Origin of the sequence: Hymenobacter sp. APR13 (assembly GCF_000737515.1) — a bacterium.
Classification (GTDB): domain Bacteria; phylum Bacteroidota; class Bacteroidia; order Cytophagales; family Hymenobacteraceae; genus Hymenobacter.
On sequence record NZ_CP006587.1, the window covers coordinates 3,429,621 to 3,543,304 of the forward strand.

Here is a 113,684-nt window from a genome sequence, read left to right on the forward strand (position 1 = left end):
ACGGCTTTTGAGAGTCACTACTGCGGGGCGACTGCCTGGCTCCACCAAGCTGCCAGCGGCTAGGCCGGTGCCCAGCAGCACCGCCAAGGCGAGATAGAGCCTCATAATAATGAAAATAGGAGGTGGGGAAGAGGAGAATAACCGGCTGAAACCGCCGCGGGAAGGCTCTCAAGTTAGCAAACTTCAGAAGCCAGGAGATGGGCAGTGGCGCCCTGCGGGCTGGCACCGGCATAAAGCATCAAGCCAGCCGAAACGAAAACGGCCCGACCCGCACAAAGCAGGTCGGGCCGTCTGTCACCCAGAAACGGCCGCTTACTGCACCAGCAGGCGCAAATATTCCGTGCGGGAACCAAGCTGCACGGCTACCAGATAAACGCCTGATTGCAGGCCGGCGGGCAGGGGGTAGCGCACAGGCTGTCCGCCCAGTATCTTGGTCCGGAAAGCCGGGCCTAACGGCTGGCCCTGCGTGTTGCGCAACTGCATGGCGGCCGGGCCGTCGTAGTCTGTCACGCTTAGCCAGGCACTGCCCCCGTTTTCCACCGGGTTGGTGATGCTGGCCTGCGGCTTGGTAGTTGCTGCCTGGCGGCTAACCACCGCCGGGGCCGTGGGAGCCATCCAAGCAGTCGGCTGCGTGGAAACCCGCAGCGTATAGGCCGTGGTGTTGCTGGTAGCCCCGTTGTAGCCGTACACTCTCACGTAGTAAGTAGCGGCTGGTGCCCCGTTATAAACAAGGGTTTCGGCTGTGGTGCCCGATGAAGTAGAAGCATACAGCAGTGTGCCGGCGGCATTGTAGAGCTGTAGCTCGTAGTCGGCTGGCAGCGTACCGAGCGTAATTTTAAGGTTGTTGTTGGTGGCGGAGCTGGTGAACTGATACCAGTCCACATCGGTGGCCGGGCAGATGTAGGCGGTGTTGTTCACGTTCACGCCTACCGCCTTACTAGCGGTCAGGGTTTCGTTGGCTTCGTAGCTGTCGGTGGGGCAGGCGGCGGTGCTGCCACCCGTGGAAGTCCAGCTGGCGGCGAAGCCCGGCCGGGTGGTGGCACAGTCAGACCGCAGCTCCAGGTAGAGCTTGCCCGAAGTGCCGGTGAGCGTGCCCGGGCTGGCGGTGCCGCTGAACTTACCTAGCAGCGGCGCCTGGTTGTTGGCCCCGTTATATACCAGCAGGTGGTCATAGGTGCTTTCCAGGTCGAAGCTGCTGAACGTGAGCTTCACGCTGGTAGCGCCGGTCGGCGCAATAAGCTGGCATTGGCGCACATCGTTGGGGTAGTTGGCAGTGCTGCCACCCGCATCATACACGGTACCCGAAGCCGCCGACAAGGTCGTGACGGAAGGCGCATTGTTGACAAGCGTATAGAACCTCTCCCAGTTCCAGTTCACGCCGGGGTCAGTGTGAGTCTGGTTGGGGAAATGCTGGTGGCCTTTGATTTTGACGCACGCCCCCGTGCTGAATGTGCCCGTGGTGGCTGCCCCGTAAAACGTGCGCAACCCGCTGATGCCGTAGCCACTGCCCACAATGTCGCGGGCCAGTGCCGCCGAGCTGGTGTACATGGCTGTGGTGTACCAAGAAGCGTCGTTTACGTAGCCTTCGTGCTCCGTGCCAATGGTGTAGGGGTTTTCGGAGCCGATGTGCCAGGCTTTGTTGGCCTCGCTCACCATCTGCGTCACCTGCCCATCGGAAGAGCGCACCACGTAGTGCGCCGATACGCTGGACGTACAGTTCTTAAACCAGGAAATGCAGCCGGCGTACGTGCCCTGTACCGTATGGATGGCGTAGTGCGTGGCAGCCGTACCGCTGCGCGTGCTGTAGTTACAAGTGGTGAAATCAGAAATAGCGGGGCCATAGTCGGTGGAGACGGCCACGGCGTAGGTGGAAGTGCCAGGGTTGAAGGTTCGTCCTTCTGCCTGCACGTCCTGCGCCGAAATCTGCGTGGTGCCAGCACTCAGTACCTCATAATTAGCCCCGAAGATGGCCGGCAGATTCAGCTGATAATTCGGAAACCGGTAGCGCAGCTGGTTGTCGGGCTGCGCAAGAAAGCGCAGGACGCTGTACAGGTGCGAGTCGAGAGCAAAAGTACTTACGGCGTCTTCGCCAAGGGGCAGTTCACTCAGCTCCAGCAGCACAGGCAGATGCCGGGCTGGTTCGGTGGGCTTAAGCTGGCGGGCGTTGGCAAGCTGGGCGTAGGCTGCCGCGTAGGCCAGAATGTTGGCGCGCGGGTCTTGCTGAATCAGGGTTTCGCTGACGTGCGCCAGCCGGGCCACCAGCCGCAGGTTTTCGCGAAATACGCCTTTCCCGTTCGCAAACAGTCCCATCACGCCCGATGGCAGCGGCATACCCGTGCAGCTTTCCGGCTCCTGCGCCGCTATGTGCCGGATGTGGGTCTGGGTGAAAGATACGGCTTCCAACATGCCACGTGGCACTGCCGGATACTGCCGGTAAGCCTCCGCAAAATACGCGGCATAAGGCGTTTCGGCGATGATAGCCTGGCGCGCTGCCGTCTGGGCTTCCGCCAAGGGCATCAGGCATAGCATGGCGCCCCAGAAGAGTAGGTGTTTCCTCATAAAATATAACCAAAGAGAGTTAGTTGGTGGAGCTTTGGTGAGAATAAGGTAGGGATAGTGGGCTCTAAGGCAAACTTTTATGCGGGAATTTTGGCTGTCTGCCAAAATTATGTTTCTGTAAAAGATACAAGTCGCCAGTGCCATTGGCAGAACGCTCCGGGTGCCATAATACAGAAAGCGCCACCCAGTTGGGTGACGCTTTCTGGAAAATACTGCAGCTGCCACCCAATCGGGGGCAACGGCTGCAAGCTACTTGGCCTTAGCCGGCTCAGGCAGCACCCTGAAGTACGTTGCCTTAAACCGGTTGTCCACGATTTCGCCCTGCACTTCGGCCTTGCGCACGGTGTTGCAGAAGCCGTTGTTGGCGTGGGCGTCGCCGTGCGAGTCGATGGTGGTGCCGTCCACGAAATAGGCCTTGCCGTTCAGCCGGATGGCCAGGTCGCAGTCCTTGCCCTTCAGGCCCAGGCGGCACTGCCCGCAGGAGGCGTCAACCAGCAGCACCTCCTTGGTTTTGTCGGGCGTGGCCATAGCGGCGGCTGGGGCCTGGGCGTAGGCGGCAGAGGTGATGGCGAAAGCCAGCAGCAGAGAGGTCAGGAAGGGTTTCATAGAATGCCGGTTCAACTGAAGAAAGCGCCTGGAGAAGGGCCGCAGTCAGAAAAATACGAAAAGAAAACTGCCCGCCCGGATTCGGGCGGGCAGTTGCCGTTGAATGGTGGCCGGTATCCGGCGTTACGGAAACTTCGGATACTTCGAGAAGTCAGGCTGGCGCTTCTCGATGAAGGCGTTGCGGCCTTCCTTGGCTTCCTCGGAGAGGTAGTAGAGCAGCGTGGCGTTGCCGGCCAGCTCCTGAATGCCGGCCTGGCCATCAAGCTCGGCGTTGAAGCTGGATTTGAGCATGCGCAGCGCCAGCGGGCTTTTCTGCAGGATCTTGTGGCACCAGGCCACGGTGGTTTCCTCCAGCTTGTCCAGCGGCACCACTTTGTTTACGAGGCCCATGTCGAGGGCTTCCTGGGCGTCGTACTGGTCGCAGAGGAACCAGATTTCGCGGGCCTTCTTCTGGCCCACCACGCGGGCGAGGTAGGAGGCCCCGAAGCCACCATCGAACGAGCCCACGTTCGGGCCGGTCTGGCCGAAACGGGCGTTTTCGGCGGCAATGCTCAGGTCGCAGACCACGTGCAGCACGTGCCCCCCCCCGATGGCCCAGCCGGCCACCATAGCCACTACCGGCTTCGGGATGGAGCGGATGATTTTCTGGAGCTCCAGCACGTTCAGGCGGGGCACGGTGTCCTCGCCCACGTAGCCGCCGTGGCCGCGTACGCTCTGGTCGCCGCCCGAGCAGAAGGCCTTGCCGCCCTCACCCGTCAGGATGATCACGCCGATGTCGATGCGGTCCTGGCAGATGCGCATGGCCTCAATCATCTCCTGCACCGTGAGGGGTGTGAAGGCGTTGTGCACCTGCGGGCGGTTGATGCTGATTTTGGCGATGCCTCCGTGCTGGGTGAAGAGGATTTCGCGGAACTCCTTAATCGGAGTCCAAGTGAGTTGCTCTGACATAGAATGAACTGGTTTCTGCGCCCTCTGCGAAATCCCTGCGCCCTCTGCGGGCTACGTCGTTGGTACGTCTTTAGCCCGCAGAGGGCGCAGAGGTTTCGCAGAGGGCGCGGTGTGCTAGTGTGAAAAAGAAGTGCGGACCAGGGCCCGGTAGTGTTCAAAGAATTCGGCGTTGGTGGCGCTGTCGGTGGTGATTTCCAGCAGCGCCGCGCCGGTTTCGGCTGCAAAGAAAACCGGTAGCGCCGACTCTAGTTCAGCAAAAGTGGAAACGGCCTGGTAGTGCAGCCCAAAATCCCGGGCCGTATTCTCGGCGCGCAGCGGCTGCCGCGTCTCGAAGAACTCCTCCAGCTCGGGCTGCTGGCGGGGCCCCTCGATGAGCCGGAAAATGCCGCCCGCGTGGTTGTTGAGCAGCACCAAGCGCAGGTTAGGGGTAGGGTAGTTGTGCCAGAAGGCGTTGCGGTCATAGAAGAAGGCCACGTCGCCGGTAAGCAGCACCACCGGGCGGCCGGGCTGGGCCAGGGCCGCGCCCACGGCCGTGCTGGTGCACCCGTCGATGCCGCTGGTGCCGCGGTTGGCAAAGATTTCCACGGTGCGGCCAGCCGGCACGCCCAGGATGTTGGCGTAGCGCACGGCCATGCTGTTGGCCAGGTGCAGCGCCGTGCGGTCGGGGAGGTGCTGCAGGGCGCGGTAGATGGCCGTGAATTCGTTGAACGGCTGGTTGGGCTGCTGCATGAAATCCTGCAGGAAGCCGGTCGCCCAGCTTTCGGCGGCCAGCCAGGGCTTGAGATAAGCGGCTTTGGCCGGGTCGGCGTCCGGCGTGGGCCAGCTCAGCCGCACCGGCTCGCCCAGCGGCTGCGGGCGCGGGGCTACGCGGGTGGCGTCCTGGGCGGGGACCTCACCCCCCGGACCCCCTCTCCAAAAGAGAGGGGGAGCCTGACGATTCAACGAATCCTACATCTGACTTCTCCCTGCTTTTGGAGAGGGGGCTGGGGGGTGAGGTCAGCGCCGCAAAGAAATCAACCGGCTCCATGCGCACCACTTTGGTCAGCGACTGGAACGTGTCGGCTACAGGGCCGGCGGGCTGGATGTGCCAGTGCTGGGCGGGTTTGGCGTTGCGCAGGTAGAGCTTGAGGGCTTTGGAAATCAAGGATTGGCCGAAGGTGATGAGCAGCTCCGGCTTCAGGGCTTCCTTGAGGCCGGGCTCCGGCACGGCCATGAATACATCCTGGCGGCCGAGGGGGCGCAGGCGCTGGTCGTAGGTGGCGGCGGCGGGCAGGTGCAGGTTGGCAATCAGGTCGCCGACGACGGGCACGTGGTGGATGGCCGCAAACTGCTGCAGCGCCAGCAGCAGCTCCGTATCGGCGGGGTGCTGGCCGGCCACCACCAGCACGCGGCTGGTGCCGCGGATGGCTTCGTGCAGCTCCTGTAGTACGGCGGCGGGCAGCTGCGGCCGGCCGGGCAGCTCGCGCGTCACCTTCACTGGACCAAACTGCAGCTCCTCGCCCTGCTTAGGGTAGAACGGCTCGCGCAGCGGCACGTTCACCTGCACTGGCCCGGCCGGAAACTGCTCGGCCAGCCCGACGGCCTCGCTCACAATGCGCGTGGCGTGCCACTGCGCGTCGGTGTGCGTGGTGTCGGCCGGAAACGTGAACGAGCCTTTGGCGTGGGCTCCGTACAGGTCGGTTTGCCGGATGGTCTGGCCGTCGAGCTGATCAATCCATTCCGGCGGCCGGTCTGCCGTGAACAGCACCAGCGGAATCTGCTGAAAGTAGGCCTCGGCCACGGCGGGCGCGTAGTTGAGGCCGGCCGTGCCGGAGGTGCACACCAGCGCCACCGCCCGCCGCTGGGCCTGGGCCAAACCCAGCGCAATAAAGGCCGCCGCCCGCTCGTCGGGCACCGTGCGTACCGCAATGCCCGGGTGGCGCGCAAAGGCAATGGTGAGCGGTGCGCATCGGCTGCCCGGCGAAAGTACCACGTCGGTGATACCCAGCTGCACGCAGATTTCGGGAATATTATGGACGGCTTGCATAGGCGGTAGCGCCAAGCTCCAGCTTGGCGAGTCGGTGGACGGTGTGCGTTGAACAGCTTACGAGCCGAGACGTTCAACGATTCATCAGGCCGGAACCTGGCGTTACTTCAGAATAGCTCCTACGGTGCGCAGCTTCAGTTCGGTTTCCTGCCACTCGCGGGCCGGGTCGGAGTCGACGGTGAGGCCGGTGCCGGCGTAGAGGATGGCCTCGGTGGGCCGCAGCTGCAGGCAGCGCAGGTTCACGTAGAGGCGGGCCACGCCGGCGTCGGGCAGGTTTACAGGGCCCAGGAAGCCGCTGTAGTAGGCCCGGTCGTAGCCTTCGTGGCGGGCAATGAAGTCGAGGGCCGCCTGCCGGGGCATACCGCCCACGGCCGACGTAGGGTGCAGCAGCCGCAGCATATCGGTGCCCAGCGTGGCAAAGGGCACCTTGCGCAAGTCCACGGCAAAGTCGGTGCGCAGGTGCAGCACCTCGCCGGCGGCCACGGTGCGCGGCCCGGTTTCCTGGTACTCGCGCAGCCGCAACTGCTTGAAGCAGTTGACGATGTAGCGCGCTACCAGGGCCTGCTCCTCGATTTCCTTCTGCCGCCAGATGGCCTCACTGGGTTGGTGGCCGGGCAGCAGCGGCTGCGTGCCGGCCAGGGCCATCGTCCGGAATACGCCGTCGGCGCCTACCTCGGCCAGCACCTCGGGCGTGGCGCCCAGCCAGGTGCCCACGCCCGGCGCACTCACCACCGACACAAAGGCGTTGGGGTAGCGCGCCTGCAGCTCCTCGAAGGCTGCCAGCACATCAAACCCGGCGGGCAGCTCCCGCCGCACGGCCCGGCTGCTCACCACTTTCTGCACCTGCCCGCTGGCAATGGCCGCCACGCCGGTTTGCACTAGCGCCTCATACTCGGGCTGTGAGGCGGTGGCTGGGGCGGGCTGCGGGCTCACGTGCCAGGGCAGCGGAGCCTTAGCAGGCAGCGCCATAAATTGCTGCCTCAGGGCCGGCAGCCGCGCTGCTGCCGTGGCGCTGACCTGGATTTCGTCAGGCCGGGCCAGATCAAAAAACAGGTCGGCTGGCAGAAACAGCGGCGGGTTGTGGTCGGAATCCTGGAAGGGGAAGAAGGCGAAGCCGGCCGGGGCCGTGGCTTCCAGCGCCGGCGGCAAGCCCACGTAGGCGGCCTCCACCCGCAAACTCAGGCAGAGCCGGGCGTGGGTGGCGCCGGGCAGCCGCCACAGCGCCACGGGCCGGCCGCTGCTCAGGGCCAGCGCTACCAGCTGCCGCTGGCGGGCGGACGGGGCCAAGTCGGCGGGGTGCCAGGGCAGGCGCTGCAGGCTGCTCACGCGGCCGGGTTCTGGGGGCCGCCGGGCAGGTCGATGACGGCCATGGTGATGCGGCTGACGCACACCAGCACGCCGGTTTCTTCGTGCGTGATGCGGATTTCCCACACCTGCGTGCTGCGGCCCACGTGCAGGGCCGTGGCGTGGCCCACCACGTAGCCCGAATGCACGCCTTTGAGGTGGTTGGCGTTGATTTCCAGCCCCACACAGGCTTTCTTGCGTACGTCTACCTGCAGCTGCGCCCCGATGCTGCCCAGCGTTTCGGCCAGCGCCACGGAGGCGCCGCCGTGCAGCAGGCCCATCGGCTGGTGCGTACGGCGGTCGACGGGCATGCGGCCGGTGAGGCTTCGCTCTCCCACGGCGGTAATTTCAATGCCCAGCTGCTCGCCCAGCGTGTTGCGGCATAAGGCGTTGAGTTGAGCCAGGTCAGCTGAAAGGTGTTCGGGGTACATCAGATGCAGGGAAATAAGGCGCGAGGTCAGAGATTCCGGGAGCTGAAAGAGCTACTTTTGACCCCATAACAGCAAAGCTAGCGGGAAAGTGAGCGTCAAAAAAATATACCTCATCCGGCACGGGCAGACCGACTTCAACGTGCGCGGCATCGTGCAGGGCAGCGGCATCGACTCCAGCCTCAACGCCACCGGCCACCACCAGGCCGGGCGGTTCCACGCAGCCTACGCGCACCTGCCCTTTGACCGGGTGTATACCTCGGCGCTGCGCCGCACTCACCAGTCGGTGCAGGGCTTTCTCGACCAGCAACTGCCCCACGAGCAGCACCTAGCCCTCAACGAAATCAGCTGGGGCACCCGCGAAGGAACCCTGATTTCGCCTGAGGAAGACGAGGAATACTATGGTGTGCTGCGCCAGTGGACGGCCGGCAACACCGCCGCCCGCCTGCCCGGCGGCGAAAGCCCCGACGAAGTAGCCGCCCGCCAGCGCCCGTTTATCGAGCTGCTGAAGACGCGGCCGGCCGAGGAAACGGTGCTGGTGTGCATGCACGGCCGCGCCATGCGGGTGCTGCTGTGCCAACTGCTCAATTACCCGCTGCGCTATATGGACGCCTTCGACCACCGCAACTTAGGGCTATATCAGCTGCACTATTCCGGTTCCATGTTCACGGTGCGCAGCTTCCTGGACGTGGCGCACCTGCAGGAGCCCGGGCAGTAGGAGAGGGGCCGGAATGGGTGAAACCGGCAATAGTTACATTATTGAATATAGGGATTGGGTTCGGCTGAGGGGGGAGATTATCACAGTTTTCCAAGAAAAATTATGCCTGTTCATTATCCTATGAAATATGCGCGTAAGGCGACTATACGCAGCAAGGGCAGCTGGCAGGGACAATTGGCAGGCGGGCTGCATTTTGTTTAGTAATAACAACTTGTAACTTACTCGCACCAAGCAATAGGCAGCGCGTGCGCTGTCTGAACGCAAGTAGTGAAGTCCGGAAGGCTCCTTGGAGCTGTTGCTTTCTGCCGTCCTGAATGCTGGAGCAGTTGCCACCCGGACAAACGCAGTTCTGTCTCCCTCCCCATTCCTGCTGTTATGCTATCCAGACGTGCTTTTGTAAAGTCCGCTTCCGTGCTCTCCGCCGGCGTACTGGCTTCCCCCGCTTTGCTGGCTAAGGGCCAGACCGATATCGGCCTGCAGCTGTACACCCTGCGCGATGCCATGCTGAAAGACCCGGTGGGCACGCTGGCGCAGGTGGCCAAAATGGGCTACACCACCGTGGAAGGCGCCACCTACACGGGCAGCCTCAAGTTCTACGACATGACACCGGCGGCTTTTGCCCAAGCGCTCAAAAAAGCCGGCCTGCGGATGCCCAGCAGCCATTACCTGCTGGGCGAGCAGCAGAACAACGGCCAGCCCACGGCCGGCACCATCCTGCACGGCTGGGACAAAGCCGTGGACGACGCGGCCCAGGTGGGCATCAAGTACATGGTGTGCGCCTGGCTCACCGAGTCGGAGCGCGGCAGCCTCGACCACTACAAGCTGCTGGCCGAGCGTCTGAACAAGGCCGGGGAGCGGTGCAAAAAAGCCGGCATCCAGCTCTGCTACCACAACCACGACTTCGAGTTTGTGGCCCAGGATGGCAAGCTGCCCTACGACGTGCTGCTCACCACCGATAAGAACCTGGTGAAAATGGAGCTGGACCTGTACTGGGCCACCAAAGCCGGCCACGACCCGGTGGCGCTGTTCAGCAAGAACCCCGGCCGCTTCCCGCTCTGGCACGTGAAGGACATGGCCAAAACGCCGCCGCACAGCTTCACGGAAGTCGGCAACGGCTCCATTGACTTCAAGCGCATCTTCGCCCAGGCCAAAACGGCGGGCCTCCAGCACTTCTTCGTGGAGCAGGACCAAACCCCCGGCTCGCCCTTCGACAGCATCCAGCAAAGCATCAGCTACATCAAGCGCAGCTTGGTGTAGCCACCAAAAGAACGTCATGCTGAGCGGGGCGAAGCATCTCGCGTGCTGACGTTGCCAAAGTAATTTGATTACCCGCTAGCGAGATTCCTCGGCTCCGCTCGGAATGACGTTCTGGTAAATACTCTGCCTTCAACCGCCTACCCTCATCCCACCACATTCTATGGAAAAGAACACGTATGACGCCATCGTCATTGGGTCCGGCATTTCGGGCGGCATGGCGGCCAAGGAGCTGACCGAAAAGGGACTAAAAACCCTCATGCTGGAGCGGGGGCGCAACATTGAGCACATCAAGGATTACGTGAATGCCAACAAGAACCCGTGGGAGTATGAGCACCGGGGCGGCAAAACACAGCAAATGATCAAGGACCACCCGGTCCTGAGCCGCGACTATACGCTCAACGAAAGCAACCTGGATTACTGGGTAAACGAGAAGGAAAGCCCCTACGTGGAGGCCAAGCCCTTCGACTGGTTCCGGGGCTACCACGTGGGCGGCCGCTCCCTGATGTGGGGCCGGCAGTCATACCGCCTGAGCGACTACGATTTCGAGGCCAATGCCAAGGACGGCATTGCCGTGGACTGGCCCATCCGCTACAAGGATCTGGCCCCGTGGTACAGCCACGCCGAGAAGTTTGCCGGCATCAGCGGCTCGCGCGAGAATCTGCCCCAGCTGCCCGACGGCGACTTTATGCCGCCCATGGAGATGAACATCGTGGAGAAGGACGTGGCGGCCCGCCTCAAAAAGCACTACGAGCACCGCCGCATGATCATCGGCCGCACGGCCAACATCACCCAGAACCACAATAACCGCGTGAGCTGCCAGTACCGCAACAAGTGCTGGCTGGGCTGCCCGTTTGGGGCGTATTTCAGCACGCAGTCGGCCACGCTGCCGGCGGCGGTGGCGACCGGCAACCTCACGTTGCGGCCGTTTTCCATCGTCACGCGCATTCTCTACGACAAGGACACCAAGCGGGCCAAGGGCGTGGAAATCCTGGACGCCGAAACCAACCAGACCTACGAGTATTTCGCCAAAATCATCTTCCTGAACGCCTCGGCCCTGAACTCGGCCTGGGTGCTGATGAACTCGGCCACCGACGTGTGGCCCGGCGGCCTGGGCAGCAGCAGCGGCGAGCTGGGCCACAACGTGATGGACCACCACTTCCGGGCCGGGGCCTCCGGCGAAATGCCCGGCTACGAAGACAAATACGTGTACGGCCGTCGCGCCAACGGCATTTACGTGCCCCGCTACCGCAACTTGTTCGGCGACAAGCGCGACTACATCCGGGGCTTCGGCTACCAGGGCGGGGCCGGCCGCGAGGGCTGGGGCCGCGAAATTGCCGAGATGAACATCGGCGGCGACTTCAAGGACGCGCTGACCGAGCCCGGCGACTGGACGATGGGCATCATGGGCTTCGGCGAAACCCTGCCCTACCACGACAACCAGATTTCGCTCTCCAAAACCCAGAAAGACAAGTGGGGCCTGCCGGTGCTGGTGATGGACGCCAGCATCCGCGACAACGAGCAGAAAATGCGCATCGACATGATGGCGGACGCCCAGGAAATGCTGGAAAAGGCCGGCGTGAAAAACGTAAAGACCTACAACAACGGCTACACGCTGGGCGGCGGCATCCACGAGATGGGCACCGCCCGCATGGGCCGCGACCCGAAAACGTCGGTACTCAACCAGTACAACCAGGTGTGGGACGCCCCCAACGTGTACGTAACCGATGGCGCGGCCATGACCTCGGCGGCCTGCCAGAATCCGTCGCTCACCTACCTGGCCCTCACCGCCCGCGCCGTGGACCACGCCGTGAGCGAGCTGAAAAAACAGAACGTCTAACCCCGCCCATCATGAACAGAAGAGACGCCGTAGCCCGCGTAGCCCTCCTCATGGGCGGCACGCTCATCGGGGCCGACTACTTCCTGTCCGGCTGCACCGCCGACACCGACAAGAAGGCCGCTACCAAAGTTAAAACCGCCCCGGCCAAGCCCGAAAAGCTGGCCGAGGTGCTGAACGCCCAGCAAATTAACCTGCTTAATGAAGTAGGCGAAACCATCCTGCCGGCCACCAAAACCCCGGGGGCCAAGGAGGCCAACGTGGGCGGCTTCATGGCCGTGATGGTGCGCGACTGTTACAAGCCGGAAGAGCAGAAAATCTTCCTCGACGGCCTCACCAAGCTGGAGGATGCGGCCAAGAAAAGCGGCGGCAAGGACTTTCTGGCCCTGGATGCCGCGCAGCGCACCACCCTGCTCACCGCCCTCGACAAGGAAATGAAGCAGTACGAAAAAGCCAAGACCCCGGAGCAGCCCAACCACTACTTCCGCATGGTGAAGGAGCTGACACTGCTGGGCTTCTTCACCTCCGAACCCGGCGCCACCAAAGGCCTGCGCTACCTCCCCGTACCCGGCAAATACGACGGCAACGTGCCCTACAAAAAAGGCGACCGGGCCTGGGCTACGACGTAATTCTGTTTCCCAGAACGTCATGCTGAGCGCAGCGGAGCGAAGTCGAAGCATCTCTACCTCTGACTAATGAATGCTATTACAACGAAGCGGTAGAGATGCTTCGGCAAGCTCAGCATGACAGCCTATCAATCCAACTACATAATCACTGTATGAAATTACGCTTGGGCATGATTGGCGGGGGGCAGGGCTCCTTTATTGGGGCGGTGCACCGCATGGCGGCGGCGCTGGACGGGCTGTATGAGCTGACGGCCGGGGCCTTCAGCAGCAACCCGGCTACCTCCCGCGCCACCGGCCAGGAACTGGGCCTGGATGCCGGGCGGGTCTATGATTCATACCAGCAGCTGCTGGAGCAGGAGGCGCAGCGGCCGGCTGCGGAGCGGGTGCAGGTTGTCAGCATCGTGACGCCCAATCACCTGCACTTCGCGCCCGCCAAAATGGCTTTGGAGCTGGGCTTCGATGTGGTGCTGGATAAGCCCATGACGTTTTCCCTGGCCGAGGCCCGGGAGCTGGCCGCCGTGGTGCAGGCCACCGGCCGCCGGCTCTGCCTCACGCACACCTACACCGGCTACCCCATGCTCAAGGAAGCCCGCCACCTGGTAGCATCGGGGGCTTTGGGCACCGTGCGCAAGGTGTACGTGGAGTACCCACAGGGCTGGCTTAGCAGCTTCGAGGAGGGCAACGCCGACAACAAGCAGGCCGCTTGGCGCACCGACCCTGCCCGCAGCGGCGTGGCCGGGGCCATGGGCGACATCGGCACCCACGCCTTCAACCTGGCCGAGTACGTGAGCGGGCTGGAAGTGAGCCAGCTCTGCGCCGACATCCACACCGTGGTGCCCGGCCGCCAGCTCGACGACGACGGGGCCGTGCTGCTGCAGTTTACCGGCGGAGCCAGCGGTGTGCTGGTAGCCACCCAGGTGGCGGCCGGCGAGGAAAACAACCTGCGCCTGCGCATCTACGGCGAAAAAGGCGGCCTGGAATGGCAGCAGGCCGACGCCAACACCCTGCTGGTGAAGTGGCCCGACCGGCCCACCGAAGTGCGTCGCACGGGCGCGGGCTACCTCTGCGCCGCCGCCCGCCACAACAGCCGCATCCCGCCCGGCCACCCCGAGGGTTACCTCGAAGCCTTTGCCAACCTCTACCGCAACTTCGCCCTCACCCTGCGCGCCGACCTGGGCGGCCCGCCCGCCCCGCCCGAAGCCGCCGACTACCCCGGCATCCGGGACGGGCTGCGCGGCATGGCTTTCATCGAAACCGTCATTGCCTCGGGCCGCTCCACGCAGAAGTGGACGGACTTCCCGGCTATTGAGAGCTTAGAACAGAGAACGTAGAGCTTAGACTCAGTTCACCTGCACTCTACGTTCTAAGCTCTAGGCTCTACGTTCTAAGCTCTAAAACATGAACACCATCAAAGGCCCCGGCATCTTTCTGGCGCAGTTCCTCAGCGACCAGGCCCCATTCAACAACCTGGACAGCATCTGCGCCTGGGCGGCCGGGCTGGGCTACAAGGGCGTGCAGCTCCCCACCACCGACCCGCGCATCATCGACCTGCAGCTGGCCGCCGAAAGCCAGACCTACGCCGACGAGTTGAAGGGCCGGGTGCAGGCGGCGGGGCTGGAAATCACGGAGCTCTCCACGCACCTGCAGGGGCAGCTGGTGGCCGTGAACCCCGTGTACGATGCCCTGTTTGACGGCTTCGCGCCGGAAGCCGTGCGCGGCAACCCGAAGGCCCGGCAGCAGTGGGCGGTGCAACAGCTGAAGTACGCCGCCCAAGCCTCGCAGCGGCTGGGGCTCACGGCCCACGCCACCTTCAGCGGGGCGCTGCTCTGGCCCTACCTGTACCCCTGGCCCCAGCGGCCGGCCGGGCTGGTGGAGGATGGTTTTGCCGAGCTGGGCCGGCGCTGGCGGCCGATTCTGGATGCGTTTGACGCGTGCGGGGTGGACGTGTGCTACGAGGTGCACGCCGGCGAAGACCTACACGACGGCATCAGCTACGAGCGGTTTCTGGCCGAAGTACACCAGCACCCGCGCGCCTGTTTGCTCTACGACCCCTCGCACTTCGTGCTGCAGTGCCTCGATTATTTGGAGTACATCGACATCTACCACGAGCGGATTCGGGCGTTTCACGTCAAGGATGCCGAGTTCCGGCCCAATGGGCGGCAGGGCGCCTACGGCGGCTACCAGAGCTGGACCGACCGCGCCGGCCGTTTCCGCTCCCTCGGCGACGGGCAGGTGGATTTCAAGGCCATTTTCAGCAAGCTCACCCAGTACGACTACCCCGGCTGGGCGGTGCTGGAGTGGGAGTGCGCCCTCAAGCACCCCGAAGACGGCGCCCGCGAAGGCGCGCCCTTCATCCAGAACCACCTGATCCGCGTCACCGACAAGGCCTTCGACGATTTCGCCGCCTCCGGCATCGACCAATCCCTCAACCACCAGCTTCTCGGTATCTAACGCTTCCTTTCCATGAAAAAGGCTTTTTTATTGCTCGCCTGCGGGCCCCTGCTGCTGGCCTGCGGCTCCGATAACACCGCTTCCACCAAAGCCAAAGAGGAATACACCCTGGCCGACGAATCGGCTCCCGCTCAGGACAGCACCACCACCGCCAACCTCAGTGCCGTGGCCCGCCAGCCCCAGGTAGATACCAGCGTCACCAAAATCGGCACGGCCCCGACCGGCGGCGCGGTGGCCGTGGGAGCCAAGCTGATGGAAGGCTCCGACTGCGCCAGCTGCCACCGCGAAAACGAGAAGCTGATCGGCCCCGGCTACCGGGAAATTGCCGCCAAATACCCCAACACCGCTGCCAACGTGACGATGCTGGCCAAGAAGATCATCACCGGCGGCAAAGGCAACTGGGGCGAAATCCCGATGACACCCCACCCCACCCTCTCCCAGAAAGACGCCGAGGAAATGACCCGCTACATTCTGGCGCTGAAGTAGCCGGGCAGGCGGCGGTTGAGGTGAACGGTCATGCTGAGCCTGCCGAAGCATCCCTACCGCCGGCCACGAACGGTTGTAGAGACGCAATATTTTGCGTCTCATCGTTGAACGACTGTCTCCAGTACCAGCAACAGCAACATCAGCGTCTCGGCGTTGAACAACCGGTTCCGGCACCAGCCGCAACAACGTCAGCAACGAGGAGACGCAAAATATTGCGTCTCTACATCGCCTAACCAGTCGTCTGGCTCCCCTTCTCTGAAGGGGAGGGGTCGGGGGTGAGGCGCAATCGTTGCAACGTCAGCACGCGAGATGCTTCGCTCCGCTCAGCATGACGTTCTTATACTTACTCCTTTCCCACCAATCCCCGCCTGCCCATGACTGCTTCCATCCGCATACGGCTATCCATCATGATGTTCCTGGAGTTCTTCATCTGGGGCGCGTGGTTCGTGACGCTGGGCACGTACCTGCTGCGCAACCTCGGCGCGTCGGGGACGCAGGTGGGGGTGGCGTTTCTGACGCAGTCCATCGGGGCCATTGTGGCGCCGTTCATCATCGGGCTCATTGCCGACCGGTTTTTCTCGGCCCAGAAGATTCTGGGCGTGCTGCACCTGGCCGGCGCGGTGCTGCTGTGGCGGGCCTCGGTAGCGCCCGATTTCAGCAGCTTCTACCCCAGCATCCTCACCTACATGGTGCTGTACATGCCCACGCTGGCACTGGTAAACTCCATCAGCTTCCGGCAGATGCAAAACCCACAGAAGGAGTTTGCGCCCATCCGGGTGCTGGGCACGCTGGGCTGGATTGTGGCCGGCCTCACCATCGGCTGGCTGAACTGGGAGCAGACCAACAGCCTGCAAAGCACCTTCCTGATGGCGGCCGGCGCTTCGGCCCTACTAGGCGTATTCAGCTTCACGCTGCCGGCCACGCCGCCCGTCAAGAAAGACCAGACCAGTTCCCTCGGCGACCTGCTGGGACTGGAAGCCATTGGGATGTTGCGCAACCGCTCGTACCTGATCTTCTTTCTGGCCTCCATTGCCATCTGTATTCCGCTGGCCTTCTACTACGGCTTTACCAACCCGTTTCTCAACGAAGTCGGGATGAAGTCGGCGGCGGGGGTGCAGAGCCTGGGGCAGGTGTCGGAGCTGCTGTTTATGCTGGCTATTCCGCTGTTTTTTAGTCGGCTGGGCGTGAAGAAGATGCTGGCCATTGGTATGGCGGCCTGGGTGCTGCGCTACGTGTTTTTCGCCTACGGCGACGGCCTGGGCAACTATTGGATGCTGATTGCGGGCATCGTGCTGCACGGCGTCTGCTACGACTTCTTCTTCGTGACGGGCCAGATCTACACCGACAACCTGGCCGGGGAACGGTTCAAAAGCTCGGCCCAGGGCTTCATCACCCTGGCCACTTACGGCGTGGGTATGCTTATCGGCACGCTGCTCTCGGGCCGCATCTTCGATGCCTACCAGACCACGCCCACCACCCACGACTGGCGCATGATCTGGCTGATTCCGGCCGGCATTGCGGTAGTGGTGCTGCTGGCCTTCCTGGCCTTCTTCCGCGACCAGCCCCAGCCGCAGACCACCGCCGCCACCGATACCCTGCACGACCCGGCCACCCCACTCACCCAAGCCGTGTAGCCATGGCCACCTGGAACCGACGGGCCGCCCTGAAGGGCCTGATTACCGGCACGGCAGCCGTGGGTACGCTGGGCGTTTCGGCGGCGTGCGGGGCCGAGGACCAGAAAACCGCTTCCGTGCCCTTGAAGAATAACCTGAAACAATCGGTGTGCCGCTGGTGCTTCGGCAAGATGCCGCTGGACGAGTTGTGCGCGGCCGCCAAGGAAATGGGCCTCCGGGGCATCGACCTAGTGGGCCCCGCTGAGTGGCCCACGCTCAAAAAATACGGCCTCGACTCGCCGATGTGCAACGGCGCGGAAATCAACCTTACCGACGGTTTCAACGACCCCAAATTTCACGCTCAGCTGCGGCAGCGCTACGCCGCCATGATTCCGCAGGTGGCACAGGCCGGCTACACCAACCTCATCTGCTTCAGCGGCAGCCGCCGCGGCCTCTCCGACGAGGCCGGCCTCGCCAACTGCGTAGAGGGCCTCAAGCCGCTGCTGCCCTTGGCCGCCAAGCATAAAGTGGTGCTGGTGATGGAGCTGCTCAACAGCAAAATCGACCACCCCGACTACCAGTGCGACCGGACCGCCTGGGGCGTGGAGCTGGCCAAACGCCTGAATTCCGAGCACTTCAAGCTGCTCTACGACATCTACCACATGCAAATCAACGAGGGCGACGTCATCCGCACCCTCACCGCCCACCACCGCTACATTGCCCACTACCACACCGCCGGCGTGCCCGGCCGCCACGAGCTCGACGACACCCAGGAACTGAACTACCCCGCCATCATGCGCGCCATCCAGGCCACCGGTTTCCAGGGCTACGTGGCCCAGGAGTTCATGCCCCGCCAGGCCGACGGGCTGAAGTCGTTGCGCGAGGCAGTGCGGCTGTGTGACGTGTAGCGCCGGACCCATCAGAACGTCATTCCGAGCAGCGCGAGGAATCTTGCGTGCTGACTTTGTCAACGTAATCCTTTCATGCTGAGCATGTGGCGCATCAAGCCAGGTGCCGAAGCACCTCTGCCGCTGGCTAACCTCATTAAACGATGTAGAGACGCGACACTTCGCGTCTCCCGCCAGAACGAATCGGCCGCCCCATCGTCAGCAACGAGGAGACGCGAAGTGTCGCGTCTCTACAGTCGACCAACGAAGCGGTAGAGATGCTTCGGCAAGATCAGCATGACGTTCTTTATTTCCACCTGCTTCTCACCCTCTTCCTGCCCATGAAAACTGCCTTCCTCCTTCCTACTTTACTCATCAGCCTGTCTGCCGTGGCCCAGAACCAGCCGCAAGGCAAACCCGAGGAAACCGAAGTCTGGAAACCGGTGCCGAAGGTGGTAACGGCTACCGGCGTGTTCACCGCGCCGCCCTCCGATGCGTTGGTGCTCTTCAACGGCCGCGACCTGACGCAGTGGGTATCGGTGGAGGACCGCACCAAGCCGGCGGGCTGGAAGGTGGCCGACGGGCTGCTGACCGTGGACAAGAAGACGGGCAACATCGAAACCAAGCAGAAATTCACCAACTACCAGCTGCATCTGGAGTGGCGAGTGCCCGCTACCATCAGCGGCAAGGGCCAGGTGCGCGGCAACAGCGGCCTGTTTCTGGCCTCGCTGGGCAAAGGCGACCTGGGCTACGAACTGCAGATTCTGGACTCCTACCAGAACGAAACGTACGTGAACGGCATGGCCGGCAGCATCTACAAGCAGTTCATCCCGCTGGCCAACCCCACCCAGAAGCCCGGCCAATGGCAGTCGTACGATGTACTATGGACCGCGCCCACCTTCAAACCCGACGGCACCCTGCAAACACCCGCCCGCGTAACGGTACTCTTCAATGGCGTGCTGGTGCAGAATAACACCGAGCTGAAAGGCGCCACCGTGTACATCGGCCCGCCCAGCTACCAGCAGCACGGCCCGTCGCCCATCAAGCTCCAGTCGCACGGCGACCCGAGTGAGCCAATCAGCTTCCGCAACATCTGGGTGCGGGAGCTGTAAGCGGCGGCAGGTGGCAGGTAGCAAACCCGGGCTCCGGTCCGGCGGCTCTTGCACCCGTCGGGCCGGTCGGTGAAAGCGCACCGGACCCGTTTTGCCCGCCACCCCTGCCTCATGCATCCCGCCCCGGCCCGACGGCTGAAAGAGCCGCTGGACCGGGGCCTTATGCGCAACCTGGGTTAGCCGGGCTGTCTGGAAGGAAAGGGGAGAAGGGAAAGCCAGTCGCCACCGCAGCCCGCTCAGCTCAGAATCCGCAGAGCTGCCTTCAGGGCGCCGCCGGACCGTAGAGCATAGTCTGCGGGAGAGGCTTTTTGAATGGCTGCAGGCGAAAATTCGCTGCCGGCTGGGTGCGCGCTTAGGCGAGACTTTCGTTTGCACCCCCGGATTTTCGGGCTAATTTTGACCCATTCAATTCAACAGTAGACGCAGATGGCCGAAATCATAAAAATGCCCAAAATGAGCGACACGATGACCGAAGGGGTCATTGCTTCGTGGCTCAAAAAAGTAGGCGATAAAGTGAAATCCGGAGACATTCTGGCGGAAGTCGAAACCGACAAGGCCACGATGGAGCTGGAAAACTACGAAGACGGTACCCTGCTCCACATTGGCCCGCAGGCTGGCGAGGCCGTACCCGTAGACGGGCTGCTGGCCATTGTTGGGAAAGAAGGCGAAGATATTTCGGCTCTGCTCGGTGGTGCCGCACCAGCGGCCGCGCCGGCTCCTGAGGCAGCACCCGCACCAGAAGCCGCCCCAGCTCCAGCCGCGGCCCCGGCCGCTCCGGCGCCCGAGGCGCCCAAAGCAGAAGCCCCGGCCCTCGCGGCCCCGGCTCCGGCGGCGGCTCCAGCTAGCAATGGCAAGAAAGCCACGGTCATCCGGATGCCCAAGATGAGCGACACGATGACCGAAGGCACCATTGCCTCCTGGCTCAAGAAAATAGGCGACAAAGTGAAGTCCGGCGACGTGCTGGCCGAAGTGGAAACCGACAAGGCGACCATGGAGCTGGAAAACTACGAGGACGGTACCCTGCTCTACATTGGCCCAAAAGACGGCGAATCGGTAGCGGTAGACGGCATCCTGGCCATCATCGGCGAGGAAGGTGCTGACGTGGAAGCCTTGCTGGGCGGCCAGAGCGGCGGTAGCGCGGCCCCTGCTACTCCCGCGCCAGCCTCCGAAGCTGCTTCGGCTCCTGAGCCAGCTCCGGCAGCCACACCTGCCCCGGCTCCCGCTGCGCCAGCAGTTGCTGCGCCTGCCGCTGCCGTTACGGCAGTAGCTCCGGCTCCGGCTGGCACCCGCATTCTGGCCTCGCCGCTGGCCAAGAGCATTGCCCGCGAGAAAGGCATCGACCTGAACGGTGTGAAAGGCTCCGGTGAAAACGGCCGTATCGTGTCGCGCGACCTGGAAAACGCCCAGCCTGCACCCGCACCAGCTCCGGCTGCGCAGCCGGCTGCTGCACCTGCCCCAGCCGCTGCGCCAGTGGCTGCCGAAGCGCCAAAGGCCGAAGCCCCCAAGGCAGAAGCTGCACCGGCTCCGGCCGCCCAGCCCGTCGACGGCACATACACCGACACGCCGGTATCGCAGATGCGCAAGGTGATTGCCCGCCGCCTCTCCGAAAGCCTGTTCACGGCCCCGCACTTCTACCTGACCATGGAAATCCTGATGGACCGGGCCATGGAGGTGCGCACGCAGCTCAACACTCTCTCGCCGGTGAAGCTCAGCTTCAACGACCTCGTAATCAAAGCTGCCGCCGTGGCGCTCAAACAGCACCCGGCCGTCAACTCCTCGTGGCTCGGCGACAAGATCCGCCAGAACAAGGTGGTGAACATCGGGGTGGCCGTGGCCGTGGACGAAGGCCTGCTGGTACCCGTGGTGCGCAACGCCGACGGCAAAGGCCTCTCCACCATCGCCACCGAGGTGAAGGAGTTGGCCGGCAAAGCCAAGAGCAAGAAGCTGCAGCCCGCCGAGTGGGAGGGAAGCACCTTTACCATCTCCAACCTGGGCATGTTCGGCATCGACGAGTTCACGGCTATCATCAACCCGCCGGATGCCTGCATCCTGGCCGTGGGTGGCATCAAGCAAACCGCGGTGGTGAAGGATGGTCAGCTGGTTGTCGGCAACATCATGAAAGTGACCTTGAGCTGCGACCACCGCGTGGTGGACGGGGCCACCGGCGCCGCCTTCCTGCAGACGCTCAAGAGCCTGCTCGAAGACCCAATGCGCATGCTCATCTGAGTTGATTAAGCACTTCAATACAAAAGCCAGCTCCGCTTAAGGGCTGGCTTTTTTTGTGGGCTGTGGCAGCAGGTACCAGATCTGGCTGGATGGCTGCCTGACGTAATTGACCACCAAAAGGGCTGAAAATCACTGTAAAAACTCTATACTTACCGAAAAAGGGCGTTGCGCCGGCGGCACCTGATGGTTCAACAATGAAACCCAGATAGCCTGTATGAAACAACAGTTACTCGTTGCTGCGCTCAGCGTGGCCAGCCTTGCCGCGTATGGCCAGGCGCAGACGCTTTCCGGTCAGGTGCTGGATGCCGCTGGCCGGCCCGTTATCGGGGCGACGGTGGTGGAGAAAGGCACCAACAACGGCACCGCCACCGACAATGCCGGCCGCTTCACGCTCTCGTCCAGGGCGGCCAGTCCGCGGCTGGTGATCAGCTCGATTGGCTACACCACGCAGGAAGTGAGCGGCGGTAGCGGTGTAAGCGTGAAGCTGGCCGACGCCTCCACCAGCCTGGGCGCGGTGCAGGTAGTGGGCTCGCGCAGTCAGAACCGCTCCGTCACCGATTCGCCTTCGCCGGTGGACATCATCGATCTGCGGGAAGTGACCACCAAAACCGGCCAGCTCGACGTCAACCAGCTGCTGCAGTTTGTGGCGCCCTCGTTCAACTCCAACCGCCAGACCGGCTCCGACGGCGCCGACCACGTCGACCCGGCCTCGCTGCGCGGCCTGGGCCCCGACCAGACGCTGGTGCTCGTGAACGGCAAGCGCCAGCACCAGTCGGCGCTGGTGAACCTGTTTGGCTCGCGGGGCCGTGGCAACACCGGCACCGACCTGAACGTCATTCCGGCGGCCAGCATCGAGCGGATTGAGATTCTGCGCGACGGCGCGGCGGCCCAGTATGGCTCCGACGCCATTGCCGGCGTGATTAACATCGTGCTGAAAAGCTCCGTGAACGAGCTGACGGCCAGCGCCAACTACGGTGCTTACGAGGCCAAATACCGCCGCGACGACCAGCAGTTCGATGGCGGTAACTTCAACGCCAACGTCAACTACGGGGTGGGTTTGGGCGAGCAGGGGAGCTTTATAAATGCCACCGTCGATTTCAACCAGCGCCAGCACACCCAGCGCGCCAACGTGCCGGTGCCCGATTCCAGCTCACTGGCCCGCCGCGAGTACGGCGACCCGAAGGTGCAGAACGTGTCGGCCTACCTCAACTCCAAGTTCGCCGTGAGCGACCAGACGCACGTGTACGTGTTTGGGGGCGCCAACAAGCGCAAGGGCGACGCCTACGCCTGGACCCGCTTTGCTGAGGACGACCGCAACGTACCATCCATCTACCCCAACGGCTTCGACCCCATCATTACCAGCGACATCGTGGACGTGTCGGCCGTGGCCGGGGTGCGCACCAAGCTGGGCGAGTGGGAGCTGGATCTGAGCAACAACTTCGGCTCCAACCGCTTCGAGTATGGGCTGCGCAACACGCTGAACGCCTCGTTGGGCGCGGCCTCGCCCACCAGCTTCAACGCCGGTGGCTTCCAGCTGCAGCAGAACGTGGTGAGTTTAGGCCTGACGCGCAACTACAAAACCGTGCTGCAGGGCCTGAACGTGGCCGCCGGGGCGGAATTCCGGCGCGAATGGTACTCGCTGTTTGCCGGCGAGGAAGCCTCCTACCGCAACTACGACCCCACCAAATCGGGCGGCTCGCAGGGCTTCCCCGGCTACCAGCCCGCCGACGCCATAAAGGCCGACCGCGACAACGTGGGCGCCTACGTGGATGCCGAGTTGAGCGTGACCCAGCAGTGGCTGCTGGCCGCCGCCCTGCGCTACGAGCACTACACCGACTTCGGCAGCACGCTCAACTACAAAGTATCCACGCGCTACAACCTGACCGAGTTTCTGACCCTGCGCGGCACCTACAGCACCGGCTTCCGGGCCCCGTCGCTGGCCCAGATTAACTTCAACTCCACCTTCACCAACTTCATCAACGGCGACCCGGTGGAGGTGCTGCTGGCCCGCAACAACAGCGCCGTAACGCAGAAGCTGGGTGTGCCGGCCCTGAGGCAGGAAACCTCCAACAGCGCCAACGTGGGCCTTACCAGCCGCCTGGGCTCGTCGCTGAGTCTGACCGTGGATGGCTACTACATCAAGGTGAAAGACCGGGTGGTGCTCACCAGCCAGTTCTCGGCCGACGACCCGGTTATCGGGCCCGACCTGGTGGCGCTGAACGTAGACCAGGCGCAGTTCTTTGCCAACGCCGCCGACACCCGCTCTATTGGTCTGGATGTGGTGCTGAACCACACGGCCACGCTGGGCACCGGCCGCCTCAACTCCACGCTGGCCGCCAACGTCAACAACCTGAAGATTGACCGGGTGCAGACCACCGGCCGCCTGGCCGGCCGCGAAGACGACTTCTTCGGGCCCCGCGAGCAGGCGTTTGTGAAAGCCTCGGCGCCGCCGTCCAAAATCAACCTCACCTTCGACTACCAGTTGGGCCGCTTCAGCACGCTGCTGCGCTTCGTGCGCTTCGACAAGGTGCGGCTCGTGGATTTCGACGGCGCCGACATGAACTACGACGCCCGCATCACCACGGACCTCACGTTCAGCTACGCCCTCACCGACCACCTGCAGCTCTCGGCGGGCAGCACCAACCTGTTCAACCGCTACCCCACGCTCTTCGACCCGCAGCGCACGGAAACCGGCGGCGCCTGGGACCCGGTGCAGATGGGCGCGAACGGGCGGTTTTACTTTGCTAAATTGCAGGCCCGATTCTGATAGGACGTCAGCCCGAAACCAGCTGTCAACCTGACGAAGCAAGGACCTTGTCACGCCTGAACAAGACGGATACCCGTTAGTTGTTCGGGCGTGACAAGGTCCTTGCTTCGTCAGGATGACAAGCGTTTTTCCGGTTCCTGACTTCCGCCAACTACTAACTACCCCATGAAAATCCGTTCTACAACCGTGCTGGGCGTGCGCCACAACGGCCAGGTGGCCCTCGGGGCCGATGGCCAGGCCACCATGGACAAGCACGTGGCCAAGAGCAACGTGCGCAAGGTGCGCAAGCTTCACGACGGCAAGGTGGTCACCGGCTTTGCCGGCTCCACGGCCGATGCGTTTCTGCTGCTCGACCGGTTCGAGGAGAAGCTCGGCAACTACAGCGGCCAGCTGCGCCGCGCGGCCATCGAGCTGGCCAAGGAGTGGCGCAAAGACCAGTACCTGCGCAAGCTGGAAGCCATGATGGTGGTCTGCGACAAGGACGAGCTGCTCATCATTGCCGGCTCCGGCGACGTGCTGGAGCCCGATTCCGACGTGGCCGCCATCGGCTCGGGCGCCATGTACGCCCAGGCCGCGGCCCTAGCCCTCAAGAAGCACGCGCCCCACCTCACCGCCCGCCAGATGGTAGAGGAAGCCCTGCACATCGCCGCCGACATCTGCATCTACACCAACCACAACCTCATGATTGAGGAGCCGGTATAGGTGACTAGTGCCTTTCAACAAGAACGTCATTCCGAGCTTGCGAGGAATCTCGCTTGCTGACTCAGGAATATAATCCAACGTCAGCACGCAAGATGCTTCGGCTGCGCCTCTGCATGACCCGAGAAACACCATAAACCAAGCACTAACATGCAAATCACCAACTTCCTCAAGCACCACTACCGCCACTTCAACGCCGCCGCGCTGATTGATGCCGCCGAGGGCTACAACAAGCACCTGGCCGAGGGCGGTAAGATGATGATAACGCTGGCCGGCGCCATGAGCACCGCCGAAATGGGCATCCAACTGGCCGAGCTCATTCGCCAGGACAAGGTGCAGATCATCAGCTGCACGGGTGCCAACCTGGAGGAGGACATCTTCAACCTGGTAGCCCACGACTTCTACGAGCGGGTGCCCAACTACCGCGACCTGACCCCCGCCGACGAGCAGGCCCTGCTGGAGCGCCACATGAACCGCGTAACCGACACCTGCATTCCCGAGGAAGAAGCCATGCGCCGCCTCGAGCACTCGGTGCTGAAGTTCTGGGAAAAGGCCGACAAAGCCGGTGAGCAGTATTTCCCTCACGAGTTCTTCTACCAGATCCTGAAGTCGGGCGAGCTGGAGCAGTACTACCAGATTGACCCCAAAGACAGCTGGATGCTGGCCGCCGCCGAGAAAAACCTGCCCATCATCTGCCCCGGTTGGGAAGACAGCACGCTGGGTAACATCTTCGCCGGCCACGTTATTTCCGGCGACATCAAGAACGTGCACACCGTGCGCACCGGCATCGAGTACATGATTTACCTGGCCGACTGGTACACCCAGCAGGCTACCGAGGAAAGCAAAGTAGGCTTCTTCCAGATTGGCGGCGGCATTGCCGGCGACTTCCCCATCTGCGTGGTGCCCATGCTGCACCAGGACCTGGGCCGCACCTCGGTGCCGCTGTGGGGCTACTTCTGCCAGATTTCGGACTCCACCACCTCGTACGGTTCGTACTCCGGTGCCGTGCCGAACGAGAAAATCACCTGGGGCAAGCTGGGCCAGGATACGCCCAAGTTCATCATCGAGTCGGACGCTACCATTGTAGCGCCGCTGGTGTTTGCCATGGTGCTGGGCCAGTAATTGCCGCTACGGCACTGTTGCACCGGTTGTCGTTCAGCGGGGCGCGAGCTACCCAGTTCGCGCCACCGTCCGGCCACTGCCGACCATAAATGAAAAGCCCGCCGCTGAGCTTCAGCGGCGGGCTTTTCTGTGTGGGCTTCTCTGTGCGGGCCCTGCAAGCGGCGGCGCCTACTGCGGCCGGTCCACGGGCGGTGCGGCGTTGCGCTGCTGCTCCTGTTTGGCTTTGGCCTGCTGCTGCACTGATTGTTTGATGCTGGACCAGTTGGAGGTAAACATCGCTACCATCATCACCACCATCACCATTCCGTAGCCCAGCATAAAGGTCAGGAAGCCGCGCCAGAGGCGGCCCAGCCAGCCCAGGGTGGTATGATTGAGCAGGTTGCCATAGGCCCACGAGGCGTAGCCAGTCACCAGCAGCAGCGCGTAGAGGCTGAACGACTGAATCTGGGGCGTGCCGCTGTAGGCGTACGTGACGGGCAGTAACAATAGCGTAAGGAAGTTATTGATGGCCGTGATGAACGAGGCAATGATGAGGCACTCGGCGTAGTTGTAGCCGCCGCGCCGCAAACACAGGCGGGCCGCCAGCGCCCAGGCCGGCACCATGGCCACGTAAAACCAGCTCAGGTACTTCATGAAGAAGGTAGTGGACGAGGCCTGCATCTGATACACGGCCTCGGGCATGGCCGGGTCGCGGGGCGGCATCATGTCGATGTGCAGCGCTGCGTACAGCAGCGCGTAGAGGCCGGTGATGAAAAACAGCAGCGACAGGGGCCGGAAGTGGTCGACGCGCTTGCCGGCCAGGTACTCGCGGATGGTAGGGCCCGGCCGGCGAACCATGGTGCGCAGCGTGTACAGAATGCCCTTATCAACGTGCCAGATGCTGTGCAGCACGTCGTGGGGCATGTCGGCCATCGTGAACCGGTGGGTGTGGTGGGCGTCCTGCCCGCAGCGCCCGCAGAACCGGTCGGGTACGGGGTGGCCGCAGTTCAGGCAGGCCGAAGAGGTGTGCGCCGCTTCTGAAGGATGGGACTGGTGCGCGGCAACAGGTGCAGAAACCAAGGAGACGGAGGACATACTGTGGAAGGCTGGATGCAGCAGGATGTAGGATTGAAGAATTAATAATACTAAATACTGCATAAAAAAGCCCGCTGCTGATAGCCAGCGGCGGACTTTTTATTTTTATGACTGGCTCGGAATATGGATGGTGAAGCTGAAATCGTACTCCCGTCTCAACTCGCCTAAGTGGGTTAGAAGGCTATCGGCTTTAACTCGTATTTCTTGCCATGCCACAGCTGAACTGATGGAGTCCCAGTGCCAGGCCTCCGGTGGCAGAGCAAGCACGCGGCTCTTGAGCGTAAGCAATTCATCCTTCAACAATTCGCTCACTTTACCGGTCGTGAAAACTTCTTCAAAAGCCGGATACCGGAAGGCATAATCAAACTCAGCTTCCAACTCAAAAACGGGGTCAAACGTGGGCCCAGCGAGTTTCGCCAGATAATCCGGTGAGGCGGCCAGCAGCACCAGCGAATTGTAGAGACAAGAATAGTAATAGGCGGCCTGGGTTTCATGCTGGGTATGCATACGGGCTAATGTTAGGCCATTTCAACCTCCCGCACCGCTTGCGGCAGGCCCACAGCCTCAAACGCCTGGCTCAGGTCCAGCATCAGGTCCCGCGGGTCCTCCACGCCGATGCTGAGGCGAATCATCCGGGGAGAGATGCCCATTTCGTGCTGCTCGGCGGGCGTGATGTCGGAGTGGGTCATGGTGGCGGGGTGCTCCGCCAGGCTTTCGGTGCCGCCCAGGCTCACGGCCAGCTTGATGAGGCGCAGCGCGTTGAGGAAGCGGAAGGCCTCCGCCTCGCCGCCCCGGATGTCAAACGAAATCATGGAGCCCGGCGCGAGGCAGTGGCGCTGGTAGATATCCTGCTGCACGGGGCAGTGCTCCAGGTGAGTAAGGTAGTAAGTGCGGGCCACCAGCGGGTGCTCCCGCAGCCAGTCGGCAATGAGCTGGGCGGAGGTGGCGGCGCGCTCCATGCGCAGCTTCAGGGTTTCGAGGCTGCGCATCAGCATCCAGCCGGTGTTAGGGTCGCACATGGTGCCCATAAAGGTGCGCATGGCCTTGATTTCCTTCATGAGGGCGCGGCTGCTGAGGGCGGCGCCGGCAATGAGGTCGGAGTGGCCGCCCAGAAACTTGGTGGCCGAGTACAGCACCACATCGGCTCCATGCTTAAGCGGGTGCTGGAACACCGGGCCGAGGAAGGTATTGTCTACTACCAGACGCACGGGTTTTTCGGCGGTGCTGTGGCGGCGGGCCAGGGCGGCGCAGGCTTCCAGGTCTACGAGGTGGTTGGTGGGGTTGGCGGGCGTTTCCACAAACAACATGGCCAGGCGGCCGGGCGCAATACCAGCGGCCAAAGCCTCCATTTCCTGGGGCGTGGCGGTGGGTCGGAAGCCCACGGCCTCGATGCCGAACTTGCGCAGCACGTTTTTCAGGAAGAAGTCGGAGCCGCCGTACACGGGCTCGGAGTGCAGCACCACGTCGCCGGGCTGCAGCAGCGCCAGCAGGGTGGTGCTGATGGCGGCCATGCCCGAGGCGAAGGACGCGGCTTCCTCGGCTTCGTCCCAAAGACAGAGGCGGTGCTCCAGAATTTCCAGGCTGGGGTTGTTGAGGCGGGAATAAATCAGGCCCATTTCCTCGTCGGGGCGCTGCTGGCGCAGGCCGTAGGCCAGCTCGAAGAAGGCCTTGCCTTCCTCGGCGTTCCGGAACACGAAAGTGGAGGTCTGGAAAATGGGCGGCTTGATGGCGCCTTCGCTCCAGGCTGGCGTGTAGCCGTAGCTCATCATCAGGCTTTCGGGGTTCAGGCGCTGCCCGTTGATGCAGGCATGGTCGGCGGGGTTTGTCATGGGGTGGGTGGGAATGAGGGTGGGAAAAGTTCGGAGGCCTGAAGGTAGGATTTCCTGCCAAGGCCACCATTGGGGGCAGGCCCGGCCACAAAAAAGGCCCGCCGCTGAACATCAGCGGCGGGCCTGGCAGAAGCAGCGGGTTGCGGCGGCTACTTCTTGGTCACGCGCACGTCCACGCGGCGGTTCTGGGCGCGGCCCTCGGGCGTGTCGTTGGAGGCAATGGGATGCTCGATGCCGTAGCCCTCCGCCGACACCCGGCCGGGGTCGATGCCGTTGTTCATTACGGCTTTGCGGGCGGCGTTGGCACGGTCGGCGCTGAGCAGCAGGTTGGCTTCGGCCTGGCCCTGGTTGTCGGTGTAGCCGCCCAGCTTCACGGCAGCGTTGGGGAAGGCTTTCAGGATGGCGGCCAGGTTCTTCAGTTGCGCCTGCGACTCGGCCGTGAGCGTCGATTTGCCGGTGTTGAAGTACACCCGTTCCAAGCTCATCCAGCCCTGAGTTTTGTCGTCGCTCACGGACTGGCCGCTGTCGTTCAGGAAATTGAACAGCCGGGCTTCCACCGAAGTGCTGCCCACGTTCAGGCGGGTGCCGTCGGGCAGGGCCAGGTCGGTGGTGGTGCCGGTGTCGTAGATGTAGTTGCCGCTGGCCGCGTCGTAGCGGCCGGTAGGCGCAGCGGCGGCGGGAGCGGCCACCATTTGCGTGGTGTCGGGTGGGGCGGCCACAGGATCGGTGGCGGCCGTATCGGGCGTCTTGTTGCAGCCGCGCATAAAGTAGAACAGGGCTCCCAAACCTAGCAGCAGCAAAATCAGCCAGGGCCAGCGGCTGGGCGAGGTGGCGGCAGTTTCCACCTCACGGGCGGTGCTGCGCATTGTGTCGGCGGTGCGCTCGGCGGTGTTATGCACCGCGGCGCCTACGTTTTGCGCCGCCGAGCCCAAGCCGGTGGCCGCGGCTCCTGCTCCCAGGCCCAGGCCGGAAAGCATGCCCCCCAGGCCGCCGGGCAGGCTTCCGAGGGCCCCCATGATGCTGCCGCGCTGGCCATTCAGATACGAGCCAAAGCCGGCCGCATCCAGGTTGTTGGTGGCGGCGTGGCGGCCCAGCAGCCCCAGCACCACGGGCACGGCCATGTTCAGCAGGCTGCTCACGGTAGAGGTGCGCACCCCGGCCTGCTGGCTCACGCCTTCCACGGCCGGCGCATAGTTGCTGCCCAGCACAGAGCGCAGCAGCTCACTGCCCTGGTTGAGCAGACTGCCATCGGTGGCCGGGGCGGTGGTGCTGCCACTGTTCAGTCCGCCCAGCAGGCTGCCCAGGTTGCCCAAGATACCGTTGGAGTGCGCCTGCCGAGCCATGCCAAACAGCGCCTCGCTGCCGCCCGGCTGCTGTGAGCGGGCAAACAGGCTGCCCAGCACCATGGGCACCACGCTACGCAGGGCCGTGCCAATGCCGCTTTCACTTTCGCCCAGCGCCGTGCTGGTCTGGCGCACGGTGTCGCCGGCGAAGTAGTCCTGAACGAGTTCCAGAAGATTTTGGCTCATAGGGAATAGGGGAGAAGGGTGAGGCAAGCGGCCGTTGACCAACGGCTTAGGTCAAGGTATAATTTTTATTATATAATTATTAGATATGCAGCATGTATGCTGAAGCATTGCTAGTTGGGTAATAGCGAAATTGAATAATAAAAAGTCATAGAGTTACCGGCCGGCTGCTGGTGACGCGGGGCAGCCGGCCCGGCCGTAACTGCTACCTTTGGCCTGCTTCCTCACCCAGGCCCCTTCGCCATGCCCCTCGACCCCGCCACCTACCTGCTGCACACCGCCGCCGCCGAAAAGACGACCGTCTACGTCCACCTCGACGAGGATACAGTTGAGGCGTACGAGGCGCTGCTTATTGCCCAGACCCGCCACCAGAAGCTGTTCATTACGGTAGAGCCGTAGCGGCGCTATCTGGCCCACACCCAGGTGCCAGGCGAGGACGAGCCCGAAATTGAGTTCCTCACCGACTACGAAGAGGTGGAGGCGCTGCTGGAAGATGCCGGCCTCGACGGAATGCACGACGGCGAGCAGGGTATTCTCTACCACAACCTACTGTTCCTGCTCATGAACCCCTAAGCCGCCGGGGCTGCCCATATCACGCAAAACGGCCCGCCTATCCTGAGGATAAGCGGGCCGTTTGGTGAGCCAGAGCGGCTAGAAGCGGAACAGCGGGCGGGCCGGGTTCCAGATGCCCCACGGAATCATGAGCAGCACCAGCAGCAGCGCAATTGTAAACCAGATGAAGGCCTTCTTGTGCTTGAGCACCGGGTCGGTGGCTTTCTTGGAAAGCGTGCGGCCCACCTGGGCGGCCACCACGGCCAGCACCATCGTCACGAGGTGCTCCACGGCCCAGAAGCGGCCGGTGGGGTCCTTCATCACGGCGCCGCCGGCCGTTTCAAAGGCCTTCACGCCGAACGGGCTCAGGCCGAAGTACAGAATCAGGCCCAGCAGCAGTTGCAGGTGCATGGAGCCCACGAAGGAAGCGCCCATGCCGTTATCGGCGCCCAAGAAAGGCTTGCGGCCCTGCCATCCCGCAAAAGCGCGGAAAATGGCAATCAGCCCGAAAATAAGCACGAGCCAGCGGCTCCAGGAATGCAGGACAAGTACGGTTTGGTACATGAGCGAAGGTCAGTAGGTGAATTGGTAAGGGCAAAGCTACTCACGGATTTTTGCGGATTAGCCGGATTGCACGGATTTTGTGGACGCTGTGCTGTGGTGCTACGAATTGCTCGCATGGCTTCGTGGTACCACTAAACGATAAGTTCAGCCGTCAGCAACGACGGTGGTACCGCGCCGTCCACAAAATCCGCGTAATCCGGCTAATCCGCAAAAATCCGTGATTAGAAGAGCAGCGGCGCCACGTCCTGCTTGTGGCCCTCAAAGTGAAACACCTTTTCGGGCAGAAACTGCTCGCCTTCCTGGCGCATAATCGTCAGGTTGTTGATGGCCAGCTTCAGGTTGAAGGTCTGCTGGTTGAGGTACTGCAGCACCGGTCCCAACAGTTCAGGCGTGGTATCGTGCAGGGCCAGCGAGATGTGTGGCAGCCAGCAGTCGGGCCCGCTGAACTTGTCGGTGCGCAGGCACAGCGGCCTGGTGGCCTCAATAATGCGCTGGTGCAGCCGGTTAAGGGCCTCGGAGCGCAGCACCGGAATGTAGATAACCGGATTGGGCCCCGGAAACAGCCCCAGGCCGGTGGTGAAGGCCGGAAAAGGCACCGTCTGACGGGCTACTTCACGCAGCACCTGATTGAGGGCCGAGAGCTTGCGCACACCCGCCAATTGATAGGTCAGGTGCGGCTCGGGCGTGGCCTGCACGTCGTCGAGGCCAAACTCAGTTTCCAGGCTTTTGATAATGCGGTTGATCCGCTCCGCATTTTGCGGGTTCAGCACAGATGTTATGGCGAGCATCGGTTGATAAACGAGTAGAACAATGAGCGGGGACTGTGGCCGCCAGCCGGCCTACTGTTACTCTCTTGGCGCCGGATGGTTGCGGCGCCAACGCATTGCAAGTCAGATTAGCCGGTAAACTGCAACAAACTGCCGCCGAGCTTCGCCCTGGCCCGGTGATTTGCCGTAAGGGCAGGGCTGCCGGGCGGAGAACCCCAGGCGCATATGTAAACCGTACGGCTGCCTCGCCGGTTACGCCCTCTGACTTCTCATTGCCACTGTGGCAGTACGTAACCGCTCGTGTCCCAACCCACCACCGATTCTGCTGCCATGTCTGTTTCTGCCGCGCCCCGCCGGGGCTGGGGCTGGTGGGTGAGTGCCGTGGGCCTGCTACTGGTGTTGCTGACAGTGGTGTTTATTGTGTTTGGGCTCGACCCGTGGCTGCGCCAGACCCTGGAAAAGCAGGTTCGCACTGCCAGCAAAGGCCGCTATGAACTGCGCATCGGCGAGCTGGAAACCCACCTCTGGGCCCGCACGGTCACGGCCCGGGCATTGCAGCTTCGCACCCAGCCAACTGCCGCCGCCGATACCGCCCGGCTGCCCGATCTACAGCTGGCTGTTAAAGAACTTCAGGTGGCGGGCGTTGGGCTGCTGGCGGTGGTTCGCCGCCAGGTAGTGCCCATAGATAGTGTGGTGCTGGATTCCGTGCGGTTGCGGCTGGCCCGGCTGCCGGCCCCGGCTGATACGGCCCGGCCTCTCTACCAGCAGCTGCCACTAGGGTTGCTTGGCCTGCGCCTGAGAAGGGTGGCCGTGCGCCGGGCGCAGCTGCGCTACGGCACCGTACACCACGCCGTGGCCCAGCTCCGCCAGGCGTCGCTGCAAGCCACCGACGTAGAGCTGAGTGCCGCCGGGGCCGCCGACACCACTCGCATTGGCTACGCCCGCAGCCTGACCGCCCATGCCCGGGGCCTGCTGGCGCGGGTGCCCGGCCATGTGGTGCGTGTAGGGCAGCTGCATCTGGCTTCTGCCAGCCAGCAGGTGCAGCTCGACTCCGTGCGGCTGGTGCCGCTACGGGCCATTAGCAGCCAGCGCACACCCGACGCCCGGGTGGCGCTGTGGCTGCCGCAACTGCAACTGGCGGGCCTGGCCGCTGCCGCGCTAACCGGCGGTCGGTTCCGGGCCGATTCGTTGGTGCTGGTAGCACCGCAATTGGCCGTAACGTTGCCTGGCGTAGCGCCACCCCCGCCGCACCAACTGCTGGCTCCCTATTTCCAGGATATTCGGCTGGGCCAAGTGCGCGTAACCGACGGACAGGTGCGGGTGCTGGGAGAAGACCACCGGCCGGAATTGCGCCGTATCGCGCTTGTCGGGACAGAAATCCGGCCCACGGCAGCCGCCTACAATGCGGCGCACAATCTGTTCTATGCCCGGGCCTGGCAACTGCGTGCCGGTAGTGGGCGGCTGGAGATGGATGCTCCGTATTATCACGCCACATTTAGCGGCTTGCAGGTTGACACCCGTGCCCGGCAGCTTATGCTTACGCGCATTTCTGTAGCGCCTACTATGTCGGTAGAGGCCATGGCGCGCCGCAAGGGCCACCAGGCTGCGCACGTATCGGTGCAGGCAGACCACTTGGCGGCACAAGGCTTTGACATAGGTGCGCTGGCCCGCCACGGCAGCCTGCAGGCCAGTAGTATTGCGTTGGGCCGCGTGCGGGTCGTAACGGCCAGCGACGGCCGCCCACCCATTAATCCCAACCGCTCGGTGGTCACACCAGAATCTATTGGCAGGCTGCCGGTGCGGGTAGATGTGCGCCGGCTGCGCCTCCAAGACGGCGAGGTGCGCATGAGCTACCGCGCCCCACGCAACGCCCAGCCCGGCGTACTGGCCATCCGGCAGCTCCAAGTTACGCTCCGCAACATCAGCAACGACCCGCGGCGCATGAGTGCCACCCGGCCCCTTACCGGCGAAGCCGCCGGAGTGCTGCAGGGCCGCAGCTTTGCCCGCGTAGCGGTGCGGGCCAACCTGCTCGATGCCCAGGGGCGTCACAGTTTGGTTGGCTCGTTCGGGGCCGCGCCGCTGGCCATTCTCAACCCTATGGTGGTTCCCACGCGCGGCATTCGGTTTCGGAGCGGTGACATTGGCACCATCCGCTTTCAGTTGCAGCTGGACCGCCGGCAGGCTCAGGGTACCATGTGGGCGTCCTACACCAACCTCAAACTGGACTTGCTCAACCGCCAGGGCCGGCGCGATGCGCTGCGGCGGGTAGGCACCACCTTGGTCAACGGCGTGTTTTTGCGCGACAACAACCCCCGCCAGGCCGGCCAGGAGCTGCGCCCGGGCCGCATGACCTCCGCGCGGGAGCTGCGCTTCTCTGTGTTTTCGCTGTGGCGGCAGGGGCTGGTAAGTGGGCTGCTCAACAGTGCCGGGGTGCCGGCGCCGCTGGCCAAAAAGCTCAGCGAAGGCGAATAAAGCCCTGCTGGCCGCTGCTTCTGGCTGTAGCGCGAAGCCGTGTGGCTTGCGGGTAGTGGGCGTAGTTGAACTCTTTGCTAAATTTGAGGCTTGGCGGAAACAGAGTCTGGCGGGTAAGGTTACCTGCTTAAGTTCGAACTCTTCTTTCAGCCCTCATTTTCTGCTCTATGACCGATATTTTATTCGACGTGAACCTGCAGCAGATACCCGAGGAGTTTCTCACCGGCGACTGGTGCGTAGCCGACCGGGTGCTCAACCGTAACGCTCCGGATAGCTCGCTGGCACTGGCCACACGCTTCTCTATCCGGCCCGGCACGGTGCAGGTGCAGGCCCCCGAGCTGCAAGATTCCGGCCAGTGGACCATGGAGCGCGACTCGTTGCTGAACCGTCCGTATCTGGAGTTGCGTTTACTGCGGGAAGAAACCCGCGCGCTCATCACCCGCCTGCGGCGCTCTACCGATGGCCTGCAAAGCCAACTTAACCTCTACTTTCAGTCGGGCATGGAAATCCAGCTGGCCCGGCCCTGCTAAGCCTTTCGTTGCATGAATACCGAACCAATCTTTTCTGAAGAACAGCTCCGGCAGCAAACCAGTGAGCAAATGCGCTTTCTCGCTGATTTTATTCCGCAACTGGTCTGGTTTACTGACCCCACCGGCTTCCATATCTACTTCAACCAGCGCTGGATAGATTTTACGGGCTACACCCTGGCCGACAGCGTGGGGCCCGATATGTGGAACAACCTGCTCCACCCCGACGACCAGGACCGGGCCCGGCAGGTGTGGGGCCACTCGCTGGCCACCGGCGACTTCTACGAAATCGAGTACCGCTTCAAAGCCAAGGACGGCAACTATCGATGGTTCCTAGGGCAAGCCCGCCCGCAGTTCGACGAGCAGGGACACATCAAGCAATGGTTTGGCACCTGCACCGATATCCAGGAGCAAAAGGAAACCGAGTTTGCTCTCCGCAAGCGGGAGCAAGACCTGGAACGCGCCTACGCTGATCTGGAAGTGAAAGTGACTTTCCGGACGCTAGAGCTGGAGCGGGAAGTGCAGGAGCTGCGCCGCCAAGCCGCTCCCGGCAACACCTTCTAACTGCACCATCACCACATAGAAAAGGGGCGAATCCTACGTAGGATTCGCCCCTTTTTTGTTGACTCATCTTAGACGATTGCCTAAAGGCTCAGTACCTAAAACCGCACTTTACCAATGGTAAACACCGACACGGGCGGGTTTTGCATCATCTTATCGAGGTTGGCATACAGCACGTAGCTGTCGACGCCGCGGCGGGTGAGGGTAGTGGGGTACTGGGGCAGTGTAGCGAAAGTGCTACTGAGCGTGGCAGCGGCCCAACTGTTGCTGGTGCTGAGGCGGTACACTTTGCTTTGGCTGTTAGTCACTACCTGCAGCGTATTGCTGTCCTGCAGCAACAGGCCGTCGGCAGCACGCAGGTCGAGGCCAGTGGTGGTCACGCGGGTGAAGCCAGCGGGGTTGCTGACGGGCACTTTGAACAGCGCGCCTTCGTCAGACTTGGCCACCAGTAAAAAGCCGTCGGGATGGAACACGATGCCATTGAGACCGAACGCACCGGCTGGCGCGGCCAGCTGCTGATTGTCGAGAAACACCGAGGCCACGCCCTGCGCATCCACCTTGTAAATCACCGGCGCGAAGCTGTCGGTGACGTAGGCGTTGCCCTGGTTATCTACGGCAATGTCATTGGCGAAGTGGTTGGGGGCGCTGCGCAGGGCGCCTAGGTCGGTGTTGAACAGCACCTGCCCATTGTCGCGGTTGAAGCTCACAAGCTTGGCCACGTTGCGCAGCGTGCCGTTGGACGAGGCCACCAGCAGACGGTTGCGGCTGTCGTCGAGGTTCATGCCCACCGCCGAAATGATGCCGGCGCCGGAGCCGGGGGCAAAGACGCTGTAGGTGCCGTCGTCTTTCACCTGGCCCACATTGCCGGTGGTGAGGGAGCTGACCAGGAAACGGCTGTTTTTGGCGTCGTACTGCACGCCTTCGGGGTAGAGGTTGGACACGGTGAAGGCCACCGAGTCGGGGGCGGTTGGCGTGGCCATGTCGTCGTCATCGTCGTTGGAGCAGGAGGCCGTCAGCAGGCCGCCTAGCAGGAGGGTGGCCGCTGCAAAGTGCCGCATGTGGCCGGCTGCGGGTGCTGTGATAAAAGAAAATACGGGCATGTGAGTCGGGAAGGGAATAACGTGAACTATGTACCTACCTGAATACGGGGTTGGGCGGGCTGTTGGCGTGTAGAATTATGGGAGTACCGGCGCGGGAGCCGTGCAGCAGGCCCGGCTTGCGTGAAGCAGCGGCTATAACCAATGAAGGCGGGGCGGTGTTTGGGCAGTACGTTGCCAGCCTGAATCTGCCTTATGCCTGTTCCCCAAAAGCTCGTCAAGGGCAACCTGCCCACCAAAATCTGCCTCACCTGCGGCCGCCCCTTCGAGTATCGCAAGAAGTGGCGCAACAGCTGGGACGAGGTGAAATACTGCGGCGAGAAGTGCCAGCGCAACAAGCCGAAGCCGGGGCCGGGCTCGGCCGGCTAAATCTGCCGCCCGCAGCTCCCGATTCTGTTCTATCTTCCCCGCCAAAACCACCTTCCCCGCACCCTGCTCCCGATGAACCGTAGACTCTTCCTGCGCAACAGCTCCCTGGCCGGCCTGGCCCTATCCACGTTCACGCTGGACGCGTGCTCGTCGTCGCCTTCGTCGGCGGTGCCGGAAGCCGGTACGGCGGCCGGGGCCGGATCAGAGATGGCGCCGTTTGAGCTGCACGAGGCCACGGTGGCGCAACTGCAGGAGCAGATGAAAAGCGGCCAACGCTCGGCGCGGGCGCTGTGCGAGTTGTACCTGAAGCGCATCGAAGCCATCGACAAGGCCGGGCCGCAACTCAATTCCGTTATCGAGCTCAACCCCGACGCCCTGACCATTGCCGACCAGCTCGACCAGGAGCGCAAAACCGGCAAGCTGCGCGGCCTGCTGCATGGCATTCCGGTCCTGATCAAAGACAACATCGACACCGCCGACCAGATGCGCACCAGCGCCGGCTCGCTGGCGCTGGCGGCCCACAAGGCCACCCAGGATGCCTTCATTGTACGGAAGCTGCGCGAGGCCGGGGCCGTGGTGCTGGGCAAAACCAACCTCAGCGAGTGGGCCAACTTCCGCTCCACGCGCAGCACCAGCGGCTGGAGCAGCCGCGGCGGCCAGACCCGCAACCCCTACATCCTCGACCGCACGCCCAGCGGCAGCAGCGCCGGCTCGGGCGCGGCGGCTTCGGCCAACCTGTGCGCCGTGGCCGTCGGCACCGAAACCGATGGCTCCATTGTGTCGCCGGCCTCGTGCTGCGGGCTGGTGGGCGTGAAGCCAACGGTGGGGTTGCTGAGCCGCACCGGCATCATCCCGATTTCGGCCACCCAGGACACGGCCGGCCCCATGGCCCGCTCCGTGCACGATGCCGCCCTGTTGCTGGCCGCCATGGCCGGCCCCGACGCCGCCGACGTCGTCACCAAGGCCAGCGCCGGCAAGATTCCGGCCGACTACACCACGTTCTTGCAGCCCAATAGCCTGCGCGGCAAGCGGCTGGGCATCGAGAAAGGCCACCTCACTGGTGCTTCCGACGCCATAGCGCTATTCAAAACGGCCATAGAGCTGCTCAAGGCGCAGGGCGCTACGGTGGTGGAAGTGGAGGTGGAGAAGCTGACCGACCCGCTGGGCGAGGCCGAATACGACGTGCTGCTCTACGAGTTTAAGGACGGCGTGAACAAGTACCTGGCCACGGCTGGCGCGGAGGTGAAAACCCTGGCCGACGTCATTGCCTTCAACACCCGCAACAAGCCCAAAGCCATGCCCTTCTTCCAGCAGGAGATTCTGGAAGCTTCTGAGAAGCTGGAAGGCCTGGGCAGCGCCAAGTACCTGGCAGCCCTGCGCAAGTCGCAGCAAGGCGCCCGCGCCGCCCTCGACGGCGTGCTGCGTGCGCAGCAACTCGATGCCATTGTGGCCATCACCAACAGCCCCGCCCGCTGCATCGACCTGATCAACGGCGACTCGGGCGGCGGGCCCGGCTTTTCATCGCCGGCCGCCATGGCGGGCTACCCGCACGTGACGGTGCCCATGGGCCAAGTCTACGGGCTGCCGGTGGGCCTCTCGTTTGTGGGCGCCGCCTGGCAGGAAGGCCCGCTGCTGGGCCTGGCTTACGCCTACGAGCAAGCCGCCAAAAAGCGCGTGGCACCCGAGTTCAAAGCGCCGTTCGTAGGGTAAGCGACGCCGCCCTCGGTCCGACGCAGGAGGCGTCCGACCAATTGAAGGGCGCGCCGTAGCAACGGCGGCGCCCCAAACGTAAGCGGGCGGCAACCGGTCGGACGCCTCCGGCGTCGGACTGGGGCGCTACGGCACGTACTGCTCGTCGGCCTTCACCACCACGCCATTTTCGGTTTCGATGATGAACGGCGAGAGGGTGAGCACCTTCGGCACATCGGCCTGCAGTTTGGCCGGAGTGGCCGGCACGCGCTCCAGGCCGTTTTCGCCGGCGCGCCACAGCGTGAACGTGGCCTGCGGCGCCAAGCGTAGCGTGCGCACCTGCGGGTTGTCGTTTACGATGTAATAATCGTTGAAGACCGAGTACACGGTGTCGCCGTTCACCACGTCCACGGCCGCGTCGCCTTTGCGGCGAGCGGCGGCCACGGCGGCCTCGCCGCTCAGAAACTGCACATAGTCCACGTCCACGTAGTACTGCCCGTTTTGCTGGTAGAAGCGCCGGATGTAGCCGTGGTTGCGGCCGGTTTCGCCCACGGCTTCGGTCGTGGATTGCTCACTCTTGAGGTCGTCCGGAATGGTTTCGGCCATGCTCTGGCCCGACGACTCGCGGTCGGTGGAGGTGCAGGCGGCCAGGAGCAGGAGCGGGGCAAGCAGGAGCAGTTTCATACCGCAAGGTACGCGGCGGTGCCGTAGCGGTTTTTGGGTTACCCGGCCGTTACCCAGATGCGCGGTGAGCTTTACCCGCCTGGCCTGATGCCGGTGGCCACGCTGCCAGCGCTACGGCTACAGTGGGCGGAGGTGTTTGAGGGGGGAGGGCTTTTATGGCAGCTGAATTTCTATGGTCTGCTTTTCGATGTCTAAGCTAACCAAACTCATAGCCGATAAATGATTCGTTAATTCCCCATTGCTTAGGTAACTGTCAAGCGAAATTTGGCCTAAGCAAACAACCAGTTTATAAAGCGCCTGTTTGCATTTCTGCCTTTGGTGCGGCCTTCATCTACCCAAGCCCTCAACGTAATCTGCCGGCTCATTACTACATGTTCTGGTCGGTGGTGTTCCTCCCATTCTGGCCCGAGCACTCCATCACACCAATAGCGCATAGTAGCAGCCAGTAATACTTCGGATAGATGCCGTTCAAGATCGTCAAGTGCTTTTTGTTGTATCATACCATGCAGCAACTGTTATTGATTATTTAAGAGCTTGTCCTCGAGCATACAGATCGAAAGTCACTGACAAACCGAGTTTGGCAAGCCGTGCGACATGGCCCTTGGTGAGATATAGCTGAGTGAAATTGCCGTTGGATATATGGTGCCAGACGGTGACAAGGAGGTCGTCCGCGCCTGTGTGACGGCTCAGCGCATTTATACCAGAAATGTCTTTTTCCAGGTAAGCCAAAAACTCGTTCAGCTTGTCCTCAAAGCTGCCAGGTGCATCAGTTGCTTCGTAAGACAAGCTGCTGTAGCTGTACCTCCACTGATTGTTCGGAAACCAGTCGCCTTTTTTAATTATTTCAGTCGGTGGCAGTTGCGTCAGGCTCAGCAGAAACTCGCTGTCGAACTCCTCCGAAGTGGCCAAGTAGGATAACCCAATGCGTGGCTCAGTAAGCACCGCATTAATTTCAATGGCCCCTGCTATATCGAACTCAACACCAATGTAGAAAGGCTCGCCTTTTACGGCTACGTATACAGTTGCCCGGCCAATATCCTGCTTGACAACAATGCCTTCCAGCTTGGGAAGTTGTTCAACGAGTTCCACTTCCATACATTCTAACAGCTGCTTGGTCATTTCCCAGGTTGGCGTGAGCAACTCCTGGGTAGCGAGTCTGATTAGGGTTTTCCTCATAATATTCTGCTGAGTAACTATTCAACGAGGTGGAAATCCCAGCTCTCCGCCACGCATTCGAAAGTGTTGTCTCTCAGAAAAAACACAAAGTGGTGAAGCTGAGTGGAGCCAGCGACTGACCCAAGAGTAAGGGCATACTGCGGGAAGTCAGCCTGCCAGTCGGTAAACAGCTCATAAAACTCTCCCCACGGCAATTGTTGGTCGTTGTAGCGGTGCTGCCCTCTGTGATAGCCTTCATCATTCAGCGTATTGAAGGAGTATTTGTGACAGTTCCGGAACGTCAGACACGCCTTGTCGCCTTCCTGAAATTGCTCGAACTGGAAGGCATTCAGGCGAAACTCAAGCCGCAAGGTTTGTCCCGCAGCAGTTAGGTGGGGCTCCGGAGCATTCGGGTCAGCATTCCAGTTGTGGTTGAGCTGTTGGTAGCGCACAGTATAGCTTGTTGTAGAGTAGTCAGAATTGCATCGTCTCAAACCCGTACCTTTGCGGCCTCAAGCCCCGCAAAGTAGGATGATTTCCATTACCGACCTCGACTTCCATTTCGGCTCCCGTACGCTCTACGACAAGGCCAGCCTCCATATCAAACCCAAGGATAAGATTGGCCTGATCGGGCTCAACGGCCGGGGCAAATCCACGCTGCTGCGCATTCTGGTGGGCGAATACAAGCCCGATGGCGGCAGCATCTCCATGAGCAAGGACGTGAGCCTGGGCTTCCTCAACCAGGATCTGCTCAGCTACGACTCGCACGAGTCCATCCTGGTGGTGGCCATGCAGGCCTTCTCGGAGGCCCTGGATCTGCAGAAGAAGATCGATGCCATTCTGGTGGAGTTCGAAACCAACTACACCGACGATTTGGTGGAGAAGCTGGCTGATCTGCAGGAGCGGTTCGAGTCGCTGGGCGGCTACACCATGCAGGCCCGCACCGAGGAGATTCTGGAAGGTCTGGGCTTCACTACCGAGGAGCTGCAGCGCCCGCTGAAGCTGTTTTCGGGTGGCTGGCGCATGCGCGTGATGCTGGCCAAAATCCTGCTCCAGCAACCCTCGCTGCTGCTGCTCGACGAACCAACCAACCACTTGGACTTGCCCTCCATCAAGTGGATTGAAAACTACCTGGCCGGCTACGAAGGTGCCGTTATCATCGTGAGCCACGACCGGGAATTCCTGGACCGCACCACCAACACCACCGTGGAAGTGACTGGCGGCAAGCTGGTGCCGTACGCCGGCAACTACTCGTTCTACCTCGAAGAAAAGGAGGAGCGCAACGCCATTCAGAAGGGCGCCTTCGAGAACCAGCAGGCCCAGATCAAGCAGGCCGAGCGGTTCATCGAGCGGTTCAAGGCCAAGGCCAGCAAAGCCAAGCAGGCCCAGAGCCGCGTGAAGGCGCTGGACAAGCTGGAGCGTATCGAGGACGTGGCCGGCGACGACGCCAAGGTGAATATCAAGTTCAACTTCACCGTCACGCCCGGCCGCCACATTCTGCGCATGGAGCACGTGGGCAAGAAGTACGGCGAGAAGCTCATCTTCCGTGACACGCACGTGCACATCGAGCGGGGCGACAAAATTGCCCTTATCGGGGCCAACGGCAAGGGCAAATCCACGCTGATGCGGCTGGTAGCGGGGCAGGAGGCGCCTACCAACGGCAATCACCAGATGGGCCACAACGTGATTATGTCGTTCTACGCTCAGCACCAGCTGGAGAGCCTGCGCATCGAAAACGAGATTCTGCAGGAGATGGTGGAGGCCGGCTCACGGCGCTCGGAAATGGAGTTGCGCTCGGTGCTGGGCTCGTTCCTGTTCACCGGCGACGAAGTGTACAAGAAAATCAAGGTGCTTTCGGGCGGCGAGAAAAGCCGCGTGGCGCTGGCCAAAACCCTGATTTCGGAAGCCAACTTCCTGCTACTCGACGAACCGACCAACCACCTGGATATGCAGTCGGTCAACATCCTGATCCAGGCGCTTGATCAGTACCAGGGCACCTACATCGTGATTAGTCACGACCGGTTCTTCGTGGAGAACGTGGCCAACAAGATCTGGTACATCGAGGACTTCCAGTTGAAGGAGTACCCCGGCACCTACGCCGAGTACGAGCAGTGGCAGGAAGACCGCGAGAAGGCCGCCAAGAAAGCCGGCCTGCCTTCGCCTTCGGCCCCCAAGCCGCTGCCGAAAGAGGAGAAGAAGGTAGAAGCCGCGCCCGCCAAAACTCCTTCGCCCGACCAGAAAAAGGCCCTGAAGGAGCTGGCCGAAGTGGAAAAGAAGATTGACGAGCGGGAAAAGGAGCTAGCCGTGTACGAAAAGCAGCTCGCTGACCCCCAGATCTACCAGAACGCCGCCCAGCTCAAGGATGCCACCCTCAAGTTCGAGCAGGTGAAAAAAGAGTTGGCCCAGCTCAACGACCGTTGGGAAATGCTGGCTGAAATGTAATCTGCCCCGATAACGCAAAAAACGCCCCGCCGGAAGCCTAGTGCTGCCGGCGGGGCGTTTTTTGTGCTATTTAGGGTGAAGGGTTGAAGCTGGAAATGTCCGTCATGCTGAGCTTGCCGAAGCATCTCTACCGCCCTAGTTGAACGATACGAGCGAAGTAGTGCGGAGAAGTAAGGAGGGCGGCAGTAGCGCGAACTGTGTAGTTCGTGCCCCAGAACGACAACCATCCGAACGGCGCGGGGCGCGAACTACACAGTTCGCGCTACTATTTGCCGCCCGCACCGCAACTCGTCAGGCTCCCCCTCTCCTTTTCCGGAGAGGGGGCCAGGGGGTGAGGCGAGACGTAAGAACGACTGTAAGCGCCTTTATAAACCAGCGGCGGCAAACATTCGGGACCATTATTTTGTCTTTCTACATAAGAATGATTCTTATCTGGGTGGCATTCCCTACTTTTGAGCCCGACAACCAGCCGCCGCTGAAACGGCGGGCCTGACCGTCCGGCCGCCACGCGCTGGCGGTGACTCTAAAGTATTCCCAGCGTTCCGTTTACATCTTCTTAAACAACCCCATGGCGCACGAACAAAAGGGGCACGCCCCCGAAAACAACACCACCGAGTATTTCATGAACGACACCTCCGTGGCGAAGTGTCCGTTCCTGAACGGGGAGCTGAAGCAGGCGGCCGGCAGCGGCACCCGCAACCGCGACTGGTGGCCCAATCAGCTCCGCCTCAACATCCTGCGGCAGCACTCCACCCTGTCGGACCCGATGGACCCGGACTTCAACTACGTGGAAGAGTTCAAGAAGCTCGACCTGAACGCCGTGAAGCAGGATTTGTTCGAGCTGATGACCACCTCCCAGGACTGGTGGCCCGCCGACTACGGCCACTACGGCCCGTTCTTTATCCGCATGGCCTGGCACTCGGCCGGCACGTACCGCATTGCCGACGGCCGCGGCGGTGCCGGCTCGGGCATGCAGCGTTTCGCTCCGCTCAACAGCTGGCCCGATAATGCTAACCTCGACAAGGCCCGCCTGCTGCTGTGGCCCGTGAAGCAGAAATACGGCCGTCAGATTTCCTGGGCCGACCTCATGATTCTGGCTGGCAACTGTGCTTTGGAGTCGATGGGCTTCAAGCCGTTCGGCTACTCGGGTGGCCGCGCCGACGTGTGGGAGCCGCTGGACGAAATCTACTGGGGCTCGGAGAAAGAGTGGCTGGGCGGCGACCTGCGCTACTCCGGCGACCGGCAGCTGGAAAAGCCGCTGGCGGCCGTGCAGATGGGCCTCATCTACGTGAATCCCGAAGGCCCCAACGGTAACCCCGACCCCATGGGCTCGGCTCGCGACATCCGCGAAACCTTCGGCCGCATGGCCATGAACGACGAGGAAACCGTGGCTCTGATTGCCGGCGGCCACACCTTCGGCAAAACCCACGGCGCCGCCGACCCCGCTAAGTACATCAAGCACGAGCCCGCCGCTGCTGGCATTGCCGAGCAGAGCCAGGGCTGGCAGAACTCCTACGGCACTGGCAACGCCGGCGACACCATCACCAGCGGCCTGGAAGGTGCCTGGACGTCCACGCCCGCGCAGTGGAGCCACGACTACTTCAAATTCCTGTTTGAGTTTGAGTGGGAGCTGACCAAGAGCCCCGCCGGTGCCCACCAGTGGAAGCCAAAGAACAACGCGGGCGAAGGCCTGATTCCGGACGCCCACGACCCCGAGAAGAAGCACGCCCCGTTCATGCTCACCTCCGACCTAGCCCTGCGCGTAGACCCCATCTACGAGAAGATTTCGCGCCGCTTCCTCGAAAACCCCGAGGAGTTTGCCGATGCCTTCAGCCGCGCCTGGTTTAAGCTCACCCACCGCGACATGGGCCCCATTTCGCGCTACGTGGGCCCCGAGGTACCCGCCGAGGAGCTGATCTGGCAGGACCCGCTGCCGAAAGCCGACTACGCCCCGATTGACGAGGCCGATGTGGCTATGTTGAAAGACGCGCTGGCCAACTCGGGCCTGACGGTGGCCGAGCTGGTGCGCACGGCCTGGGCTTCGGCCTCCACGTTCCGCGGCTCCGACAAGCGTGGCGGTGCCAACGGTGCCCGCATCCGCCTGATTCCGCAGAAGTACTGGACCGCCAACAACCCCGCCGAGCTGGACAAAGTGCTGGATAAGCTCACGGCCATTCAGCAGGAGTTCAACGCCAGCCAGACCGGCGGTAAGCAGGTTTCCCTGGCCGACCTGATCGTGCTGGGCGGCGGCGTCGGCATCGAGCTGGCGGCCCGCGCGGCGGGTCACGCGGTGGAGGTGCCCTTCGCCCCCGGCCGTACGGATGCCACTCAGGAGCAGACCGACGCTCAGTCGTTTGAGGCCCTGGAGCCCAGCGCCGAAGGCTTCCGCAACTACCTGGCCCAGCACCACGAGGCCGTGGCCGAAGCCATGCTCATCGACCGCGCCCAGCTGCTGACCCTCACGGCCCCCGAAATGACGGTGCTGGTAGGTGGCCTGCGCGTACTCGACGCCAACTACGACGGCTCGCGCCACGGTGTGTTCACCACCCGCCCCGGCCAGCTCACCAACGACTACTTCGTGAACCTGCTGGACATGGGCACCACTTGGCGCGCCACCTCCGAGGCTGACGAACTGTTCGAGGGCCTCGACCGCAAAACCCGCCAGGTGAAGTGGACCGGCACCCGCGTCGACCTCATCTTCGGCTCGAACACGGAGCTGCGCGCCATTGCCGAAGTCTACGGTACTAACGACGCCCAACCCAAGTTCCTGCGCGACTTCGTAGCTGCCTGGACCAAAGTGATGAACCTGGACCGTTTCGACCTGCACCAGAACTAATAATTTCCCAGACCACCAGTTGGTCATATTCAACAAGCCCCGTCCGAAGCCATAGGCTTTGGGCGGGGCTTGTTTGGTTTACTTGCCTATGTAACCTTCGTGAAATGCCCCGGTTCCTTTGGCATCCAGTCTGCCGACGATTACTTCAACAGAACTCCTTGATAATTCAAAACCGGGCCTCAGGTGATAATGCTCTTTTGCCCCGACCGGCAAATATTTGTCGGCTACTTTTTCCTGGTCGAGCTCAGCTATTTCTATAAGGAGTTTCGCCAGAGACTTAAGTCCTTCGGGGCTTCCGTGTATCAGAACCTCACTCCACTTTTCTGTTTTTCCCTCATACTTCTCTTCGTTGTAAAAGACGGATATTTCTAAGTCTCCTTTGATTTCGTTGCCTTTTGTCTGTTTGTAGTCCATTGTTATTGTGCTGTCATGTTAGCTTTCGAGGGCGGGGCTGGGGATTAAGGAAATAGGAAAGCCGCCGGGTGGCGTAGCGCCAAGCCTTTGCTTCGCGTATCGTACATACCTGCGTTTTCAAGATAAGCTACCATTTGCTGATTGCCGTTCAACAAAGTGCGAAGCAAAAGCTTCGCGCTACATTCGCCCTCATGCCTCGTTTCTCTCTCGCTTCCCTTCTCCTGCTGCTAGTCACAGCCTGCGTGCCGTTGGGTACGCCCATCACCGACCCCAACGCCGCCCGCCGGCCCGCTACGCCTGGCCAAGCCACCGCGCCGCCCGAGTACTACGCCGACAAAACCCTGCGCTACCAGGACTACACCTACGACCCCAACGTGCGCAGCGTGCAGTGCTACGTGCAGTCGGGCAGCATCAACGAAATCTTCACGCCGCCGGTGGTGCCCATCAGCCAGGAGCAGCCCATTGCCCTGGAGTTTGATGTGCTCGGCGACCAGAGCCAGCGCCTCACGGCCAAGCTCGTGCACTGCGACCTGGACTGGAAGCCGTCTATTCTCACGGATATCCAGTTTCTGAACGAGATAAACGAGATTCTCATCACCAACTACCGCACCTCCGTCAACACCAAGGTGCCCTACTACCACTACCGGATGCAGGTGCCGCGCGTGAAGCTGAGCGGCAACTACCTGCTGGTGGTGCAAAGCCCCGGCGGCACGCCGCTGCTCAGCCGCCGCCTGCTGGTGTACGACAACAGCGTGCAGATTTCGATGAAGCAGGGCATTCCGGTGGCGGGGCAGGAGCGCTATACTCTGCAGCAGATTGATTTTGGCATCCGCTACAACATGCAGCTCGTGAACCCGGCCCAGGAGGTGAAGGTGGTGCTGCGCCAGAACTTCCGCTGGGACAACGCCAAGTACAACCTGCGCCCCACCTTCGTGCGCGACATCGACCGGCAGCTCGACTACCAGTATTTCAACTTCGAAAACGCCTTTCCGGCCTTGAGCGAGTTCCGCTTCTTCGACCTGCGCACGTTCCGCAGCCTGGGCATCGGGGTGGCGCAGCTGGATGCCGAAGCCTCGCCCCGGCAAGCGCTGCTGCAACTCGACGGCTCCCGCAACGGCCAGGCCTACACCCAGCTCGACGACATCAACGGCCAGCGCGTGATTGAGAGCCGCGAGTACGGCAACGGCGCCACCAACGCCGACTACCTAGACGTGACGTTTCAGTTGAAGGCCGAGCAGCCCGCCGCCGGCCCCGTGTATGTGCTGGGCGCCCTCACAGACTGGCAGCTCAAAGACGAGTTCCGGCTGACCTACGACGCCGCCAACCAGCGCTACACCGGCCACGCGCTGCTCAAGCAGGGCTACTATAACTACGTGTACGCCACCCAAACCCCGCAGGGCCCCAACAGCGTGGTGTTGGAAGGCAGCCACCAGGAAACCGAAAACCAGTACGACCTGCTGGTGTATTACCGCCCGCCGGGCACCCGCGCCGACCTGCTCATCGGCTACCAGAGCCTCGACGTGAACCGCCGCCGGCCGTGAGGCAGCACCGACCGAACTCAGTCGAAACAGGTGAGGCTGCGTAAAACTGCAGTTCTGAACCTATTGCGCTCTGCTGAGCCTGCCGTTGCATGTCGCACTACAACCTGATCCTGGTAATCCTGGGCGTGGCCATTCTGGCCGTGGCTTGGCTGCCGTCGTTGCTGAAAAAATTTCCACTCTCGTACCCGATTCTGTTTGTGGGGTTGGGGGCGCTGGTGTTCTGGTTGCCGCTGGGTTTGCCTAACCCCGACCCCGTGGCCAACTCCGGTTTCGCCATGCACCTCACCGAAATCTGCGTGACGGTGGCCCTAACCGGCACCGGCCTCAAGATTGACCGCAAGTTTTCGTTGATGCGCTGGCGGGCACCGCTGCAACTGGTGATGGTGCTCATGACCATCACTATTGGCGTGTTTGCGGTGGTAGCTTGGCGGTTGGGCGGCATGCTGCCTGCCTCGGCCGTGCTGCTGGCTGCCACGCTGGCCCCCACCGACCCCGTGCTGGCCGGCGACGTGCAAGTGGGCAAACCCGGCGAAGGCCGCGAAGACAACGTGCGTTTCGCCCTTACCGGCGAGGCCGGCCTCAACGATGGGCTGGCGTTTCCGTTCGTGTATCTAGCCATTGTGCTGCTGCCGCTGGCCGCAGTGCCTATGGCCGAGCGCCTGCTCCACTGGGCCTGGATGGATGTGGGCTACCGCATAGCGGTAGGCGTAGGGGCAGGCTGGCTGGCAGGGCGGGTGTTGTCGTTTCTGATATTTGATTTGCCGCACCGCGTCCGTATCAACCCCGAGGCCTACGGGTTTGTGGCTTTGGCCGTCACGCTCACGGCCTATGGCGTCACGGAGCTTGTGCATGGCTATGGGTTCCTGGCTGTATTTGTGGCGGCTGTTACGTTGCGGGCGCATGAGCGCAGCCACGAATACCACACCGAGATGCACGAATTCACAGACCAGATAGAACGGCTGCTTATTGTCGTGATTCTGATTCTGTTCGGGGGCGCTATTGTGCGCGGGTTGCTGGCTCCACTCACCTGGACCGGAGCCGCGCTGGGCCTGTTTCTGCTGCTGATTTTGCGGCCGATGGGCGGTATTCTTACCTTGGGCCGCAGTCGCGTATCGTGGCCCGAGCGGTTGGTGATTTCGTTTTTCGGGATTCGGGGCATTGGCTCCTTCTTCTATCTAGCCTACGCCATTCACAGCCATCATTTCGCTGATGCGCGGGAAATGTGGGCCATTACCGGCTTCACCGTGCTGACGTCGATTGTGCTGCATGGCGCCCTGGCCACGCCCGTAATGGACTGGCTGGACCGCCGCCATGGCCGCCTTACAGCGGTGGAACTGGAAGAGCAACAAGAGGCGCGAGAAGGGGAGGCTGCGGAGCATGTGCGCTGAATCGGCACGGAATTCGGTAAGCAAGCTGGCGTAGCGTAACCTTTGTCCTGAGGAGGTTCGTTGCAGGTATATATTCTCCCGCCGCCTCCCTTTCCCAAGTTCATTCTTCTCTCATGCACACAACCCTCTCGCATATTCTGTACGCCAGCTCCGCCCTGGCTCTGTTGCCCCTGGCCGATTCTCATCCGGTGGCCACTCCGGCCGCTTCTGCTCCGGCTGCTGTAGCGCTGCCCGTACAGGGCGCCCAGCCCGATCCGCAGGTAATTGCCCAGTTCGGCCTGCTCGACAACGCCAAGCTGCAGGCTTACATTGACCAGAAGGGCATGCAGATGGGCCGTATTTCCGACCGCCCCGCCGACGTGAAAGGCTTCACGGTGGTCGATTCGCCCATCATCAACGCCTTTGCCACCCCCGACGGCCACGTGTACTTCACCCGCGGCATTCTGGCCCACTTCAACAATGAGGCCCAGTTCAGCGGGGTGCTCGGCCACGAAATCGGGCACATCACGGCCCGCCACGGCCAGAAGCAGCAGACGCGTTCCACCATTGCCAACGGCGCCCTGATTCTGGGCTCCATTCTCTCGAAGCGGGTGGCCTCCATTGCCCAGCCGGCTTCGCAGGTAGTGGGGCTGGGGCTGCTGAAATATGGCCGCGACGACGAAACCGAATCCGACCAACTGGGCGTGAAGTATTCCAGCAAAATCGGCTACGACCCGGCTTCGATGGCCGATTTCTTCCTGACTCTCTCGCGCACCGAGCAGAGCAGCGGCGCGGCCACCGTGCCCACTTTCCTGTCGTCGCACCCCAACTCCGCCGACCGTTACTCCAACGTGAAAAAGCTAGCTGCCCAGGCCGAGCAGCAGGCAGGCCGCCAGTTGGCCGTGAACCGCGACCAGTACCTGCGCCTGATTGAGGGCCTGCCCTACGGCGACAACCCGCGCGAAGGCTACGTGGAAAACAGCGTGTTCTACCACCCCGACCTGAAGTTCCAGTTCCCGATTCCGCAGGGCTGGAAGTCGCAGAACTCACCCAGCCAGTTCCAGATGGCCGAGCCCAACGGCAAGGCCGTGCAGATTCTGCTGCCTGCCGGCAACAAAGGCCTCGATGAAACCGCCCAGGCCCTGTCGCAGCAGTTGAAGCTCCAGAACGCCCAGGCCCAGAAAACCACCATCAACGGCTTCCCGGCCATGGTTATCCAGGGCGACCAGGTAGGGCAGGACCAGCAGACCGGCCAGCAGGGCATCACGGCCAGCACCTTGACCTACCTCATCCAGGACAGCCAGACGATCTACGCCCTGGTAGGCCTCTGTGGCCCCGGCACCCTCGGCACCTACGGCGACACCTTCCAGCGCACCGCCCAAGGTTTCCGCCGTCTCACCGACGCTGCTAAAATTAACCGTCAGCCCGAACGCATCCGCATCCGCACCGCCAAAGCCGGCCAAACCTTGGCCTCGGCCCTCGCCGCCAACGGCATTTCCAGCAAGCGCTACGAGGAAATGGCCATCCTCAACGGCATGAAAACCACCGATAAAATGACGGCTGGCATGCTGTTTAAAGTGGTAGGAAAATAGAAGCTGTTTATGCTCTATATATAAAGCGCTAGGCTTCGAGTTTATCGAGGCTTAGCGCTTTTATATGCCAGGCTATTTCTTGTGGCCTAAACAGAATCCACAAGTCATCGCCTATAGGCAGTCGAGGAAGGAAATTGTCTTCTGCGTACCAGTTGGCCACCCCCACTTGATGGGTCGCAAAGTGAAGAATCACTAGGTGCGGCTCGTTATAAAAAGTATTCTTTTTCTCGCCCTCATTCCCTTTCTCTATCCAGGTTTCTTCTTGGTGTCCGTATACCTCAAAGCTGGTTAAAGGCTGACCGATAAAGTGTTGCCAATAAACAATTGGCGGTAGATACCTTTCAGCACCGGTGCAGAACGATTCGTGTGCTATCCCTAGGCTATAGGTCATCCAGCCTGCCACGTTTACCCAACTGAGGTATATCGTAGCGCCGCCGGCAAAGACGAGTTCCAGTTGGTGCGAGATAATATCGGTGCCGTTGTTATTGGTAGTCAGGTACTCTACTGGACATACATCATGATAAACGACTTTTTCTAAATGGAGGCCTAGTACCTGATTTAGCGGCTGACTGATATGCTGCCGCAATGCTTGCTCCATCATAAATATTTGGGCGGGCGCCCACAAAAGCGCCCCAGCCGATTCGTTCGGCTGGGGCGCTTAAGTTACTGGTTGCCGCTGAAGAAATGGCGTTAGGCTTTCTTCAGGAATTCGGTTTTGAGCACCATCGTGCTGCCACCGGCCCGGCCTTCAATTTCGGCGGGCGAGTTGGTGAGGCGGATATTCTTGACCACCGTGCCGCGCTTAAGCGTGAGCGAGGAGCCTTTCACTTTCAGGTCCTTGATGAGCGTCACCGAATCGCCTTCCGCGAGCAGGTTGCCGTTGCTGTCTTTTACGTCCATGTAGCTGCTACTGAAAACAATCGTCTACAAAATCCGCGGAATCCGCTTTAATCTGCAAAATCCGCGTTTACACGTTGAAGCGGAAGTGCATGATGTCGCCGTCCTGCACCACGTATTCCTTGCCTTCCACGGCCATTTTGCCGGCTTCCTTGATTTTTACCTCGGTCTTGTACTCCTGGTAGTCGGCCAGCTTAATCACCTCGGCGCGGATAAAACCTTTCTCGAAGTCGGAGTGGATGACGCCGGCGGCGGCGGGGGCTTTGTCGCCGCGGTGCACCGTCCAGGCGCGTACTTCCTGCACGCCGGCCGTGAAGTAGGTAATCAGGTTGAGCAGGGTGTAGGAGGCGCGGATCAGGCGGTTCAGGCCCGATTCGGTGAGGCCGTACTCGCCCAGGAACATCTCCTTTTCCTCGGGGTCTTCCATCTCGGCAATCTGCGACTCGATGGCGGCTGACACCAGCACCACTTCGGCGCCTTCCTGGGCCACGTGGGCCTGCAAAGCCGCCGTGTGGGCGTTGCCGGTGGTGGCGCTAGCCTCGTCCACGTTGGCCACATAAATCACGGGCTTGATGGTGAGCAGCTGCAGATCGGCTACGGCTTCCAGCTCCTCGGGCGATACGGTGAGGGCGCGGGCGTTCTGGCCGGCTTCGAGCGCCTCCTTGAAGCGCTGCAGCGCGGCTACTTCCTTCTTGGCCACGGCGTCGCCGTTTTTGGCCGAGCGCTCCGACTTGGCCAGCTTCTTATCGATGCTCTCCAGGTCTTTGATCTGCAGCTCAGTGTCAATCACGTCCTTGTCGAACACGGGGTCAACGCCGCCGGCTACGTGCACGATGTTGGGGTCGTCGAAGCAGCGGATAACGTGGATGATGGCGTCTACCTCACGGATGTTGGCTAGGAACTTGTTGCCCAGGCCTTCGCCCTTGCTGGCACCCTTCACGAGGCCGGCAATGTCCACGAACTCAATAATGGTGGGCAGCACGCGCTTGGGGTTCACCAGCTTCTCCAGAATCTGGAGGCGCTCATCGGGCACGGTAATCACGCCCACGTTCGGCTCGATGGTGCAGAACGGATAGTTGGCCGATTCGGCCTTGGCGTTGGAAAGAGCGTTGAAAAGCGTGGATTTGCCGACGTTCGGCAGGCCGACGATACCGCAGCGGAGACCCATATAAAAGGTGATTGAGTGACGAGAAAAGTGAGAGAAGCACGGCTAGGAGCCTGCTTCGTGGCGCAAAGGTACGGGGCTTTTTCGGGGAAAGCACGGCCCCAGTGCCCCCAAGGCGCGCTATGTGCTGGCCGGTGAACCCAACAGGGCCCGGACGCTGTTAGGCGGGCATGTGTGAACACCACAAACCCGCCCACAAGCTGCAGCGCCTGGGCTTCTACCTGGCTGCCGGCGTGCTGCTGCTGGTCAGCCAGTATTATTCGCTCTGATGCCCCAACGCACAACGGCGCGCCGGGCCGAAGCCGGGCGCGCCGTTGGGGTAAATTCAGGTAAGGAACAGGGGGAGAGTATGCGGTGTTTCGGTAGGCGCGAGGCTTAGAAGTTGTCGTCGGCGCGGTTCGGGTTGAACTCGCGTTCCTCGTAGGCGGGGCGGGGGCGGTCCAGCTCGGCCACTTCTTCGGCGGTCAGCAGCTCTTCGCGCACGTACTCCACGGCGTCCTGCAGGGCATCCACGAACTTCAGGAAATCTTCCTTGTAGAGGAAAATCTTGTGCTTCTCGTAGGAGAAGGTGTCGTCGTCGCGGAGCTTGCGCTTGCTTTCTGTGATGGTCAGGTAATAGTCCTGGCCGCGCGTGGCTTTCACGTCGAAAAAGTACGTGCGTTTGCCCGCTTTAATGCGCTGGGAGTAAATCTCTTCTTGGTCGTGACGGTCTTCCACGGGGCCTTCTGTAAAGTTTTGTTATTCCAAGATGGTTGAATTTCAGGCCAAAGTACAACTACTGGTTCGGATATAAAAATTTCTAGGCTCTCAATTTTCTATAAACTGCTGATAGTCTTTGAGAATGGCGTTTTTTAACATGCTGCGCTTAGATTCGGGTAGCAACATGCAATTGCCGGATACAAATTCGAAGCAGGATTATATTAGATTAATACTATGCCGGGGCCACCTTGCCCGGTTATTTGTTTCTTTGGAAAAGCAATCCGGGCCCGTCAGGCTTCGGAGCGTATTGCCTTATTCGTATCCGCATGGCCCAACCGCTTGACCTCGCCGCCGTCCGCTCGTTTGAAAACCTGGAATTCCTGGCTCGCCAGCTGGTCGAGGGCTTCATTACGGGCCTGCACCAGTCGCCGTACCACGGATTTTCGGTGGAGTTTTCCGAGCACCGCCTCTACAATCCCGGAGAAAGCACCCGCCACCTCGACTGGAAGATCTTTGCCCGCACCGATAAGCTGTTTGTGAAGCGCTACGAAGAGGAAACCAACCTGCGCTGCCACCTGCTGCTCGACGTGAGTGCCAGCATGTACTACCCCGCGCCCGGCCACGACAAGCTGCGGTTTGCGGTGCTGTGCGCGGCAGCCCTCACCACGCTGCTGCAGAAGCAGCGCGACGCCGTGGGCCTGGTCACGTTCAGCGACAAAGTGGAGCTGCAGACGCCAGTGCGCTCCACCAGCACCCACCGCCACACCCTGCTGCTGGCCCTGCAGCAACTGCTGGAGCGGCCCCCGGCGGCGCCCCGCGCCACCGCCACCACCGATGTGGCCGGCGTCATTCATACCATCGCGCAGCAAATCCCGAAACGCTCGTTGGTGGTGCTGTTTTCCGACATGCTGGGCCGGGCGCCCGAGGAGCAGACCGCTACGCTGGCCGCCTTGCAGCACCTGCGCCATCAGCACCACGAGGTGCTGCTGTTCCACGTGATGGACCGCGCCACCGAGGCCAACTTCGACTTCCAGGACCGGCCTTACTTGTTCGAGGACATCGAAACCGGCGAAACGCTGAAGCTGCAGCCGGCCCAGGTGCGCGAGCAGTACCGCACGGCCATGCGGGCCTACGAGCACGAGCTGGCCCTGCGCTGCGGGCAGTACAAGATTGATTTCGTGCCGGTGGATATCCGCGAGCCGTTCGACAAGGTGCTCTACGCCTACATGGTGAAGCGCGGGAAAGTGCGCTAAGCTACCTTTGCCCCTATGCAGTTTTTCTCGTATCTGGGTTACCTAGGGTTTGCGCTGACGCTGATCCTGCCCGCACTGGCCACCGTGTATATTGCCCGCATGTATGGCCGCTCGTGGCGGCTATGGCTGCTGCTGTCGGTGCTGTTGCCGTTTGTGTCGGTGCTGCTGATTATTGTGGTGGTGAGCCGCGAAAGTTTGCGGCAGGAGCGGGAAGAAGATGCCCGCGTGGCCGCTGAGAAAGCCGCGCGCCGCCGGCCCGGTGCCGGCACCCCCGACGCGCAATAGGTGGCTGCGGCCGGCCGCTACGTGGGCTGGTTATCTAGCGACTGCCAGAGGTATTTGCAGGCCAGGCTGCGGTAGGGGCGCCAGGGCTCGGCTATTTCCGTCATGCGCTTGAGCAGGGCGCGGCCGGTTTCTTCCAGCCCGTAATGGCGGCGCATGGCGTTCTGTACGCCCAGGTCGCCTTCGGCAAACACGTCGGGCTGGTCCAAGGCGAACATCTGCAGCATCTGGGCCGTCCAGCGGCCCACGCCTTTGATTTGGGTGAGGTGCTGGGTGAAGTCGTCGTCGGAGAGCTGGCTGAGGTGGGCGTGGTCGAGCTGGTCGCGCAAAGCGAAATCGGCAACCGACTTCAGGTAGCCCGCCTTCTGGCGTGAAATGCCCGCCGTGCGCAGGTCTTCCTCGGTCATTTCCTGCAGGGCCAGCGGTTCGGGGTAGCCATCGGGCGGAAACAGGGCCTGCACCTTGCGCCAGATGGCCGCCGCGGCCTTCGTGGAAATCTGCTGGCCCACAATGGCCCGCAGCAGCGCCAGATACAGGTCTTCGTGCGGCGACGGCGCAATCGGGCGGCCCTGCCGGATGAGGTTGGCCAGCACGGGGTCGGCCTGCAGCAGGTGCTGCACGGCGGCGTCAGGAGTAGGAGTGGAGGTAGACATGGGCAGAGAGGGAGAATAGGTAGCTGTATTGGCTAGGCGGCCGGTAGGTCGGAAGGATGAGTAGGTACGGCTATTTCGGCCAGTAGCTCGCCGGTGGCCGTGAGGCGCACACCGGTCAGGCACTGGCCGAAAACGGCCCCGGTGTCCACGTTAAGCACGTTGGTGATGGGGTCGAAGGTGGGCTGCCCGGTGGTGGGCGTGTGCCCGATTACCTGGCGCCGGCCCATGGGGCGCAGCGGCCCCCGCCGCCAGATCACCCCATCGAAGTTGGCTTCGTCGAGCGGATCAGGTGTATCGGCAAAGCCGGCGTGGCTGATCAGCAGATGGTCGTTTTGCCAGTATAGGGGGCGCTGGCTCAGCCACGCCAAATGGGGCGCCAGCAGCGCCGGACGCGCCCGGTACTGGGCTACCGTGGTCCGCCCCCCCCAGCTCAGCCAGGGTGCGTGCGGCCCGTGCGGCCCGAAGTGCTGCAGCATGCCAGCCTCGTGGTTGCCTTTCAGGAACACTGTCTGGCCCGGGTAGCGCACTTCCAGCGAAATAGCCAGCGCCACGCATTCCGGGCTGAACCGGCCCCGGTCCACCAGGTCGCCGACCTGCACCAGCCGCTCGGTGGCCGGCTGCCAGTGGCCCAGCAACTCCTCGAACGTAGCGCGGCAGCCGTGCACATCCCCAATAACAAATAGGTTCATCTCAGCCATAACTTCATAAGCAGCCTCCGTTTCCGGCCAGGGCTGGCAGAAATGAGAGTTGGCGGGCTACCAACTTCTCCTTCTGCCGGTCTTGGCCGGTCTTGGGCTCGTCTGAAGGCTTCTACGCAGTCAGCTGCGGCAACGCCGCCGCAATACGGGCCACCATGGTATCGTCGATGTCTAGGTGCGTGACAAAGCGGATGAACTGCGGGCCAAACGACGAGGCCCGGATGCCCTGCGCTTCCAGCTGCGCCAGAAACGACTCGGCGGGCATGCTGTCGTGCAGGCGGAAGATGACGAGGTTGGTTTCCACAGGCAGCACCTCGGCCACGTAGGGCTGGGTTTGCAGCGTGTCGCGCAGCTGCCGGGCGCGGCGGTGGTCGTCGGCCAGCCGCTCTACGTTGTTTTCCAGGGCGTAGAGGCCGGCGGCGGCCAGGTAGCCGGCTTGGCGCATGCCGCCGCCCATCACCTTGCGGATGCGCTTGGTTTTCTGGATGAACGCCTGACTTCCCAGCAGCACCGAGCCCACCGGCGCGCCCAGCCCCTTGCTCAGACACACCGAAATGGTATCGAACAGGCGGCCGTACTCGCGGGCGTCCTGGCCGGTAGCTACCAGGGCGTTGAAGATGCGGGCGCCGTCGAGGTGCAGCGGAATCCGGTGGCGTTGGGCCACGTCGGCAATGGCGGCCAACTCGGGCAGCTTGTAGCAGCTGCCGCCGCCGCGGTTATGGGTGTTTTCGAGGCTGATGAGGCTGGTGGTGGGGTAATGCACGTTCTGGGGCCGGATGGCGGCCTGCACCTGCGCGGCCGTCAGGCGGCCCCGCTCGCCGGGCAGCAGCGCCACCGAGGCACCCGAGTGAAAGGCAATGCCGCCCACTTCCCACAGATAAATGTGCGAAGTCTGCTCACAGATTACCTCGCTCATGGGTTCGGTGTGGGCCTTGATGGCAATCTGGTTGGTCATGGTGCCGGAGGGGCAGAACAGGCCGGCCTCCAGCCCGAAGCGGGCGGCGGCTTCCTGCTCCAGAGCCCGTACAGTGGGGTCTTCCTCGTACACGTCGTCGCCGACGCGGGCCTGGAACATGGCCTCCAGCATGGCTGGAGTGGGGCGCGTTACGGTGTCGGAACGCAGGTCGATTACAGGAGCAGACATGGAATAGCTAGGGTAAAAAGGGGAAACACTTCCCGGTTTCAAATTTAGTCGTTACTTTTGCCCCTCGTTTACAGAAAGACCTTAACCGACCCGGAAAAAATGAGCACTACCCGTCTGAAGCGGAAGCACCGCAAAAACATTGCCCGCGCCAACAACAAGCAGCGCGTAATTAAGCAGCTCCTGCTGACTCCCGTTCTGAAGAACGTGGACATCGAAGAGCTGAAAGCCCGCTTCAACAAGAGCGAAGCTACGACGGCTGCGTAACTAACGCCCGTCTGGCACACCTGCCCCCGGCGTCGGTGGGTTCTGGTCAGCATCTCCAAAGCGTCTTGCCTGCAAAGGGAAGGCGCTTTCTTTTTGCCCGGACCTCACCCCCTGGCCCCCTCTCCAAAAGAGAGGGGGGACTAGCCCTACTAGAATTTAGAGCCCCTCTCTTTTGGAGAGGGGTTGGGGTGAGGTCCCTACTTAGGCCCCAGCTCCACCACCTGCAGCTGCTGCACTTTGCCTTCAGCTACCTCAAACCGCAGCAGGGTGCGCACTTTGTGGAAGCCGTGGCGGCCGGCGGCGCCGGGGTTGAGGTGGAGCAGCTGTAGCCGCGGGTCAGGCATGACTTTGAGGATGTGGGAGTGGCCGCTGATGAACAGGCCCGGCCGATGCTCCTGCAACAGGGGACGGGCGGCGGGGCTGTAGTGGCCAGGGTAGCCCCCGATGTGCGTCATCAGCACCGTCAGGCCTTCCAGCTCGAAGTGCTGCACCAGCGGCTGTCTGAGGCGTACGTCGCGGCCGTCGATGTTGCCGTAGACGCCCCGTAGCGGGGCCAGCGTGGCCAGCTCGTCAATCACGGCGGCGGTGCCGAAGTCGCCGGCGTGCCAGATTTCGTCGCAGCCCTGCAGGTGGTGCAGAATCCGCTCGTCGAGGTGGCTGTGGGTGTCGGAGAGCAGGCCGATTTTTTTCATGCACCGAAGATACGGGAGCCGCCGTGGCTCCAAAACCCGCCGTGCGTGTGCGGGCGTTCCGGTATTCGTTCACCTAATCCGGCGCGGCCGACAACACAACCGTGCGCTTCTCGTATCTTGCCCGTCCTGCGGCGGGTTTCCGTTTGCCAGGATTTATGCTGTGCTTTGTGGCCGGCCTAGCCCAGATTCCCCATTGTTGCCTCTCCTGATTGCCCCGCGATGAACGTCTTCATCAACGATATACCGCTGATCATCAAAAAGAACAGCGAGAAAGTGTACAAGCACAAGTACGACCTGATTCTGAACCCGGAAGACGAGTTTATCTCGAAAGACCTGGTGGGCGACGTGCTGGTGCGCGACGTCACGGACGTATTTGTGGACCGGCTGCTGCGGCTGATGGAGGTGAAGAAGCTCAAAAAGCTGAAGTCGCTGACGATGCTGGCCCGCAAGAAAAAGCGCCTCATTCTGCACCTCAAAGACCAGTTCCGCATCGTGAAAGCCGCCGGCGGCCTCGTGGTGAAGGATGGCAAGGTGCTGATGATCTATCGCCTCGGCAAGTGGGATTTGCCTAAGGGCAAGCTCAAAAAAGAGGAAGACCCGGCCCTGGGCGCGCTGCGCGAGGTGGAAGAGGAGTGCAACATCAAGGTGGGCCTCGGTGACGAGTTGCCTAGCACCTGGCATTCCTACGCCTACAACGGCAACAAGATTCTCAAGAAAACCGACTGGTACGTCATGAGCTGCCTCGACGACTCGCTGATGAAGCCCCAGGCCGAAGAATACATTGAAGAAGTGCGCTGGATGACGCCCCAGGAGGCGCTGGCCGTTCTTGACGAGTCGTATGCCAGCATTGCGCTGGTCATGCGCCACTACCTGAGCGAAACTACCGGTTCGACCCCTGCCTCGGAGGCTCCCGCCAAATAACCCCACCCCAAGCTCCAAGCTTATGCGTTTTGCGTCTCGCTCATTACCTGTACTGTTGCTGCTGGGCGGCCTGGCCGCCTGCACCGGCACCCAGCAGGCATCGGAAACCGGTACGCCCGTTACGGGCCGCACTGAGGCCGTACCCACCAACAGCCTGAACATGCCGTTGCTGGTAGGCCGCAACATCGACCAGCTACGCCGGAGCCTGGGCGCGCCGCGCGAAACAAAGAGCCAAGCAATTGGGCTGGAACCCACGGCCGAGCAGATGAAGTCCACGAAAGGCCAGGACTGGATCAACACGTTTGAGAAGGACGGTACCACCATCGTGGCCACTTTCAACGCCCGCACCCGCAAGGTCAACGACATTGTGGTGCTGGGCAGCGACGAGGACGAGCTGATGCGCCGCGCCAACCTCAGCATCTCCGACCCCGCCTACACCGTGCAGCCCGTCACGGACCCCCGCAACCCCGGCAGCACCATCGGCGTGCGGGTGACGAAGAAGAATTAAAAACGAAGAGCTCAGAATTGAAAATTGGCCGCTCAACGATTCAGGATGAATCATTGAGCGGCCAATCTGCTTTGGGAAACCCCTTGGGTGGCCAGTCAGTACGCTGCCCGGGCTGGGCTTCCTGACCGGTTCTTAGCCCTTAAGTGACTCAGCAGCCGGCAAGGCAAACGGCACAAAGTCATCGACGTTGCCGCCAAAGCGGTGAATTTCGCGGATGATGGTGCTGCTAATGGCTGCCAGCGTGGGCGAGGTAATCAGGAACACGGTTTCCAGGTCGGGGTTGACGTGGCGGTTGGCTTGGGCGATGGTGTTTTCGTACTCGAAGTCGGTGGTGTTGCGCAGGCCGCGCAGCAGGTAGCGGGCGCCGGTTTCGCGGGCGTAATCGGCAGTGAGGCCTTTGTAGGATTGGACCGATACGCGCGGCTCGTCACGGAATACCTCGGCAATCATCTCCGTCATTTGCTCGACGGGCAGGTAGCGGCTTTTGCTGCTGTTGTTGCCGATGGCAATAATAACCTGGTCGAACAGCGAGACACCGCGCCGCACCACATCAAGGTGGCCATTGGTGAACGGGTCGAAGGAGCCGGGAAACAAGGCAATGCGCATGAGGAAGAGTAGCTGAGTAAGGGAGTAACTGAGTAGTGAAAAGCAGCAGCTGATTTGCCGGTTAGAACGATTACTCAGCTACTCTACTACTCAGCTACTCGCAGAGGTGCAGGCTGTAGAGCTCGAAGAAGCGGTATTCGAACAGCTCGTTGAGGCGGTAGCTGTAGCCGAGGTCGAAGGGGCGGTTGCCGAACTTGATGTGGCGGATGTATTTGCGCAGAATGGTGAACAGCTCCGAGTCGTGCATCAGGTCGCCCCACACCATCACGGGGTCCTGGTCGGGGTTGAGCTGAAACTCCTGCATCACCAGAATGGTGTAGTAAATCAGGTCTTCGGGCGAGCTGAAGGCAAACACGTTGCAGAACTCCGGTCGCTTGTCGCGGATGACGACTATGGTAAGCTCCAGGTGGCCGATGCTGAGGTAGAGGCGGCGCGGGCTGGCCGCGTCGCTCTGGTGCATGAGGCCTTCGAGCAGGGCGCTGGTCTGGTGCAGCAGCGTGCCGCCCGGGTAGCTGCCCCGGAACCACTCAAGCAGCGCCTTCTCGGCCGCAAAAATGCTGACCAGCTCCCGGCCGGGGTGGGCATAGGCCTGCACGGTTTCGTGCTGTGGGTCTACGGTGTGGTGCAGGCGCAGGTAGGCGGCTTCGTCGCCGGGGCGAAACAGGGGAGCCGGCAGCAGTGTGAAGTGGCGGTTCTGCACGGCCAGCCGCACGTGGTTCCAGCCAGGCTGGCCCAGCAGGTCGTGGTGGGCGGCCAGGGCCTGCAGCTGCCCGCTGAGCGAGGTGGCAGCCTGCGGCGCGTATTCTTCCAGCACCACAAACTTGTTGCGGCGCACTTCCGTGATGCCCAGGCGCAGCCCGGCCGCGCCGGCCGTGAGGTAGAGGTTGTACGCCGCCAGGTTGTCCGGGGTCAGGGTTTCATCGCGCAGGCGGTGGAGCACCGTGGGAGCAGGCAAAGACGACGGAGCAGGCACAGTAGGCGAAGCAGGAAAAGCGAAAGACACAGCAGCAGGAGTGGAGGCGGAAGCGGCAAAGGTACAAAAGCCAGCCAGCGCGGCCAGCCCCGGTTTGCGGCCTACCGCTGAAAGCGGATCTGCGGGATGAACACGTCGTCGGGGCTGATAATCTGGCGCAGCATTGGGTGCACCTGGGCCGCGGGCAGTACCACCAGTTCGCGCGGCGCTACGAAAGCTACTTGCGTGAGTAGCTGCTCGCCGGCGGCGTGCTCGGGGTCGGAGCCTAGGCGGGGCACGGCGGCGGGGTCGTCGGGCGTCACCTCAAAAAACAACTCGATGGCCTGCAGGTCGTCGGCCTTGTATTCGTGCAGATGCAGAAAGCGGCCTACGGTTACGTCGAGGCCGGTTTCTTCCCGAAACTCGCGCCGCAGACATTCCTGGATGGTTTCGCCAAACTGCCAGCCGCCGCCCGGAGGCGACCAGAACGGGGCTTCACCGGGCAGCAGGCCACGGTGGGCGGTGAGCAGCAGTGTGTCGTGGTGTACCAGCAGGCCGCAGACCCGCACCCGCACCTGGCCGGTGTAGGCGTTCAGCAGGTCGGGGGCGGAAAGAGATTCAGTAGCCATGCAAAGGTGTGATAGGTAGATAGAGTAGGAACAGGAATCCGGGCCCGCAACGGCGCAGCGCGCCGCCTCAGGACAAGCTGTTGGCCGCCGGGCGACGAGTGGCCCGACGCTGCCGCCAGCGCCGCAGCCGGGTGGCAATATACAGCACCACGCCCAGCATGAGGGCGGCGGCCACCACGGGCAGCAGCAGCGCCAGCGCCGAGCCCAGGATAGCCAGCGTGTTTTCGGCGGTGGCCAGCACGGGGTTGCCGAGGCCGGCCGTGGCCGCCGTAGAGCCGGCCCGCAGCAGCGCCGTGCCCGTCTGGACCATGCCGGCCGTGCCGCCGCCCACCAGCATGCCCAAGCCCCAGCGCAGCACCGGGTCGAGGTCGGGCAGGGCGGCCGTCATGAGCACGGTGCCGGCAATAAACGAGGCGGGCGTGGTAATGGTATCCAGCACGTTATCGACCACCGGAAAATAGTAGCCCAGGATTTCGGCCACCGTGGCTGTGCCCAGCACCCCCAGCGCGGCCCACGAACCCAGCCACGCAAACCCAGCCGACGGCGCCAGCACGCCAGTCCGGTAAGCTAGGCTGGCCGCCAGCAGCGGCACAAACACCCGAAAGCCGCTGCACGCCGCCAGGGCCAGCCCCAGGGCCCCACTCAATAAATACTCCTGTGGTTGCATAGACGTGGTTTTTTGTAAGAGGAGGTGAAAATGAGCGAGTGACAGTAGCCAGCTGTCGACAACAGAATCTGGCCGGCGGCTTTTACGCTGCGAAGGATGCTGGTAGTCAATATCGAAAAACAAAACACGAAAAACGAACGGCGAGTAGCGACCTTTGCAGCAATGAAAGCTCCTGATTCTCCCGCTCCCGCTCCTGCCCCCGATTCGCTCGAAACCCGCATCCGCCGCAAACTCACGCGCCAGCACTTCATGCACCACATCGGCGCCGACCTTACCCGCATCGAGCCGGGCCGCATTGAGGCCGAAGTGACGCTGCAGCAGCAGCACCAGCAGCACACCGGCTTCGCCCACGGCGGCCTCGTGGCCACCATGGCCGACCTGGTAGCCGGCTTTGCGGCCGTTACGCTCGTACCCGACGGCACCGGCGTGGTGACGGTGGAGTTGAAAACCAGCTACCTGCACCCTGGCATCGGGCAGAAGCTGCGTGCCGTGGGCTGGGTGCTGAAAGCCGGCCGCCGCCTGCACTTCTGCGAGTCGGAGGTATGGTGCGACGACAAGCTGATTGCCAAGGCCACGGCCACGATGGCCGTGGTGGAGCCGCAGGGGTAGGGGCTGCCGTGCAGGTGCCGGAATCCGCCAAATTCTCCCCACATTATTTGCCGCCAGGCAACACCTAGTGCCCAGGTTGCTGGCTACTGTATGAAATGGATTATTGCCACCTGGCTGGTGCTGCTCGGGTTTCCGGTGCGGGCGCAGTCGGGGTACTGGAATGCTGATGTTGACTCGTTGCAGCAGGTGCTGGCCGGGCAGCGCGCCGACACGGCCCGCGTCCGGACGCTGGTGCACATGCTGCACGTGACCGAGCTGACCGAGCCCAGCCACCGCCGGCAGGCCGCCGGATTGGTGGCGGAGCTGCTGCGCCTGAATACCCGCACCCATCAGCTGCCCCAGGAAGCGCCGTACCGGCAGCTACAGGCGGGCCTGCAGCACTGGCTGCAGCAGCGGCCCGGCCCGGCGCTGGCTGCCTTGCAGCAGGCCGTTGAGCTGTTCGACAAAGGCGGCCAGCCCGTGCCGCTGCTGCTGATCGACCTAGCACCCGTCTTCAACGAATTGCACGAGTCGGAAGGCCGCATGCGTTACTTCCAGCGCAAGCTGCGGCAGTACAAGGTGGCTGGCGGCTTCCCGGAAAATGAGGCCGCGTGCCATCTGGTGCTGGGCGGCTCTTACCGGCACCGCGGCAACTTCAACCAGGCCATCAGCCACTACCTGCGCGCGGCCGACCTGTTCCGGCACTTCAACCGCCGCCTCTACAGCAACGAGCTGATGGTGGCCGGCAGCACCTACGCCGAGTGGGGCAACACACGCAAAGCCCTGCAGTACATGCAAATGGCGTCGAACTGGAACGACCAGTCCCGTATCGGCGGCCTGCAGCGGTTCTACTCGGAGCATGCCATTGCCAAGCTGTACCTGCGGCAAGGCGACACCGCAGCGGCGGCCCGCTACGTGGCTAAAGCCACTCAAACGGCCCGCCACGACCAGCTGAACGCCGCCCAGTATATGGCCTACGCGCTGGTGCTGCAAAGTGAGCTGCTGCTGGCCCGGCAGCAGGCGGCGGCAGCGGGCCCCTTGCTCACCCGCGCCCAGCAGATTGCCGACTCGCTCCAGATGCAGATTACCGGCCGGCCCGGGGAGTTTGCGCTGGATGCCACCTGGGCTCGCTACTACACCATGCGCCAGCTTTACCCGCAGGCGGCCACCTCCTGGCGGCAAGCCTACGCGCGGGCCACTGCCACCCGCCTGCAGATGCTACGCCCTCAGTATCTGCGGGCGCTGATCCGCTTTGAGGCGGCGCACGGCACGCCCGCCGCCGCGCGGCAGTACAGCCTAGCCTACCTGGCCCTGCAGGACACGCTCCACGCTGCCCAGGGCGGCGACCTGCTGGCCCAGTATGAGGCCGAACGGGTGGAGCAGGCTCAGAACGAAGAAATTACCAACCTGCGCCACGACAAGGAGGTGCAGGAGCTTCGGCTGCACCAGCGCAGCCAGCTGCTCGCCGTGGCCGTGGCCGCTTTGGTGCTGATTTCGGCACTGGGAGTAGTTCTATACCGGCAGCTGCGCCTCAACCGGCAGACCCTGGCCCAACTGCGCCAGGCCCAAAGCCAGTTGGTAGCTGCCGAGAAGTGGGCGTTTGTGGGGGAGCTGTCGGCGGGCATCGCGCACGAGCTGCAGAACCCGCTCAGCTTCATGAAACGATTTGCGGAGGTGAGCACCTCTTTGGTCGACAACATGGGCCAGCAGGCCGAGGCGCCCGGCCTGGAGCAGGAGATTCTGAGTGGGCTCAAGCAGAATCTGCAGGAAATCAGCCAGCACGGGCTGCGGGCTTCGGGCATCATCCGCGACATGCTGGAGCACGCCCGCAGCGGCAACGGCCAGCGCCAGCCCACCGACCTCAACGCCTTGGTGCTGGAGTATCTGGAGCTGGCCCGCCAAAGCCAGGCGCCCGGGGGCCAGCCCTCCAGCATAGAGGTCGAAACCGCGCTGGCCCCCAATCTGTCCCTTGTTTCCGCCATGCCTCCCGACCTGGGCCGCGTGCTGCTGAACCTGTTCACCAATGCCTTCTACGCGGTGCTACAGCGCCAGCAGGCCGGCGAAACCGGCTACCGGCCGCTGGTGCACATCAGCAGCGCGCAGCACCACGGCTCGGTGCAGGTGCGCGTGCGCGACAACGGCCCCGGCATCCCGGAGGAAATCCGCGGTGAGGTGTTCAAGCCCTTCTTCACCACCAAGCCTTTGGGCGAAGGCACCGGCCTGGGCCTCTCCCTGTCCTACGACATCGTGCAGAGCCACGGCGGTACGCTGCGGGTGGAGCCGGTGACCGGACAGGGCACCGAGTTTATCGTGACGCTGCCCGTGGGCTGAGCTGCCGGTTGGGTGGGGTTTTCCAATGCCGAAACCGGTGCGGCAGGGACCTGAAACGGGTGTAGCTTTGTTGCTAGCCCGAAGCGGCATTAGAGAAAAGATAGTATCTAAAGCCACGGCCACGATGGCCGTGATAGAACCGCAGGAATTATAACCAGAGCGGGTTGGGTAATTGAGAAAGAAAAAAGCCTGAGCAGCTATGAAAACTATTCTTTCAGCATTATTCGTCCTAGCCCTTGCCAGGTGTCAATCAGATCAAACGGTGCCCAGCCAAAATTCACCTACCACTGCATCCTTTCCTACGTTGCTGGCGCCGCTGCCTCCGCCCGACGATAGTCTGGTGTTAGCGGGGATTTACCAGCTTCAGCAACAGGTGGCAGTTGAACGGTCGGTGGGTGCCTTACAACTCCTGGATTCCATCTATTGCCAGAGTGATGGGTATCTTTCGGAAGGTATCAGCGAGGCCGCCGCCGCTATTTGGGCGCAGCAGTCCATGCTGACGCTGTGCTACCTGGAGCAGCACCCCAAAGCCTGCCTGCGCCAAGCAGTTGTCTTGGGAATCAGCGCCGATATTTCCACGGAGGAAAATCGGGTGCAGGCTTTGGCTAACTTCCGGCAAACGGCCTTAGATAGTGGCCGCCGTGCGGGACTTTCTGGGCGCGAAATGTTGTTCTTGCAGCAGTTTATTAGTGAGGTCAATCCAGCCCTGCTCGATTAAAAGGCCCTGCGGCCTTAGTCTTTTTACCTGCCCATGCTCTCCGTAAGAACCCCTTCCGTCCGCGACTATTTCCCCTACGAACCCACGCAGGACCAGGCCAAGCTGTTTCAGAAGCTGGATGTGTTTCTGAAGGATGACCTGCCGGGGCGCAAGGCGTTTGTGCTGCGCGGCTACGCCGGTACCGGCAAAACCACCGTGGTGAGTGCCCTGGTGCAGTGGCTGCACAAGCTGGGCCGCAAATACGTGCTGATGGCCCCCACCGGCCGCGCCGCCAAGGTGATGAGCGGCTACGCGGGCGTGCCGGCCAGCACCATCCACAAGAAAATCTACCGCCAGACCAGCGGCACGCCCAGCCAGAGCCTGTCGTTCCAGCGCCAGCCCAACCGCGCCCAGGATACGCTGTTCATCGTGGATGAGGCCTCGATGATTTCCGACGAGAAATCGTTCGGCGAAACCGGCCTGCTCGACGACCTGCTCAACTACGTGTTCGAGAAGCCCTCCAACCGCCTGCTGCTCATCGGCGACACGGCTCAGTTGCCGCCCGTGGGCCAGCTGCTCAGCCCCGCCCTCGACCCCGACCTGCTGCGCCATCGTTTCCGCGCCACCGTGGATGGGGTGGAGCTGCGCCAGGTGATGCGCCAGGCCGAGCAGTCGGGCATTCTGATGAACGCCACCGTGCTGCGCGAAGAGCTGCGCGAGGAAAAGCCCAACATCCAGTTCCACACCCGCGGCTATCCCGACCTGTTTCAGATGGGCGGCGACAAGCTGGAAGACGGCCTGCGCTGGGCCTACAAGAACTTCGGGCACGAAAACACCACCATCATCTGCCGCTCCAACAAGAACGCCAACCAGTACAACCAGATGATTCGGCGGGTGCTGTTTGAGGCCGAGGATGAAATTGAGAGCGGCGACTACCTGATGGTGGTGCGCAACAACTACTTCTGGCTGCCCAAAGACTCGGAAATGGGCTTCCTGGCCAACGGCGACTTCGTACAGGTGGTGAAAATCATCCGCCTCACCGAGGAGTTCGGCTTCCGCTTTGCCGATGCCCGCGTGCGCCTCGTGGACTACCCCGACGAGCCGGATATGGAAATCAAGCTGCTCCTGGACACGCTGCACACCGAAAGCCCCGCCCTGCCCGCCGACCGCAGCAAGGAGCTCTACGAGGCCGTAGGCAAGGATTACGACCACCTCACCACCAAAAAAGACAAGTCGGCCGCGCTGCGCAAAGACCCGTTTCTGAACGCGCTGCAGGTGAAGTTTGCCTATGCCCTCACCTGCCACAAGGCGCAGGGCGGCCAGTGGCAGGCCGTGTTCGTCGACCACGGCTTTTTGAAAGAGGATATGGTGAACTCGGAGTTTGCGCGCTGGCTCTATACGGCCGTCACGCGGGCCTCAGAAAAATTGTTTCTGCTCAACTTCAATCCTAAGTTGCTGGGCGACAAGGTAGAAGAGTAAAGGGCGGCGCGTCTAACGGATAAACTTGGGGAAAAGTTCAGGGATTGGGGATTTTATGGCACGAAGTTGGTAATGTGCTATTCAGGCTTCGCGAGCTGCTATTCTTCTTTCCCTCCCTTTCCCGTTTTACCGTCATGAAAAAGCTGCTACTCTTCCTGCTCCTGTTGGCAGTAGCGCCGCTGGCCACGCAGGCTCAGACCCGCGAAATCTATACCAACACCAACTTCAAAACGCTGGCCCAAAGCCACAAAACGCTGGCCATTCTGCCCTTCGTGGTGAAGCTGCAGCTGCGGCCACAGGAAGTGGCCAAAAACGGCGGCCCCGAGGGTGTGGCCCGGCTGGAGCAGCGCGAAGGCCTGGACGTGCAGCAGGCGCTGCACTCGTACTTCCTGAAGCAGAAGGCCTCCAACGACCTGACCGTGGACGTGCAGGACCCCACCCGCACCAACGCCCTGCTGGCCCAAAGCGGCCTCACGACCGAGCAACTGGCCACTCAGACGCCGGAGCAACTGGCGCTGCTGCTGGGCGTCGATGGTATCATCTCCGGCACGTTTGCCAGCACCCAGCCCATGTCTAACGGCGCGGCCATTGCCCTGAGCTTAGCAGTAGGCATGAGCGGCCCCACCAACACCGGCAAGCTGCTCATCAACATCCACGACGGCAAATCGGGCGAGCTGCTGTGGAAATACGACAAGAGCCTCTCGCGCGGCTTCGGCAGCGACACCAACACCATCGTGACGACCATCATGCGCAAGGCCTCGCGCCAGTTTCCGTACTCCAAGGAGTTCAAAGGATAAGCATCATACAGCCTACTTATTGATAAATAATTACTTACAACTCGGCTATCGTAAACCCGCTGCCAGTCTTTTGTGCGCTATCGGTATGATTAGTTCCTGCAACAGGATGAGCCAAAGCTCGTCCTGTTGTTGTTTTAGGCGGAGCAGGCGGAACGTGCGGGCCGGGCGCTGCGTCTGTCTTCATGCAGGCTTCACCGGGAAAGTAGAAAACTGGCACTCAACTTGCCCCGCCCGCCAAAACGTGTATTTTTGTTTCCATCAACACCCTAACGAAGTAGCAATCATGAAAAAAGCACTTGTACTGGCGCTGTCGCTGGTTTGCGCTGGCTTTGCCGCCCAGGCCCAATCGGCTTCCGTGAAGCCTGCCAACGCGCAGACCAAAGTGGCCGGCCCGCAAATTCAGTTCGACGAAATGAAGTACGACTTCGGCAGCGCCAAGCAAGGTGAGGTGGTGAAGCACGTCTTCAAATTTAAAAACGTAGGCACCCAGCCGCTGGTGATTTCCAACATCGGCGTGAGCTGCGGCTGCACCACCCCGGAGTGGACCAAGGAGCCCGTGATGCCTGGCAAAACCGGCACCATCACCGCCAACTTCAACACGGCCGGCAAAATGGGCATCCAGAACAAGGTGCTGACCATCGAGTCGAACTCGGCCAACGGCAACGCCATGGTGTCAGTGGTAGGCGAGGTGAAAGAAGCCACGGCCATGGCCAGCGACAAAGTGGAGTCGGCGGAGCTGAGCGACAAAGCCAAGATGAAATCCGATGACAACAAGCTGAAAGTGAAAGCCAAGAAGTCGTAAGGCTTTTTAGTAGCAACAGCTATAAAAAAGGCGGCTCGCATCGTGCGGGCCGCCTTTTTTGTGCGGTTCAGGTGCCTACGTATACGTTGCTAGGCCTGCCGGGCGGCCAGCAGCAGCGCAATCCAACCCGCAATCAGCAGCAGGCCGCCAATGGGAGCCACGGCGCCTAGCTTGGTGATGCCCGTGAAGCACAGCAGGTACAGCGAGCCGCTGAACACGATGACGCCGCCGGTCCAGAGCCAGGCGGCGGTGCCCAGCAGCCGCAGCTCGGGGCGGGCGTGCAGGAGCACGCCCACGGCCAGCAGGGCCAGCGTGTGGTAGAACTGGTAGCGCACGGCGGTTTCAAACGTGTCGAAGCGGCCGGACGCCTCCAGCATGGCCCGCAGGCCGTGCGCCCCGAACGCGCCGATGGCAACGCCCAGCCCGCCCAGCAGGGCCGCGATTTGCAGAATAAGTTTGGCAGTCATCAGATGGATAAGAGATTAGGGACAAAAGAGTAAGGACCACGGACGACAGGTAAAGGACGGCAATAAGACTCTGCGCAAAAAAGACGCGCTTTGCCTCAGTCTTTTATCCTACATCCTTGATCCAAAAATAGCGCTGCCTACCCGAATGAGCGTGCTGCCTTCTTCGATGGCCAGGCGGTAGTCGGAGCTCATGCCCATGGAAATCTCGCGAAACTCGTCGTCGGAGGCGAAGTAGCGGGTTTTGAGCTGCTCGAAGTAGCCGCGCAGCAACTGGAATTCCTGGCGCAATTGGGCTTCGTCGGGGGTGTTGGTGGCAATGGCCATCACGCCGGTGAGGCGCACGTGGCGCAGCGCCCGGAACTCCTCCGACTGCAGGATTTCCTCGGCCTCGGGCAGGGTGAGGCCGGTTTTGGTGTCTTCGGCGGCAATATGAAACTGCAGCAGCCCCCGAATGACGCGGTTGTGCTTGGCGGCCTGCTTCTCCATTTCCAGCAGCAGCTTCAGGCTATCCACGCTCTGAATGGTGTGCACGAACGGAGCAATGTATTTCACCTTGTTGGTTTGCAGGTGCCCGATGAGGTGCCACTCGATGTCGGCGGGCAGCTCGGGCTGCTTGGCGGCCATTTCCTGCACCTTGTTTTCGCCAAACAGGCGGGCGCCGGCGTCGTAGGCCTGCTGCAGCTTGTCCACGGCGTGAGTTTTCGTGACCGTGACGAGGCGGCAGTTGGTGCCGGCCAGCTGCTGCTGAAAGAAGTGGAGGTTTTCCTGAATCACAGAGTAGGGAGGTTTTAAGCTGATTCCGCTGAGCGAATGGTAGGTTTTTTTATAAACCCGGCCGGAGCAAAATTAGCTAGGAGTGAAAAAGAAAAGTCTGCTGCAAGGACAATCCCGTACGCAATCAGCGTCAGTGAAGTCAGCGCAGGAATCAGCGTAATCTGTGATTTAGTCTTCCAGCGAGTTAGCCAGGAACGTGTTTTTGAGGCCCAGCCATAGCAGCCAGAACCCCACGGCCCACCACAGATAGAGGCGGTAGTAGTCCTTGGTGTTGCGGAAGCGGGTCTGCTTGATTTCCGACTTCTCGTACTGGTTGATGCGCTGGAAAATCTGGCGGAGCGCGGCGTTGTCGGTGGCCCGGAAAAACTGGCCCTCGCCGGCCTGCGCAATCTGGCGCATGGTGGTTTCGTCGAGGCGGGTTTCCACGTAGCGGGGGCGGCCCAGCTCGTCGCGGCCGAAGGGCACGGTGCCGTCCTGGCCGAGGCCGATGGTGTAGATTTTGAGGCCGTAGGCGTGGGCCAGCCGGGCGGCCGTGAGCGGGTCGAGGCTGCCGGCCGTGTTTTCGCCGTCGGAGAGCAGAATGCACACGCGGGTGCGACTGCGGGAGGTGCGCAAGCGGTTGGTGGCCACGCCCAGCGCCGTGCCGATGGCCGTGCCGTCGTTGGGAATCATGCCCAGCCGCAGGCCGCTCAGGCTTTCGCGCAGCAGCTCGTAGTCGGTGGTGAGGGGCGCCAGCGAGTATGCGTCGCCGGCAAACACCACCAGCCCCAGCCGGTCGCCCTGGCGGCCGTCCACAAACTCCAGCGCTACGCGCTTGGCGGCTTCCAGGCGGTTGGGCTTCAGGTCGCCGAGCTCCATCGAGCCCGACACGTCGAGCACCAGCAGCACGTCGATGCCTTCGCCGTTCTGCACCACCCGCTCGTCGGTGCGCTGGGGGCGGGCCAGGGCCACCACCGCAAACGCCAGACTCAGGGCCAGCACTACATCGGGCAGAAAGCGCAGCACAGCGCTCCAGTCGCGGCGGACCTCGCCCTTCACGAAGGCCACGCCCAGCTTGCTGCGCCGCCGGTACGCCAGCAGCCACCGCCCCACAAACAGCAGCGGAATAGCCGCAATCAGCAGCAACAAGCGCGGCTGCTCCCAGGCATAGCTGGCCAGCGTGGCATAGCGCAGGCTATCCACTATCGGCCCAAAAAGCTGTTGCCAGAGTTGCTGCACGGTTGGTGATGAGGTGATGAGGTGATGAGGTGATGAGGTGACAGGTGACAGGTGACAGGTGACAGGTGACAGGTGATGAGGGCTGGCAAAGGTAGCGGCCGGTTTGTGCGGCTGGATATGCTGGATAGGTGGCCGGCTACTTTTCCACTTGCTGCCGCACCAGCTCGAAGCGGCGGTCGGCGAAGGTGCGGAGCAGGTCGAAGGCCAGGTCGGTTTCGGTGTCGTCTTCGGAGAACTGGTTGCCATAGATGACCCGGTCGGCGAGGCGCAGGGCCAGGCGCACGTCGGCGTCGTTCTGGTAGTGCGCCACTATTTCGCGGGTGGTGAGGCTGTTGATGGTGTTGTTTTCGAGGTTGGTGAGGTAGTTTTTCCAGAGCGTGATGGCGCGCTCCATGTTGGTGAGCGAGCGGCTCAGCGTGAAGCGCTCCACGTGCCGGGCATACTGCGCCAGAAAGTACACGTGGTTTTTGCGCAGCTTGTACAGCTGGTAGCGCTGCCGCCAGCGCCGCCCAAACGTGAGGGCCACGCCGCCCAGCAGCAGCAGCAGCACGCCCGCGCCGGCCAGCCAGTAGGGGTAGTTGAAGGCCGGCTCCACGGGCAGCAGCGCCGTGGCCTGGCGCAGGGCCGGCGTAGCGCCGCCGGCTGCCGCCGGCACCACCCGCCGCAGCTGCACGGTGGCGCGGGTGCTGGGCAGCGTGAGCGTGTCACGGCCCTGCAGCACCGTCACGGGCAGCTGCAGCGTCTGCTCCGGGGCCAGGCTGAAGGTGCGCAGGCGGTAGATGGTGCGGTCGAGGCTGACGCCCTGGCGGGTGCGGGTGGGCTGGTAGGTTTTGCCCACGTACTCAAACGGCGCGTACTCGGCCGTGGAGTCGGGGAAGATGACGTTCAGGCCCGGGGCGTGGCGGTAGCTGAGCTCGTACTCCACAATCTCGCCCACGCGGGTGCCGGGCTGCAGAAACCGGCCCTGCGGCGGAGCGGCGGCCGGCTGAGCCGTGGCCAGCCCCGGCAGCAGCAGCAAGCCCGCAAGTGTGGAGAGCAACGACTTCCTACGCACGGCCGGAGCGAAGATTGCGCCGCCGGAACAGCCGGATCAGCTGGGGCAGATAGTCGGCGTTGGTGGCAATGGACAGGTATTCAGTGCGGTGGCGGCGGCAGATCTGGCTGATCTGGTCGCGGTTCTGCTCGTATGTGGCGCGGTAGCGGGCCCGGAAGGCGGCCGAGGACGTGTTGGTCCAGAGCGTGCGGCCCGACTCCTGGTCGTAGAGCGGCACGATGCCCAGTGGCGGAAATTCCTGCTCGCGCTGGTCGAGCAGCTGCACCACCACCAGGTCGTGCTTGCGGGCCAGCATGGTCAGCTCCCGCTCGTAGCCGCTGTCGATGAAATCCGAAATCAGCAGGATAATGCTGCGGCGCTTCAGCAGCCCCAGTGCCTGCTTGATGCCACCGCCCACATCCGTCTGCCCCGACTGCGGCTCCAGCGCAAACAGTTTTTTGATCAGGGAATAGGCGTGGCGCACACCCTTGCCGGGCGCCAGATACAGCTCTTTCTGGTCGGAAAAGGCCAGGATGCCCAGCTGCGCATCCTGCCGGGCGGCAGCCAGGGCCAGAATCCCGCAGATTTCGCGGCCCATATCGAGCTTGCGCAAGCCGGCGGCGCCCACCTTCTGCGAGGCACTCACATCGAAGAGCAGCAGCACCTGTTGCTCGCGCTCTTCCTTGTAGGTTTTGATGAACGTGCCGTGGCCTTTGCTGGACACGGCCCAGTCGATGGCGCGCACCTCGTCGCCGTACTGGTAGAGGCGCACGTCGTCGAATTCGAGGCCGGTGCCCTTGAAAACGGACCGAAAATTGCCCTGCAGCTGCGCATCCACCGCCTTCAGCATCCGGATTTCCACCTGCCGCAATTTGCGTACGAGCAACTGAAACGGCGTGGGCGTGGGCGTGTTCATATTGGCTAAACTACGCGAATCGTGGCAGTATTGGCGCCGAGAAGCGGCCGAACCCTTACTTTTGTAACGTGAAACTCCTGAATCCCCGTGCTTTTTCGTTGGTAGTCAGCGTGCTGCTGAGCGGCTTGGTGGCCGGCTGCCAGACGCCCGAAGAGGTGCTGCCGCCGCCGCAGCTGCTGCCGCGCGAGCAGCTGGTGAGCCTGCTCGCCGACCTGCATACGCTGGAAGCCCGCGTGGAGTCGGCTAGCCTGCACCCCGATTCGGCGCGTGCCCTGTACCTGCAGCAGCAAAAGGCGCTGTTCTGGCGCCGTGAAGTCACCGACTCGCTGTTTCAGCAGAGCTACCGCTACTACGCCAGCCACGACAAAGACCTCGACGAAATCTACGGCCTCGTCATCGACACGCTCGCTCTGCGCCAGGTGAAAATAGGCCCCGCCAAGTAAAGCGGATTGGCGGAGTAGTGGATTGGTGGATTTGCCGTACTCCACTCACCCACCATTCCACCAACCCAGCTCAGATCAGGCGGCTGCCGTTCGGGACCGGGCTGGCCAGCGCCGCCAGCACAATGTGGCCCTGCTCATCGGCGGTACCCGTCACCAGCACTTCCGACATAAACTTGCCGATCTGCTTGGGCGGGAAATTGACCACGCACAATACCTGCCGCCCCACCAGGTCGGCGGGTTGGTAGTGAAAGGTAATCTGGGCGCTGGAGTGTTTCAGGCCGATTTCCGGCCCCAGGTCAATCAGCAGCTGATACGCCGGCCGCCGCGCCGCCGGGAATTCCTGCGCCTCCACAATGGTGCCGACCCGCAGATCAACCCGTTCAAAATCAGCCCAGGAAATAGTAGACATAATTTATTTGGTGATGAGGTGATGAAGTAATGAGGTGATGGAGTGATGAGGTGATTAGGAAAAAACTTCATTCCGAGCCTGCGAGGCATCTTGACTGCTGATTCTGAGGCTTTCTGATTTCTGCACTGGCGAGATTCCCCGCAGGCTCAGAATGACGTTCCTCCCTTGTCACCTGTCACCTATCACCTGTCACCTCATCACCTCATCACCTCATCTCTCCATCCCCTCATCACCCAAAACTTACCGCGACGCAAACGACTCCAGTAAGGCCAGGCGCTGTTTGACCTGGGTTTCCCAGAACAGCTGCTTTTCCTGGTTGAGGCCGTGGTTGGATTCGGCGTCGTAGCGGGCTTCTTCGCGCTGCCAGGCCGCGAAATAGTTTTTGGTGAGGGTGTTGAACGCCGGGTTGAGGTGCTGGCAGTCCAGCTTCACGGTGCTGAGCTTCTGGCGCAGCAGGCGGGCGTGCAGCTCGGTGATGTCGAAGTGCAGCTGCTCGTGGCGCAGCAGGTTGGCCGAGGCCTTGCCGGCGTCCTGCACCCACGACTCCTGCGGCAGAAACACGGCCGTGACGGTGGAGCTGAACACGAAGTCCTTGCAGGCCACCTGCACGTCGATGTTGGCCGAGGTGAGGGCCTTCAGGCGGTCGGTGCCCATGGGGCGGGCCTTGAAGTCGGCCCAGGTGAGGGGCCGGCTGGCCGACCAGCCCAGGGTTTCCTTGGCGGGTTTGGCGGCGGGAGCAGGCGTAGTCTGGGCAGGGGAAGCAGCGGGCTGAAACAGCAGCAGCAATGGGAGCAGGAGGGAGGGCAGCGCCATAGAATGCAACAGGCAGAAAAGAAGACGTGACTAGCGCAGAAAGTACACCAAATACCGGCTTCCCGTTCCCGGCAGCTTCCCGGCCCAGCCGGTAGCAGTGGCTAAGCAGCCGACACGGCGGCGGGCCGGGCCACAGCCGCGGGCACCCGGCTGAACTGCCGGAAGCGCCAGAGCAAAGCGCCGGCCACCAGCGTGAGGCCGGTCAGCAGCCCCAGCCACACGCCCAGGCTGCCCAGGTTCAGCCAGAAACATAGGAGGTAGCCCAACGGCAGCGCAATCACCCAGTACGAGAGCAGCGCCACGATGGAAGGCACTTTCACGTCCTGCAAGCCCCGCAGCGCGCCCAGCCCCACCACCTGCAGGCCGTCGGACACCTGGAAGGCGGCGGCAATCAGCAGTAGGCTCGAGGCTTGGGCTACTACGGCCGCGTCGTGGTTGTAGAAGTGCGGGATGTAGTGCCGGAACGTCACCAGCAGCAGCCCCATAGAGCTCATAAACAGGAACGTGAGCAGGTAGGCCGCAAAGCCGGCCTGCCGCGAGCCTTCCGCGTCGCCGAGGCCGCGCAGGTTGCCTACCCGGATGGTGGCCGCCGCCGCAATGCCGCTGGCGGCCATGTAGGTCACGGAAGCCACGTTGATGGCAATCTGGTGGGCGGCCAAGGAGGTAGCACCCAGCCAGCCAATCATGATGGCCGAAAAGCTGAAGGCGCCCATCTCAAACATCATCTGCACCCCAATCGGCGAGCCCAGGCCAACGAGGCGGCGCAGGGTAGCGCCATCGGGGCGGAGCCAGTGGGAGGCGGCTTCGCGGTAGGGCCGCAGACGGGCGGCGCGCAACACGTAGGTGGCCATGAACACGGCCATCAGCACCCGCGCAATCAGGGTGGCCCAGGCAGCGCCCATCATGCCCAGGCGCGGCGCCCCAAAGTGCCCGAAAATCAGCACGTAGCACAGCAGCGCGTTCAGGGCATTGGCCATCACCGACAGGTACATGGCCTGCCGTGTGAGGCCCAGGCCCTCGGCAAACTGCTTGAAGCCCTGAAACACCATCAGCGGCAGCAACGACAGGAACAGCACCCGCACCCACGGCGCGGCCAGCGCCACCACTTCGGTTGGCTGGCGCAGGTAGCCCAGCAGCGGCGCAATCAGCAGGCCCGCGGCGGCCAGCACCACCCCGGCCATGGCGCTCAGCCACACGCCCGCCACCAGCAGGCGGCCCAGCTGCGGTATGTCGCGGCGGCCATCGGCGGCGGCCACTAGCGGCGTTATGCCCATCGAAAGGCCCAAACCCAGCACCATCACCACGGTGTTGACGCTCACGCCGAGGCTCACGGCGGCCAGCGGCACCTTGCCCGTCTGGCCCACCATCACCGAATCGCAGACGTTGACCAGCACATGGCCCAGCTGGCTGAGCACCACCGGATAGGCCAGCAGCATAAGGGGTTTGAGGTGGGGGCGAAGGGCAGTAAACGGCATGGCAGAAAGCAAACGAAGAACCGCAAAGGTAGGGCCTTCCGCCCCCGTACCTCTCAATTCCGTTTCGCGACGAGCACCGCGAGTATCCGATGCCTGCCAATGCGTGGGAACTCGCTTCGCTCGTCGCAAAACAGAATTTCGCGGTACGGCGCTAGCGCAACACCTGCGCCATGCGCCGGATGGCCTCCCGCAAATCCGGCTCCGGCACGGCATACGACAGCCGCACGAAGCCCGGCGCGCCGCAGGTAGCCCCGTCCACGACGTCCACCCCCGCGGTGCACAGGCGCGCCACCAAATCCGCTGAAGCTTGCTCGGGCGGCAGGGCCGGATCTAGGAAGGCGCGCAGATCGGGGAAGGCGTAGTAGGTGCCCAGCGGCAGATGCGGCAGCGTGCCGGGAAGACGCGCCAGGAAATCGAGGAGCAAGTGGCGGTTCGGTTGCAGGTTGGCTTGCAGTTCCTGCGTGATGCCGGGCGTGGCCTCGGTGGCGGCCAGCGCGGCCAGCTGGCTGAGTGTGGCCACGGCCCCGCCGGTGGCAAACTGCCGCGCCGTGCAGGCCTGCGCTACCACCGGCGGCGCCACCAGGTAGCCGATGTTCCAGTTCAGCAGCGCCAGCGACTTGGAAAATCCGTTCACCACCAGATGCTGCCCCAGCGGGTCGGGGAAGGAAAGCAGCGTCGGTACCGGCTCCGACCCGAACCGGATGCCGTCGTAAATCTCGTCGGCCAAAACCAGCAGCTGCGGGTGCTGCTGCGTAACGGCCAGCAGCGCCGCCAATTCCGGCTGGGTGTACACGCGGCCCGTGGGGTTGTTGGGGTTGGTGAACAGCAGCAGGCGCGTGCGCAGCCCGATGGCGGCCTGCAGCGTTTCCGGCTGAATTCGGTAATCGTCGGATGGGCTCAGGGGCAACTCGCGCAGGGTGGCGCCGGCTTGCTGAATCAGGGCGCGGAAGCCGAACCAGTTGGGCGTGAGCAGCAGTACCTCGTCGCCGCGCCGCAGCACCGTGGTCAGCAGCAGAAACAGCGCGGCTTTCGTGCCGGGCGTAACGACGATGCCTTCCTCGGCCACGGTGGCGTCCTGGGCCCGGTAGCGGTGGGCCAGCGCCTGTCGCAGCTCCGGCAGGCCCTCGGTGGGGCTGGCCGGCAGCGGCAACCGGGTGAGGGCCCGCTGCACCTGATTTGCTACCGGCTCGGGCAGGGAAAAATTGCCGTAGCCGGAAGCCAGGCTGATTAGCGGCAAATCGGAGGAAGCAGGCATAGGAGAAAGGCAGGAAGGGCCGATAAGCAGTAGCGCGAACTTTGCGGTTCGCGCCCCCGCGCCGTCCGGGTGGTGAAAACGGCGCAGGGGCGCGAACCGCAAAGTTCGCGCTACTAATCGATACGCATCATGTGGCTCATGCCCTCGCGCCGTTCGGGTGATGAGAACGGCGCGGGGGCGCGAACTGCAAATTTTGCGCTACTGATTGGTGGCTTTATACTGCCAGGCGCAACACAACGTCAGCGAAATACTGCTGATCGTCGGTGAAGAACTCGGCTACGGCCAGGCCGGCATCGGCGGCGAGGCTGCTGATCTGCGGGCGGGTGAACTTGTAGGAGTTTTCGGTATGAATCGGCTCCCAGGCAGCAAAATCGAAGCTGCGGCCCAGGGCCCCGAAATGCACCTGCTGCGCCTGTGTGGGCATCAGAAACGAGCGTACAGCGCCGGAAAGCGGGTCGTAGTCGGTGTAGTGCTGCCAAGCGGCCAGGTCGAAGTCGGCGGCTAGCTCGCGGTTGAGGCGCGTGAGCAGGTTCAGGTTGAAGGCGGCCGTCACGCCCTGCGTGTCGTCGTAGGCAGCCCGGATAAAGCGCGGGTCTTTCTGCAGGTCGAAGCCAACCAGCAGCCGGTCGTTGGGGGAAAGTGGCGCGGCCAGCTCCTGCAGAAACGCCTGGCGGTCGGCGGGCAGGAAGTTGCCGATGTTGGAGCCCAGAAACAGCACCGCCTTGCGGCCGGGCGGGCCGCCATCAGGCGCAGGGCCGCGCCGTAGTCGGCCACGATTGGCTCTACGCGCAGCGCGGGCAGCTCCTGGCGCAGGCTGGCGGCCAGCCCATCCAACGCCGCCCCCGAAATATCGACGGGCACGTAGGTGAACGAGGCGCCGGTGTCGAGCAGGTGGCGCAGCAGAATCTTGGTTTTCAGGCCGTCGCCGGCGCCCAGCTCCAGCAGGAAAAAGGGCTCCTGGGCATCCTCGGGGCGCAGCGCCGCGGCCAAGGCTTCCTGGTTCTGAGTCAGAAGGGCAAACTCGGTGCGGGTGGGGTAGTACTCGGGCAGGGCCATAATCTGCTGAAACAGGCGGCTGCCCTCATCGTCGTAGAAATACATCGACGACAGCGTTTTGGGCGTGCGCGCCAGCCCCTCGGCCACGTGTTGCTTCAGGGCTTCGAGGGCCTGGTTGGGGGTGGCGGCCTGTTGGGGCACCGGGGCGGCGTCCGTTCCGATCTGCTCAGAAGCGTAGAACGAAGGCGAGGCGGCAGCAGAAAGAGAGGTCATAAGCAGAAAACGAGCGGGAAAGCAGCCAAATGGGCCGGGAGAGAGGCAAACGAAGAACGGGGCTGCCCTCAGCGGGCCAGCCGGATACCCGTAAACTGCCAGCGCTTGTCGGCGTGGAAGAAGTTGCGGTACGTGAGGCGAATATGGCTGACCGGCGTGGCGCAGGAGCCCCCGCGCAGCACCAGCTGGTTGATCATAAACTTGCCATTGTACTCGCCCAGCGCGCCGGCGGCCCGCACGTAGCCGGGGTAGGGGTGGTAGGCCGAGTAGGTCCACTCCCAGGCGTCACCGAGCAGCTGGTGGCAGCGGGTCGGGTCGGCGTCGGTGGGCAGGGGCTGCGGGTCGAGCAGGTTGCTTTCCAGGAAGGTGCCGTGGGTGGGCGTGGCCCCGAAGTAGCGGGCGGCCACTTCCCACTCGGGCTCGGTGGGCAGGCGTGCCCCGGCCCAGTGGGCGTAGGCATCGGCCTCGTAGAAGCTGACGTGCGTGACGGGCGCGGCCATATTCACGGGTTGCAGGCCGTGGTGCGTGAAACGGTGCCACTGGCCCTCGTGCAGCGTCCAGTAGAGCGGCGCTTCCCAGCCTTGGGTCTGCACCAAATCCCAGCCTTCGCCCAACCAGTAGCGGAAATCCTGGTAGCCGCCGGCTTCCATGAAAGCCAGGTACTCGCCGTTGGTTACGAGGCGGTTCTGCAGCTCGAAGTCAGGCGTCAGCACGTCGTGGGGTGCCTGCTCGTTGTCGAAGCAGAAGCCCGAGCCCTCGTAGCCGATGCGCGACACGCCGCCCGGCACCGGCAGCCACGCCACGGCCGGCGCAGCCGGAGCGGCAACCGGGGCGGCCGAAGCCGGCAGGTAGGCCGGGGCCAGCGGGCTGGTGCTCAGGATGTATTTGATGTCGGTGGCCAGCAGCTCCTGGTGCTGCTGCTCGTGCTGCAAACCCAACTCAAACAGCTCCCGGAAGGTGTCGGGCAGCGTGTCGGGCAGCGTGTCGGCCAGCTCCAGCAGGCGGGCCATCTGGGCATCGACGTGGGCGCGGTAGCTGTACACGTCGGCTAGCGCGGGGCGGGAGAGAGTGCCCCGGTCGGCGCGGTTCACGCGCGAGCCCAGCGAGTTGTAGTAGGAGTTGAACAGGAAGGCGTACTCCGGATGGTAAACGCTGTAGCCGGGCAGGTAGGCCTTGAGCAGAAACGTCTCGAAAAACCACGTAACGTGGGCCATGTGCCACTTGGGTGGGCTCACATCAATCATGGGCTGCACCACGGTGTCTTCGGGCAGCAGCGGCTGGCAGAGCAGCACGGTGCGCTGGCGAACCTGCTGGTAGCGGTGGGCCAGCGAAGCGGCGGAAACGGCCGCGGGAGCAGCCAGGAGGGTAGTAGACATAGCGGGAAGAGTAGGGCCGGGTACTTAACTGGATTTGCGCGCCGTGGGTTTTGGGCGGTCCGCACCACCCGTATAGAACAACCCCAGCCGGGGCGTCGGTATTTACCGCACAGAGCTGGGGATTAATAGCGGAGCTCCTCCGTAGTAAGTGGTATTTTATGGTCGACACAGCGAATTAAGGCACTAAAAGACCGCCATCAAGGCTCTGGTTTGCGTTGTTTCGGTTGATCAAAAAGTTCGTCAGTTTTAGCAACCATCGAAGCGTATGCAAGTCTCTGCCCTCACAAAATCTACCACCAAATCCACCTCAACTCCAGCGGCCACCGAGCCCAAGACCAAGCGTCCGCGGGGCTTCGCGTCTATGGACCCCGAGATGCAGCGCCGCATTGCCAGCGAAGGCGGCAAGGCCTCGCACCTGAGCGGCCGTGGGCACCGTTTCACCTCAGAAGAAGCCCGTGCCGCTGGCCGCAAAGGAGGCCAGGCCACCCGCCGTCCGCAGCCAGAGGCCTAAGTAGCCGGCGCACCGCTACGCTACCCGCATTATTATGTATGAAAGCCCGCTCCTGGCACTAGTCAGGAGCGGGCTTCCGCTTTTTGCCAGACCGATGCCGCTTTTGCGCGTTATTTGCGGGCCCGTTTCATTTGTCTGGTTATGCTTGAGCTGCAGTACTCGCGCCGCACGTTGCGCTTCAACTTTCCGGCCCGCACCTCGCGTGGCGCCCTCACCGAGCATACTGCCTGGTACCTGCACCTGACCGACACCACCCGGCCCGGCCTCCAGGGCCTGGGCGAAGCTGCCCCGCTAGCCGGCCTCAGCCCCGATTTCCGGCCCGACTTCGAAGCGCGCCTGCAGGCCTTATGCGTCGCTTTCAATCAGCAGCGTTTCAATGCCGACACCGACTTGGATCCGGTGATAGCGCTATTGGAGCCCGAATGGCCCGCGTTGCGTTTCGGCCTCGAAACCGCCCTGCTCGATTTGCACCACGGCGGCCGGCGCCAGCTGTTCAGCAACCCTTTCAGCCGCGGTGAGGCCGGCGTGCCCATCAACGGGCTGGTATGGATGGGCGACGCCGCCTTCATGCGCAGCCAGATCCGCAAGAAGCTCACTGAAGGCTATTCCTGCCTGAAACTCAAAATCGGTAGCCTCGACTTTGCCACCGAGCTGCAGCTGCTGGCCGAAATCAGGGCCGAAGCCGGCCCCGACGAGCTGACGCTGCGCGTGGATGCCAATGGCGCCTTCACCCCGGCCGAGGCCCCCGCCAAGCTGGAGCAACTGGCCCGCTACGCGCTGCATTCCATCGAGCAGCCCATTGCGGCCGGGCAGTGGGCGGCCATGGCCGAGGTGTGCCGCCACTCGCCGGTACCAGTGGCGCTGGATGAGGAGCTGATTGGTGTGACGGACCTTGCCCGGCAGGCCGAAATGCTGAGCGAAATCCGGCCGGCATACATCATCCTGAAGCCCACGCTGGTGGGCGGGCTGGCCGCTTCGCTGGCCTGGTGGCAACTGGCCGAGGAGCAGGGCATCAGCTGGTGGCTGACCTCGGCGCTGGAATCCAATATCGGCCTGAACGCGGTAAGCCAGCTGGCCGGCGAATATGCGCTGCCGGGCTTCCCGCAGGGGTTGGGCACGGGCCAGCTCTACCACAACAACCTAGCCGCGCCCCTGCACATCCGGGCCGGCGAGCTGACCTTCGACCCCGCCGGTACCTGGGAGCTGCCGCAGGCGGGCCTGATGGGCTAAAGCAGGCCGCTGAAGCAGAACATTGAGGCTCGGAAAAACCAGTGCAACAGACAGGTAGTTTTTTGGCTATATTTCCCGGCCTCCCCTGTTTCTATGCCCGCCCGCTGGTCCTGCTTCCTGCTGTTGCTGCTGCGTGTCGCGCCCGCCGGGGTGTGTCTGCTGCTGCTACTGGGTGCTGCCTCCGGCGCTGTGGCCCAACCCTCCGACCTGCCGTTTCGCCTGGAAAACCCGAACAAGCGGCAGGTGCGCCTGCCGTTCTACTTCCAGCGCAACCTCATTATTGTGGAGGTGAAGCTGAACGGGGCAGGGCCCTACAACTTCCTGCTCGATACCGGGGTGGCTACCTCCATCATCACCGACCCCAGCCTGACCCCGCTGCTGCGCCTGCGGCCCGGGGCCGAGGTGTACCGGGTGGCGGGTGTGGGCGAGGAGGAGCCGCTCGAAGCCCACTACGCCGACAGCATCCGCGTGACGCTGCCCGGCATTGTGGCACCGGTGCTGCCGTTTCTGGTGCTTTCCGCCGACGTGCTGAACCTGTCAGGCTACGTGGGCATGCCCATTCACGGCATTCTGGGCTACGACATCTTCCGAAGCTTTGTCATCGAAATCGAGCCCAATTCCACCCAACTGGTAGTGCGCACTCCGGCCGGCTACCAGCCTCGCCGCGGCCGCCGCTGGACGCGCGTGCCCCTAACACTGGAGCGCCGCAAGCCTTACCTGACCGTGCCCGTGGGCATGACCGATTCGCTCACGCTGCCCCTTAAGCTGGTGCTCGATACCGGCGCCGGCCACGCCCTGTCCATCGAAACCACCTCCGACCCGCGGCTGCAGGTGCCCGAGCAGCGGCTTCGCTCGCAGCTGGGGCGGGGCTTGAGCGGGGCCATCAACGGGTATCTGGGCCGCGTGCGGAGCCTGCAGCTGGGCCGCTATCAGTTGCGTACGTTGCTCACGTCTTTCCCGGAAGCCAACAGCGCCGCCCTGCGCACCGACGTGCCCCGCAACGGCAACATTGGGTTCGAACTGCTTAAGCGCTTTGATCTGGTGATAGACTATTCGCGCCGCGAAGTGTGGCTGCGGCCCAATGCCCTCTACCACGACCCATTCGAGCACGATATGTGTGGCCTGGAACTGTTGGCTACCGGCCGCGAATACCGCAACTACATTGTGATGCAGATTGAGGCCGGCTCCCCGGCGGCCCTGGCTGGCATCCAGCCCAGAGACGAGCTGCTCTCCGTAAACCTGCAGCCAGCCGCCGCCATCAGCCTCACCGAGTTGAGCCGCATCTTCCATTCCGGCAACGGCCGCATGCTGCTGCTGGTGCTCCGCCGCCCCGATGGCGAGCTGTACACCACCCAGGTACGGTTGCAACGCAAAATATAGCCCCGGCCGCCCCTAAGCACGTGGCCCTATGGTAGCAGTTCCAGTCGGCCCTGTAGCCGGACGGGCCCGGTCGCCGTCAGCTGCCACACATACAGGCCCGCCGGTACGCCGCGCAGCGGCAGGGGCGTCTCAGTACCGCCGGCCGCCAGCACCAAAGGCAGGCTTAACACGCGCCGGCCCAGCAGATCGTACAATTCCAGTTGCGCTGGGCCACCCGTGGGCAGGTAAATGCTGGCGGTAGCCGGCTGGTCGGTTGGCGCGGGGTTCGGCCAGACCTGTACGGCCGCCGCACCGGCCTGTAGCAGCACCGTCCTGACGGCGGTATAGCTTCCCTCGGGCGCGGCTGCAGTGCTCTGGTCCAGCTGATGCAGGCGCAGGTGCCAGCGGCCCGGGGCCAGGTTGCGCAGCGTGTGCTGATAGGCGTGCGGCGTGCTGCTGGTGCCTTGTCCCGCTACAAATGCACGGGTGCGGAAGCCGGTTTCGCCGGGCCCCTGCGCCTGCACCTCAAAACCGGCATTGCGGAGCTCCTGGGCCGTTGTCCAGCGCGCCTCAATTGTGCCGTTGTGCGCCGTGGCCTCAAACGAAGTGAGCGTAACTGGCAGCGGGCCCGCCAGCGTGATGTTGGCGTTGTTGATGTCGAAGAAAACCTGGCCGACTGGCTGCACGCGCAGGCGACCGGTGGAAGTGTTCAGGTTGGGCAGCACAATCTGCTGCGAGCCGTCGTTGGGCGTGGCCGCTGCCAGCAGATACGGGAACGTCAGCCCGCCATCGGCCGAAAACAGGATATTGACGGTGCCCGCGCTGATGGGGGCGGCCGTGGTGCCGGTCTGGTCCCAGGTGAGCGTGAAAGTGCTGTTGGGGGCCTGCGTGAACGGCGTATTGGCGTTGGTGATGAGAAACGGGTTGACGTCCAGCACAGTCACCAGCGCTTCGTCGGAGCTTACGCCGCTGCGGTTATCGCGCGCGGTAAGGCGGAAGCGGAGCACGCGGGCCACCTGCGGCAGGATTTCGCCCGTGGTAGTCGTGCCCGCCAGAATATCGGCCAAGCGCGGAAACGTGCGGCTGGGGCTGGCTCCCGGCGCAAACGAGCGAAACAATGGCGCCGTAGTGCTGGTAGCGGCGGCGGCCGGGGGCCCGCCGGTGGCCGTGTTGTCGGGGTTGGTTTGCTCCCAGCTGTAAGCCAGCACATCGTTGTTGACGTCGGTGCCCGAGCCGGTCAGCACAAACGGGGTGCCCCGGGGAATAGTGTAGTCGGGCCCCGCATTCACGCTCGGCGGCGTGTTGCCGGTGCTGCTGGGCTCTGGGCACGTGCTGCCGCCGCCGGTAGTTATATACGTGCGAATCTCGTCCTGGCTGATGGCGTGGAAGAAGGCATCGGAGCGGGTCTGGATATTGTCGGCGCCGCAGATGCCGGCATAGGCCATGATGGTGCTGCCCGAGCCCGGCTCAATGGCAGTGGCGTCGTTGCGGTTGCCTCCGCCGCAGCTGCTGGTTTCACTATTGAACGTATGGTTGCCGCCAAACTGGTGCCCCATTTCGTGGGCCACGTAGTCTACGTAAAAGAAGTCGCCGGTGGGGTTTGCTAGGCCCGTAACGCCACGGGCTTTCTGATTGCGGCTGTCAGGCGTACCGGTAGTGTTGCGGCACACCACGCCCAGGCCCGCAACGCCGCCCCCGCCCGTGCTGAATACGTGCCCGATATCGTAATTGTCGGCTCCGATCAGGTCACGCAACGTGTTGCGGTTCTCTATGAGCATGGCAGAACCGTTGTTGTTGGTGTATGGGTCGGTGGCGGCATCCAGAAAAATCAGAACGGTGTTGTTGACAATGAGCTGCAGCCGCACGCCTATTTCCTGCTCGTAGATGCCCGTTACGCGGTTTACGGCCGTCGTCATGGCGACCAGCGTGGCGGAGACGGTTGGGGCGGCGGGCTGACACACCCGCGCGGCATATTCGCCGGTGCAGGCCAGCGCCAGGCGGTAGGTCAGCAGCTGGCTACCGAAAGGCTCAGCCTGCGTGCGGCCGGCCGTAGTGGTGGGTTCCAGCTGGCCGGTGGTCAGGCAGCGCCAGGTTGGGTCGGGCTGCTGGTCGGCGGCCGCAAAGGCGGCATAGCGGCCCGGCTCGGCCGGTACGGGGTCCACGAACACCGGTCCCTGGCCGCCTCCGCGCACATAGGCATGGAAGCCCTGCGGCGTAAGGTCAAACCGCCCGGTCACGCCCGGGCGGGTCAGGCTGCGGCCCGCAAACGTGCGGATGGCTGGGTAGCGTGCCGCTAGTGCCGGATGCAGCACCGGCGTCTGCCACACGCTGAAGGTATCAATCCGGCCATCGGGCATCGGCAGCGGCAGTAGTACGCCCCGGCTGGCCTCGGACTCGGCAGGCGCTGCCTGCAACAGGCGCGCCAGGGCTGGCTCATCTAGCAGCAACGGCCGCGCCTGGCGCAAGGTGGCCGGGAGCAGCTGAGTGGCGCTTTCACGCCACGGTCCGGCGCTAAGCGTGCGTGCCGACCCGGTGGGCTGAGCTTGTAAGGCGCTTGTCAGCAGCAGCGCAGGCAGCAGGATGGATAATGCTTTCATATGCAGTGCGGCGTGTATATTGCAAATATACAATTTAATTATACTAATATAAAATATGTTTATATAAAGTGTAATGGATTGTGCATGACAAGTGGAATCAGCGCCAATCTGCCGGTCTGCCTGCCGTCAGGTGTCCTGGATTTGCCCTGGCGCGTAAAATGCCTACATTAGAAGCCCGCCGCCACCCGGCGCTGGCTATTCCGGTTTATCCTCTCTGCCCGCCCATTCCGCTTCCCGATGCCCACGGCTACCACGCCCGCCGCGCTGCCCCAGCCGCCTCCCGCCATCCAAGCCAACCAGCACATCTACTCCGATTATTTTGAGGAAGACTTCGTGCAAACCCTCGACAACAACATTCTGCAGCTGCTGGATGCTGTATGGTTTCGCTCGGAACTGGTAGGATTCGAAGATTTTCCGGAGCGCAACGACCCGGATGTGCCCCTGATCTTTGCCTCCAACCACTCGGGCATGGCTTTCCCCTGGGATGCCATTGTGGCCTTGGCGCACATGTGGCGTACCCTGCCGGGCCAGCGCGGGCTGCCCCGGCCGCTGTCGGCGCCGCTGCTCTCGCAGTCCACGCTCATGAACCCGTTTCAGGTGAAGGACTTCTGGAAGAAGTGCGGCTGCGTGGATGCCACCACGCTCAACTTCGAGACGATGATGTACTACCAGGACCACAACCTGATGCTGTACCCGGAGGGCGTGCCGGGCATCGGGAAGGGGTTCAACAAAAAGTACGAGTTGCAGCGCCTGGCTTCCAGCATGGTGCGCCACAGCATCACGCACCGCACCGATGTGGTACCGTTCTACACCATCAACGGCGAATACCTCAACCCCTACGCCTACAGCTGGCCCTGGCTCAACAACCTGAGCAAGAAAATCGGGATTCCGTTTATTCCGCTGGGCCCCATTGTGCTGCTGGTGCTGCTGCAGCCGTGGTCGTTCTACATGGCCTATCCGGCCAAGCTCACGTTTGTGCTGGGCTCGCGCATCCGGCCCTATGAGATGCTCGACAAGGACCCCGCCGACATGACGCGCGAAGACTACACGGCCCTCTCGGAAAAGGTGCGGCTGCTCATGCAAACCGAGCTGGACGCCGCCGTGGCCAAACACGGGCAGCAGCCCTACCGCTGGCGCGAGTTGTGGCAGCGTATGAAGGCCAACTGGCGCTACTTCCCGTTTTTCCTGCCCGTAGCCTGGCCGGCGCTGTTTCAGGAGTTCGAGCGGCTGTACGTACGCGAAGGCCGCCGCGGCTTCAAGATGCAACTCGACAAGCCGGGCGCCTGGCTCCGGATGGTGTGGCGCAATCCGTTCACTTTGTCCTTTTTTATCCCGATTCTGGGCTGGATTCCGATTGCCATCCGCGGCTACCGTGGCCACCGCATCGGCGAAAAGCCATAACATCGCCGCTGTACGTAGCCGCCTCACAACGCCCGGTTGCCCGATGCGGGAAGCCTGGTTCCACGGCATCAGCGGCATCGGCCACAAGAGTGGCCGTTTCGGGGGCTGCCGGCGGTTGCGTTTTTCGGGTAGAGTTTAAGTAAATCAGTATCTTATCGTTGCCGCAGTGCGTATCTGGCATTGTGGTGGTGGAAGGCCTCGGCATCCCATCGTCCTGCTCCGATTTCCGCCCAATTCCTACGTGCTTTCCTGATGCCTTCTCCTCAGCACCTGCTGCTCAAGCAGTTTCTGGCGGCTGCCACTGGCCCGCTCGCCCGGCAGCGCCCCCGCCTCACCACCATGCGGCTGGCCGTAGAAGCGGCCTCCCTGTTTCAGTTTGTGCCCTGGAATGTGTTTCTGGAAGAAACCGATGTGGAAGGAATGGCGGCCGAATGGTTGCGGCCGGCCGGTGCGCCCGCCGAGCGGGTGCTGCTGTATCTGCACGGCGGTGGCTACGTGCTGGGTTCCCTGAACACGCACCGCTCCCTGGTGGGCGCGCTGGCCCGCAGCTGCCAGCTTAACACACTGGCCATCAACTACCGAAAAGCCCCCGAGTACCCGTTCCCGGCCGCTCTTGAAGATGCCCGGCTGGCTTATGACTGGCTGTTGGCCGAAGGGTACGCCCCGCACAACATCATGGTAGCCGGTGACTCGGCCGGAGGTGGGCTGGCCCTGGCGCTGCTGCTGCACCTGCGCGACGCCGGCCAGCGGCTGCCCGCCGCCGCCATTGGCCTCTCGCCCTGGACCGACTTGGTGCTGCCCACCGCCACGCTCCGGCAGGTGTGCCGCGAAGAAAGCCAGCTGCTTGAGGCCCTCGAAATCCGGGGCTGGGGCGGCATGTACGCCCACGAGACGCCGTTGGCTCACCCGCTGCTCTCGCCGGTGCGCGCCCAGCTGCACGATCTGCCGCCGCTCCTAATTCAGATTTCCGACGCTGAAGTGCTGCACGACGATGTAGTGCATTTCACGCAGAAGGCCCGGGCCGCGGGCGTACCGGTCACGCTGCAGGTGTTTGGCGGGCTGGTGCACTGGTGGCACCTGTTCTGGCGCTTCGTGCCGGAGGCGCGGCAGGCGCTAGCGCAGGTCGGAGACTTTGTGCGAGGCGTATGGGCGGCCCAGGAGGCAGCTAGGGCCGCTGCCGGCCGGGCCCGCCAGCAGGCCCGGCCGGCAGCGTCATACCGCCCACGGCCGCAGATATAGTTGCCGGATGGCTGGTCAGGATCTACCAATACTGCGCATTTTTGATACCTCAGAATCGTTTTTTAGTAGAGTCCGATGTCCATTGGTATAAATTTTCAAACCTCATATCCAACTATATAGCGGCGTTTTCGTAGGTTTGCGTCAAGTAGTCGGCTTGCATACTACTTTTTCCGGCCGGCATTATTGCCGTACCGGATTTCACTTTCTCTCACCTTCATTTTCCAATCCCCCACAGTCTCATGGAAGATCTATTTAAGAAGTTCGTTAACGCCGGCGTAGGCTTTGTTTCGCTCACTACCGATCGGGTGCAGAAAACCATCGACACGCTGGTGAAAGAGAGCAAGCTGTCGGAGAAGGAGGGAGCCAAGATTATGGACGAGCTGAAGAAAAACGGCGAAACCAAGCGCAAGGAGTTGGAAAAGCAGGTGCAGGGTCTGGCTGCCAAAATGATGAAGACGGTAGGTGTAGCGCCCAACGCGGAAGTAGAAGAGCTGAAGCGCACTGTGAAAGGCAGCTCCAAGTCGGCTTCCACGTCGGCGTCGGCAGGCAGCGCGAAAAGCAGCGCTAAGCCCGCCGCCAAGGCTCCGGCCAGCAAAACGGCTTCGGCTGCTAAAGGGGCAGTAGCCAGCGCCACCAGCAAAGCCGCTTCCACGGTGAAGAAGGCAGCTGACAAAACCAGCGCCGCCGCCAACAAAACGCAGAAATCGGCCGCCGGCTCGGCTGGTGCCGCCAAGAAAGAAGAAAACAAAGCAGCCGGTGCGGCTTCGTCGCAGGCTAACTCCTAATACAAAGCGGCTTCGTGCCGTTTAAAAACCCCGTCCGTGCTTTACGGGCGGGGTTTTTTGATCACAGATTTTGCTGATTTCAGGGGATTTCGCGGATTGTGGCTGGTTGGAATAGCTTTGCGGCTGGCGTCCACTGATTTCGCTGCCGCGTGGCTGTTTAGCTGCTGCCTGAACGAGCACTGCCCAATCTGCGAAATCCGTAAAATCTGCAAAATCTGCGATTCATGTTCAAGCAAACGATATCCAACCTGACCCGCATCCGGCAAGTGGCGGAGGTGCTGATCCGCTACGGCTTCGAGGACGTGGTGACGAGCACGCCGCTGCGGCGCCTGGTAACACGGAGCCGGCGCCTCTCGTGGCAGGAAGGCGAGCAGGCCGTGTTTGAAACCACGCGCTGGCAGCGGATCCGGATGATTATCGAGGAGCTGGGGCCCACGTTCATCAAGCTGGCGCAGGCCATGAGCAACCGCGCTGACCTGTTGCCGCAGCCACTGATTGACGAGTTCGAGAAGCTGCAGAGCAACGTGCCGCCCTTCGACGTGCAGGTAGCCAAGGCCATCATCGAGCGGGAAATGGGGCAGCCGCTGGAGGAGGTGTTTGCCGAGTTCGACGACGTGCCGCTGGGCTCGGCCAGTATCGGGCAGGTGCACCGGGCGCGGCTGCTCACGGGCGAAGAAGTGGTGGTGAAAGTGCAGCGCCCCGGCGTGCCGGAAAAGGTACGTTCTGATCTGGCTTTGCTCAACGAGTTGGTGCGCCTCACGGCCGGTTTCCTGCGCAAGCAGGGCCTGAGCAACCCCCAGGACGTAGTAGATGCCTTCGAGCGGAGCATGACCAAGGAGCTGGACTACACCTCCGAGGCCCGCAGCATGGAGCAATTCCGCTCGCTCTATGAGAACTACGAAACCTTCTACATTCCGAAGCCCTACCGCGAGCTGAGCACGGCTAGGATTCTGGTGATTGAGTTTGTGAGCGGCTGCAAAATCACGGACAAGCCGCAGCTGCTGGAGTGGGGCCTGAGCCCGGAAAAAGTGGCCGAAACCGGCATGGATATCTACCTGACGCAGATATTCGAGTTCGGCATCTTCCACGCCGACCCGCACCCCGGCAACGTGCTGGTGCGCCCCGATGGCACGCTGGTGCTCATCGACTTCGGGATGGTGGGCAAGCTCAGCAAGCAGCAGAAATACGCCTTTGCGGGCGTGTTCATTGGCATGGCGCGGCAGGACCCGCGCGGCATGGCCCTGAGCTTCCGGCGCCTGGCCCTCACGTCGGACATTCCGGATATGCGGGCGTTTGAGGCGTCGCTGGGCGAGCTGATTGAGGATTTCGCTTCGCTCGACGTCAAGGACATGAGCATGTCGGACCTAGCCGACGCGCTGCAGAACGTCATCTACAACTACAAGCTGCAAGTACCGGGCGCGGTGTTCCTGATTCTGCGGGCCCTCGTGATTTTGGAAGGCATTGGCAAGGTGCTGCACCCGCGCTTCAATACGTTCGAGTTTGTGCGGCCCTACGGCGCGCGCATCGTGGCCGAGCAGTATTCGGCCGAAAACATCCTCAGCGAAGCCGAATACACCGGCACCCAGCTGCTGGCCTTGATTCAGACGCTGCCGGCCGATATCCGGCAGATTGTGCGCAAAATCTCTCGCGGCGACCTGCGCGTGCGCATCGAGCTGAGCGGCTACCAGCTGCTGCTGCACAAAGCCGACCAGCTGGTGAGCCGCGGCATTCTGGCGGCCGTGTCGGTGGCGCTGATTCTGTTTGCGGGCCTGAGCTTGCTAGGCCGTTACCCGGCCGGCCAGATGCCCTACTACCGCGGCCTGCCCGTGGTGACGTGGTACAGCCTCGGGCTATCGGCGTTTCTGCTGCTGATTCTGTTTATTCTGGGCACCAAGAAGGAGCGGCGGCCGGAGTAGCGGACGTGCTGCAAGGCCGACTCCAGTCAAGTTTCTATTGGAGGCGCGGGCTCGAAATGCGGCGGATTGTAGGCTCGATTGTCAGCCGGATCGGCTTCTTGCACTACTGCCAGCTCGCCGTACCGGTCGCACTCCAGCACGGGCAGGCCCAGCGCCCGGCCCAGCTGGCAGCCCAGCTGCACCGCCTGCTGCTGATTGCGAAGCTGCCCCACCACTAGTCCTTGCGCCGACTCCGGCACCGACAGCAGCAGGATGTAGCGCCGGTCTTTGCTGGACTCGTCGCCGTCGCTGTAGCCGCTGTCGGTCACCGCGAAATCGGAGAAGTAGCGGATTACTACGCGCTGCACGTCGGGCAGGCGGAGCCAGTCGGAACCCATGTGCAGCCCGAACAGGTTGCCGCCGTGCCGGTACTGGCGGGTGCGGGTGTTGAGCTGCCATTGGGTGGAGTAGCCGACCAGGAAAATGGCGAACAGGGCCAGGGCAACGGCCATCACCCACAGGCCGCCATAGGCGAAAACCGCCGCCATCAGCAGCGCCCCGAAGCAGTGCTTTCGGCCCCGGCGTTCCAGTACTATCGTAATCAGAGGAATAGGCATAGCAGCAACATAAATCGGCCCGGCTGCACAGGCAGCCGGGCCGATAAAGATATAGCTGCCGCTGCCAATTGCAGCGGCGGGGTTTTACGCTATTCGGTTACCATAAACTTGGTGGTCTGGTCGGCGATGCGCAGCTCAAACTCACCGGCTTCCAGCACCGGCTTGCCGTCGGGGCCGGCGTAGCTCAGCTCCGAAACGGGCAGCGTGAACGTGACGGTGCGGGTTTCGCCGGGCTTGAGGTTCACTTTCTCGAAGCGGCGCAAGCGGCGCATATCGGGCGCTACCAGGCTGGCATAGAGGTCGGAGGAGTAGAGGTGCACCGCTTCCTGGCCGGCGCGGGCGCCGCTGTTGGTCACCTGCACCGATACCGTGAGCTGGCCGGTTTTGGGCAGCGAGGCCTTGTCGACGGTGAGGTTGGCGTAGCGGAAGGTGGTGTAGCTCAGGCCGTCGCCGAACTTGTACTGCGGGTTGTAGTCGGCTTCGTAGTTGTAAGCACCTTCGGCCTTGCTTTGCTCCTCGGCGTACTTGTGGATGTAGGAAATGAGGGCGTTGGGGTAGCGCGGGTAGGTGTAGGGCAGCTTGCCGGAGGGGTTCACGTCGCCGAACAGGATGTCGGCCAGGGCGTCGCCGCCGAAGTTGCCAGGCAGGTAGGTCTGCACCACGGCCTTCATACCGGGCTCGATGCGGCTGATGACGCGCGGGCGGCCTTCGTTGAGCACCAGCACCACGGGCTTGCCAGTGGCCAGCAGGCGCTGGGCCAGCTGGGTCTGCAGGTCGGAGAGGTAGAGGTCGTTCAGGTCGCCGGGCTTTTCCACGTAGGAGTTTTCGCCGAGGCAGAGCAGCACCACGTCCACGTTGCGGGCGGCGGCTACGGCTTCGTCCAGCTTGTCGGCGTACTCCTCGTAGTACTTGCCGTCCATCTTGTAGCTCACGCCGGGCACGTGCTGCACGTTCTGAGCGCCGATTTCCTTCTGTACCGCCTCCAGAATGGTGTTGTACTGCTGGGCAAATTCCTCGGTTTTCTCGCCCTGCCAGGAGTAGGTCCAGGCGCCGTTCAGGGTGCGCATGGAGTTGGCGTTGGGGCCGGCCAGCAGCACCTTGCTGGTTTTCTTCAGGGGCAGAATGTTGTCGGTGTTCTTGAGCAGCGTAATGGCTTCGGCGGCCATCTGGTAGCTGGCCTGCTCGTGCTCCTTGCTGCCGAACAGCGGGTAGTCCTGGCGGTTGGTGTTGGGCTGCTGAAACAGGTTGAGGGCGTATTTCACGCGCAGCACCCGGCGCACGGCATCATCAATGCGCTCCTGCTTCACCTGGCCTTCCTTCACCAGCGCCACCAGGTTGTCGCAGAACTGCTCGTACTGGTAGGGCACCATCGACATATCGATGCCGGCGTTGATGGCCAGCCGGATGGCGTCCTTCTGGTCTTTGGCGAAATGGTCGCGGGTGTAGAGGTTCTCGATGTCCTGCCAGTCGGTCACGGCCAGGCCCTTGAAGCCCATGTCCTGCTTCAGCAGCTTGGTGAGCAGGGCGTAGTTGGCGTGCATGGGCACCCCGTTGATAAGGCCCGAGTTGATCATGATGGTGTGGGCGCCGGCGGCCACGGCGGCCCGGAACGGCGGCACGTGGTACTCATACAGCGCCTCGTCGGAGATGTAGGCGTTGGTGCGGTCCTTGCCCGACTGCGGCACCTGGTAGCCCAGAAAGTGCTTGATGCTGGAGGCGACTTTGGTCGGGTCGCCGAGGTTGTTGGGTTCGCCTTCGTAGCCGCGCACCATCTGCACGCCCAGCTCGGAAATCAGGTAGGGGTCTTCGCCGAAGGTTTCCCACTGCCGCGGCGAGCGGGCATCGGAGCCCAGATCCAGCACCGGCGAGAAGGCCCACGGGATGTTGCTGGCGCGGGTTTCGTAGGCCGATATTTCGGCACCGCGGCGCACCAGGGCGCGGTTGCGGCTGGCGGCCTGCGCTATTTCCTGCGGAAACATGGTGGCCCCGGCCGTGTAGGTTTCGCCGTGCACGGCATCAATACCGTAGATAATCGGGATTTTGAGGCGGGTTTTCTGGGTGGCCACGTCCTGCATCTGCTTCACGGTGGTGTACCAGAGCTCGGGCGTGCGGGCGCGGTTGTTGGCCGAGTTCAGCACCGAGCCGATTTTGTAGTCCACGAGCACCTTCTGCAGGTCGGCCGGGTCGAGGGCCAGCGGCTCGTCGGAGCTGTAGCGGTTCTTGCCCTGGGTCACGGCGTCGATGGTCACCTGGGTCATCTGGCCCACTTTCTCTTCCAGCGTCATCTGGGCCAGCAGGACATCTACCTGCCGGGCAATGGCATCTTCGGTGAGTGGGGCTGCCGCCGGCCGGGTGGTTTTGGTGGTGCGGGCCGGTTGGCGGGGCCGGGCCTTCTGGGCGTGGGTGGCAGCCGGCGCGGCCAGACTGGCAAACAGCGCAAAGACAACAAAGCGGGAGAAAGACATCAGGGGAGTAGTAAGAATTGGGTAGTGAGTGGTGAGATGCTGACAGTTGATTGAAAAGTGGTTGCACCGGGGTTCTCAATTCCCTGGAACCAACATCTCCCTAGTTGAAAAATCCGCTCAGCTCAGGCGGCCCGCAAGCCGGCTGGAGCAGCCGGCAACAACTGTTGCAGCCGCTGCAGAGCTTTGCCCACCGTCACGGGGCAAATGGATTTGGTGTGGCCTTGGGCCACGAGGTAGGTGGCTAGCTGCCGTAGCGTCCAGCGGCGGGGCGCGTCGGCACTGCGGCGCGAAAGTAGCGCCAGCAGCGCGGCTTCCACAGCAGGCGTAAGCTTGGTGGGCGCGCCGCCCCGGGGTTGGGTGTTGAGGTAAGCCGTGAGGCCCTGGCGTTGGTAGGCCCGCCGCAGAGCATACACCCGGCCTTCCGTCATGGCTAGGTGCTCGGCCGACTCGGCAGCGGACAGGCCGGCGTGCCAGTCGAGCAAGGTGTGGGCGCGGTTGGTCTGGCGGCGCAGCAGCCCGGGCAGCAGCAGGTAGTGCTGCAGCTCCTGCTGCTCGGCAGCCGACAACCGGAAAAACTGTCTTTGGCGGCCCATAGCGTGTGGTAAATGGAGGGCAAAGCGTGGCAACAGACCCTCCGAAAAGGGCCGCTACGCTACAGTGAAACAAGGCAGAGTGAGGCGCTGTCGGTTAGCGCTGGCGCATTTTGTAGAAGCGCACGTAGTCCACGAGCATCCGTTGTGGGAAGGCTGTCTGGTCGATGCCTTTCAGGCCACCCCACTCGCCGCCCACAGCTACGTTCAGCAGAAGATGAAACGGATGGTTCCAGGGCCAGGCTTCCCAGCCGGAGTGCTCGTTGCGGCTGGTGAAATAAGGCTTGTTATCGACGAACACCGTGATGGTTTCGGGCGTCCATTCCATGGCGTAGTCGTGGAAGGCCGTGGTGGCCGTGGGCACGCGCACGGAGTCGGTTTTCTGGTTGTTGAGGCGGAAGTAGTACTTCTTGCTGTGCGTGGACGCCTGCACCACTTCGGGCCGGTAACCCACATACTCCATGATGTCGATTTCGCCGTTGGCGGGCCAGCTTTTGTCGCCGTACTTCCAATCGTCGGGCAGCATCCAGATGGCGGGCCAGGTGCCGCGGGCAGCGGGCAGCTGGGCCCGCACTTCTACGCGGCCATACGTGAGGCTGCCGCCCCCTTTGGCGCGCGACACCAGCCGGGCCGAGGTATAGGCGTTCTTATCGTTGAGGGCTTCCTTGCGAGCCTCGATGATGAGGTGGCCATTTTCGACGCGGGCGTTTTCGCGGCGGGCCTTGGTGTAGAACTGTTCTTCCTGGTTGCCCCAGCCGGTGCCACCCACGTCGTAGGTCCACTTCAGCGAGTCGGGCAAGCCAGGTTTGTCAAATTCGTCGCTCCAGATCAGCTCCTTGAAGCTGTAGCTGGGCGACTTAGCAGGCTTGGCAGGCTTAGTCTGGGCACTGGCAGCACCGCCAAGCAGCAGCAGGCCAGCCGTAGCAGCCGCGGCGGCCAGGCTGTGGAAAGGCATTCGTAAGTTCATAGCCATAGAAAAGACCGTGAGTGCCGGCGCATCCGCGGGCTGCTGGGCATTACTGGTACTGGTAGTGCCGCACGTAGTCGACCTCCATCTGCTGCGGGAAAGTGGTGCTGGCATCCGGATTGCCGTCGAAGTCGCCGCCCACCGCAATGTTCAAAATCATGAAGAACGGATTGTTGAACGGGTAGGGGGCAGAGCCGACGTCGCTTTTGCTGAAGGTCAGGTACTGCTGGCCATCCAGGAACATCCGGATCTGGTCCTGGCCGCGCACCACCGAGTACACGTGGAAGTCGTCCGACAGGTCTGTAGCCTGCACTTTGGTGGTCGTACGGAACTCGCGGGTGCCGGCGCTGTTGGCGAAGTGCATTGTGGAAATGAGCTCCTTAGGCTTGCTGCCGCGCAGCTCCATGATGTCAATTTCGCCGCACTTGGGCCAGTTGTTCTGGTCGATGTCGGCGCCCAGCATCCAGATGGCCGGCCAGATGCCTTTGCCTTTCGGAATCTTGGCCCGCACGTCAATCCGGCCAAACACAAAGGTCTGCTTGCCCTTGGTGAGCAGGCGGGCCGAGGTGTAAGCCGGGCTGTTGGATGCCGGCCGGATGGCCTTGATTACGAGGGTGCCGCTCGCAGTGGTCGTTACGTTTTCCGGGGCGTTGGTGTAGGTCTGCAGCTCGTTGTTGCCCCAGCCGCCGGCACCCAGGTCGAAGCCCCACTTGGTCAGGTCAAGCGAGCCGGTGTCGAACTCGTCGCTCCAGACGAGCTTGGTGTAGGCAGCATAGTCGCGCGATTCGGAGTTGACGGCAGGAGGCGCGGCGGGTGGCAGCACGGGCTTGGGCTGATCGGAGGTGCAGGCTGCCAGCGTGCTCAGCGCCAGGCTAAGCCCCAGGCCGGCCCGCGCCCACGAAGAAGCGGAGAAAGACATAGCGGAAAGGTAAATGGGTGGTGGGGGAGGAGGAATGCGTACGAAAGCCGTCAGCCGCCGACCCCGCATTGATTGGCGGGGCCGGCGGTTGGCGGCGGTGTGCTTACGGCTTAACGCGCAGTTTCATTGTGAATACGACGCCTGCCGTGGGGCGGCCGGCGCGCAGCACCATGCGCTGGTTGTCGATGGACAGCACGCGGTACACCAGGTCGGGCGCATCGGTGATGCCAATGAATGCGCCGGTGCGGGCCAGCACGAACTGCGCCAGGCCGGGGCCCGTGGGCGCCCCAAAGGTGAAGGCCGAGGTGCCGGAGCGCGGCGCCTGGCACCCGCCGCCGCCAGCCACAAAGGTCTGGGCCTTGGCGTCGTAGGTGTACACGTTGGCCGTGCTGAACGTGAATTCATCGTCGGCCTGGCAGGCAGGCAGTGAGCCAGCCGGGCTGCCGGAGAAGTATCCGCCGGGGTCAGCGTCGTTGGGGCCCACGATGATGGGCGCGTTCTGGGTGTCGTCGAGCACCCAGGTGCGCGACGAGCCGCCCGTAAGCACCGTCTTCACCAGCTCGAACACCGGTGGCAGCACAATTTCCTTCTGGGCCGATACGCTGGTGCCGCCCCGGTAGGCCGTAACCAAGCGGGGTTTTACCGGGCCGCTGGCCGAGTAAGTGTGCGTAATCTGCGGGCCCGAGCCCACGGTGCCGTCACCGAACTCCCACTGGTAGAGGAAGGCGTCGGTGTTGGTGGCCGTGAAGGTGACTTCGGTGGTGAAGCCTACGGTACGCGTCGTGAAGGTGAAATCAGAAGCCGGTACCGCGCCGTCGAGGCTGCCGGTGTCGTCTTTCTTGCAGGCGCCCAGCAGCAGGGAGCCGCTCAGCAGTAGCAGGGCTGCTTTATGAAAGTGGGTTTTCATGAACATCAGGCTGAAAATCGTGGAAGGGGGAAAGCAGGCGGCTTAGTAGCCAGGGTTCTGCACCAGCGCCGGGTTGGCGTCCATCTCGCTCTGCGGAATGGGCAGCACCAGGTTTTTGTCGGTGGGCACGCCGCGCTGAATGTTGAGCGTGCGCAGGAAGGCCGACTGCTGGGTCATGCGTGGCACCAGGCCGTTGGGGGTACCGGCGTAGCGCTTCAGGTCAAACCAGCGGTCAAACTCGAAGGCCAGCTCGTACTTCCGCTCCCGCAGCACGGCGTCAGTGAAGTTAGACGTGGCGGCCGTCAGGTCGCGGGCGGTGGAAGGCGTGTTGATGGGCAGGCCGAAGGCGCGGCGGCGCACCTTGTTGATGGCTTCTAGTCCTTCGGGCGTAGGGCCTACGGCCTCGGCCAGAATCAGGTACACATCGGCCAGGCGCAGCACCGGAATGTTGAGGCCCGAGTCCCAGATGTTGGTGTTCACCTTACCAATGAACCACTTCTTGCAGTTGAAGCCGAAGGGCGAGCCGGGGGCCTGCGGCAGCTGCGCAGGTGTAGCGCTGCCGGCCGGATACGGGTCGCCGGGCACCCAGATGGTCACGGCTTTGCGCGTGTCGCCGGTTTCGTAGCCGCTCACGAAGTCGGGCTCCGGAATGTTGAAGCCGTAGCCGCCACCGGCCGGCGTGGTGCCGGAGCCGCGGGGGGCGAAGAATTCGTTGCCGCTGAAGCCCACGTTGTTGCGCTCGTAGCCGTTGCGGCCGCTCACGTACTGCACCTCAAACAGCGACTCCCGGCCGTTCTCGTTTTCAATCTTGAAGTTGTCGCCGTAGTTAGGCCACAGGCTTTTGCCGGAGTTGTTGATAACCTGGCGGGCCCACTGGGCGGCTTCGGTTTTCTTGCCATCGGTCAGGTACACCTTGGCCAGCAGACCGGCGGCGGCCCACTTGGTGGCCCGGCCCAGGTCGGCGCCGCTGTAGGAGGGCGGCAGGTTGTTGAAGGCATCGGTCAGGTCCTGCTCAATCTGGCGGTACACGTCGGCAGCCGGCGTGCGCGGGATGTACACCTGCGCCGGCCCGGAAGGCGGGGTCGTGAACAGCGGCACGTCGCCGAAGGCCCGAACCAGGTCGAAGTAATATTTGGCCCGCAGGAACTGCGCCTCACCCAGGCAGCGCTGCTTGATGGCAGGGTCCATGCCCTGAATGTCCGGCACCTTTTGCAGCACTAGGTTGGCGCGCTGCAGCCCGATGAAGCAGCCACCCCAGAGGCGGTTGGCCACGGTATTGGTGGTCGGGATGTTGTAGTCGTCGAGCTGGGTATACTCGATACCGTCGCTGCCGCCGCCACCGCCGGTGGTAGAAATGTCGGCCATGATGTCCATGGCCCACAGCGCCAGGTTGTACTGGCCTTCCTTGGTCAGCTCGCTGTAGGAGGCCGTTACGGCCTGGATGGCGTCGTCCTGGGTGCGGTAAAAGTTGGCGTCCGTAATCTGGTCGGAAGGGGTTTCTTCCAGGAATTTCTCACCGCAGCCGGTGAGCAAGCCCAGCGACAGCAGGAAAGCGCCGCAAGCGTATTTGGAAATAGTCATTGCAGTAGAGCTGTAGGGAGAAAATTAGAACCCGATATTGAGGCCGCCCATGAACACGCGGGCCTGCGGATACACGCCCAGGTCGATGCCGCTAGGGCTTACTTCGGGGTCGTAGCCGGTGTATTTGGTGAGCGTGGCCAGGTTCTGGGCCGTCACGTAGAAGCGCACCTGCGTGGCCGAAATGCGGCTCAGCAAGCTCTGCGGCAGCGTGTAGCCGAACGTCAGGTTTTTGAGGCGTACGTAGGAGCCGTCTTCCACGAAGTGCGACGATACGCGCAGGTTGGTGTTAGGGTCGCCGTCAATGGCGCGGGGCACGTCGTTGCTGGTACCGGGGCCGGTCCAGCGGTTCAGCACGCGGGTGGTGCCGTTGTTGGACCCGTACAGGGCGCTTTCCGTGATGAAGCGGTTGATGTTGTACACATCGTTGCCTTGCACGCCCTGGATGAAGAAGCTCAGGTCGAAGCCTTTAAAGCCCAGCGTGTTGGTGATGCCGTAAGTGAAATCGGGGTTGGGGTTGCCGATAAACGTCCGGTCGCCGGCCGCCGTGATGACCCCGTCGCCGTTCAGATCCTTAAACCGGATGTCGCCGGGGGCGGTGCCGGTTTCCTGCCGGGGCGCGGCATTTACCTCGTCGGCCGTCTGGAACAGGCCGTCGGCCACGAAGCCGTAGAACGAGCCAAAGGCTTGGTTAACATCGTAGCGAACCACTGCGCTGTTGCTCAGGAAGTTGGGGCCGTTGTATGGTACGCCCGAGCCCAGCGACTCCAGCCGCGTCTTGTAGGCCGAAATGTTGAACAGGGTGGTCCAGGTGAAGGCCTGCCCGCTGCCCTGCACGTTGCGCGAGGTAAACGAGAAGTCGATGCCCCGGTTGTAGGCCGATGCCGCGTTGGTGTTCACGGTCTCAAACGTACCCGACACCAAAGACGGCGGCACCGGCGCAATCAGGTTGGGCGAGTTGCGGTTGTAGAGGTCGAGGCTGGCTTCGAAGCGGTTGTCGAGGAAACCCACATCCACCCCGATGTTCGTTTGGTTGTTGGTTTCCCAGCGCAGCTCGGGGTTGGCGAGGCGGGTAGGCGCGGCTCCAGTGTTGATGGTGCCATCGGGCCCGAGCGGGTAGATGGCGCCGAAGTTGATGGTGTACAGCGAGGCGAAGCGACCCGCGTTCAGGGGGTTGCCCACTTTGCCGTAGCCGGCACGCAGCTTCAGGTTGCTGATGGTGCTGTTGCCGTCCAGGAAACCTTCCTCCGAAATGCGCCAGCCCACCGATACGCCGGGGAAGAAGCCGAACTTCTCACCGGGCGGGAATACCGACGAGCCGTCGTAGCGGGCCACGGCCGAAAGCAGGTACTTGCCGGCAAACTCGTAGTTCACGCGCCCGAAGTAGCTGGCCAGCCGCTGGGGCGGGCTAATGGCACCTTCGTTGCTGAGCTGCGAGTTGATGGGGCCGACGTTGATTACCTGCAGGTCGTTGCGCAAGTAGCCCTGGCGGTTAGCCACTACGTTGCTGAAGTTGAACTCCTGCGCCGACTGGCCCAGCAGTACCGTCAGCTGGTGCTTATCGGCAAACAGGCGGTCGTAAGTGGCCGTGTTTTCAATCAGATACGTGGGAGCGTAGCTGGATCTGGCTTCGGCGCTGGCCGTAGAGTAGCGCTGGGTGTAGCCAGCCAGCTCGGGGCCTTTGGGCGTGAAGCGGTTGAAGTTGTCGAAGATGAAGTCGACGCCCACGTTGGTGCGGAAGCGCAGGCCTTTGAGAGGCTCCAGCTCGGCGAAGAACGTGGTCAGGGCCCGGTTGCGCGTGAACTTCTGGTTGTTGATCAGGGCGCTGGCCAGTGGGTTTTCCTCGATGAAGTTGTCAGCGCCCGAACTGGGCTGGTACCAGTAGCCATCGGGCCGGTAGGGCTGCACGGTGGCCGGGATGCGCAGCATCTGCTGCACCGTGCCGTACTCGCCGCTGTTGGTGGTTACCTGACGGTCTTCCAGGTGCGTGAGCTGGATGTTGTTGCCCAGCTTCAGCATTTTGCCGATCTGCACGTCGCCGTTGGCCCGTATCGTAAACCGCTCGAAGTTGGTGCCGATGATGATACCGTCCTGCTGGAAATACGTGCCCGACACGGCATAGCGCGCCTTTTCGCTGCCGCCGGTGGCCGAGAGGGAGTAGTTCTGAATCTGGGCCCGGCGGAACACCAGGTCCTGCCAGTCGGTGCCTTCGCCCAGCGAGGCCGGGTCGCGCAGCTTGTCTACCACAATGGGCAGGCCCTTGGCCAGGCGGCTTTCGTTGTTGATAACAGCGTACTCCGAGGCACTGAGCAGATCCAGGCGGCGGGCCACGGTCTGCACGCCGCGGTACACGTCGAGGTTGACGTTGGTGCGGCCGGCTTTGCCACGCTTGGTGGTGATGATGACCACGCCGTTGGCGGCGCGCACCCCGTAAATGGCCGTAGCCGAAGCGTCCTTCAGAATGTCAATCGACTCGATGTCGTTGGGGCTGATGGCGTTGAGCTGGTTGTCGCCGCCGTCGGGCAGCGGGAAGCCGTCAACCACGTACAGCGGGTTGTTGTTGCCGGCCGACGTGATGCCGCGCACCCGCACGGCCGTGCCGGAAGCCCCACCGGGCGCCCCGCCGTTCGATATCACCGTTACGCCGGACACTTTGCCCTGGATGGCCTGCGTGGCATCGGCCACCGGCTGGCGCACGATTTCTGCAGCTCCAACCGATGAAATAGCGCCCGTTACGCTGCCACGCTCCTGGGTGCCGTAGCCAACTACTACCACTTCGCTCAGGGCCTTGGCGTCGTCTACCAGTACCACGTTCAGGGAAGGGTTGGCACCGTTGATGCGAACTTCCTGACGTGTGAAGCCGATAGAACTGATGATCAGTGTGCTGCCATCGGGTACCGATAGCGAGAAGTTACCGTTGGCGTCGGAGCTGGTCCCGATAGTGGTTCCCTGAACGATAATCGTCACACCGGGCAGCGCGTCGCCGTTGCGCTGCGTAATCCGCCCCGAAACCGGAACGTCGGCCACGAGGGCCAAGCGGGAGTCGGGCGCCAGAGCGGCTTGGGCCGCCAGCGGCGACGCCAGGCTCAACAGCCCATAGGCTGCGAGAGGCACCACGCGCCGGAACCCGAGATACGAGTATTGATTGCGGTTCATGTGTAGGAAGTGGGGAAGAGTGTGGGAATTTGAAAACGACGGTCGGAATGCCCTGCGGGCAGGCCGGAAAGTCGCACAGGAAAACGAGGTAGACTCCCGCTAGTGAGTGGCAACTCACGGTTAGATGGGTTGCTGGTTGGCCGGCTATCAGGCACCTGCGGAATAGCAGGTGCACCGGGCGCTCAGAAGGAAGTGGGAGCGGGCAGGAGCCCTGCGTAAGAGCTCAAGGCCGGCGCACAGGTGATGCGCGGGCGTGAGCCTTGGTCGGGTGCCGGTCGGCACGGTCTGCCAAGCAAACGAGTGGGTCTTCACTCACCCAAAGCAGGCATGGGAAGGGGACAGAAAGGATCATAAGGGCGGGGGGATGATCAAAGGTATCCGCCATTTTTCTTAAAAATCAAGCAAGAAACCCCGCTGGCAGTGCCGGGAAGGCCGATTTTCGCTTACATCGCACGCATACTTGTACGCTTACAGCACCCACTTTTGGGTGCCATTTCGCCGTTATTATTCCCGAATCCTATATTCCCTATAGGCCCGGCTAACGGGTAAAAAACAAGCAAAAAAAAAGGGCCTTAGCCCACTTTTTTTTGCTTGCTTTTTGCTTTGGCTGGTTCATGCTCTAAACCCAAGCCTGACTCGCCCGCAACCGCCAGTTCCTCGTCGGCAGACTCATCTAGCTCCGTGCCGCTATCATCCAGCAGAAGGCGGGTCCAGCTGTCCTCACCGGAGGGGTCGGCGGGTTGGCGGCGCATGGCTTCCAGCACTTTCTGACTGAAGCTCCAGCAGGTAGCACGCCGCAGATCGAGCACTCGGGACAGCTCCTGCGCCGAGTAGCTGCCGTTATGGGTGTGCAACAAAAACACCGCATAAAATGCCTTCACAATCGAAAACTTGCATTTCTGCAACAGTGTGTAAGCTGTAGCCGACTCCACGTAACGGCAACGGGTGCAGCGGCGCGAAAGCGCCTCGCGGCCCTCGCAATAATTGTCGTGGCCGCACTTGCGGCAGTGGTAGCCGTGGGCCCACTTCAGATCTGCGAGGTAGGTAAGGCAGGCTTCCTTGTCGGGATAGATCTGGCTGAATTCGCCGAAGTCCACTTCCTGCGACAAGACGCGGGCTGTCTGGGCCTTTTGCAGGTCGCGCTGCAGGTCGGTGTTCAGCTTTTCAATAGCCGCCGACTGCAATGCCAGCAGGCCGTTGGCCTGTACCAAGTCGCGGTTCTGGGAGGCAATGGTTTCGCCTTGGCGCTGCAACTCGGCCGTGCGCTGCGCCACCAGGTTTTCCAGTTCCGAGTTCAACTGGTCTTTGAGCTCTTCATTCTGGCGGAGCTGCTCTACCAGCCGGTGCTGTACATCGTGCTTTTTGCGTAGCTGTTTCACCAAGCGGTGCTGGGCCTTGAGGGTGGCGTGCTGGATGGCGCGGATTTTCTCTCCCAGTGCGTAAGACAGCACCACCACCTCCACCACGAAGGCCGCATTCATGCTATACACCGTGTAGGTATTGGTGAAGGTATGAATGCCAAGCTTGCGCAAGATTAGAAACAACACGCTGACAGCTACCAAGGAGTGGGCCAGCAGCACAAAACGGGCCGGCAGGAAGCCACGCTGCCACACGCGTAGAGCCGCGAAAAACAGCATGCCGTAGGGCAGCAGATACAAGCCCATACCCATCCCGGTTTTCCACCAGATGCCGTCGAGCAGCAGGGCTGCCACGCTCAGCAGCACCACGGCCCGCAGCCATTGGTCGTAGCGGGGCAGGCGCTGGGGCGTATCCAGAAACTGGCGCGCATAGTAGCCGAAGGTGAGCAGCAGCAGCGGGGCCGACGCAACATCTACCACCCGATTGAGCCACGGATGACCGGGCCACAGGTATTGGAAGCCCAGACCATCCTCGGACAGAAAGACCAGGCTACAGCTAAGTACGTATAGCACATAGCGCAGGTAGGTCTGCTCGCCGGTGAAACAGAACAGGCAGAAGTTGTAGATAATCATGATGAGCAGCATGCCATAGAAGGCACCCAGCAGCCCATATTCCATCTGAAAGTGCTCGGCAATGCCCTGCTCGGTCCGCATCTTCGACAGGAAGCTGGTGCGCGAATTGGACTGCAGCCGCAGGTAGTAGGTATGCGGCTGATTGTCGGCCACTGGTAGCTGCAGCAGATAGTTTTTGTAGCGATAAGGCCGGGTAGTGAACGGACGGTCGGCACCGGTATGGATGCGGCCTTGTTCGGAGGGAGACTTTGGAAAAAAGAAGATGTCGTTGAGGTGGGAGTCGAACAGCTCCAGGTACCAGTGTTGCGGCTGCGGGCCAATGGCCTGCACCGTCAGGCGCAGCCAGTAGGCTGAGCCAGGGTGCTCCATGTTGGTCGCCACGCGTGCCCCCGACACAAAACGGCCAGCATACCGGGGCTGCTGCACATCGCGCAGTGTGAGCTGCCCCGTAGGGTCTTCGAGGATGCTATAGTTGAGGGGGCTGACGAAAATTTCCGGTTGGCGAGCATCGAGTGGAAGAGGACGCTCGGCCCGGGCCGCGAAGCTGACACCTAGTATAGCCAGCACCCACAGTAGACGGGCGGTGGCTATCAGGTTGAAACGGGAAATAAGGAAGGGCAGAGTTGGCATGGGAATCTCTAAGTTAAAGAAACTCCTGTATTCACGGGAATCAACGAGGCCCGGCCAATGGCACAAACTGCAGCCAACTTACTACGGCTCCCGGCTGCTGCACATAAAGTTGCACCGTATGCGTGCCAGCCGACAGCTGCACATTGCCAACCGGCAGCGTTTGCCAGCCGCTGCCGCTGGGCACAGCTGTGGTTCCAATACTCTGTTGGCCATTGAGTTTGATGAGCAATTGGGCCGTAGTGGCCGCCGGGTTGCGGGTGCGTATCTGCACAGCGCAGGCGGTGGTCTGGGGCACAGTTACGGTGTAATTCAGCCACTCGCCGGCTTCCATGTGGCTCACAGCAAAGCCGCTGGAGGCATCATCCGTCACGGCCTCGATGTCCACGCCGTCGTTGCGGTAGGCGTTGCCAGAGTTGTGGGGAGTGTGGTTGCGGAAGTCGGTTCGGGTGGCGTAGGTATCGGAGTAGGCCTGGCCCAGGCGGCCCAGGTCGTAGTCGGCGGCCTGTATGGTGCCGGGCACCACATGCGGCCCGAAGGCGGCTGGGGCGGCAGTGGGGCGGGTGAGGGCCGCTACCACATCGGTATTTATGGTGCAGTTGCCAAACGCGCTGTTGCGCAATAGAGCCGCACGGCCGGCCGGGGTCAGTACGCTGCCGTAGCGGGGCACGCTCAGCAGGCTGGTGCGGCCATCTACCCGTTTCAGCGTCCAGTGGCACCAGCCAATGTTCTGCTGGTTGAGTTCCTGCACGGCAGCGGCAAACCACTCGTTGGAGTTCTCGCCGGTTTCGCCCACCCACACTGGCACCTGCCATTGGTCACGGAAAGCTACCAAGTTGTGCAGTAGGTTGATTTGTAATGGGTTGGTGTCTGAAGCTGCGGCGTCATTGGTGCACCAGTAGCGGTGCGCGTTGTACATAATGTTGCCTTTGTGCGCAGTGCGCAGCTTGTCGGGCGTCAGGTTGGTGTACTCGTTGCCGTAGCCATTGCCTTCCAGCAGCACCACATGTTGGTCGTTCTGAGCACGCACTACATCTATCAGGCGGCTGTACAATTCGCTCAGTTCCGAATTGTCGCCGGCTAGGCCGTTGGCGGTGGTCATACCGTTGGGCTCATTAATGAAATCGTAGAGTGCTACGCGCGCATCGTTGCGGTAACGTGCTGAAAGCTGCTGCCAGAGCCTCACCGTAAGGTCTTGGTAGAGAAGACGGCCTTTGGCGTCGCGGCGTTTCCACAGGTCCAGCGGCACCAGACAGTCACTGATGTTGCGGTCGGCGCCCTGGCCGCCGGGGGCAGCGTGCAGGTCCAGCACCACGTAGAGGCGGTTGGCAGCACACCAGCGCAGTACGTCATCAATCAGGCGGAAGCCTTCCAGATTTACAGCGTCCGTAAACAGCTGGTTCTGGTCGTACCAGGTGCTGAGCGCCTGTACGTAGGCCTCCACGTGGCGCGGATTCTGAAGGGCGCGGGTGCGGACGCGGCGCTGGGCTGCGGTCAGAAACAGGTCATAGTGCAGCGGCAGCCGCACGCAGTTGAAACCCTGCCGGGCAATGAAGTCGATATCGGCTTTGGTGACGAATCCGGCCCGGTAGCGGCGGTAGAAGTCCTCCATTTCCGCCTCGGGCATGGTGCGTAGCATACCCTGCTGAATGCGCCATTGGGAGTTCAAAGAATCGGTGCGGAGAATGTAACTCTCCTGCAGCAGCCAGCCGCCTACATTGATGCCGCGCAACACCACAGGTTGGTTTTGGGCGTCCAGCAGCGCAGTGCCTTTGGTATGCAGCATGCTTAGGGGCTGGGCGGCTGCAGGGGCAGCCCACAGCCCGCTACCTATTAGCAACAGCAAAAAGTAGTACAGCCGCCGCACGGGAAATCGGCTAGCTCTAACCAATTGATTCATGAAGGGAGATAGTCGAGCAGGAGGCCAGCGAGAAACAGGACAGGGAAGCCCCGTCCTGTTTGCCTCACTTTCTCACTCAAAAAATTGCAAAGGCTGCTCATGGCAGCGGCTATTATTCCGGATGCAGGGGCCGAGCTCAATCTTAGCCCTGAAGCCCTTAGGGATACAACCAAAACTAGCGTCTGAGAAAAGCAAAAGCAAGTCTTATAAATAGCTTAATTGGCTGGAAACAGAGTTTTTATAGGTGCTTTGTACGCTTATCGCACAAGCTGATAGGCTGGTTTTGGTGCCTGCTTTGCTATGAAGGCACCTAGCTTCACATAAGGCCGTCGGCAAAAAAACAATGCAGATTATGTGGTCTTTGAACAATAACTATGCGGCCCACTGCTACCCACCAGCAAAAAGCCCCGACTACACATGTAATCGGGGCTTTTCGCTGGTAGGCAACAGCAGGAAGGCGCAGGATTATTTCAACTGCATGTCTTCGATGATGGCCTGAATCTTCTCTTGGGCCTGACGCTCCGCCAACTCAAAATCGACGTGCGACTTCAGCGGGTGACGCACGCTGAAGTAGAACTTGATTTTGGGCTCGGTGCCCGAAGGCCGCGCCGAAATCTTGCTGCCATCTTCCAGAATGAACTGTAGCACATTGCTGCTTTCCAGGCCGGTGGGCGTTTCCAGGCCGGTGCGCAGGTCGCGGATGAGGCCGGTTTTGTAGTCGCGCAGCTCCACCACGGGCTGGCCGGCAATAGTAGCAGGCGGCATAGCGCGCAGCTCGGCCATCATTTCCTGGATTTCTTCGGCGCCGCGCTGGCCTTTCTTCGTGAGCGAAATCAGGTGCTCTTTGTAGAGGCCGTACTGGGCGTACATGCGCGTCATCTCCTCGTAGAGCGAGTGGCCGTTGTCTTTGGCCACGGCCGCCATTTCGGCCAGCAGGGTGCAGGCCGATACGGCATCCTTGTCGCGCACGAAGTCGCCGAGCATGTAGCCATAGCTTTCCTCGCCACCGCCCACGTAGTTGGCTTCGCCTTCCAGGTCCCGGATCAGGCCGGCAATGTACTTGAAGCCGGTCAGGGTCTGGTAGCTCTGCACGTCGTAGGAGCGGGCAATGTCGCCGAGCACCTCGCTGGTTACGATGGTGTACACGATGAAGTCCTTGTCGGTCTTCTTGCCAGCCTGCTGCCGCGCCGACAGCACGTAGTAGGTTAGCAGGGCGGCTGTCTGGTTGCCGTTCACCAGTACCCACTCACCGCGGGTGTTCTTCACCGCAATGCCCACCCGGTCCGAGTCGGGGTCGGTGGCCAGCACGATGTCGGCATCGAGGGCTTTGGCCTGGTCCAGGGCCATCTGCATGGCTACTTGCTCCTCGGGGTTGGGCGACAGCACCGTCGGGAAATTGCCGTCGGGGGTGGCCTGGGCCTCTACCACCGATACGTTGGTGAAGCCCAGCTGCGCCAGCGCCTGCGGCACCAGCGTGATGCCGGTGCCATGAATCGGCGTAAATACGATTTTCAGGTCGTGCTGGCGCTGGATAGCGGCTGGGTTAATGCTCAGCTCCTTCACCTTGGCCAGGTAGGCGGCATCCACCTCGGCGCCGATGCTGTGAATCCGCGTGGTGTCGGCCTGGAATTTCACCTGCTCGACGCCCTGGATGGCTTCAACTTCGCGGATGATGTTCTTGTCGTGCGGGGCTACCACCTGGGCGCCGTCGTTCCAGTACACCTTGAAGCCGTTGTACTCCTTGGGGTTGTGCGAGGCCGTGATAACGCAGCCGCTTTGGCAGCCCAGGTGTCGGATGGTAAACGACAGTTCCGGCGTGGGCCGCAGCGCCTCAAACAGGTACACTGTAATGCCGTTGGCCGAGAAAACGCCCGCCACCATTTCAGCAAAGGCGCGGCTGTTGTTGCGCGAGTCGTGCGCCACGGCCACCTTGATTTCCTGGCCCGCGAACTGCTGGAGCAGGTAGTTGCTCAAACCCTGCGCCGCCATGCCCAGCGTGTAGCGGTTCATGCGGTTGGAGCCGGGCCCCATAATGCCCCGCAGGCCACCGGTGCCAAATTCCAGGTTGCGGTAGAAGGCATCCGACAGAAAATCATCCTGGTTGTCAGCCTGCAGCTGCCGGATTTCAGTCTGCGTCTCGGCGTCGTAGCCACCGGTGAGCCAGGTATTGATTTTCGCTTGAATGTCGGGGGTAAGGGCCATATTCTGGAGGAAGGAAGAAAAGAAAAAGAACGTCATTCCGAGTGCAGCGAGGAATCTCGCCAGTGTAGTAAATCAATACCAGACACCAGCAAGATTCCTCGCGCTACCCAACATGACTGGATTACTACACTAGCGAGATGCTTCGGCTGCGCCTCTGCATGACGGGCCGGATTATAGGTTGCCGCGCAGGGCCTGCTCGCGCTCAATGGCTTCGAACAGGGCCTTGAAGTTGCCTTTGCCGAAGCTCTTGGCGCCTTTGCGCTGGATGATTTCGAAGAATACGGTCGGACGGTCTTCTACGGGCTTGGTGAAAATCTGGAGGAGGTAGCCTTCCTCGTCGCGGTCTACGAGCAGGTTCAGGTCGCGGATGCTGTCGAGGTCTTCGTCGATGTGGCCGACGCGGTCCAACAGGTCGTCGTAGTAGGTGGCGGGCACCTGCAGAAACTCCACGCCGCGGCGGCGCAGCTCCGTCACGGTCGTGCGGATATCGTTGGTGATGAGGGCCATGTGCTGCACGCCGGGCGAGTGGTAGAAGTCCAGATACTCTTCAATCTGGCTTTTCTTCTTGCCTTCGGCGGGCTCGTTGATGGGGAACTTCACGAAGCCGTTGCCGTTGCTGACCACCTTGCTCATCAAAGCCGAATATTCGGTGCTGATGTCGTCGTCGTCGAAGGTGATGAGCAGTTTGAAGCCCATTACGTCTTCGTAGAACTTCACCCACTGGTTCATCTCGCCCCAGCCCACGTTGCCCACGCAGTGGTCGACCACCTGCAAACCCACGGGCGCGCCCTGCGGCACGCCGCTGGTTCTGGCCACGAAGCCCGGCAGAAACGGCCCGGTGTAGTTACTGCGCTCCACGAAAGTGTGCACGGTTTCGCCGTAGGTGTAAATGCCGGCCATCGTCACAGAGCCGTGCTCGTCCTCGATGGTGTAGGGCTCAAACGCCACTTTGGCGCCGCGCTTGGTGGTTTCTTCGAAGGATTTGCGGGCGTCGTCCACCCACAGGGCCATCACCTTCACGCCGTCGCCGTGCTGGGCCACGTGCCGGGTGATGTCGGAGTCGGGCAGGAGGGAGGTGGTGAGGACGAAGCGGATTTTGTTTTGCTGCAGCACGTAGCTGGCCCGGTCGCGCACGCCGGTTTCGGGGCCGGAGTAGGCCACCAACTCAAAGCCGAACGCAGCCTGGTAGTAGTAGGCCGACTGCTTGGCGTTGCCGACGTAGAATTCCAGGTAGTCGGTGCCGTTGAGGGGTAGGAAGTCGTGGGCAGGGTGGGCCTGTACTTCGGGCGAGGTCATCGTTTGCATGGGCAGAAGGGGTTGGGTGGGATGCGTGGGTAAAAATACGTTTTTGGGGCAAATGATTCCGTTGGGGCGAGGAGCGGCCGCCAGCAGTAGCGCGAACTTTGTAGTTCGCGCCCCGGAACGATAGTCACCCAAACGGCGCGAGGACGCAGGCTGTGCAGTTTGCGCCCCGGAACGATAAGCGCCCAAACGGCGCGGGGGCGCGAACTACAAAGTTCGCGCTACTGCCACACGCGTGGCCACCTCGGGGCGAAAGGAATGCCGCTTTCTTCGTAAAATTGAGCCGGGAGCAGGAACGGCGCATAAAACTGCCGAATCCTCTTCACCTTTGTAGCACAACCCTACGCCTTACCCTTATGAATCTGGAAGAGCTGAACCGCACCCTCGTTACGCTGATCGAGAAAAAGCAGGCCCTGCACGATATGTCGTATGATGATGCCCGCTACGACGACGTAGAAGAGGAGCTGCACGACCTCGAAGACGATTTCAACGAAGAATACGGCGCCTACCTCGAAGCCGCCCTCGACAAGGTGCACACCGAGCTGAGCTCCGATACCGATGTGCTGCTGCCTACGGCCTACCTGCCCTCCAGCACCGGCGGCACGCCTTCGCCTAAGGAAGGCGTGTGGGTGGACTCAGAGAAATACCCCGGCAAAGAGGCCCGCATTACGCTGGTGCCTAACCCCACGCGCATTATGCTCACGGTAGGCAAAGCCGTGCAGCAGGAGCTCTGGAAAGCCAGCTAATCTGCCGCTGAACAGCTTTTAAAGCCACGCTTACCGAAAGGACTTATGCTGCAGCATGAGTCCTTTCTGCTTTCCACCCGACCAGTACACTGCCTCGTCGGCACCCTATACATCACTCCAACTACTCCTCCATAAATTACTCTTCCACATGCTCTACCGAATAGCCGAACCTGCCGACTGGCAGCACGCCCAGCAAACCGGCGCCTTCGCCAGCCCCGACCTTGCGCGGGAAGGATTCATCCATTGCTCGGAGCTGCATCAGGTGCTGGAAACGGCCCGCCGCTACTACGCCCACCGCTCCGACCTGTGGCTGCTGGAGCTGGACGAAGCCGCCCTGGCGGCGGCCGGAGTGCGGATAGAGCGGGAGTGGGTGGAGAGCCGGCAGCAGCATTTTGCCCATGTCTTTGGGCCCATTCCGCTGGCGGCGGTGCGGCGCGTGTGGCAGTTTGGCACAAATGCTGCGGGAGAAGCTGCGCTGCCCGCCGGCCTGTAGAAAACGCGCCGGCCGGGGTGGCTTTTCCTTTCCCTACTATCTATAGTATATGCCAACAACTCGACACTGTATTGCGGCACTAAGCCTATTGCTCACGGCCTGCACGCCCACCGCTTATCTATCCCTGAAGCCCGACCAGGGCAGCGGCTTCTGGAAAGACGGCCACGAACGGTCTGTTATCCGGCAGGACAGCCTGGAGGTGAGCCTGGGATTTGTGCGCTACGAAGGCAATTCGCTGGTCTTCGATCTGGATATCCAGAACCAGTCGGAGAGGGCGGTGCTGGTAGCGCCGGAGCAGTTCAACTACACGCCCGTAGCCACCACACTGCACAAAGGTCAGGAGTACATGCCGTATTTCCCCGGGCCGGTAAGCGCCATCAACCCCGAGCAGAAACTGGATGGCCTGGTGGCGGCAGTGGTTTACAACGTGCGCGAATCGCAGCGGCCTCTGGTACTGGCCGAGGCCGAATACGGGCAGCAGTACCGCATGGAACACAGCGCGGCTGCCCTGCAGGCCCAGACCCAGAAGCAGGACGTGGAAGCCCGCTTGCTGCGCAAGAACACGCTGCTGCCGGGGCAGGGAATCCGGGGCTACGTGTACTTCCCGCGCACCGACGAGGCTGATGTATTGCGCCTTTCGCTGCCGTTGCGCCGCCAGCCGCTGCTGCTCAGCTACCGCCAGCTACGCAGCCGCCAGCCGGCCTACTAACCGCCACCTGCGCCGGTTGGCCTTTTTCGGACATTCTTAATTCTTCTGCATTTATGCGTATTGCTACTCTACTGGCTGCCTCGGGGCTGCTGCTTGCCGGCTGCAGCTCCACCTCTTTCCTGGCTATGCAGCCCGCCAGCCCCAACGGCCCCAGCCTGAACGGCCACCCCACCAGCCGCCTCTACCACCCCGACAGCGTGGAAGTGAAGCTGGGCTTTGTTCGCTATGATAAGAAAGAGCTGGTATTTGAGGTGGAAATCGGGAATGATGCGCGCCGGCCGCTGGAAATCCTGCCCGAGACATTCTACTACGTGCCCGACTACTCCCTGACCGATACGGCCGCCACCACCCAGACCACAGGCTCTGCAACGGCGGTTACGGTCACTGCTCCGGGAGCTCCGGCATTGACGTCCACCCGCGTCATGGCCCTCGACCCTGAAGCGACACTGCAGCAGCTCACGGCCCGCCTCAACAAGGAAGCTTCCAAGGCCGAAAGTGGTAGCTGGCTGGAAATCCTGAGCAGCGTGGCGAATATCACCGAGGATATTGCCTCCATCAA

General features: G+C 62.3%; 103 protein-coding genes and 1 pseudogene (2 of these 104 cut by a window edge). 49 read left to right on the forward strand and 55 right to left on the reverse strand.

What is annotated here, in order from left to right:
- The 8 genes from N008_RS24155 to N008_RS14370 all read right to left on the reverse strand — a co-directional run.
- Positions 1-105: the 5' portion of a hypothetical protein gene (locus N008_RS24155; protein WP_316963290.1), read on the reverse strand. The gene continues 66 nt to the left of window position 1, outside the view; the window shows 105 of its 171 coding nt (coding positions 1-105); its start codon is at positions 103-105; the stop codon falls past the left edge of the window.
- A 207-nt stretch (positions 106-312) separates the two neighbouring features.
- Entirely contained in the window at positions 313-2,559 is a 2,247-nt protein-coding gene (locus tag N008_RS14340) for an N-acetylmuramoyl-L-alanine amidase (protein ID WP_156109329.1), read from the reverse strand.
- A gap of 249 nt (positions 2,560-2,808) precedes the next feature.
- On the reverse strand, positions 2,809-3,165 hold the full coding sequence (locus tag N008_RS14345) for a DUF6370 family protein (protein WP_044016944.1): 357 nt from the start codon (positions 3,163-3,165) through the stop codon (positions 2,809-2,811).
- A gap of 123 nt (positions 3,166-3,288) precedes the next feature.
- A complete protein-coding gene (gene menB, locus N008_RS14350) occupies positions 3,289-4,113 on the reverse strand; it encodes a 1,4-dihydroxy-2-naphthoyl-CoA synthase (protein ID WP_044016946.1) in 825 nt (274 codons plus the stop codon).
- Positions 4,114-4,227: 114 nt separating this feature from the next.
- Complete coding sequence (locus tag N008_RS24160) at positions 4,228-5,055, reverse strand: thiamine pyrophosphate-dependent enzyme (RefSeq protein WP_316963291.1); 828 nt, start codon at positions 5,053-5,055, stop codon at positions 4,228-4,230.
- Positions 5,006-6,139: a 2-succinyl-5-enolpyruvyl-6-hydroxy-3-cyclohexene-1-carboxylic-acid synthase gene (menD, locus tag N008_RS24165; protein WP_052381574.1), complete on the reverse strand. Its 1,134-nt coding sequence runs from the start codon at positions 6,137-6,139 to the stop codon at positions 5,006-5,008. Before menD ends, N008_RS24160 begins: the two co-directional genes overlap by 50 nt.
- A gap of 102 nt (positions 6,140-6,241) precedes the next feature.
- Positions 6,242-7,465 carry a chorismate-binding protein gene (locus N008_RS14365; protein ID WP_231569718.1) on the reverse strand — a complete coding sequence of 408 codons (1,224 nt, stop codon included), beginning with the start codon at positions 7,463-7,465 and terminating at the stop codon, positions 6,242-6,244.
- Positions 7,462-7,914, reverse strand: coding sequence for a hotdog fold thioesterase (locus N008_RS14370; RefSeq protein WP_044016950.1), 453 nt, complete (start codon positions 7,912-7,914; stop codon positions 7,462-7,464). Before N008_RS14370 ends, N008_RS14365 begins: the two co-directional genes overlap by 4 nt.
- Before the next feature lie 88 nt (positions 7,915-8,002).
- Between N008_RS14370 and N008_RS14375 the strand changes: the two genes are divergently transcribed.
- From N008_RS14375 to N008_RS14440, 14 genes are all read left to right on the forward strand, one after another.
- The gene (locus N008_RS14375; RefSeq protein WP_044016952.1) at positions 8,003-8,629 is read left to right on the forward strand and encodes a histidine phosphatase family protein; all 627 of its coding nucleotides are present in this window, start codon (positions 8,003-8,005) and stop codon (positions 8,627-8,629) included.
- 375 nt (positions 8,630-9,004) lie between these two features.
- Positions 9,005-9,886 carry a sugar phosphate isomerase/epimerase family protein gene (locus tag N008_RS14380; RefSeq protein ID WP_044016954.1) on the forward strand — a complete coding sequence of 294 codons (882 nt, stop codon included), beginning with the start codon at positions 9,005-9,007 and terminating at the stop codon, positions 9,884-9,886.
- Between the two features lie 160 nt (positions 9,887-10,046).
- Positions 10,047-11,723, forward strand: coding sequence for a GMC oxidoreductase (locus N008_RS14385; RefSeq protein WP_044016956.1), 1,677 nt, complete (start codon positions 10,047-10,049; stop codon positions 11,721-11,723).
- A gap of 11 nt (positions 11,724-11,734) precedes the next feature.
- Positions 11,735-12,349 (forward strand): gluconate 2-dehydrogenase subunit 3 family protein, encoded by a 615-nt coding sequence (locus tag N008_RS14390; RefSeq protein WP_044016958.1) that lies wholly within the window; start codon positions 11,735-11,737, stop codon positions 12,347-12,349.
- Positions 12,350-12,498: 149 nt separating this feature from the next.
- Positions 12,499-13,677, forward strand: coding sequence for a Gfo/Idh/MocA family protein (locus N008_RS14395; protein ID WP_071884544.1), 1,179 nt, complete (start codon positions 12,499-12,501; stop codon positions 13,675-13,677).
- A 67-nt stretch (positions 13,678-13,744) separates the two neighbouring features.
- Entirely contained in the window at positions 13,745-14,797 is a 1,053-nt protein-coding gene (locus N008_RS14400) for a sugar phosphate isomerase/epimerase family protein (RefSeq protein ID WP_044016962.1), read from the forward strand.
- A gap of 12 nt (positions 14,798-14,809) precedes the next feature.
- Entirely contained in the window at positions 14,810-15,283 is a 474-nt protein-coding gene (locus tag N008_RS14405) for a c-type cytochrome (RefSeq protein WP_044016964.1), read from the forward strand.
- Positions 15,284-15,657: 374 nt separating this feature from the next.
- The gene (locus tag N008_RS14410) at positions 15,658-16,917 is read left to right on the forward strand and encodes a nucleoside permease (RefSeq protein ID WP_044016966.1); all 1,260 of its coding nucleotides are present in this window, start codon (positions 15,658-15,660) and stop codon (positions 16,915-16,917) included.
- A 2-nt stretch (positions 16,918-16,919) separates the two neighbouring features.
- Positions 16,920-17,804 (forward strand): hydroxypyruvate isomerase family protein, encoded by an 885-nt coding sequence (locus N008_RS14415; RefSeq protein ID WP_044016968.1) that lies wholly within the window; start codon positions 16,920-16,922, stop codon positions 17,802-17,804.
- Between the two features lie 320 nt (positions 17,805-18,124).
- Positions 18,125-18,895, forward strand: coding sequence for a DUF1080 domain-containing protein (locus tag N008_RS14420; RefSeq protein ID WP_044016970.1), 771 nt, complete (start codon positions 18,125-18,127; stop codon positions 18,893-18,895).
- Positions 18,896-19,321: 426 nt separating this feature from the next.
- Positions 19,322-21,121: a pyruvate dehydrogenase complex dihydrolipoamide acetyltransferase gene (locus N008_RS14425; RefSeq protein WP_044016972.1), complete on the forward strand. Its 1,800-nt coding sequence runs from the start codon at positions 19,322-19,324 to the stop codon at positions 21,119-21,121.
- Positions 21,122-21,335: 214 nt separating this feature from the next.
- Positions 21,336-23,888, forward strand: coding sequence for a TonB-dependent receptor (locus tag N008_RS14430; protein WP_044016974.1), 2,553 nt, complete (start codon positions 21,336-21,338; stop codon positions 23,886-23,888).
- Positions 23,889-24,053: 165 nt separating this feature from the next.
- Positions 24,054-24,590, forward strand: coding sequence for an ATP-dependent protease subunit HslV (hslV, locus tag N008_RS14435; protein WP_044016976.1), 537 nt, complete (start codon positions 24,054-24,056; stop codon positions 24,588-24,590).
- 147 nt (positions 24,591-24,737) lie between these two features.
- On the forward strand, positions 24,738-25,709 hold the full coding sequence (locus N008_RS14440; RefSeq protein WP_044016978.1) for a deoxyhypusine synthase family protein: 972 nt from the start codon (positions 24,738-24,740) through the stop codon (positions 25,707-25,709).
- A gap of 168 nt (positions 25,710-25,877) precedes the next feature.
- Here N008_RS14440 and N008_RS14445 read toward each other — a convergent pair whose 3' ends face one another.
- The 4 genes from N008_RS14445 to N008_RS14460 form a co-directional block, all read right to left on the reverse strand.
- Entirely contained in the window at positions 25,878-26,783 is a 906-nt protein-coding gene (locus N008_RS14445; protein WP_197062861.1) for a DUF3667 domain-containing protein, read from the reverse strand.
- 105 nt (positions 26,784-26,888) lie between these two features.
- Complete coding sequence (locus N008_RS14450) at positions 26,889-27,290, reverse strand: hypothetical protein (protein WP_052381575.1); 402 nt, start codon at positions 27,288-27,290, stop codon at positions 26,889-26,891.
- Positions 27,291-27,301: 11 nt separating this feature from the next.
- A complete protein-coding gene (locus tag N008_RS14455; RefSeq protein ID WP_044016982.1) occupies positions 27,302-28,612 on the reverse strand; it encodes a cystathionine gamma-synthase family protein in 1,311 nt (436 codons plus the stop codon).
- Positions 28,613-28,761: 149 nt separating this feature from the next.
- The gene (locus N008_RS14460) at positions 28,762-30,141 is read right to left on the reverse strand and encodes an OmpA family protein (protein ID WP_044016984.1); all 1,380 of its coding nucleotides are present in this window, start codon (positions 30,139-30,141) and stop codon (positions 28,762-28,764) included.
- Between the two features lie 240 nt (positions 30,142-30,381).
- Between N008_RS14460 and N008_RS23220 the strand changes: the two genes are divergently transcribed.
- A complete protein-coding gene (locus N008_RS23220) occupies positions 30,382-30,537 on the forward strand; it encodes a hypothetical protein (RefSeq protein WP_156109330.1) in 156 nt (51 codons plus the stop codon).
- A gap of 24 nt (positions 30,538-30,561) precedes the next feature.
- The gene (locus N008_RS23225; protein WP_156109331.1) at positions 30,562-30,711 is read left to right on the forward strand and encodes a hypothetical protein; all 150 of its coding nucleotides are present in this window, start codon (positions 30,562-30,564) and stop codon (positions 30,709-30,711) included.
- Positions 30,712-30,789: 78 nt separating this feature from the next.
- Here the strand turns inward: N008_RS23225 and N008_RS14465 are convergent, their stop codons facing one another.
- Both N008_RS14465 and N008_RS14470 read right to left on the reverse strand, forming a co-directional pair.
- Positions 30,790-31,254, reverse strand: coding sequence for a hypothetical protein (locus N008_RS14465; protein ID WP_044016987.1), 465 nt, complete (start codon positions 31,252-31,254; stop codon positions 30,790-30,792).
- 221 nt (positions 31,255-31,475) lie between these two features.
- Positions 31,476-32,024, reverse strand: coding sequence for a 2'-5' RNA ligase family protein (locus N008_RS14470; RefSeq protein ID WP_052381576.1), 549 nt, complete (start codon positions 32,022-32,024; stop codon positions 31,476-31,478).
- 327 nt (positions 32,025-32,351) lie between these two features.
- Here N008_RS14470 and N008_RS14475 point away from each other — a divergent pair, with 327 nt between their 5' ends.
- The 3 genes from N008_RS14475 (at position 32,352) to N008_RS14485 (ending at position 35,584) form a co-directional block, all read left to right on the forward strand.
- A complete protein-coding gene (locus N008_RS14475) occupies positions 32,352-34,493 on the forward strand; it encodes a DUF748 domain-containing protein (protein ID WP_044016992.1) in 2,142 nt (713 codons plus the stop codon).
- A 167-nt stretch (positions 34,494-34,660) separates the two neighbouring features.
- The gene (locus N008_RS14480; protein WP_044016994.1) at positions 34,661-35,023 is read left to right on the forward strand and encodes a hypothetical protein; all 363 of its coding nucleotides are present in this window, start codon (positions 34,661-34,663) and stop codon (positions 35,021-35,023) included.
- A 69-nt stretch (positions 35,024-35,092) separates the two neighbouring features.
- Positions 35,093-35,584 carry a PAS domain-containing protein gene (locus N008_RS14485; protein WP_044016995.1) on the forward strand — a complete coding sequence of 164 codons (492 nt, stop codon included), beginning with the start codon at positions 35,093-35,095 and terminating at the stop codon, positions 35,582-35,584.
- 95 nt (positions 35,585-35,679) lie between these two features.
- Here the strand turns inward: N008_RS14485 and N008_RS14490 are convergent, their stop codons facing one another.
- Positions 35,680-36,681 (reverse strand): SMP-30/gluconolactonase/LRE family protein, encoded by a 1,002-nt coding sequence (locus tag N008_RS14490; RefSeq protein ID WP_081910816.1) that lies wholly within the window; start codon positions 36,679-36,681, stop codon positions 35,680-35,682.
- Between the two features lie 192 nt (positions 36,682-36,873).
- Here N008_RS14490 and N008_RS22390 point away from each other — a divergent pair, with 192 nt between their 5' ends.
- Both N008_RS22390 and N008_RS14495 read left to right on the forward strand, forming a co-directional pair.
- On the forward strand, positions 36,874-37,047 hold the full coding sequence (locus N008_RS22390) for a DUF2256 domain-containing protein (RefSeq protein ID WP_071884546.1): 174 nt from the start codon (positions 36,874-36,876) through the stop codon (positions 37,045-37,047).
- A gap of 72 nt (positions 37,048-37,119) precedes the next feature.
- A complete protein-coding gene (locus N008_RS14495) occupies positions 37,120-38,757 on the forward strand; it encodes an amidase (protein WP_044016997.1) in 1,638 nt (545 codons plus the stop codon).
- Between the two features lie 126 nt (positions 38,758-38,883).
- Here N008_RS14495 and N008_RS14500 read toward each other — a convergent pair whose 3' ends face one another.
- From N008_RS14500 to N008_RS14510, 3 genes are all read right to left on the reverse strand, one after another.
- Complete coding sequence (locus N008_RS14500; protein ID WP_044016999.1) at positions 38,884-39,420, reverse strand: hypothetical protein; 537 nt, start codon at positions 39,418-39,420, stop codon at positions 38,884-38,886.
- Between the two features lie 522 nt (positions 39,421-39,942).
- The gene (locus N008_RS14505; RefSeq protein ID WP_197062862.1) at positions 39,943-40,515 is read right to left on the reverse strand and encodes a DUF4279 domain-containing protein; all 573 of its coding nucleotides are present in this window, start codon (positions 40,513-40,515) and stop codon (positions 39,943-39,945) included.
- A gap of 98 nt (positions 40,516-40,613) precedes the next feature.
- Entirely contained in the window at positions 40,614-41,027 is a 414-nt protein-coding gene (locus N008_RS14510; protein ID WP_044017003.1) for a hypothetical protein, read from the reverse strand.
- Between the two features lie 79 nt (positions 41,028-41,106).
- Here N008_RS14510 and abc-f point away from each other — a divergent pair, with 79 nt between their 5' ends.
- On the forward strand, positions 41,107-43,017 hold the full coding sequence (abc-f, locus tag N008_RS14515; RefSeq protein WP_044017005.1) for a ribosomal protection-like ABC-F family protein: 1,911 nt from the start codon (positions 41,107-41,109) through the stop codon (positions 43,015-43,017).
- A gap of 568 nt (positions 43,018-43,585) precedes the next feature.
- Entirely contained in the window at positions 43,586-45,853 is a 2,268-nt protein-coding gene (gene katG, locus N008_RS14520; RefSeq protein WP_081910817.1) for a catalase/peroxidase HPI, read from the forward strand.
- Between the two features lie 78 nt (positions 45,854-45,931).
- Here katG and N008_RS14525 read toward each other — a convergent pair whose 3' ends face one another.
- Positions 45,932-46,267 carry a hypothetical protein gene (locus tag N008_RS14525; RefSeq protein ID WP_044017007.1) on the reverse strand — a complete coding sequence of 112 codons (336 nt, stop codon included), beginning with the start codon at positions 46,265-46,267 and terminating at the stop codon, positions 45,932-45,934.
- Between the two features lie 191 nt (positions 46,268-46,458).
- Between N008_RS14525 and N008_RS14530 the strand changes: the two genes are divergently transcribed.
- The 3 genes from N008_RS14530 to N008_RS14540 all read left to right on the forward strand — a co-directional run bounded on the left by N008_RS14530 (position 46,459) and on the right by N008_RS14540 (position 50,767).
- Positions 46,459-47,808 carry a DUF5103 domain-containing protein gene (locus N008_RS14530; protein WP_044017009.1) on the forward strand — a complete coding sequence of 450 codons (1,350 nt, stop codon included), beginning with the start codon at positions 46,459-46,461 and terminating at the stop codon, positions 47,806-47,808.
- Between the two features lie 89 nt (positions 47,809-47,897).
- Positions 47,898-49,196 carry a cation:proton antiporter gene (locus N008_RS14535; protein WP_044017013.1) on the forward strand — a complete coding sequence of 433 codons (1,299 nt, stop codon included), beginning with the start codon at positions 47,898-47,900 and terminating at the stop codon, positions 49,194-49,196.
- Positions 49,197-49,309: 113 nt separating this feature from the next.
- Complete coding sequence (locus N008_RS14540; protein WP_044017015.1) at positions 49,310-50,767, forward strand: M48 family metalloprotease; 1,458 nt, start codon at positions 49,310-49,312, stop codon at positions 50,765-50,767.
- A 28-nt stretch (positions 50,768-50,795) separates the two neighbouring features.
- On the opposite strand, the gene N008_RS14545 is transcribed toward N008_RS14540, so the two are convergent.
- The 4 genes from N008_RS14545 to N008_RS14560 all read right to left on the reverse strand — a co-directional run bounded on the left by N008_RS14545 (position 50,796) and on the right by N008_RS14560 (position 53,546).
- Positions 50,796-51,368 (reverse strand): hypothetical protein, encoded by a 573-nt coding sequence (locus N008_RS14545; protein WP_044017017.1) that lies wholly within the window; start codon positions 51,366-51,368, stop codon positions 50,796-50,798.
- An 89-nt stretch (positions 51,369-51,457) separates the two neighbouring features.
- The gene (locus N008_RS14550; protein ID WP_019947089.1) at positions 51,458-51,667 is read right to left on the reverse strand and encodes a zinc ribbon domain-containing protein YjdM; all 210 of its coding nucleotides are present in this window, start codon (positions 51,665-51,667) and stop codon (positions 51,458-51,460) included.
- Between the two features lie 67 nt (positions 51,668-51,734).
- Positions 51,735-52,832 carry a redox-regulated ATPase YchF gene (ychF, locus tag N008_RS14555; RefSeq protein ID WP_044017022.1) on the reverse strand — a complete coding sequence of 366 codons (1,098 nt, stop codon included), beginning with the start codon at positions 52,830-52,832 and terminating at the stop codon, positions 51,735-51,737.
- 372 nt (positions 52,833-53,204) lie between these two features.
- The gene (locus tag N008_RS14560; protein ID WP_044017024.1) at positions 53,205-53,546 is read right to left on the reverse strand and encodes a DUF3276 family protein; all 342 of its coding nucleotides are present in this window, start codon (positions 53,544-53,546) and stop codon (positions 53,205-53,207) included.
- Between the two features lie 308 nt (positions 53,547-53,854).
- On the opposite strand from N008_RS14560, the gene N008_RS14565 reads away from it, so the two are divergent.
- The gene (locus N008_RS14565) at positions 53,855-54,781 is read left to right on the forward strand and encodes a DUF58 domain-containing protein (RefSeq protein WP_044017026.1); all 927 of its coding nucleotides are present in this window, start codon (positions 53,855-53,857) and stop codon (positions 54,779-54,781) included.
- Between the two features lie 15 nt (positions 54,782-54,796).
- Positions 54,797-55,066 carry a hypothetical protein gene (locus N008_RS14570; RefSeq protein WP_044017028.1) on the forward strand — a complete coding sequence of 90 codons (270 nt, stop codon included), beginning with the start codon at positions 54,797-54,799 and terminating at the stop codon, positions 55,064-55,066.
- A 17-nt stretch (positions 55,067-55,083) separates the two neighbouring features.
- Here the strand turns inward: N008_RS14570 and N008_RS14575 are convergent, their stop codons facing one another.
- The 3 genes from N008_RS14575 to N008_RS14585 form a co-directional block, all read right to left on the reverse strand.
- A complete protein-coding gene (locus N008_RS14575) occupies positions 55,084-55,716 on the reverse strand; it encodes a DNA-3-methyladenine glycosylase family protein (RefSeq protein ID WP_044017031.1) in 633 nt (210 codons plus the stop codon).
- Positions 55,717-55,748: 32 nt separating this feature from the next.
- Complete coding sequence (locus tag N008_RS14580; protein WP_052381578.1) at positions 55,749-56,414, reverse strand: metallophosphoesterase; 666 nt, start codon at positions 56,412-56,414, stop codon at positions 55,749-55,751.
- Positions 56,415-56,526: 112 nt separating this feature from the next.
- A complete protein-coding gene (locus N008_RS14585) occupies positions 56,527-57,558 on the reverse strand; it encodes a threonine aldolase family protein (RefSeq protein ID WP_044017032.1) in 1,032 nt (343 codons plus the stop codon).
- A 99-nt stretch (positions 57,559-57,657) separates the two neighbouring features.
- On the opposite strand from N008_RS14585, the gene N008_RS23595 reads away from it, so the two are divergent.
- Complete coding sequence (locus N008_RS23595) at positions 57,658-57,822, forward strand: hypothetical protein (RefSeq protein ID WP_197062863.1); 165 nt, start codon at positions 57,658-57,660, stop codon at positions 57,820-57,822.
- A gap of 197 nt (positions 57,823-58,019) precedes the next feature.
- On the opposite strand, the gene N008_RS14590 is transcribed toward N008_RS23595, so the two are convergent.
- Positions 58,020-58,514 carry a metallophosphoesterase family protein gene (locus N008_RS14590; RefSeq protein WP_044017033.1) on the reverse strand — a complete coding sequence of 165 codons (495 nt, stop codon included), beginning with the start codon at positions 58,512-58,514 and terminating at the stop codon, positions 58,020-58,022.
- A gap of 219 nt (positions 58,515-58,733) precedes the next feature.
- Here N008_RS14590 and N008_RS14595 point away from each other — a divergent pair, with 219 nt between their 5' ends.
- Both N008_RS14595 and N008_RS14600 read left to right on the forward strand, forming a co-directional pair.
- Positions 58,734-59,435, forward strand: a complete 702-nt coding sequence (locus tag N008_RS14595; RefSeq protein ID WP_044017034.1) for an NUDIX hydrolase — start codon at positions 58,734-58,736, stop codon at positions 59,433-59,435.
- Positions 59,436-59,457: 22 nt separating this feature from the next.
- Positions 59,458-59,943: a hypothetical protein gene (locus N008_RS14600; protein WP_156109332.1), complete on the forward strand. Its 486-nt coding sequence runs from the start codon at positions 59,458-59,460 to the stop codon at positions 59,941-59,943.
- Positions 59,944-60,075: 132 nt separating this feature from the next.
- Here the strand turns inward: N008_RS14600 and coaD are convergent, their stop codons facing one another.
- From coaD to N008_RS14620, 4 genes are all read right to left on the reverse strand, one after another.
- The gene (gene coaD, locus N008_RS14605) at positions 60,076-60,549 is read right to left on the reverse strand and encodes a pantetheine-phosphate adenylyltransferase (protein WP_044017037.1); all 474 of its coding nucleotides are present in this window, start codon (positions 60,547-60,549) and stop codon (positions 60,076-60,078) included.
- 94 nt (positions 60,550-60,643) lie between these two features.
- Positions 60,644-61,504: a DUF3822 family protein gene (locus tag N008_RS14610; RefSeq protein ID WP_052381579.1), complete on the reverse strand. Its 861-nt coding sequence runs from the start codon at positions 61,502-61,504 to the stop codon at positions 60,644-60,646.
- A 119-nt stretch (positions 61,505-61,623) separates the two neighbouring features.
- On the reverse strand, positions 61,624-62,130 hold the full coding sequence (locus N008_RS14615; protein WP_044017038.1) for an NUDIX domain-containing protein: 507 nt from the start codon (positions 62,128-62,130) through the stop codon (positions 61,624-61,626).
- Positions 62,131-62,197: 67 nt separating this feature from the next.
- Complete coding sequence (locus tag N008_RS14620) at positions 62,198-62,797, reverse strand: DUF4126 domain-containing protein (RefSeq protein ID WP_044017040.1); 600 nt, start codon at positions 62,795-62,797, stop codon at positions 62,198-62,200.
- 162 nt (positions 62,798-62,959) lie between these two features.
- Between N008_RS14620 and N008_RS14625 the strand changes: the two genes are divergently transcribed.
- The 6 genes from N008_RS14625 to N008_RS14650 all read left to right on the forward strand — a co-directional run bounded on the left by N008_RS14625 (position 62,960) and on the right by N008_RS14650 (position 69,491).
- Positions 62,960-63,406 (forward strand): PaaI family thioesterase, encoded by a 447-nt coding sequence (locus tag N008_RS14625; RefSeq protein WP_052381580.1) that lies wholly within the window; start codon positions 62,960-62,962, stop codon positions 63,404-63,406.
- A gap of 90 nt (positions 63,407-63,496) precedes the next feature.
- On the forward strand, positions 63,497-65,716 hold the full coding sequence (locus N008_RS21720) for an ATP-binding protein (RefSeq protein ID WP_052381581.1): 2,220 nt from the start codon (positions 63,497-63,499) through the stop codon (positions 65,714-65,716).
- A 199-nt stretch (positions 65,717-65,915) separates the two neighbouring features.
- The gene (locus N008_RS14635) at positions 65,916-66,434 is read left to right on the forward strand and encodes a hypothetical protein (RefSeq protein ID WP_156109334.1); all 519 of its coding nucleotides are present in this window, start codon (positions 65,916-65,918) and stop codon (positions 66,432-66,434) included.
- Between the two features lie 33 nt (positions 66,435-66,467).
- Positions 66,468-67,892, forward strand: a complete 1,425-nt coding sequence (locus tag N008_RS14640; RefSeq protein ID WP_044017044.1) for an ATP-dependent RecD-like DNA helicase — start codon at positions 66,468-66,470, stop codon at positions 67,890-67,892.
- Between the two features lie 134 nt (positions 67,893-68,026).
- The gene (locus N008_RS14645) at positions 68,027-68,689 is read left to right on the forward strand and encodes a hypothetical protein (protein WP_044017046.1); all 663 of its coding nucleotides are present in this window, start codon (positions 68,027-68,029) and stop codon (positions 68,687-68,689) included.
- A 283-nt stretch (positions 68,690-68,972) separates the two neighbouring features.
- A complete protein-coding gene (locus tag N008_RS14650) occupies positions 68,973-69,491 on the forward strand; it encodes a DUF1573 domain-containing protein (RefSeq protein WP_071884547.1) in 519 nt (172 codons plus the stop codon).
- An 89-nt stretch (positions 69,492-69,580) separates the two neighbouring features.
- Here N008_RS14650 and N008_RS14655 read toward each other — a convergent pair whose 3' ends face one another.
- The 5 genes from N008_RS14655 to N008_RS14675 all read right to left on the reverse strand — a co-directional run bounded on the left by N008_RS14655 (position 69,581) and on the right by N008_RS14675 (position 73,899).
- Positions 69,581-69,958 (reverse strand): DUF423 domain-containing protein, encoded by a 378-nt coding sequence (locus N008_RS14655; RefSeq protein ID WP_044017049.1) that lies wholly within the window; start codon positions 69,956-69,958, stop codon positions 69,581-69,583.
- Between the two features lie 108 nt (positions 69,959-70,066).
- The gene (locus N008_RS14660) at positions 70,067-70,732 is read right to left on the reverse strand and encodes a YggS family pyridoxal phosphate-dependent enzyme (RefSeq protein WP_044017052.1); all 666 of its coding nucleotides are present in this window, start codon (positions 70,730-70,732) and stop codon (positions 70,067-70,069) included.
- A 168-nt stretch (positions 70,733-70,900) separates the two neighbouring features.
- Positions 70,901-71,950, reverse strand: coding sequence for a VWA domain-containing protein (locus tag N008_RS14665; protein ID WP_231569721.1), 1,050 nt, complete (start codon positions 71,948-71,950; stop codon positions 70,901-70,903).
- A 136-nt stretch (positions 71,951-72,086) separates the two neighbouring features.
- Positions 72,087-73,004, reverse strand: a complete 918-nt coding sequence (locus tag N008_RS14670) for a hypothetical protein (protein ID WP_197062864.1) — start codon at positions 73,002-73,004, stop codon at positions 72,087-72,089.
- Positions 72,997-73,899, reverse strand: a complete 903-nt coding sequence (locus N008_RS14675; RefSeq protein ID WP_044017056.1) for a DUF58 domain-containing protein — start codon at positions 73,897-73,899, stop codon at positions 72,997-72,999. Before N008_RS14675 ends, N008_RS14670 begins: the two co-directional genes overlap by 8 nt.
- A 68-nt stretch (positions 73,900-73,967) precedes the next feature.
- Here N008_RS14675 and N008_RS14680 point away from each other — a divergent pair, with 68 nt between their 5' ends.
- Positions 73,968-74,342, forward strand: a complete 375-nt coding sequence (locus tag N008_RS14680) for a DUF4296 domain-containing protein (protein ID WP_197062865.1) — start codon at positions 73,968-73,970, stop codon at positions 74,340-74,342.
- Between the two features lie 70 nt (positions 74,343-74,412).
- On the opposite strand, the gene N008_RS14685 is transcribed toward N008_RS14680, so the two are convergent.
- The 6 genes and pseudogenes from N008_RS14685 to egtB form a co-directional block, all read right to left on the reverse strand.
- Entirely contained in the window at positions 74,413-74,751 is a 339-nt protein-coding gene (locus N008_RS14685) for a tRNA-binding protein (RefSeq protein ID WP_044017060.1), read from the reverse strand.
- 240 nt (positions 74,752-74,991) lie between these two features.
- On the reverse strand, positions 74,992-75,564 hold the full coding sequence (locus tag N008_RS14690; protein ID WP_044017062.1) for a DUF922 domain-containing protein: 573 nt from the start codon (positions 75,562-75,564) through the stop codon (positions 74,992-74,994).
- 101 nt (positions 75,565-75,665) lie between these two features.
- Positions 75,666-77,039, reverse strand: coding sequence for an MATE family efflux transporter (locus tag N008_RS14695; protein ID WP_044017064.1), 1,374 nt, complete (start codon positions 77,037-77,039; stop codon positions 75,666-75,668).
- Between the two features lie 151 nt (positions 77,040-77,190).
- Entirely contained in the window at positions 77,191-78,294 is a 1,104-nt protein-coding gene (locus tag N008_RS14700) for a pyridoxal phosphate-dependent aminotransferase (protein WP_044017066.1), read from the reverse strand.
- A 214-nt stretch (positions 78,295-78,508) separates the two neighbouring features.
- Positions 78,509-79,563, reverse strand: a pseudogene (locus tag N008_RS24285) (L-histidine N(alpha)-methyltransferase).
- A 68-nt stretch (positions 79,564-79,631) separates the two neighbouring features.
- Positions 79,632-80,939 carry an ergothioneine biosynthesis protein EgtB gene (gene egtB / locus N008_RS14710; RefSeq protein ID WP_044017068.1) on the reverse strand — a complete coding sequence of 436 codons (1,308 nt, stop codon included), beginning with the start codon at positions 80,937-80,939 and terminating at the stop codon, positions 79,632-79,634.
- A 265-nt stretch (positions 80,940-81,204) separates the two neighbouring features.
- On the opposite strand from egtB, the gene N008_RS22715 reads away from it, so the two are divergent.
- The 3 genes from N008_RS22715 (at position 81,205) to N008_RS14720 (ending at position 84,060) form a co-directional block, all read left to right on the forward strand.
- A complete protein-coding gene (locus tag N008_RS22715; protein ID WP_081910820.1) occupies positions 81,205-81,450 on the forward strand; it encodes a KGG domain-containing protein in 246 nt (81 codons plus the stop codon).
- A 141-nt stretch (positions 81,451-81,591) separates the two neighbouring features.
- Positions 81,592-82,680, forward strand: a complete 1,089-nt coding sequence (gene menC / locus N008_RS14715; protein ID WP_044017070.1) for an o-succinylbenzoate synthase — start codon at positions 81,592-81,594, stop codon at positions 82,678-82,680.
- 93 nt (positions 82,681-82,773) lie between these two features.
- A complete protein-coding gene (locus N008_RS14720) occupies positions 82,774-84,060 on the forward strand; it encodes an aspartyl protease family protein (RefSeq protein WP_044017072.1) in 1,287 nt (428 codons plus the stop codon).
- Between the two features lie 26 nt (positions 84,061-84,086).
- On the opposite strand, the gene N008_RS14725 is transcribed toward N008_RS14720, so the two are convergent.
- Entirely contained in the window at positions 84,087-86,636 is a 2,550-nt protein-coding gene (locus N008_RS14725) for a reprolysin-like metallopeptidase (RefSeq protein WP_081910821.1), read from the reverse strand.
- Positions 86,637-86,873: 237 nt separating this feature from the next.
- Between N008_RS14725 and N008_RS14730 the strand changes: the two genes are divergently transcribed.
- The 4 genes from N008_RS14730 to N008_RS14750 all read left to right on the forward strand — a co-directional run bounded on the left by N008_RS14730 (position 86,874) and on the right by N008_RS14750 (position 91,977).
- Complete coding sequence (locus tag N008_RS14730; protein ID WP_052381583.1) at positions 86,874-88,037, forward strand: hypothetical protein; 1,164 nt, start codon at positions 86,874-86,876, stop codon at positions 88,035-88,037.
- A gap of 252 nt (positions 88,038-88,289) precedes the next feature.
- Positions 88,290-89,276, forward strand: coding sequence for an alpha/beta hydrolase (locus N008_RS14735; RefSeq protein ID WP_052381584.1), 987 nt, complete (start codon positions 88,290-88,292; stop codon positions 89,274-89,276).
- A 239-nt stretch (positions 89,277-89,515) separates the two neighbouring features.
- A complete protein-coding gene (locus N008_RS21725) occupies positions 89,516-90,061 on the forward strand; it encodes a phasin family protein (protein WP_052381585.1) in 546 nt (181 codons plus the stop codon).
- 224 nt (positions 90,062-90,285) lie between these two features.
- Entirely contained in the window at positions 90,286-91,977 is a 1,692-nt protein-coding gene (locus N008_RS14750) for an ABC1 kinase family protein (protein ID WP_044017074.1), read from the forward strand.
- A gap of 26 nt (positions 91,978-92,003) precedes the next feature.
- Here N008_RS14750 and N008_RS14755 read toward each other — a convergent pair whose 3' ends face one another.
- The 12 genes from N008_RS14755 to hppD form a co-directional block, all read right to left on the reverse strand.
- Positions 92,004-92,573, reverse strand: a complete 570-nt coding sequence (locus tag N008_RS14755) for a hypothetical protein (RefSeq protein WP_044017077.1) — start codon at positions 92,571-92,573, stop codon at positions 92,004-92,006.
- An 89-nt stretch (positions 92,574-92,662) separates the two neighbouring features.
- A complete protein-coding gene (locus tag N008_RS14760; protein WP_044017079.1) occupies positions 92,663-95,038 on the reverse strand; it encodes a glycoside hydrolase family 3 N-terminal domain-containing protein in 2,376 nt (791 codons plus the stop codon).
- Positions 95,039-95,160: 122 nt separating this feature from the next.
- Positions 95,161-95,631, reverse strand: coding sequence for a helix-turn-helix domain-containing protein (locus N008_RS14765; RefSeq protein WP_081910822.1), 471 nt, complete (start codon positions 95,629-95,631; stop codon positions 95,161-95,163).
- A 94-nt stretch (positions 95,632-95,725) separates the two neighbouring features.
- Positions 95,726-96,595 carry a family 16 glycosylhydrolase gene (locus tag N008_RS14770; RefSeq protein WP_052381586.1) on the reverse strand — a complete coding sequence of 290 codons (870 nt, stop codon included), beginning with the start codon at positions 96,593-96,595 and terminating at the stop codon, positions 95,726-95,728.
- Positions 96,596-96,644: 49 nt separating this feature from the next.
- Positions 96,645-97,514, reverse strand: a complete 870-nt coding sequence (locus N008_RS14775; protein WP_052381587.1) for a family 16 glycosylhydrolase — start codon at positions 97,512-97,514, stop codon at positions 96,645-96,647.
- Between the two features lie 103 nt (positions 97,515-97,617).
- On the reverse strand, positions 97,618-98,421 hold the full coding sequence (locus tag N008_RS14780) for a PKD domain-containing protein (protein WP_197062866.1): 804 nt from the start codon (positions 98,419-98,421) through the stop codon (positions 97,618-97,620).
- Between the two features lie 42 nt (positions 98,422-98,463).
- A complete protein-coding gene (locus N008_RS14785; protein ID WP_044017086.1) occupies positions 98,464-100,002 on the reverse strand; it encodes a RagB/SusD family nutrient uptake outer membrane protein in 1,539 nt (512 codons plus the stop codon).
- A gap of 24 nt (positions 100,003-100,026) precedes the next feature.
- Entirely contained in the window at positions 100,027-103,155 is a 3,129-nt protein-coding gene (locus N008_RS14790; RefSeq protein WP_052381588.1) for a SusC/RagA family TonB-linked outer membrane protein, read from the reverse strand.
- Positions 103,156-103,727: 572 nt separating this feature from the next.
- Positions 103,728-105,776, reverse strand: a complete 2,049-nt coding sequence (locus tag N008_RS14795) for a 7TM diverse intracellular signaling domain-containing protein (RefSeq protein ID WP_044017088.1) — start codon at positions 105,774-105,776, stop codon at positions 103,728-103,730.
- Between the two features lie 40 nt (positions 105,777-105,816).
- Complete coding sequence (locus N008_RS21730) at positions 105,817-107,559, reverse strand: cellulase family glycosylhydrolase (protein WP_052381589.1); 1,743 nt, start codon at positions 107,557-107,559, stop codon at positions 105,817-105,819.
- Positions 107,560-108,138: 579 nt separating this feature from the next.
- On the reverse strand, positions 108,139-109,875 hold the full coding sequence (locus N008_RS14805) for a phospho-sugar mutase (RefSeq protein ID WP_044018855.1): 1,737 nt from the start codon (positions 109,873-109,875) through the stop codon (positions 108,139-108,141).
- A gap of 171 nt (positions 109,876-110,046) precedes the next feature.
- Positions 110,047-111,180 carry a 4-hydroxyphenylpyruvate dioxygenase gene (gene hppD, locus N008_RS14810; protein WP_197062867.1) on the reverse strand — a complete coding sequence of 378 codons (1,134 nt, stop codon included), beginning with the start codon at positions 111,178-111,180 and terminating at the stop codon, positions 110,047-110,049.
- Between the two features lie 353 nt (positions 111,181-111,533).
- Here hppD and N008_RS14815 point away from each other — a divergent pair, with 353 nt between their 5' ends.
- From N008_RS14815 to N008_RS14830, 4 genes are all read left to right on the forward strand, one after another.
- The gene (locus tag N008_RS14815) at positions 111,534-111,923 is read left to right on the forward strand and encodes a hypothetical protein (RefSeq protein ID WP_044017092.1); all 390 of its coding nucleotides are present in this window, start codon (positions 111,534-111,536) and stop codon (positions 111,921-111,923) included.
- 148 nt (positions 111,924-112,071) lie between these two features.
- Positions 112,072-112,416 (forward strand): DUF952 domain-containing protein, encoded by a 345-nt coding sequence (locus tag N008_RS14820; RefSeq protein ID WP_044017095.1) that lies wholly within the window; start codon positions 112,072-112,074, stop codon positions 112,414-112,416.
- A 49-nt stretch (positions 112,417-112,465) separates the two neighbouring features.
- Positions 112,466-113,125 carry a hypothetical protein gene (locus N008_RS14825; protein ID WP_156109336.1) on the forward strand — a complete coding sequence of 220 codons (660 nt, stop codon included), beginning with the start codon at positions 112,466-112,468 and terminating at the stop codon, positions 113,123-113,125.
- Between the two features lie 53 nt (positions 113,126-113,178).
- A protein-coding gene (locus tag N008_RS14830; RefSeq protein ID WP_044017100.1) for a hypothetical protein crosses the window boundary here: on the forward strand, positions 113,179-113,684 show its 5' portion. Its footprint extends 328 nt past the window's final position; the window shows 506 of its 834 coding nt (coding positions 1-506); it begins with the start codon at positions 113,179-113,181; its stop codon lies beyond the right edge, outside the window.

What these genes read in the sequence shown, in the direction of transcription:
- N008_RS14720 (WP_044017072.1), top strand. Translation starts at nt 82,774, where the DNA reads ATGCCCGCCCGCTGGTCCTGCTTCCTGCTGTTGCTGCTGCGTGTCGCG.
- N008_RS22390 (WP_071884546.1), top strand. Translation starts at nt 36,874, where the DNA reads ATGCCTGTTCCCCAAAAGCTCGTCAAGGGCAACCTGCCCACCAAAATC.
- N008_RS14770 (WP_052381586.1), bottom strand. Translation starts at nt 96,595, where the DNA reads ATGAACTTACGAATGCCTTTCCACAGCCTGGCCGCCGCGGCTGCTACG.
- N008_RS14400 (WP_044016962.1), top strand. Translation starts at nt 13,745, where the DNA reads ATGAACACCATCAAAGGCCCCGGCATCTTTCTGGCGCAGTTCCTCAGC.
- N008_RS14600 (WP_156109332.1), top strand. Translation starts at nt 59,458, where the DNA reads ATGCGTTTTGCGTCTCGCTCATTACCTGTACTGTTGCTGCTGGGCGGC.
- egtB (WP_044017068.1), bottom strand. Translation starts at nt 80,939, where the DNA reads ATGTCTACTACCCTCCTGGCTGCTCCCGCGGCCGTTTCCGCCGCTTCG.
- N008_RS14620 (WP_044017040.1), bottom strand. Translation starts at nt 62,797, where the DNA reads ATGCAACCACAGGAGTATTTATTGAGTGGGGCCCTGGGGCTGGCCCTG.
- N008_RS14440 (WP_044016978.1), top strand. Translation starts at nt 24,738, where the DNA reads ATGCAAATCACCAACTTCCTCAAGCACCACTACCGCCACTTCAACGCC.
- N008_RS14585 (WP_044017032.1), bottom strand. Translation starts at nt 57,558, where the DNA reads ATGTCTGCTCCTGTAATCGACCTGCGTTCCGACACCGTAACGCGCCCC.
- N008_RS14575 (WP_044017031.1), bottom strand. Translation starts at nt 55,716, where the DNA reads ATGTCTACCTCCACTCCTACTCCTGACGCCGCCGTGCAGCACCTGCTG.
- coaD (WP_044017037.1), bottom strand. Translation starts at nt 60,549, where the DNA reads ATGCGCATTGCCTTGTTTCCCGGCTCCTTCGACCCGTTCACCAATGGC.
- N008_RS14640 (WP_044017044.1), top strand. Translation starts at nt 66,468, where the DNA reads ATGCTCTCCGTAAGAACCCCTTCCGTCCGCGACTATTTCCCCTACGAA.
- N008_RS14340 (WP_156109329.1), bottom strand. Translation starts at nt 2,559, where the DNA reads ATGAGGAAACACCTACTCTTCTGGGGCGCCATGCTATGCCTGATGCCC.
- N008_RS14390 (WP_044016958.1), top strand. Translation starts at nt 11,735, where the DNA reads ATGAACAGAAGAGACGCCGTAGCCCGCGTAGCCCTCCTCATGGGCGGC.
- N008_RS14345 (WP_044016944.1), bottom strand. Translation starts at nt 3,165, where the DNA reads ATGAAACCCTTCCTGACCTCTCTGCTGCTGGCTTTCGCCATCACCTCT.
- N008_RS14685 (WP_044017060.1), bottom strand. Translation starts at nt 74,751, where the DNA reads ATGTCTACTATTTCCTGGGCTGATTTTGAACGGGTTGATCTGCGGGTC.
- abc-f (WP_044017005.1), top strand. Translation starts at nt 41,107, where the DNA reads ATGATTTCCATTACCGACCTCGACTTCCATTTCGGCTCCCGTACGCTC.
- N008_RS14650 (WP_071884547.1), top strand. Translation starts at nt 68,973, where the DNA reads ATGAAAAAAGCACTTGTACTGGCGCTGTCGCTGGTTTGCGCTGGCTTT.
- N008_RS14535 (WP_044017013.1), top strand. Translation starts at nt 47,898, where the DNA reads ATGTCGCACTACAACCTGATCCTGGTAATCCTGGGCGTGGCCATTCTG.
- N008_RS21730 (WP_052381589.1), bottom strand. Translation starts at nt 107,559, where the DNA reads ATGCTGCATACCAAAGGCACTGCGCTGCTGGACGCCCAAAACCAACCT.
- N008_RS14625 (WP_052381580.1), top strand. Translation starts at nt 62,960, where the DNA reads ATGAAAGCTCCTGATTCTCCCGCTCCCGCTCCTGCCCCCGATTCGCTC.
- menB (WP_044016946.1), bottom strand. Translation starts at nt 4,113, where the DNA reads ATGTCAGAGCAACTCACTTGGACTCCGATTAAGGAGTTCCGCGAAATC.
- N008_RS14695 (WP_044017064.1), bottom strand. Translation starts at nt 77,039, where the DNA reads ATGCCGTTTACTGCCCTTCGCCCCCACCTCAAACCCCTTATGCTGCTG.
- N008_RS14475 (WP_044016992.1), top strand. Translation starts at nt 32,352, where the DNA reads ATGTCTGTTTCTGCCGCGCCCCGCCGGGGCTGGGGCTGGTGGGTGAGT.
- N008_RS14450 (WP_052381575.1), bottom strand. Translation starts at nt 27,290, where the DNA reads ATGCATACCCAGCATGAAACCCAGGCCGCCTATTACTATTCTTGTCTC.
- N008_RS14805 (WP_044018855.1), bottom strand. Translation starts at nt 109,875, where the DNA reads ATGGCCCTTACCCCCGACATTCAAGCGAAAATCAATACCTGGCTCACC.
- N008_RS14460 (WP_044016984.1), bottom strand. Translation starts at nt 30,141, where the DNA reads ATGAGCCAAAATCTTCTGGAACTCGTTCAGGACTACTTCGCCGGCGAC.
- N008_RS14405 (WP_044016964.1), top strand. Translation starts at nt 14,810, where the DNA reads ATGAAAAAGGCTTTTTTATTGCTCGCCTGCGGGCCCCTGCTGCTGGCC.
- N008_RS14655 (WP_044017049.1), bottom strand. Translation starts at nt 69,958, where the DNA reads ATGACTGCCAAACTTATTCTGCAAATCGCGGCCCTGCTGGGCGGGCTG.
- N008_RS14820 (WP_044017095.1), top strand. Translation starts at nt 112,072, where the DNA reads ATGCTCTACCGAATAGCCGAACCTGCCGACTGGCAGCACGCCCAGCAA.
- N008_RS14385 (WP_044016956.1), top strand. Translation starts at nt 10,047, where the DNA reads ATGGAAAAGAACACGTATGACGCCATCGTCATTGGGTCCGGCATTTCG.
- N008_RS14380 (WP_044016954.1), top strand. Translation starts at nt 9,005, where the DNA reads ATGCTATCCAGACGTGCTTTTGTAAAGTCCGCTTCCGTGCTCTCCGCC.
- N008_RS14580 (WP_052381578.1), bottom strand. Translation starts at nt 56,414, where the DNA reads ATGGCTGAGATGAACCTATTTGTTATTGGGGATGTGCACGGCTGCCGC.
- N008_RS14645 (WP_044017046.1), top strand. Translation starts at nt 68,027, where the DNA reads ATGAAAAAGCTGCTACTCTTCCTGCTCCTGTTGGCAGTAGCGCCGCTG.
- N008_RS14370 (WP_044016950.1), bottom strand. Translation starts at nt 7,914, where the DNA reads ATGTACCCCGAACACCTTTCAGCTGACCTGGCTCAACTCAACGCCTTA.
- N008_RS14445 (WP_197062861.1), bottom strand. Translation starts at nt 26,783, where the DNA reads ATGTCCTCCGTCTCCTTGGTTTCTGCACCTGTTGCCGCGCACCAGTCC.
- N008_RS14465 (WP_044016987.1), bottom strand. Translation starts at nt 31,254, where the DNA reads ATGTACCAAACCGTACTTGTCCTGCATTCCTGGAGCCGCTGGCTCGTG.
- N008_RS14480 (WP_044016994.1), top strand. Translation starts at nt 34,661, where the DNA reads ATGACCGATATTTTATTCGACGTGAACCTGCAGCAGATACCCGAGGAG.
- N008_RS14590 (WP_044017033.1), bottom strand. Translation starts at nt 58,514, where the DNA reads ATGAAAAAAATCGGCCTGCTCTCCGACACCCACAGCCACCTCGACGAG.
- hppD (WP_197062867.1), bottom strand. Translation starts at nt 111,180, where the DNA reads ATGCAAACGATGACCTCGCCCGAAGTACAGGCCCACCCTGCCCACGAC.
- N008_RS14735 (WP_052381584.1), top strand. Translation starts at nt 88,290, where the DNA reads ATGCCTTCTCCTCAGCACCTGCTGCTCAAGCAGTTTCTGGCGGCTGCC.
- N008_RS14550 (WP_019947089.1), bottom strand. Translation starts at nt 51,667, where the DNA reads ATGGACGTAAAAGACAGCAACGGCAACCTGCTCGCGGAAGGCGATTCG.
- N008_RS14690 (WP_044017062.1), bottom strand. Translation starts at nt 75,564, where the DNA reads ATGGCGCTGCCCTCCCTCCTGCTCCCATTGCTGCTGCTGTTTCAGCCC.
- N008_RS14490 (WP_081910816.1), bottom strand. Translation starts at nt 36,681, where the DNA reads ATGCCCGTATTTTCTTTTATCACAGCACCCGCAGCCGGCCACATGCGG.
- N008_RS14675 (WP_044017056.1), bottom strand. Translation starts at nt 73,899, where the DNA reads ATGAACACGCCCACGCCCACGCCGTTTCAGTTGCTCGTACGCAAATTG.
- N008_RS21725 (WP_052381585.1), top strand. Translation starts at nt 89,516, where the DNA reads ATGGAAGATCTATTTAAGAAGTTCGTTAACGCCGGCGTAGGCTTTGTT.
- N008_RS14545 (WP_044017017.1), bottom strand. Translation starts at nt 51,368, where the DNA reads ATGATGGAGCAAGCATTGCGGCAGCATATCAGTCAGCCGCTAAATCAG.
- N008_RS22715 (WP_081910820.1), top strand. Translation starts at nt 81,205, where the DNA reads ATGCAAGTCTCTGCCCTCACAAAATCTACCACCAAATCCACCTCAACT.
- N008_RS14420 (WP_044016970.1), top strand. Translation starts at nt 18,125, where the DNA reads ATGAAAACTGCCTTCCTCCTTCCTACTTTACTCATCAGCCTGTCTGCC.
- N008_RS14485 (WP_044016995.1), top strand. Translation starts at nt 35,093, where the DNA reads ATGCGCTTTCTCGCTGATTTTATTCCGCAACTGGTCTGGTTTACTGAC.
- N008_RS14595 (WP_044017034.1), top strand. Translation starts at nt 58,734, where the DNA reads ATGAACGTCTTCATCAACGATATACCGCTGATCATCAAAAAGAACAGC.
- N008_RS14790 (WP_052381588.1), bottom strand. Translation starts at nt 103,155, where the DNA reads ATGAACCGCAATCAATACTCGTATCTCGGGTTCCGGCGCGTGGTGCCT.
- hslV (WP_044016976.1), top strand. Translation starts at nt 24,054, where the DNA reads ATGAAAATCCGTTCTACAACCGTGCTGGGCGTGCGCCACAACGGCCAG.
- katG (WP_081910817.1), top strand. Translation starts at nt 43,586, where the DNA reads ATGGCGCACGAACAAAAGGGGCACGCCCCCGAAAACAACACCACCGAG.
- N008_RS14635 (WP_156109334.1), top strand. Translation starts at nt 65,916, where the DNA reads ATGAAAACTATTCTTTCAGCATTATTCGTCCTAGCCCTTGCCAGGTGT.
- N008_RS14780 (WP_197062866.1), bottom strand. Translation starts at nt 98,421, where the DNA reads ATGAAAACCCACTTTCATAAAGCAGCCCTGCTACTGCTGAGCGGCTCC.
- N008_RS23220 (WP_156109330.1), top strand. Translation starts at nt 30,382, where the DNA reads ATGCCCCTCGACCCCGCCACCTACCTGCTGCACACCGCCGCCGCCGAA.
- N008_RS14730 (WP_052381583.1), top strand. Translation starts at nt 86,874, where the DNA reads ATGCCCACGGCTACCACGCCCGCCGCGCTGCCCCAGCCGCCTCCCGCC.
- N008_RS14455 (WP_044016982.1), bottom strand. Translation starts at nt 28,612, where the DNA reads ATGACAAACCCCGCCGACCATGCCTGCATCAACGGGCAGCGCCTGAAC.
- N008_RS14825 (WP_156109336.1), top strand. Translation starts at nt 112,466, where the DNA reads ATGCCAACAACTCGACACTGTATTGCGGCACTAAGCCTATTGCTCACG.
- N008_RS14785 (WP_044017086.1), bottom strand. Translation starts at nt 100,002, where the DNA reads ATGACTATTTCCAAATACGCTTGCGGCGCTTTCCTGCTGTCGCTGGGC.
- N008_RS14395 (WP_071884544.1), top strand. Translation starts at nt 12,499, where the DNA reads ATGAAATTACGCTTGGGCATGATTGGCGGGGGGCAGGGCTCCTTTATT.
- N008_RS14495 (WP_044016997.1), top strand. Translation starts at nt 37,120, where the DNA reads ATGAACCGTAGACTCTTCCTGCGCAACAGCTCCCTGGCCGGCCTGGCC.
- N008_RS14530 (WP_044017009.1), top strand. Translation starts at nt 46,459, where the DNA reads ATGCCTCGTTTCTCTCTCGCTTCCCTTCTCCTGCTGCTAGTCACAGCC.
- N008_RS14540 (WP_044017015.1), top strand. Translation starts at nt 49,310, where the DNA reads ATGCACACAACCCTCTCGCATATTCTGTACGCCAGCTCCGCCCTGGCT.
- N008_RS14500 (WP_044016999.1), bottom strand. Translation starts at nt 39,420, where the DNA reads ATGAAACTGCTCCTGCTTGCCCCGCTCCTGCTCCTGGCCGCCTGCACC.
- N008_RS14775 (WP_052381587.1), bottom strand. Translation starts at nt 97,514, where the DNA reads ATGTCTTTCTCCGCTTCTTCGTGGGCGCGGGCCGGCCTGGGGCTTAGC.
- N008_RS14425 (WP_044016972.1), top strand. Translation starts at nt 19,322, where the DNA reads ATGGCCGAAATCATAAAAATGCCCAAAATGAGCGACACGATGACCGAA.
- N008_RS14410 (WP_044016966.1), top strand. Translation starts at nt 15,658, where the DNA reads ATGACTGCTTCCATCCGCATACGGCTATCCATCATGATGTTCCTGGAG.
- ychF (WP_044017022.1), bottom strand. Translation starts at nt 52,832, where the DNA reads ATGGGTCTCCGCTGCGGTATCGTCGGCCTGCCGAACGTCGGCAAATCC.
- N008_RS14795 (WP_044017088.1), bottom strand. Translation starts at nt 105,776, where the DNA reads ATGCCAACTCTGCCCTTCCTTATTTCCCGTTTCAACCTGATAGCCACC.
- N008_RS14725 (WP_081910821.1), bottom strand. Translation starts at nt 86,636, where the DNA reads ATGAAAGCATTATCCATCCTGCTGCCTGCGCTGCTGCTGACAAGCGCC.
- N008_RS14525 (WP_044017007.1), bottom strand. Translation starts at nt 46,267, where the DNA reads ATGGACTACAAACAGACAAAAGGCAACGAAATCAAAGGAGACTTAGAA.
- N008_RS14815 (WP_044017092.1), top strand. Translation starts at nt 111,534, where the DNA reads ATGAATCTGGAAGAGCTGAACCGCACCCTCGTTACGCTGATCGAGAAA.
- N008_RS14615 (WP_044017038.1), bottom strand. Translation starts at nt 62,130, where the DNA reads ATGGCTACTGAATCTCTTTCCGCCCCCGACCTGCTGAACGCCTACACC.
- N008_RS14700 (WP_044017066.1), bottom strand. Translation starts at nt 78,294, where the DNA reads ATGCCTGCTTCCTCCGATTTGCCGCTAATCAGCCTGGCTTCCGGCTAC.
- N008_RS21720 (WP_052381581.1), top strand. Translation starts at nt 63,497, where the DNA reads ATGAAATGGATTATTGCCACCTGGCTGGTGCTGCTCGGGTTTCCGGTG.
- N008_RS14760 (WP_044017079.1), bottom strand. Translation starts at nt 95,038, where the DNA reads ATGTCTTTCTCCCGCTTTGTTGTCTTTGCGCTGTTTGCCAGTCTGGCC.
- N008_RS14755 (WP_044017077.1), bottom strand. Translation starts at nt 92,573, where the DNA reads ATGCCTATTCCTCTGATTACGATAGTACTGGAACGCCGGGGCCGAAAG.
- N008_RS14565 (WP_044017026.1), top strand. Translation starts at nt 53,855, where the DNA reads ATGGCCCAACCGCTTGACCTCGCCGCCGTCCGCTCGTTTGAAAACCTG.
- N008_RS14750 (WP_044017074.1), top strand. Translation starts at nt 90,286, where the DNA reads ATGTTCAAGCAAACGATATCCAACCTGACCCGCATCCGGCAAGTGGCG.
- N008_RS23595 (WP_197062863.1), top strand. Translation starts at nt 57,658, where the DNA reads ATGAGCACTACCCGTCTGAAGCGGAAGCACCGCAAAAACATTGCCCGC.
- N008_RS14505 (WP_197062862.1), bottom strand. Translation starts at nt 40,515, where the DNA reads ATGGAAGTGGAACTCGTTGAACAACTTCCCAAGCTGGAAGGCATTGTT.
- N008_RS14765 (WP_081910822.1), bottom strand. Translation starts at nt 95,631, where the DNA reads ATGGGCCGCCAAAGACAGTTTTTCCGGTTGTCGGCTGCCGAGCAGCAG.
- N008_RS14570 (WP_044017028.1), top strand. Translation starts at nt 54,797, where the DNA reads ATGCAGTTTTTCTCGTATCTGGGTTACCTAGGGTTTGCGCTGACGCTG.
- menC (WP_044017070.1), top strand. Translation starts at nt 81,592, where the DNA reads ATGCTTGAGCTGCAGTACTCGCGCCGCACGTTGCGCTTCAACTTTCCG.
- menD (WP_052381574.1), bottom strand. Translation starts at nt 6,139, where the DNA reads ATGCAAGCCGTCCATAATATTCCCGAAATCTGCGTGCAGCTGGGTATC.
- N008_RS14430 (WP_044016974.1), top strand. Translation starts at nt 21,336, where the DNA reads ATGAAACAACAGTTACTCGTTGCTGCGCTCAGCGTGGCCAGCCTTGCC.
- N008_RS14415 (WP_044016968.1), top strand. Translation starts at nt 16,920, where the DNA reads ATGGCCACCTGGAACCGACGGGCCGCCCTGAAGGGCCTGATTACCGGC.